The following is a 115,343-nucleotide window of genomic DNA, read 5'->3' on the forward strand; positions in this document are numbered from 1 at the left end:
TATGCCGAGCGACAGCGAGGTACCTAGTGGTGGGGCAAGAGCGTTTTGCTTACTTTTGTCTGGGCCGGCTTCCGGATTTTCAAAAGTGAGGCGCTGTAAAAGCGCAACCAATATCAGCCATTAACGCGGTAACGGATATGTACACAAAATGCTTTGAAAGATGTGTAGATATCCATGCGTGGATAACGTTACCGCGATGTCGGCAGTTTTGTAACTCTCCCTACGCCACCGAAACCTGATTACGCCCATTATGCTTGGCCGCATATAAACCTTTGTCCGCTTCCTGAATCAACTGACGGCTATTGCTGCCAGGCTGCGGAACGATGGTTGATACGCCAATGCTGACGGTCAGCGACGAGCCCGGTGTCGGTGCGATGTGCGGGATATTCATGCCTGCGACGGTCATGCGCAGTTTCTCGGCCAGCAGGCGCGCCCCGCCCGGTGAAGTGCTGGGCAGCACCAGCGCGAACTCTTCGCCGCCGTAACGTGCAGGCAGGTCAGAAGGCCGGGCAGAGCTGGCGCGAATAGCCTTGGCCACCTGACGCAATGCTTCGTCGCCTTCAAGGTGTCCGAAGTTGTCGTTGTAAGCCTTGAAGAAATCGACGTCGATCATCATCAACGACAGCTGAGTCTGATCACGGGTTGCACGACGCCATTCCAGCTCCAGGTACTCGTCGAAATGACGACGATTGGACAGGCCCGTCAAACCGTCAGAGTTCATCAGGCGCTGCAAAACCAGATTGGTATCGAGCAACTGCTGCTGACTCACGCGCAACGCGCGGTACGCTTCGTCCCGTTGCAACAACGTCATGTAGGAGCGCGAGTGATAACGAATACGCGCCACCAACTCGATCGTGTCCGGTAGCTTGACCAGATAATCGTTGGCACCGGCAGAAAAAGCCGCGCTCTTGATCATCGGGTCTTCCTTGGTCGAGAGCACGATGATTGGAATATCTTTGGTCAGCGGATTATTGCGGTACTCGCGCACCAGCGTCAGGCCGTCCAGGCCTGGCATGACCAGGTCCTGCAGGATGACCGTAGGCTTGATCTGGATGGCCTGAGCAATGGCCTGATGCGGATCAGCACAAAAATGGAAGTCGATACGCTCTTCGTTGGCCAACCCTCGCCGGACCGCCTCGCCGATCATCGCCTGATCATCGACCAGCAACACCATGGCCGAGTTTTCGTCATCTGGCTGGAGGGAGTCCAGCTGCAAGTCATTCATTAAAGAACTCCTGATCAACGCCTGAACGTGAAGCCACCTGAATTCTCATCGGGCGAACACCTCTTTCAGGCGCATCGAAATAGTCTCCAGCGGTCTGATCTCGACCGCCGCATCAATGGCCGCTGCCGCTTTGGGCATGCCGTACACCGCACAGGATTGCTGATCCTGTGCGATGGTCAAATAACCTTGCTGACGCATGAGTTTCAGGCCTTGAGCCCCGTCGCGCCCCATGCCGGTCAGCAAAACACCTACCGCGTCGCCGGTCCAGTAACGGGCCACACTTTCAAAGAAAACGTCGATCGATGGTCGATAGATTTCATTGACCGGCTCTGCCGTGTAGGCCAGCGTACCGTTCTTGAGTAATCGAATATGGTGGTTGGTGCCCGCCAGCAATACCGTCCCAGGTCGCGGCGGTTCGCCTTCCTGAGCGAGACGTACCGGTAGCCCGGACGAGGTGCTGAGCCATTCGGCCATACCGGCAGCAAACACCTGATCAACATGCTGAACGAGTACGATGGCGGCCGGAAAGTTGGCCGGCAGCCCTTTCAGCAATTGTTCAAGCGCGGCGGGTCCACCCGCCGATGAGCCTATCGCAACCAGTTGCTGACGCTGACCGCTTGAGCGCACCGGTGCCGAAACCACCTGCTCAGAGCGCTGCTCTGGCCGCACCAGCCAGCCAATATTGAGGATCTTGCGCAACAGAGGCGCCGCAGCATCCTTGGGGTTGCCTGCACCGATGGCAGGCGTATCCACGACATCCAGCGCACCATGCCCCATGGCCTCGAAGACGCGGTGCATATTTTGCTGGCGGTCTACGGTGACGATGACGATTGCGCAAGGCGTTGCAGCCATGATCTGCCGCGTGGCTTCAACGCCGTCCATGATCGGCATGATCAGGTCCATGAGGATGACGTCCGGAACCAGCTCGGCACATTTACGCACCGCTTCGGCACCATTGCCCGCGACCCACACCACTTCGTGCGCAGGCTCGAAGGCCAGGGCGCGACGCAGCGCCTCGACGGCCATAGGCATGTCATTGACGATTGCGATCTTCATGCCTGTGCATCCCCAATCAATTCAGCAACGGCATCAAGTAACGCATCGTCATGGAAACTGGCCTTGGCCAGATAATAATCGGCTCCTGCGTCCAGACCACGACGGCGATCTTCCTCGCGATCTTTATAGGAAACGACCATCACCGGCAGGGACTGCAATCGGGTATCCCGGCGAACCAGCGTGACCAGTTCGATACCATCCATGCGGGGCATGTCGATATCGGTGATGAGCAAATCGAAATCTTCTGCGCGCAATGCATTCCAGCCATCCATACCGTCCACGGCAACGGCCACTTCGTAGCCGCGATTGACCAGTAACTTGCGCTGCAACTCACGTACCGTCAACGAATCGTCGACCACCAGCACGCGTTTACGCGATACAGCGTCAATCTGACGGTTGCGTCGGTCGATACGCTCCAGGCGCCCGGTGTTAAGCAACTTCTCTACCGAGCGAAGCATGTCCTCGACATCGATGATCAACACCGCAGAGCCATCGTCAAGCAAAGCCCCCGCAGAGATGTCCTGAACCTTGCCCAGCCGTGGATCGAGGGGCAACACCACCAGCGTGCGCTCGCCTATAAAACGCTCGACCGCAACACCGTAGACCGCATCGCGCTCGCGGATCACCACGACCTTGAGCACGCCTTCGTTGCTCTGACTTGCTGGCCGGTGCAGCAACTGGCTGGCGGCTACCAACCCTACGTGACGCCCTTCATGCCAGAAATGCTGACGCCCTTCGATCTGGACAATATCGTCGCTGTGCACATCGCTCATACGCTCGATGTGTGCCAACGGGAAGGCATACGCTTCGCCGCCCACCTCCACCACCAGACTGCGCACCACCGACAGGGTCAACGGCACTTCCATCACAAACCGGGTGCCTTTGTTTGCCTGCTGATCGGCGAAGACCACGCCGCGCAATTGACGGACCATGTCATGAACGGCATCAAGGCCAACACCGCGCCCGGAAATCTCGGTGACTTTGTCTTTCAAGCTGAAACCGGGCAGGAACAGGAACGTCAGCAGTTCTTCTTCGCTCAGTTGCGAGGCGGTCTCAGCAGGCGACAATTGGCGCTTGATGATGTTGCCACGCAGCCGCTCAAGGTCCACGCCGCCGCCGTCATCACTGAGCTCGACCTGCAACTGGCCCGCTTGATGGGACGCCTTGAGGCGAATCAGTCCTTCTGCGGGTTTACCCGCAGCGAGGCGCGTTTCAGGCAGCTCAATGCCGTGGTCTACGGCGTTACGCAGCAAATGGGTCAACGGCGCTTCAAGCTTTTCCAGTACATCGCGATCAACCTGGGTTTTTTCGCCTTCGATTTCCAGGCGTACCTGCTTGCCCAGTTCGCGGCCCAGATCACGCACCATACGCGCCTGACCGGCGAGCACATCGGCAAAAGGTCGCATCCGGCAAGCCAGCGCGGTGTCATAGAGTTCCTGCGCTCGCTGCCCCGCCACCCAGCCAAACTCGTCCAGCTCAGCGGTTTGATTAACCAGCATTTGCTGGGCTTCGGCCAGTAAACGACGCGCTTCATCCAAGGCTTTTTGCGCATCAGGGCCAAGGCCGGCCTCGCCAAAACTGGCCTCAAGATCGTCCAGCGCGCGGCTGCTGCCGGTCTGGATACGTTTGAGCCGCTGCATATTGGCCAGGTAAGGCTTGATGCGTTGCGTCTCGACCAAGGACTTACTCGACAAATCCAACAAGCTGTTCAGTCGCTCGGCAGTCACCCGCAGCACTCGCTCGCCGGCCTCGGATGCCCGGCGATTGCGTCGCAGGGCAGGCGTAGGGGCTGGCTCAGCAAGACTTTCTTCGGTAGATGTATCGGGTACTGACACTGACGGGGCCGAAAAACCCGACACCGGGTTTTCCGCTGGTAGATCGAGCGCGGGTAACGGATCACTTACCGGTGGCGCCGTTTGAGTCAGGGCCATCGCGCTCGCCAACAACGCATCGTCAGCGGACGGTGTTGATAACGTCGCGCCGCGCACCATGCCGCTGCCCTGGGCCATCAGCGTGTTCATACGCTCCACGTAAGCGTCGATATCGGCCTGGGCGACATTACTGACGCCGGGCGTCGCGATGCGCATCAACAGGTCAGTGCCCTGCAACAACGCGTCGATATGTTCCGGCTGCAGGTAAAGGCGACCCTCTTGGGCGCTGACCAGGCAATCTTCCATGACATGGGAAACGCTAACCCCAAAATTGACACCGACGATACGCGCCGCGCCCTTGAGCGAGTGGGCGGCGCGCATGCAGGCTTCCAGATGATCAGCCTGGGTCGGGTCACGCTCCAGCGCCAACAAGCCCGCACTCAATACTTGAGTCTGAGCTTCAGCCTCAAGAGTAAACAGCTCGAACAGCGAGGCATCGCGCATTTCATCTGGCGTCATGAAAGGCTCCGATTGACCGCCGACAACAGTTGATCTTCATCGAGCAGGCGCAGGCTGTAATCCTTCCATTGCAAGACACCACGGGTGAAACGTGCGTTGGCATGGGTTCCGGAAGTCGAGGCCGAGTCCAGCAGGTGTTCTTCGATGGCATAAATACCATGAACTTCATCTACCGGCACCACCACCGGGCCGCCCTCAGCGGCCACAATCAGCATGCGTGGCATGATCCGGCTCGATTGCGCAGGCACAACCGTCGTATCCAGCCCCAACAGCTCAATGAGGGAAAGGCAGGCAACCAGCGCACCCCGAACATTGGCCACGCCGAGCAGTGCCCGCGAGCGCTGATGCGGCAGGGAGTGAATGGCTTGCAGCGGAGCGATCTCTACCAGGCAACGAGTGGGAAAGCCCAGCCACTCCTCGCCCAGACGGAAAACCAGAATCGAGCGAGTCTTGGTCTTGACCTGCAGATCAGCGGTTTGAACATGATCATTGTCACTTCGGGTCAGCGCGTAACGATCCAGCAAGGTGGTCGCGGCCGCCGAATAGACCGGGCAGTTACGGCAATGAATGTGTTCGACCAGCAACGGGCACGACCGGTCGCCGTGAATACCGATGTGATTCCAGCAGTCATCAACGGCCTGGGCGTCTTCGTGAATGAAGCTCGAATAGCTATAGATTCTACTCATCGTGGGCTACCTTGCTTACTCACGCTGCGGGCCGCACGTTCATTGAGCCTGCGGGCGCCGGCGCTATCCCCTTGGGCCGCCAGCAATGCTGCAAGTTGCGCCAATGCCTCAGGGTGCTGCGGCTGCAAATATAGCGCCTTGCGGTAAAAGCCCTGAGCCTGGGCATTGCTGCCTTCGACCTCGCTGAGCAAACCGAGCCAATAAAATACCTGAGCCTCGGGTTCATGACTCTTCAGGAAACGCTCACACGCGGCGCGCGCTTCAGCGCTTTTGCCCTCGTTGGCCAGGCTGGCGATGGTGGCGAGCAATGTCGCAACGTCGTCATTACCCTTTGCTGCAGCACCGCTCCCCGCTCCCGCTACAACGGATGCGGATCGTTGCGGGGTCGTAAGCGATACCGTGGTCGGTCGTGGCTGAGGGCGCGAAACGCTTCGCGGGTTAAAACCCGGCGGAACCACCAATCCACTGCGCGGCGAGGGTTCAGCAAGCGTTGCTACAGGTTCCTGCGACGCGTTGTAATGACTGAACGCGAAGGTCTGAGGAATGCCAATCGAGCGCATGCCCATGCGCGTCAACAGGCTGCCTTCGGCTGGCCCGATAAACAAAATCCCGTCATCGCGGGTCAGGCGCTTGAGCACTTCAAACACATGCTTCTGGGTGGGCTGATCAAAATAGATCAGCAAGTTCCGGCAGAACACAAAGTCGTAAGCCGTCTGATTGATCAGTGCCGGATCAAGCAGGTTGCCGGCGCGAAAACTGATCCGTTCACGAACCCGGGCTTGTAGCTCAAAACCGTCTTCGGTCGCATTGAAATAGCGATCACGGTATGAAATGTCATCACCACGAAACGAGTTTTTACCGTACACCCCACGCTGTGCGCGCTGGATCGATATCGGGCTGATGTCCATTGCGTCGATCGCAAACTGTGGCGCCAGAACGTTAGCGTCCAGCAAGGCCATGGCAATGGAATAAGGCTCTTCACCAGTGGAACACGGCAGGCTGAGGATACGAATCGGCCGCACGCCGTTCAGCTCGGCGATGCGTGCCTTGGCGAGGTTGCTTAACGAGACAAAGGATTCCGGATAGCGAAAAAACCAAGTCTCGGGGACGATTACAGCCTCAATCAATGCCTGTTGTTCGTCCGCTGACGACTGCAGAAGCTGCCAGTAACCGTCGCTGTCGATGACTTTGGTGGCCATATAACGCTGGCGTACCGCACGTTCGACGATTGCCTCGCCCACCGAAGCAACATCAAGGCCGATACGGTCCTTGAGAAAACTGAAGAAGCGCGCCTCATGACTCATGGCGTCTCCTCGATAAATTCAAGCTCCGAGGGCTGCGCCGGATAGAGCAACTCGCGGACCTGATCACTGAGCAGGTCCTGAACGCGGATCCACTGCACCAGCCCTGAAGCATCTTCACGCACCGGCCCCAGATACGAAGCATCGGGGCTATCCAGACCGTAATCCTTGAACTCTTCTGGTGCGCATCGCAGCATGTCGGTGGCCTGCTCGATAATCAGCCCGAGCAAACGCTTGGGTTGTTCGGCATCAACCTGATAATGCACCAGCACCAATCGCGTGCTGGTGCGCGACTTGGCGGTCTGGCCGAACGCCAAAGCGGCGAGGTCGATTACGGGGATCATATCGCCGCGATGGGCCAACACTCCCGCGACCCAACGTGGAGCCTGGGCAATGGCCTTCAGTGGCAGACGCGGCAGCACTTCGGCGATTTGCACCGCCTCCAGCGCATAGCGTTCGTCGCCGATGCGAAACAGCAGGAACAACTTGTTTTTCGGCACCACCGAAGAACTGCCGCGACTGACCGGTTGATCGCTCATGGTCAGTACTCAGACTTTGAAACGCGAAACGCCGCTGCGCAAACCGACCGCCACCTGACTCAACTCATCAATGGCAAAACTGGCCTGACGCAAGGACTCCACGGTCTGGCTGCTGGCATCGCCCAGCTGCACGAGCGCCTGATTGATCTGCTCGGCACCGGTGGCCTGCGCCTGCATGCCTTCGTTGACCATCAACACCCGAGGCGCCAAAGCCTGCACCTGATGAATAATCTGCGTCAGTTGTTCGCCCACCTGCGTAACCTCGAACATGCCGCGACGCACTTCCTCGGAGAACTTGTCCATGCCCATCACACCGGCAGACACCGCGGACTGGATCTCACGGACCATCTGCTCGATGTCATAAGTCGCAACGGCAGTCTGATCAGCCAGGCGACGCACCTCAGTCGCGACCACGGCAAAACCACGGCCATATTCACCGGCTTTTTCCGCTTCGATGGCAGCGTTGAGCGACAGCAGGTTGGTCTGGTCGGCGACCTTGACGATGGTCACGACCACTTGGTTAATGTTGCCCGCCTTCTCATTGAGAATGGCCAGTTTGGCGTTGACCAGATCGGCCGCGCCCATGACCTGATGCATGGTGTCTTCCATGCGCGCCAGGCCCTGCTGGCCAGAACCGGCCAGGATCGAAGCCTGATCCGCGGCGCTGGTCACTTCGGTCATGGTGCGGACCAGATCACGAGACGTGGCAGCAATTTCCCGGGACGTCGCGCCGATCTCGGTGGTCGTCGCAGCGGTTTCTGTAGCGGTGGCCTGCTGCTGCCGCGAGGTAGCAGCAATTTCGGTGACTGATGTCGTGACTTGCACCGATGAGCGCTGGGCCTGAGATACCAGGCCTGTCAGCTCAGTCATCATGTCGTTGAAGCCTGTTTCCACGGCGCCGAATTCGTCCTTGCGATCCAGATTGAGTCGTTTGCTCAGGTCGCCCGTGCGCATGGTCTCCAGAATACTGACGATGCGCTGCATCGGCGACATGATCGAACGCATCAGCAAAAGCCCACACGCCGTTGCGGCAATAATCGCGACGAGAAGAGAAAGGCCCATGCTGATTTTTGCGCCAGTAACAGCGACGACAATTCGGTCAGTAGCGTCATCAGCCACTTTCTTGTTGATGACAATGATGTCGTTCAGTTGCTTACGGCCCAGCGACCATACGGGCCTGGTCTGATCGTAAAACTCTGTCTTGGCTTTGAGGTAATCACCGCGCTGAAAATTGGTATGCACGTCATTGAGGAGGCGTGTATAGGTCTCGCGCTGCCGCTCGAAGTCGGTGAAGTTTGCCTTGTCGGCGTCGTCGAATATGGTTTGCTTGTAGTTGTCGACCTGCTGCTGGAGGCGCGCCTCGAAATCTTTGAACTGGTCTTTTTCCGGGCCCGTCAGCTCACGTCCTTCGCCTTCACCAATCAATTCAAGGGTGCGAATGTAACTTTCACCCCAAGCGCTACGCAGCAGGGTGCTGTAGTACACGCCCGGCAGTGCATCGAGGCGAACTTCTTCTTCACTGGACTGGATCGATAACAGACGGGAGAAAGAGACGACAACCATCAAGAGCATGATGGCGATAATTACGGCGAAACTCGCCAAAATCCGTTGGCGTAAGGTCCAGTTCTTCACGGTCATCCCTCAAGAGTTCAACACCGGACTTCACGCCGGGTTCAAGAAGCGGACCGACGAACGGCCCAACGCGGCCTGAGTATAGCCCACGCTCCTACAAACTTAGGGGGTAGTTTCAGAGAAAAATTAGGCACATTCCCGCTAACTCCCAAGAATTTTCTTACAGGCCTTAGGTATTCGAATGAATGCAGGGGTTACATGGGGTGTTGTAGATGGGTGTTTGGGGCTAGCTTGCCGCAGGAACTGCGGGAGATTCTATGTTTGCCTGTAAGCGCTGGCCTCGCCTCGTAGGACTGGCTTTAGCCGGGAGAGCGGTATTTCTGGCGAATGATATTTAGCGAATGCCCCGACGTCCTCCCGGCTAAAGCCGGTCCTACGAGATGGCGCAGGACCTGTGGGAGCGAGGCTTGCTCGCGATACATGAGACGCAGCTAAAGGGCATAACGCGTTGTCATTTACTGCGAGCAAGCACAACTGACTGCTTTTAACCCTGGGCCTGACGCACCTGTATCTCCAGCTCGGCCTTCAAAGCAGGCGCCAGCTTCAATTGACGGGCCAGTTCGTCCAGATAAGCGCGCTCCATGAAATGCTCTTCATCAACCAGCATCACACTGGCGATGTACATTTCCGCCGCCATTTCCGGGGTCTTCGCAGCGCGAGCGACTTCAGCCGGGTCCAGTGGTTTGTGCAATTCAGCGTGAAGCCATTGCTGTAGCTCCTGGTCACCCGTCAGCTTGGTAAATTCACCTTCGATCAGCTCGCGCTCGCGCTCGTCAACGTGACCGTCAGATTTAGCGGCCGCAACCAGGGCACGCAGGATGGCCTGACTGTGCTCTTCAACCTGCTCGGGCGGCAGACGATCAATAGTTTGCGGCTCACCCTGCGGTGCTGAGCCCTGTTTAGCCTGCCAGTTACCGTACGCTTTGTAGGCAATGACACCCAGCGCGGCCAGGCCACCATAAGTCAGCACTTTGCCGCCGACCTTGCGTGCGCCTTTGCTCCCCATCAACAAACCCATGGCGCCTGAAGCCAAAGCCCCACCGCCTGCTCCCGACAGCAGACTGCTCAGACCACCGCCACCTGCACCACCCAACAAGCCGCCCAGACCGCCAGCAGCAGAGGATTTCTTGCCGCCCTGCTGATGCCCTGCACCACCGGCCTTGTTCTGGAGCATCTCCTGACCTGACTTAAGAAGTTGGTCGAGTAAGCCACGCGTGTTCATGGAAAGCCTCCACAGACTTGTTCATTCAATTGGATACAAGCCAGAGTAAAACGAAGTGTGTCCAGGCTGGAGTGCAGGTGTGCTTCCGGATGTTGCAACGCACCCGACGCTGCTGCACATTATCGAAACACTAATAAGCCCCGCCGCCTCTCCGTTTGTTGCGCTACAACTGTTGATTACTGCCCCGACCATAATTAAAGAAGAGGGATTCTGATGTCAGCACACAAAACCGCATTGCTGAGCGCCGCAATTACCGCTTTCATTGCCAGCGCCAGCTTACAGGCAGCCGAAACACTCAAGACCGTGGGTGAAGGCGAGGGCCAACTGGATATCGTTGCATGGCCGGGCTATATAGAACGCGGCGAAAGCGACAAGGCTTATGACTGGGTCACGGGGTTCGAGCAGCAGACCGGCTGCAAGGTCAACGTAAAAACGGCAGCAACTTCTGATGAAATGGTCAGCCTCATGACCAAGGGTGGTTACGATCTGGTGACCGCATCCGGCGACGCGTCCTTACGCTTGATTGCCGGTAAACGCGTTCAACCCATCAACCCCGAATTGATCCCCAACTGGAAAAACCTGGACCCACGTCTCAAAGGCGGACCGTGGTACGTGGTTAATCAGCAGACGTTCGGCACCCCCTACCAATGGGGCCCGAATGTGCTGATGTACAACACTGAAGTGTTCAAAGTCCCGCCCGTGAGCTGGAGTGTGGTGTTCGAGGCACAGGATTTGCCCGACGGCAAACCTAACAAAGGTCGGGTTCAGGCTTACGACGGGCCGATCTATATGGCCGACGCCGCGCTTTATCTAAAGTCAGCCAAGCCTGAACTGGGTATCGTCGATCCTTACCAATTGACCGAAGTTCAATACTCGGCGGTACTCGATCTACTGCGCAAGCAGCAACCGCTGATCCATCGCTACTGGCATGACGCAACTGTGCAGATGAGCGACGTGAAGAACGAAGGCGTAGCGGCATCCAGTTCCTGGGGCTACATGGTCAATGGTCTGAAAGCGGATAAACAGCCAGTGGACTCAACCATCCCCAAGGAAGGCGCCACTGGCTGGGCGGACACCACCATGTTGCACACCGATGCCAAACACCCGAACTGCGCCTACAAATGGATGGACTGGTCGTTGCAACCCAAAGTACAGGGTGATGTGGCCGCCTGGTTCGGTTCGCTGCCTGCGGTACCAGAAGCGTGCAAGGCCAGTGATCTGTTAGGCCCACAAGGTTGCGCGACTAACGGTTTCGATCAATTCGAACACATTGCCTTCTGGAAAACGCCACAATCCGAAGGCGGCAAGTATGTGCCTTACAGCCGCTGGACTCAGGATTACATCGCGATTATGGGAGGCAGGTAAATCCCGAAACGTCGTGTTTGCGCAGGTACAACCCAGGTGCGAAGGACACCGCGTTGTATCGCGGCAAACATTGGGCCTGTAGGTGTGACCGGGGTGGCGATCGCGGTTTATCAGAATGAATTCTTCGCAACCTTCGGCAGCCCCTACGGAAAATGCACTCCCATTCAAAGGATTGCAGTTTGTCTGTCGCCGTCGAAAATCGGAGTTCTACCATGCCCCTTGCAGTCCAGTTCACCAATGTGTCCCGACAGTTTGGCGAGGTAAAGGCCGTTGACGGGGTTTGCATCGAGATTGAGGACGGCGAGTTCTTTTCCATGCTGGGTCCCTCAGGCTCGGGCAAGACGACTTGCCTGCGCCTGATTGCAGGATTCGAACAACCCAGCGCTGGCTCGATTCGTATCCACGGCGAAGAAGCCGCTGGCCTGCCGCCCTATCAGCGTGACGTGAATACGGTCTTTCAGGATTACGCCCTTTTCCCCCACATGAATGTGCGCGATAACGTTGCCTATGGCCTGAAAGTCAAAGGCGTCGGCAAGCAGGAACGTTATTCGAGAGCCGATGAGGCTCTGGCGATGGTTGCTCTGGGCGGTTATGGCGAGCGCAAACCCGTTCAGCTTTCCGGCGGCCAACGCCAGCGCGTAGCTCTGGCCCGGGCACTGGTCAATCGTCCTCGGGTGTTGTTACTGGATGAACCCTTGGGCGCACTTGACCTGAAACTACGCGAACAGATGCAAGGCGAATTGAAAAAGCTTCAGCGCCAACTGGGCATCACCTTTATTTTTGTCACTCACGACCAGACCGAAGCGCTTTCCATGTCGGACCGGGTCGCGGTGTTCAACAAAGGCAGAATCGAGCAGGTCGATACGCCGCGCAATCTGTACATGAAACCTGCAACTCGTTTTGTCGCCGAATTCGTCGGCACCTCAAATGTGCTGCAGGGCGATCTGGCCGCACAATTGAGCGGCAGCGCACTGCCTTTCTCTATTCGCCCGGAACATATCCGCTTCGCCGAGGGGGCGCTCGGCAGCCATGAGGTTGAAGTCAGCGGCCAGTTGCACGACATCCTCTATCAAGGCAGCACCACCCGCTACGAACTGACCCTGGACGGCGGGCAAAGCCTTAACGTCAGTCAGGCCAATAGCCAATGGCAGGACAACGGCGCGCCTTATCAGCCCGGCCAGCGCTTGCATATGCGATGGTCACGCGACGCCATGGTCATTCTCAAGGATGCCCCTGCGAATACAGGCCAGTGACATGAACCAGCCCATGGTTCGATCGGACACATCGCCCTTGCGAAGGCTCAGCGATTTACTCTACCGACGGCCAAATCTATACCTGTCGCTGCTGCTCGTACCGCCGCTGATCTGGTTCGGCGCAGTGTATCTGGGCTCACTGCTTGGTTTGCTGTGGCAAGGTTTTTACACCTTCGACGACTTCAGCATGACGGTCACGCCGGACCTGACCCTGGCCAACTTCGCAGCGCTGGTGCAGCCCGCAAATTTCGACGTCATCAAACGCACGCTGACGATGGCCATTGCCGTGTCCATCGCGAGCGGCATTATTGCCTTTCCCATTGCGTACTACATGGCGCGCTATACCCGTGGCAAGACCAAAGCATTTTTCTACATTGCGGTGATGCTGCCCATGTGGGCCAGTTATATCGTCAAGGCTTACGCCTGGACCTTACTGCTGGCCAAAGGCGGCGTAGCGCAATGGTTCATTCAGCACCTTGGGCTGGAGCCGCTGCTGCAGTTCATCCTCGGCATTCCGGGTGTGGGCGGCAGCACGCTGTCGACCTCGTATCTGGGGCGATTCATGGTCTTCGTCTACATCTGGCTGCCGTTCATGATTCTGCCAATCCAGGCCTCACTGGAGCGCTTGCCGCCGTCGCTGCTGCAAGCCTCGGCCGACCTTGGCGCACGCCCGCACCAGACCTTCATGCAGGTGATCCTGCCGTTGTCCATCCCGGGCATCGCCGCAGGATCAATCTTTACCTTTTCACTGACGCTGGGCGATTTCATCGTGCCGCAACTGATTGGCCCGCCTGGCTACTTCATCGGCAGCATGGTGTACGCCCAGCAAGGAGCCATCGGCAACATGCCCATGGCCGCCGCCTTTACACTGATACCGATCCTGCTGATTGCGGTTTACCTGAACATCGTCAAACGACTGGGGGCATTCGATGCGCTCTGAACCCAAGACAGAAAAAGCGCCGATCTGGCTGAAGGTCGCCGCCTGGGGCGGTCTGGTGTTTCTGCACTTCCCGATCCTGATTATCTTCATGTACGCGTTCAACACTCAGGACGCCGCGTTCAGCTTTCCTCCCCAAGGGTTTACCCTGAAATGGTTCAGCGTGGCCTTTTCCCGGCCGGACGTACTGGAAGCCATCAAGTTATCGCTGAAAATCGCGCTGGTCGCGACGCTGATTGCCATGGTCTTGGGCACCCTCGCCTCCCTCGCGCTGTACCGACGGGATTTCTTTGGCAAGAACGCCATATCACTCGTATTGATTCTGCCCATTGCCCTGCCCGGCATCATTACCGGCCTGGCCCTGCTGGCGGCGTTCAAGACTTTGGGCATCGAACCTGGCATGTTCACCATCATCGTCGGGCACGCTACCTTCTGCGTGGTGATCGTCTACAACAACGTCATTGCTCGCTTGCGCCGCACGTCACAAAGCCTGATCGAGGCATCCATGGACCTGGGGGCTGACGGCTGGCAGACCTTTCGCTACATCATCCTGCCCAATCTCGGCTCGGCCTTGCTGGCAGGCGGCATGCTGGCCTTTGCCCTGTCCTTCGACGAAATTATTGTCACCACCTTCACCGCAGGACATGAACGCACACTGCCGATCTGGTTGCTCAACCAGCTCAGCCGCCCAAGGGACGTGCCCGTTACCAACGTGGTCGCCATGTTAGTGATGCTGGTCACGATGCTGCCGATTCTTGGGGCGTATTACCTGACGCGCGGCGGTGAAAATGTAGCGGGAAGTGGCGGAAAATAAATCGACTTCAAAGGGAGATGCCCATGCAAACCAAACTGTTGATCAACGGCCAACTGGTGAAGGGTGAAGGACCGCTGCAGTCGGTATTCAACCCGGCACTGGGGCGCGTGTTGGTGGAAATCAACGAAGCCAGCGAAGCTCAGGTAGACAGCGCCGTGCGTGCTGCCGATGCAGCCTTTGCAGGCTGGTCGCAAACGGCCCCCAAGGATCGCTCGCTATTGCTGCTCAAGCTGGCCGACGCTATCGATATCCACGGTGAAGAGCTGGCAAAGCTGGAATCGGACAACTGCGGCAAGCCATACAGCGCTGCCCTGAACGACGAAATCCCGGCTATTGCCGATGTGTTCCGCTTTTTTGCCGGGGCCAGTCGTTGCATGGGGGGATCGGCCGCCGGTGAATACCTGCCAGGTCACACTTCGATGATTCGCCGCGACCCGATCGGAGTCATCGCATCAATTGCGCCCTGGAACTACCCGCTGATGATGCTCGCCTGGAAAATCGCCCCTGCCCTGGCCGTCGGCAACACCGTGGTGCTCAAGCCCTCGGAGATGACCCCGCTGACAGCGTTGCGCCTCGCAGAACTGGCTGCGGATATTTTCCCGACCGGGGTGCTGAACATCGTATTCGGGCGCGGCACCACAGTGGGTAACGCGTTGGTAACCCACTCGAAAGTACGCATGGTTTCGCTGACAGGCTCCATTGCCACAGGCGCACATATCATCTCCAGCACCGCAAACAGTGTGAAACGCATGCACATGGAACTGGGTGGTAAAGCGCCGGTGATCATCTTTAACGATGCCGACATTGATGCCGCAGTCGAGGGTATTCGTACGTTTGGTTTTTACAACGCAGGTCAGGACTGCACCGCCGCATGTCGGATCTATGCGCAAAAGGATGTCTATGAAACCTTCGTCAGCAAGCTGGGAGAAGCCGTCAGCAGCATCAAATATGGTCTGCAGAGCGATCCTGAAACCGAGATGGGCCCGCTGATCAGTGCCCAGCATCGGGACCGCGTGACGGGGTTTGTCGAACGAGCCCTCGCTCAGTCGCACATTCGTCTGGTAACGGGAGGCGAGGCAGTAGAAGGCAATGGCTACTTCTTCGAGCCTACCGTGATTGCCGATGCGCAACAGGACGACGAAATCGTCAAACGTGAAGTGTTCGGCCCGGTGGTATCGGTCACCTCGTTCGATGACGAAGCGCAAGTGCTGGCGTGGGCCAACGAGTCGGATTACGGTTTGGCTTCGTCAGTCTGGACCCAGGATATCGGTCGCGCCCACCGCCTGGCTGCACGTCTGCAATACGGCTGCACCTGGGTCAACACTCACTTCATGCTGGTGAGCGAAATGCCCCATGGCGGGCAGAAGCTCTCTGGCTATGGCAAAGACATGTCGATGTATGGTCTGGAGGATTACACCACGGTGAGGCATGTGATGTTCAAGCACTGAGGGATACTCAAACGGAATACCCTGCGTCACGAATTCAGCGTTTTCCAATGCTGTTTTAGGAGGTTTGAAACCTGGCAGGACCGGCTAAGCCGGCCCTGCCAAGCCAAAAAGGCAAAAGCCTGCAAGCAGGCCCCCTCCCCCGAATCACTAATCCCGCAAATCGGACTCGTGAATCGGCTGATCACGATGGGTCGCACGTTGGTACTGCGCAGGCCAGGTTGCCTTACGGCCACCAAGGTCGTCGTCGGCGTGCAATGGCCAGTAAGGGTCGCGCAACAATTCGCGTGCAAGCAGAATGATATCGGCCTGCCCCGTGCGCAGGATATGTTCGGCCTGAGCCGGTTCGGTAATCATGCCAACGGTGCCGGTCGCGATGTCCGACTCCTTACGAACCCGTTCAGCAAAACGCGTCTGATAGCCGGGGCCGACGGGGATTTCAGCATTGGCAGAGGTGCCGCCGGATGACACATCGATGAGGTCCACACCAATCGCTTTCAAACGGCGCGCCAGCTCGACGGTTTCATCCGGGTTCCAGCCATCTTCTACCCAGTCAGTGGCCGAGACCCGCACGAACAATGGCAACTCTTCTGGCCACACGGCACGCACGGCCTGGGTGACTTCCAGCGTCAGGCGAATACGATTTTCAAACGACCCGCCGTATTTGTCCTGACGCTGATTGCTCAGCGGCGACAGGAACTGGTGCAACAGATAACCGTGGGCGGCGTGCACTTCGACGACTTTAAAACCGGCCGTCAGCGCTCGTTTGGCAGACGCGACGAAGGCTTGAATAACGTCCTGAATCTGCGCCTCGCTCAATTGCACCGGAGCCGTGTGTTTTGGATCGAAGGCAATCGGCGATGGCCCCCAAGGGGTCCAGCCGCCCTCTTCGGCCTTGATGCTGCCCGACTTGCCCAGCCATGGCCGCCAGGTGCTGGCCTTACGTCCGGCGTGGGCCAGTTGAATCCCTGCAACGACGCCTTGAGCGTTGATGAAGCGGGTGATGCGCTGTAAGCCTTCGATCTGCTCGTCATTCCACAGTCCAAGGTCTTCAGGCGTGATTCTGCCGTCTTTGGTGACCGCAACGGCCTCGGTGAAGACGAGGCCAGCACCGCCCACCGCGCGACTTCCAAGATGAACCAGATGCCAGTCGTTGGTGAGGCCGTCGACCGCAGAGTACTGACACATCGGGGATACCGCGATGCGGTTGCGCAGCGTTAGCTGGCGAAGGGTGTAGGGTTCTAACAACAGGCTCATGGGGACCTCTCAGGCTGGAATAGGCAGCAGGACACGCGATGAAAAAACGTGCCTGAAGCCTAGTCGACAATTCAATACCTTTGAGGGTTCCTGCTGTGTGCCTTAACGCGGCGCGATATGCGCGACCATCAGTTGCACCGTTTCATTACCGCGGAACTCGTTCAGATCCAGCTTGTAGGCCAGCTCGACCCAGCGAATATTCGGGTTTGGCCAGACATCGCGGTCCACACCAAACGCGATGGCATCAAGCTTCACGCTGCCGCATTCACTTTTGAGCACCATCTTGAGATGCCGCTCGCCCACCACCCGCTGCTCTACCAATTGAAAGACACCGTGAAACAACGGCTCGGGAAAGTGCTGCCCCCAAGGGCCTGCGTTACGCAGCGCGCGGGCCAGTTCCAGGTGAAACTCTTCAACAGCCAGTGCGCCGTCGGACAACAAACGGCCAGTCAGATCATCTTCGCCAAGCTGGCGGCGAACCTCTTCATCGAAGGCTTGGGCAAATGCGCTGAAATTATCCTCAGGCAGTGACAAACCCGCTGCCATGGCGTGACCACCAAACTTGCTGATTAACTGGGGATGCTTGGCCGCCACAGCATCCAGCGCGTCCCGGATATGAAAACCTGGTACTGAGCGAGCCGAGCCTTTGAGCATGCCCTCGCCTGCGCTGGCAAAAGCGATGGTCGGGCGGTGATAACGCTCTTTCATGCGCGAGGCCAGAATCCCGATCACCCCCTGATGCCAGTCTGGCTCGAACAGACACAGGCCGAACGGCATGGACTCCAGCGGCAGGTCTTTCAGCTGGGCCAGCGCTTCACGCTGCATACCCTGTTCAATCGACTTACGATCCTGATTCAACTCATCAAGCTGTACGGCCATTTCACGGGCCAGGGTTTCATCTTCACAGAGCAGGCATTCGATCCCCAGGCTCATGTCGTCCAGGCGCCCCGCTGCGTTCAGGCGCGGGCCGAGGATGAAACCGAGATCGGTGGAGGTGATGCGCTTGTGGTCGCGACGTGCGACTTCGAGAATCGCCTTGAGGCCAGGACGCGCACGCCCCGCACGAATACGCAGCAAGCCCTGGTGAACCAGAATTCGATTGTTGGTATCCAGCGGGACCACATCAGCGACGCTGCCCAGAGCAACCAGATCAAGTAATTCGCCCAGATTCGGTTGCGCACGCTGATTCGCCTCGAACCAGCCGCTGTCGCGTAGCCGAGCACGCAAGGCCATCAACACGTAGAAAATCACCCCGACGCCTGCCAAGGCTTTACTGGGGAAGGTACAGCCTGGCTGATTGGGATTGACGATGGCGTCGGCGGCAGGCAGTTCATGACCCGGCAAGTGGTGATCAGTGACCAGCACTTGCAGACCCGCCGCCTTGGCTGCGGCAACGCCTTCAACGCTGGAAATACCGTTATCGACCGTCATCAGCAATTGCGGCTCGCGCTGCAAGGCCACCGCGACAATTTCCGGGGTCAGGCCATAGCCATATTCGAAACGGTTGGGCACCAGATAATCAACATGCGCGGCCCCCAGCAGCCGCAAACCCAGCACGCCTACGGTGCTTGCCGTTGCACCGTCCGCGTCAAAATCACCCACGATGAGGATTCGCTGACGCTCGTTCAGGGCAGTGACCAACAAGTCCACCGCAGCATCGATCCCCTTGAGCTGCTGATACGGGATCAACCGCGCCAGGCTTTTATCCAGGTCGGCTTCCGACAGCACGCCGCGCGCGGCATAAAGCCGTGTCAGCAGCGGTGGCAAGTCACCAAGAAAAGGCAGGGTGAGCGGCAATGGGCGAGATTCGATGCGCATGCGTTTTTTTGATTCCGACCAAACGTGAAATAGCTGACTGATTTGTTTGCAGTGCACTTACACCGCTATCGCGGCTTCGCAATGTTCGTGCGCTCCTACGGGAGAAGCTGCGTACAGCGCGACCTCAGCCGCGCTCACCAGCAAGCCACTGCAGCTGAACCTCATGCTGACCGCGATCATCCGTGACGAAGACTGTGCCCTCGCTGATCATTACATCCCACTTGATGACCCGCGGCATGTCCTTGGCCAGCACTTCCAGCACTTCTTGCGGGACAGCTGCGACGTTGACGTTTTTCAGATTCTTGATGGCGGGAATAACCTTGCCTTCCCAGACGCGCAGGCTGCCATAAGCCAGCAAGCTGGTGCGCTCGGTACGACGTGAACACCAGGTGAGGCGATCCGCGTCTGGCTGGCCGACTTCGATCCAGTGCAGAACACGATCATCCAGGCTTTTTTCCCACAGGGCTGGCTCGTCTACGTCCGACAGACCACGGCCGAACGACAGTTGCTCGTTGTACCAGAACGCATAGGCCAGCAGGCGCACGGTCATGCGCTCTTCGGTTTCGGAAGGGTGGCGGGCAATGGTCTGTTTTACGGTTTCGTAAACCCCGCGATCAAGATCGGTGAGGTTGAGTTCGAATTTGTAGGTCGTGGACGGCTGGGCCATGAACGGGCTTCTAGATACGGGGAAAGGCGGCAAGTCTACCCGATGCCGTCTCATTGAACGACCCGACCCCGCTGTTCGGCTGCAATGAATACATCAAGGAAAATGGTCCACGTGGTTCAAAAGGTCCAAACACCCTAAAGCCTGTCAGGTAAAACCCGATATTCGCGCGCAGCAGTCTTGGGGGATACTGCCCCTCACGTCGGCTTCAAAGCGTCTATCCTCAGGCACATCAGTTGACAACTCTCTCAAGCCATTTCCCGGGGAAGACATCCGCGAATGCATTATCGCAACTCGCCTCCTGCGTTAAGAGTTCTGGTCGCAACCCTGACCGTATTAAGCATGATGTGCCTGACCGCCACCAGTCATGCCAAAGACACGCTGATATGGCTACTGCGTGACTTGCCCCCAGCGACAATCTTTTCCGGCCCTGATGAGGGTAAAGGTGCAATCGACCGACTGATGCCGTTGCTTACGGCCAGGATGCCTGAATACGAGCACCTGCTGATGCGCGTCAACCGGGCGCGTGGGACGCAAATGCTCAAAGACGGTGTTTTCGCTTGCGACCCGACTGTGCTTTGGACTCCGGAGCGAGCCAAAAGCATTCTGTTTTCGATTCCTACCTACGTCGTGTTCAGCAATGGATTGATTGTGCGCAACCAGGACATGGCGCAGTTCACACCGTTCATGAAAGGCAACACCGTCGATCTGGAAGCTTTACTGAAAAGCAAGACCGTCAAGATAGGCATAGTGGCGGAACGCAGCTACGGACAGGTGATTGACCGGATTCTGGACGCTGCCCCCACCGACGAGTTAAATGTGCACTATGGCAGCGATGCAGTCGGAAGCCTGCTGCAAATGGAGCGCCTGGGACGGTTACAGGGCTTGATCAGCTACTGGCCCGAGGCGCTTTATCAAGCGCGCCAGCAAGATATTGCCGAACAGGACGTTGCCTTTTTGCCGATCAAGGGGGTCCCCAAATACCAGTTCACCCACATTGGCTGCTCAGACACCGAGCAGGGGCGACAGGCGATGGAAATCATCAATCGCGAGATGCGCCTGTTACGCGAAACAAAACTGCTGGGATTCTACGCGCAATGGATACCGTCACCTGAACGCGAGCAGTATCTGAAAGATGCCAAGAATTTCTTTGATACCCAAGGCCGATAATTCAAGGCTTAAGGCATTCAAAAAAAGAAACCCCGAGCAGCGGGGAGACTACTCGGGGTAAACCGTGGTCCATTCGGGACCAGTACGAACAGGTGGAGCCACCGGAGCACAATGTCTCGACCTGCCGTAAATAGTCAGAACGCCTATGGACCTCAAGGTTCCAGATCACGTCAAACAAAACCCTGCGCCGTGACGAACGGACGACCAAGCGCTGCGTTGCGCATTGCAGCAATCACACAAGGTTCGATTCGCCCTTCGGCGACCATCAGATCGCGACGCAAACCGTCGACTACATCTGTGAGCTGGCGCTTGTCGCGCAAATGAGCCGCGGTAAATGTGCGCTCGATCACCACTGCACCGGCTACATCCCTGATTGACACCAAGCGTTCACCCGAAAGACCAACAGGCCCAAGAACAGCCTGGTAAGGCGTCAGCGCTTCGCTTAGCAGTAAGCTGATATTTTCCATCTAGATCACCACTCAACAGTTTGAATGCAAAGGTGCTTATCAATGACCATCGTCGTTACTGGAAAGTTCTCGATGGTTGTGCAAAGCGACTCATCCGAGCATGCCTGTCGAATGTGACAGAGAAAAAACTGCAGGTCGCCGTCATCACTGATGACACGACCTTGACGCTCCCTCCCACAGGACTGCACACCACTTCGCGCCTCATGCGGCCACATCACCGGCGTCTATCATGTCGAGCAATGAGCGAGCCGCACCCAGCGCGTCTTCAACAAGCCTGGGCGAGCGCAACCCTTTGTCCATCGCCTGTTCGAGCTCTAGCTCCAGCAGGCTCACAATGCCTTGCAGCGTTCTGCGGATTTCGTGACCAGCGTCAACCCTGAAAACTTTTTTTGCTTCACTGGAGCGAAGCGCTTGCTCCCTGGCTTCATCCAACTGTATTTCGAGCCGCCTGCGCTCGCTGATATCGATCCACCCACCCAACAACCCCTGCACCTCGCCGTCGGCCCGATAGAACGGCACGGTCCATTGCAGGGCATCGATTTGCCTGTCCATCAACCGCATGCTGCGGTCAGCAAAGATAGGTTGTCGGGTTTCCAGCAGCTTGATGTAATCCCCATGCAGTTGCTCGGCGGTCTCGCGGGGTATCAACTCCACATCGATCAGGCGTCGGCCGTTCATCTGCTCAAAGCTGATCCCCAGGCTCTCCTCGTAACTTCGATTACAGGAAATCAACCGGCCTTTCAGGTCCCGGACATACACAGGGTTGGGTATGCCATCAAACAGTGCGTGCTTGAAGATCAACTGGTCATTCAAGGCCTCTTCTGCCTTGAGACGTTGACGGATCTGAACCTTGAGGCGGTTGCTCCAGACCAGTGAGACCAACCCCATTAGCAATGCGACGCCAACCCCCCAATACAGCCAGTCAGGAATACGGGCCCAGAGACTGCCCTGGGGAGTGGCAGATGAAAGCCACTTGCTGCGGATCGCACGCATTTCCGCGATAGGAAACTCCTCCAGCGCCTTGTTGAGAATATCGAGCAATTCCGGTTGAGACTTGATGACAGATAATCGGTCAGAGGACCACCAGCCCTCAACACCCCGGCCCACCTTCAGGACACCGCGAGGATCCAGATAAGCCCCGGCCTCGTTCTGGATCGTTGCCTCAGCGACACCAGATTCCACCAGGCTACGCGCTTCTTCATAGTCGGCCGTCAGCATCAAGTTGATGCGCGGATGCTCGCGCCTGATGACGCCTTCCAGCGCATGCCTGGCAGGCAGTGCCAACGTACGTCCCGTCAATTCACCCAACGAGCCCGGAGAGGTATCACCGGCGCGCAACACGTAAACCCAGCTGTTACCGCCAAATGAATAAGTGAAATTGAGCAGCTCGCGACGCTCGGCATTTTCGGCAAGCGAAGTGTTCATCTGCGCCTGACCGCTGCGCAGAAGGTTTAACGTCTGCTCAATGTGACGACTCTCTTCATGGATGAATTGCAGCCCGGTCATACGCGATATGCGATTCAATACATCGACGTTAAGACCGATCCACTGCCCGTTCTTGTCCTTATAGATGTATGGCGGGTGTTGTTGAGACGCGACTGTGACAACCGGGTGCTTGCTAATCCAGCGTCGCTCGGCACGGTTGAGCGAGATGCGCTGGCTGGCAGTATCAGCCCCCAGCCCAAGGGTCCAGCGCCCGAGTATTTCACGAGTGGTTGCTGACCCCAGACTGGCCAGAGACGCGTCAATCAGGGTGAGCAATTGCGGTTGGCCCGAGTGAACAGCGAAGGAAAAACTGTCTTCAGGCAACAGACTGTCGTACTGGACCTGCAACCCGAGGTAAGGACGCAATGCCATGTACGACCGCACGATAACGTCATTACCAATGAAAGCGTCTGCATCACCATGGCTCACCGCTTCCATGGCACTGAACAGACTCGGAGCAACAATGATTTCACTCCGGGGGTAAGCAGCTTGCACGGCATGCAAATCCAGATAACCGTCGAGCACCACTAACTTGTTGCCCTTTAGCCCCTCCGCAAGACCACGCCCGCCGCTACGCCCCACCACCACCGAGCGGTCAACAACATAACCGGCGGATAGACGAATATCGTTGAAACCCCGTTCAAAATTGTTGGCGGTAGCGACGATATCGACAGTTCCGTCGCGTAGTGCATTAATCGCCCCTTCGGGCCTGGGAAACCCACGGACCTGCATCCTGACGTTCAGCCTGCTCGCGATCAGGCTCAGGTAGTCAGCACTGATGCCTTGGTATCGGTTGCGGTCGCTGGCAATATCCACCGGTTCATAGTCGATGGTCACCACTCCGACTCGCAACGCTGGACGGTCATCGAGCCATTGACGATCTGAAGCAGACAACTCCAAGGGTTCCACCGTCATGAACGGTGGGGCAAGGCTGAAAGAAAGGGTCCGCTCAGCATGACTGGGCTGCATGAACAGCACCGCCACTAACAATGACAGCACGCACAGCGTGCTTTTGCTGGAGGCGATGTTCTTGCCGTCGAAGGCGCCTCCTGTGTTTGCATTTTTCACAGCGACTAACTCATCCGTAAGTGTCTAAAACTCCCGAAGTGTGGCACGCAGAAACGAGAAGGCCCGCTGGTGAGCGGGCCTTAAGTTGTTACACGGATATACCGTTAGAGCGGTTTACCCCGGTTGCCATGCTGACTGACGAAGGCCTGTATGGCTTTCAGGTCATTAGGCAAAACGGTGCAGCGTTCGTCGCGCTCGAACAAATCAGACAAATGTGCAGGTAGCTCTAGCGCTTTTCCTACACCAGCTTTCTCCACTGCTTCCGGGAATTTGACCGGATGCGCCGTGCCGAGGATCACCATCGGGGTATCCAGGCTACGACGACAGGCCCTGGCGGCCTTCACACCGATCGCCGTATGTGGGTCGAGCACCTCGCCAGTTTTCGCAAAAACATCCGCGATGGTCTCGCAGGTTTCCGCGTCGCTGACGGCCAGCGAATCAAACAGTTTGCGTGTTTCAGTCCAGCGCTCTTCGTCGACGCTGAAACCGCCGCCTTGTTTGAAGCTGTCCATCAGCCCCGCAAGCGTGGCACCGTTACGGCCATGCATATCGAAGAGCAAACGCTCGAAGTTCGACGACACCATGATGTCCATCGATGGCGACAGGGTCGCGTGCAAGGTCTCTTTTACATACTGATTGCCGCTCATGAAGCGGTGCAGAATGTCGTTGCGGTTGGTGGCGACGATCAACTGATTGATCGGCAGGCCCATGTTTCGTGCCAGGTAGCCGGCGAAAATATCGCCGAAGTTGCCGGTAGGCACTGAGAATGACACCGAACGCGCCGGGCCGCCCAACTGCAGCGAGGCGTGGAAGTAGTAGACGATCTGAGCCATGATCCGCGCCCAGTTGATCGAGTTGACCGCAACCAGACGCGTGCCTTTGAGAAAGCCCTGATCAGCAAAGCTGTTCTTGACCATTTCCTGGCAGTCGTCGAAATTGCCTTCCACGGCGATGTTGTGGATGTTGTCGCCAAAGATGGTCGTCATCTGACGACGCTGAACGTCCGATACCCGGTTGTGCGGGTGCAGGATGAAGATGTCCACGTTATCGCACTTGCGGCAGCCTTCAATGGCCGCAGAGCCGGTATCGCCGGATGTTGCACCGATGATCACAACACGCTCACCGCGCTTGGCCAGCACGTAATCCAGCAGACGACCCAGCAACTGCAGTGCGAAGTCTTTGAACGCCAGCGTTGGGCCGTGGAACAGTTCCAGAACCCACTCGTTACCATTCAACTGACGCAATGGCGCAACCGAGCTGTGGGCGAACACGCCATAGGTCTCTTCAAGGATCTTTTTGAAATCCGCATCCGGAATGCTGCCGGTCACAAACGGGCGCATCACCCGGAAGGCCAGTTCGTGATAAGGCAGGCCTGCCCAGGAAGCGATCTCTTCCTGAGTAAAGCGCGGCAGGTTTTCCGGTACGTACAAGCCGCCGTCGCTGGCCAGACCAGTCAGCAACACGTCTTCGAAATTCAGGGCCGGCGCCTGGCCGCGGGTACTGATGTAGCGCATGAGATCAAACCTTCGGTTTGAGCTTCAAGCTGTAAGCTTCAAGCAGCAAGCGGCGAGCACGACGGCCAATCACTTGCAGTTTGCAGCTTCAAGCTTGAAGCTGAATGTTAATTAAGATGTTCGACGCGGATCCGGACTACCGGGCCAACCACGTCCTGCACCGCTTCCAGGGCCTCAATGGCGTCATTCATGCGCTGTTCCACCACACGATGGGTCAACAGAATCATCGGCACCAGGCCGTCATGTTCTTCGACTTCCTTCTGCATGATCGACTCAATGTTAATTCCGCGCTCCGACAGAATGCTCGCCACCTGGGCCAGCACACCCGGATGATCCTTGGCCTGAATGCGCAGGTAATACGCACTCTCACAGGCTTCGATCGGCAGAATCGGATGAGCAGACAGCGAGTCAGGCTGGAACGCCAGATGCGGTACGCGGTTCTCCGGATCGGAGGTCATCGCACGGACGACATCGACCAGATCAGCAACCACGGACGAAGCAGTAGGCTCCATGCCTGCGCCAGCGCCATAGAACAGCGTCGAACCCGCAGCGTCGCCATTGACCATGACCGCGTTCATCACGCCGTTGACGTTGGCGATCAGTCGGTCAGCAGGAATCAGCGTCGGGTGTACACGCAATTCGATACCGGCAGGAGTGCTGCGCGCTACGCCAAGGTGCTTGATGCGATAACCCAGCGCTTCGGCGTAATTCACGTCAGCAGTGGTCAGTTTGGTGATGCCTTCGGTGTAGGCTTTGTCGAACTGCAGCGGGATACCAAAGGCAATGGACGCCAGAATGGTCAGCTTGTGTGCAGCATCAATACCTTCGACGTCGAACGTCGGATCAGCTTCGGCATAACCCAGCGCCTGGGCTTCGGCCAGAACGTCAGGGAAGGTGCGGCCTTTCTCGCGCATTTCGGTAAGGATGAAGTTACCGGTGCCATTGATGATCCCGGCAACCCAGTTGATGCGGTTAGCCGACAGACCTTCACGAATTGCCTTGATGACCGGGATACCGCCCGCAACCGCAGCTTCAAACGCTACGATCACGCCCTTCTCACGCGCCTTGGCGAAAATTTCGTTACCGTGCACAGCAATCAGCGCTTTGTTGGCAGTGACTACGTGCTTGCCGTTTTCAATGGCCTTGAGGACCAGATCGCGAGCTACGGTATAGCCGCCGATCAGTTCAATGACGATATCGATTTCAGGGTTGGTAGCCACCGCGAAAACGTCGCTGGTGGTCGGTGTACCGGTAATCTGGCAGTTGGGGTTTGGCGTACGCATGGCAATTTGTGCCACTTCAATTCCACGACCCGCACGGCGGGCAATTTCCTCGGCGTTACGCTTAAGTACGTTGAAGGTACCGCCACCGACGGTACCCAGCCCACAGATGCCTACTTTGACCGGATTCACTATGAACTCCCCGTAAAACGGCCGGCTCGAAACCGACCGTGGAAAACAGCCGTGCTTCACCACACGGCTCTCTATTTACTCAACGGTCATGGGACGCGCTGATTTATTTGGCGCTGAGCGCCAGTTTGGCCACTTGTGCAGCGGGTTGGTAACCCGGAATCAACTGGCCGTCAGCCAAAACGATGGCCGGTGTGCCGTTCACACCGATCGATTGACCCACTTCGAATTGTTTGGTGACAGGGTTGGCGCACTTGGGCGCTTCGATGTTCTTGCCATCAACCATACGGTCCATGGCAGCCTTGCGATCCTTGGAGCACCAGACAGCCTGGAGCTGTTCGTCGCCCGGCGAGCCGAGACCCTGACGCGGGAAAGCGACATAACGAACTTCGATGCCCATTTTATTCAACTGCGGCACTTCAGCGTGCAGCTTGTGGCAGTACGGGCAAGTGGTATCGGTGAACACCGTGATGTGCGATTTGGTTTCGCCAATCGCCGGATACACCACCATCTCGGCGGTCGGAATACCATTGATAGTCTTGGCGATGGCCAGACGCTCGGTCTTCTCGGTCAGGTTGACCGGCTTGCCGTCCTGGATCTGAAACAGATAGCCCTGCATCACGAACTGACCATCAGCGCTGGCATACAGCACGCGACCGCCCTTGAGTTTGACTTCGTACAGTCCGCTTAACGGGCTGGCGCCGATACTTTCTACCGGCAACTCGAGCTTGAGCGAATCCAGGGTCTTGCGAATGGCTTGATCGGCGGGAGCATCCGCCTGGGCAAACATACTGAACGTACTGGCCAACGCAACGGCTGCGGCAGCGATAATCGTGGTCACGCGCATGAAAACTCCTCGGGCGGTGGGCAGACTGACTGGGGCAAAAAAAACGCCCTTCGGCTTCAATCTGCGAAACCGGCAAAGACTATCACATAAGGGCCGTAAACCTTACCCGGACTGACGCAAGACTTGGCAGTAAAACCGCCCGTGACTCCGCTCAGCCGCGAGGGTGATGCTTGGCATGCATGTCTTGCAACCTGGCGCGGGCGACATGGGTATAGATTTGCGTGGTCGACAGATCGCTATGGCCAAGCAGCATCTGCACGACGCGTAAATCAGCACCATGATTGAGCAGGTGCGTAGCAAAAGCGTGACGCAGCGTATGAGGCGACAAGGACTTGCTGATGCCAGCAACCATGGCTTGATGCTTGATCCGGTGCCAGAAGGTCTGGCGAGTCATTTGCTCGCCGCGTTGACTGGGAAACAACACGTCACTGGGACGCCCGGCCAATAGCTCATCACGGGCACCGCGCATGTAGCGCTCAATCCAGACAATAGCCTCTTCACCCATCGGCACCAGACGCTCTTTGCTGCCCTTGCCCATGACCCTCAGCACACCCTGCCGCAGATTGACCTGCTCCAGCGTCAGGCTGATCAATTCAGTCACTCGCAAACCACAGGCATAAAGCACTTCCAGCATGGCTTTGTCCCGCTGTCCGATAGCTTCGCTCAGGTCAGGTGCAGCCAGCAACGCGTCGACGTCTGCTTCCGACAATGACTTGGGCAGCGGTCTGCCAAGCTGAGGCATATCCACTTGTAATGTGGGATCGATCTGAATCAGTTTTTCGCGCAACAGATAGCGGTAAAAGCCACGCGCACCGGAAAGAAACCGGGCTGTAGAGCGCGGCTTATAGGCCTTGTCCACACGCCAGGCCAGGTGATCCAGAATCGCCGAGCGTCCGACATTGATCAGTTGCAGGCCTTGCTCCTGCAACCAGCCGTTGAACAGGGCAAGGTCACTGCGATAGGCATCGCGCGTGTTATCCGAAAGCCCTTTCTCCAACCAGAGAGCATCGAGAAATCGGTCGATCAGAGGGTCATCGATGGCAGGCATAGTAATTAGCGCTTGAGCAGTGCTGCATGAGGAACTGACTGAGGACAATAAAACCCCAGGCACAAAAAAGCAGCCCGTAGGCTGCTTTTTTCTTGCATCAGAAAACTGCACTCAGGACAGTTTTTCCTTGATGCGAGCTGCTTTACCGGACAGGTCACGCAGGTAGTACAGTTTGGCTTTGCGAACGTCACCGCGACGTTTCACAGCCAGGCTGTCAATTTGCGGGCTGTAGGTCTGGAAAGTACGCTCAACGCCAACACCGTTGGAGATTTTACGAACAGTGAAAGCACTGTTCACGCCACGGTTACGCTTGGCAATTACTACGCCTTCGAACGCCTGCAGACGAGCGCGGTCGCCTTCCTTCACTTTCACCTGAACGACAACAGTGTCGCCCGGGGCAAAGGTAGGGATCTCTTTGGTCATCTGCTCTGCTTCGAGTGCAAGGATGATTTTGTTAGTCATGCTGTGCTCCTAAGGTAAATCGTCTGATCTACCATCGATACGTTAACTATCGTCCCGTTCGCGGATGTATTCCGCGAGCAGCTTCTTCTCTTCTCCAGAAAGCGAGCGGCTTTCCAGAAGATCGGCGCGTCGTTCATAGGTCCGCCCAAGGGACTGCTGTAAACGCCAACGCCGGATGTGCGCGTGATTGCCACTTAGCAACACGTCGGGAACACGCTGATCCGCATACACCTCCGGTCGGGTGTAATGCGGGCAATCCAGCAGACCATCAGTGAAGGAATCTTCCTCCGCAGAGTCCGCATGCCCTAAAGCTCCAGGCAGCAGCCGCGTAACCGCATCGATAAGCACCATTGCCGGCAGCTCGCCACCAGACAGTACATAGTCACCAATCGACCACTCTTCATCGACATAAGCATCAATAAAACGCTCGTCAATGCCTTCATAACGACCGGCGATGAGGATAAACGCCTCCTCTTGCGCCAGTTCGCGGACCGCAGACTGATTCAGCTTGCGGCCTTGTGGCGACAGGTAAATAACCTTCGCCGCATCCCCTGCTGCTTGCCTGGCCTGAACCAGAGCATCTTCCAGAGGCTTGATCTTCATCACCATGCCCGGACCACCGCCAAATGGGCGATCGTCAACAGTGTGATGTCGATCCGTGGTGTAGTCCCGCGGATTCCAACAAGTCAGCTGTAACAGCCCTTGTTTCACCGCACGGCTGGTAATGCCGTAATCGCTGATGGCGGAAAACATCTCGGGGAACAGACTGATCACTTCTATGCGCAGGCTAGCCATTGCTTAGAAGTCCGAATCCCAATCCACCTTCATCTCGCCAGCTTCCAGGTCAACCACCAACACGCATTGCTCCGTATAGGGCAACAGGCGTTCGCGATCATCCAGGCTGCCTGCGCAGGGCTTGACCACCATTACATCATTCGAGCCCGTCTCTAGCAGGTGATCGATTTTCCCGAGCAATTGCCCTTGATGGTCGATGACCTTGAGACCCTCCAGCTGGTACCAGTAGTACTCGCCGTCGGTCAGATCAGGGAACAGGTTACGCGGCACGCAGATTTCAAAACCGGCCAGAAGACGAGCTTCTTCACGGTCATCGAGACCTTTGAGCTTTGCGACCAGGAACTTGTTTTGCAAGCGTCCGCTGACCAGCTCTACCTGTTTAACGCTGCCTTCGCGCCGAAGCGTCCAGGTTTTGTAATCCAACAGGTTTCCAATCGGATCAGTAAAGGAAAAGACCTTCACTTCGCCGCGAACGCCATGTACGGAATAAATCTTGCCAATGACGATCAAGTCGTCGGCAGTCGTTGGCGCCGCGTTCATATTGCTCAGGCCGCGACCTTGGTCTTGGCGTGTTCTTTCAGCAACTGGGCAACGCGCTCGGATGTTTGTGCACCCACGCTCAGCCAGTAGTTAACGCGCTCTTCGTTCACGGACAAACGAACTTCCTGACCACGGGCAACCGGGTTGAAGAAGCCAATTTGCTCTTTGTGCGAACCGTCGCGCGCATTGCGGCTATCGGTAACAGTCAGGTGGTAAAACGGGCGCTTTTTGGAGCCGCCCAGGGCAAGACGAATAGTTAGCATTGAACATCGTTCCTGTAGTCGGTGCTGCAAATCTATGATGCACAGCGGGCATAGGTGCCCGAAAGGCCGCATATTCTAAGGAATATCCGGACTTTTGCAAATGTCTTTTTCCGGCACTTGCTGTTGTGCCATCCAGATTTGCCAAGGAGCCGTCGCTATCAACGGCTGGTGTAGACCCGCAAAGCGGGGATTTACGTAGGGGCAAGCCCCTATGTGGGATGCGCGCAGAGGGTCCTGCGCGCTATACATCACATCTTTGGCATGCCGCCGCCGGGCAACATTCCGCCCATGCCGCGCATCATTTTGGCCATTCCGCCTTTTGCGGAGAATTTCTTCATCATCTTTTGCATCTGTTTGTGCTGCTTGATCAGACGCCCGATGTCCTGCACCTGAGTCCCCGACCCCATGGAGATGCGGCGCTTGCGCGAACCGCTGATCAGATCCGGATCACGACGCTCGGCTGGAGTCATCGAGTTGATGATGGCTTCCATCTGCTTGAACTGCTTCTCTGCCGCGCCCTGGGCATTGCCCATCTGCGACAGGTTGACGCCGCCGATGCTTGGCAGCTTGTCCATGAGCCCGCCAAGGCCGCCCATGTTTTTCATCTGTTGCAGCTGATCGCGGAAGTCTTCGAGGTCGAAGCCTTTACCTTTCTTCAGCTTTTTGGCCAGCTTGTCGGCCTTGTCCTTGTCGAGGGTCTGCTCGGCCTGTTCGATAAGGCTAAGCACGTCACCCATGCCGAGGATTCGCGACGCAATACGGTCCGGGTGGAACGGCTCGAGCGCATCGCTCTTCTCGCCCATACCGATGAACTTGATCGGCTTGCCAGTGATAGCGCGCACGGACAATGCCGCACCGCCTCGTGCATCACCGTCGACCTTGGTCAGGATCACGCCGGTCAAGGGCAGTGCATCACCAAAGGCCTTGGCGGTGTTGGCAGCATCCTGACCGGTCATGGCGTCAACCACGAACAATGTCTCGGCAGGCTTGACCGCCGCATGCAGCGCCTGGATCTCGCCCATCATTTCCGCGTCGATGTGCAAGCGACCCGCGGTGTCCAGAATGACGACGTCAATGAACTTGAGCTTCGCTTCTTTAATTGCCGCTTCAGCGATGTCTACCGGCTTCTGGCTAATATCAGACGGGAAGAAAGTAACGCCGATGTCGCCCGCCAGCGTTTCAAGCTGCTTGATGGCCGCCGGACGATAAACGTCGGCAGACACAACCATGACGGTCTTCTTCTTGCGCTCTTTAAGAAACTTGGCCAGCTTGCCAGCTGTGGTGGTTTTACCAGCACCCTGCAGACCCGCCATCAAAATCACGGCAGGCGGCGTGACATTAAGGGTCAGCTCTTCGTTGGCCGCCCCCATCATGTCTTCCAGCTCGGCCTGAACGATCTTCACGAAGGCCTGGCCCGGCGTCAGGCTGCGCGACACTTCAGTGCCGACAGCGCGCTCCTTGACCTTGTTGACGAAGTCTTTGACGACCGGCAAGGCAACGTCGGCTTCGAGCAAAGCCATACGCACTTCGCGCAAGGTGTCTTTGATGTTGTCCTCAGTCAGCTTGGCTTTGCCAGTTACATGGCGCAGCGTCTGTGAGAGACGGTCTGTCAGGTTTTCAAACATGCGCGATCCTTTCAGGCTCTTGGAGAACCCCGGTTGGTGCGGCCCGGCCCGTTATAAAATGGCGCTCGGCGAGCCTGCGGCTTGAGCAGGTGGCGGATTATAGCGAAGACTCTGCTGAACGGACACTAGGAGTCTGCATCTGTGGTCTTTCGTGAAATGACGGTTGTATGCCAAACTCAGCGCCTTTAAAGGCCCGTCCATCAGGATTTATGTTCCCTTTGCCACCCAGCCTGCTACCCAGCCTCGCCGCCGCTTGCCTTTATGCCGCTGCGACTATCTACCAAGGCATCCGCCTCAGCCAGGCGAAACGCGCCGACAAACGGCTGCTTTGCCTGCTCGGCACGCTGGCCGTTGTTGCTCACGCCTTCGGACTTTTTTCCCAGTTGATCCGCCCTATCGGGCTTGGCCTGGACTTTTTCAGCGCTGCAAGCCTGATCGCTGTCGCCGTCATCGCGCTGTCTCTGCTGGCTACCGTGCGCATTCCGGTAGAAAACCTGCTCGTACTTCTGTTTCCGCTCGGACTCATTACCGTGCTGCTCGCGCAGTTCGCGCCAGCCGGTACTGTGCAACCCATCGTTGAAGAGCCGGGAATCCTCAGCCATATCCTGCTCTCGATCCTGGCCTATGGCATGTTTACCATTGCGGTGGTGCAGGCTTTACTGCTGCTGGTGCAGGATCATCAACTCAAGCACAAGCACCCTTCGGGGTTGATCAAGAATTTCCCTCCGCTGCAAACCATGGAAAGCTTGTTGTTTGGTTTTCTCTGGGCCGGGTGGTCACTGCTTTCACTGTCGCTGATTTCTGGCTGGCTGTTCGTCGAGAACCTTTTCGCACAGCATCTGGTGCACAAAACCCTACTGGCCTGCCTGGCCTGGGTAGTGTTCAGTGTATTGCTATGGGGCCGTAACCGTCTCGGCTGGCGCGGACACAAGGCAATCCGCTGGACCCTCGGCGGTTTCTGCTTGCTGATGCTGGCCTATTTCGGCAGCAAGCTGGTCCGCGAATTCATTCTGCACATCTGACGGTTCGCTGATTATGGATAATTTGCCAATCGCCCCGATGCTCGGTGTCGTGGCCCTGTTAATTCTTTGGGCAGCCCTGTTCACGGCCATTGAAACCGCCCACCAACACCTGAAAATGCGGCGTAACGGCGACCGTCATTCGACGCCAGGCTGGCCCGAGCTCAAATTCGAACTGGGCAGCCTGATCCTCGCTAACACCCTGATCAAAGTATTGATTACTGTGATCGTCACGTTGCTGTCGATGAACTACTGGTTTTATAACGGCCCGACACTGGCCTGGATCAGTGTCACCAGCATCACGCTGATCTTTGCTGAACTCATCCCGCGCAGGCTCGCAGCTCGTCATCCGGAAGCCATCGTGCACATGGCTAACAGCCTGCTGCGCATTCCAATGATCATTCTCTGGCCACTGGCGTGGGTGTTCAATTGCGTCGCCAAGACGCTGCTACGCCCTTTCGGTAAACGCAATAAACAGGTTGCCGCAGTTGATGAAGATGGCGAACGCCAGCACACGCATCGTGACGGCGTGAATGAACACCATCCGGGCCGCTCGCCGGTGTTGTCGGGCATCCACGCGCTGGACAGCATCACGGTTAACGACATTCTGGTGCCACGCAGTGAAGTGGATGGCGTCAACCTGGACGACAGCATCGAACAGATCGTCGAGCGCCTGATCATTTCGCGACACACCCGACTGCCGGTTTATCACAACGACATCAATCAGGTTCAAGGCGTGCTCAATACCCGGCAGATCAGCCATCTGCTGCCCAAGGGCGAATTGACCAAAGAACAGATCGTCGCCGCGTGCTATGAGCCGTACTTCGTCCCGGAGAGCACTCCGCTTCAGCTGCAACTGCTGAACTTCCACAAGCAACAGCGCCGCATGGGCGTGGTGGTCGATGAATACGGCGAAGTCTTGGGCATCGTCAGCCTCGAAGACATTCTGGAAGAAATCGTCGGCGAATTCGAAAACGAGCAGACGCTGAACAACCCGCACATCCATCCACAGGCCGACGGTCGTCTGGTGGTTGAGGGTGCCGCTTCGATTCGTGATCTGAACAAGAGCCTCGGCTGGCACTTGCCGTCCGATGGCCCCAAGACGCTCAATGGTCTGGTCACTGAAGCACTGGAAACCATTCCGGAAAGCGCTGTCTGCCTGAAGATCGGGCCGTATCGCCTGGAAATCCTCGAAACCGAAGACAATCGAGTGACGCGGGTCATGATGTGGCAGAAACCGACGACCCGCTGAAAGCCCCTTGCTACAGGCCTATTGTTATAAGGGCGGCGCGATTCCTATAATCGAGCCGCTTACCCAGCCCGCCGATCCGTGTGCTACCCGCACCTCATGTGATCCGGCCAGTCATTCAGCCTGAACGTCTCGCGCATCTCCCTGGCTCTGCCCTACCCCTGGCATGACCAACGCCCTTCGCCCCATCCGGGCTAACTTGATCAGCGCTGTACCCACAATAATTAATGAATGCCGCCGTAGATCTTCATCTTTGGAGATCGCCGACAGGCATATGACTGTCAGGAAACCCCGCATGACTACGACTTCTGCCGCCCATGAAAATGAGAGCGCAACGGCTCGCCCGGCCAATTCTGCGACACGCGTTGCGACCGCCAGCTTCATCGGCACCGCTATCGAGTTCTACGATTTCTACGTGTACGCCACCGCCGCCGCTTTGGTGATCGGACCGGTGTTCTTCCCTCAAACGTCCGGCACCGCACAAATGCTGTCGGCGTTTCTGACCTTCGGTATCGCCTTTCTTGCCCGCCCGTTAGGCTCGGCGCTGTTCGGCCACTTCGGCGATCGTATCGGCCGCAAGTCGACACTGGTTGCCTCGTTGCTGCTGATGGGCGTATGTACTACGTTGATCGGCGTGCTGCCGGGTTACGCAACAATAGGTGCCTGGGCACCGATTCTGTTATGCGTGCTGCGTTTCGGACAGGGATTGGGACTGGGCGGAGAATGGGGCGGCGCAGCCTTGCTCGCCACGGAGAACGCCCCCGAAGGCAAGCGCGCCTGGTTCGGCATGTTCCCGCAACTCGGCCCTTCAATTGGCTTCCTCGCTGCTAACGGGCTGTTCCTGACACTGGCCATGACACTGGATGATGAGCAATTCCGCTCATGGGGCTGGCGGATCCCGTTCCTGCTAAGCGCTGCATTGGTGATGGTTGGGCTGTATGTGCGATTGAAGCTGGAAGAAACCCCGGTCTTCACCAACGCCATTGCCCGCCATGAGCGAGTGAAGATGCCAATCGTGGAGCTCTTCAGCCAGTACTGGGCGCCGGTGCTGCTGGGCGCTGCATCGATGGTGGTCTGCTATGCCCTGTTCTACATCTCGACGGTGTTTTCCCTGAGCTACGGCGTATCGACGCTCGGTTATAGCCGCGAGACGTTCCTCGCCCTGCTGTGCTTCGCGGTGCTGTTCATGGCAGCAGCGACCCCGCTGGCGGCATGGGCCAGCGACCGTTATGGACGTCGTCCGGTGCTGATCATCGGCGGCGTGCTGGCGATCCTTTCCGGCTTCACCATGGAGCCGCTGCTGACCCACGGCACAACATGGGCGGTGGCGCTGTTTCTGTGTATCGAGCTGTTCCTGATGGGCGTGACCTTCGCCCCAATGGGCGCGATGTTGCCCGAGCTGTTCCCAACTCGCGTGCGCTACACCGGCGCGTCAGCAGCCTACAATCTTGGAGGCATCGTCGGAGCATCAGTCGCCCCTTTCTTCGCTCAGAAACTGGTGGCGATGGGCGGCTTGAGTTGGGTCGGCGGATATGTGTCGGCAGCAGCGTTGATCAGCGTGATTGCCGTGCTGTGCCTGAAAGAAACGCGTGAGGCGGATCTGGATAAAATCGCTTAGCTCAGAGAAGTGCCCTATAAATGCAACTACCTGATTTTTAATTCTTTTCTGTAGGAGCTCACGAGCACCGCGAGGCAGCGATGGCGTCCTGCTTGATACAACGCTATCGCAGCCTCGCGATGCTCGTGCACTCCTACAGGTATATGTTTGCTTCGCGATGGTGCGGTGTCAGTGACACCGCGCCATCTCCTGCAAGGCAGCCTTACAGCTGGACTTTCACAGCCCGCGAAGAACGGGTGGCTTTGGCACGTGCAGCCTCGATGGACTCGTCGCGAGCCAGGGCAACGCCCATGCGGCGCTGGCCATTGACTTCAGGCTTGCCGAAAAGACGCAGTGCCGTGTCCGGCTCGCTCAACGCTGCATTGAGGTTGGCGAAAGTCGTATTCGTGGACTGACCTTCCACCAGAATCACTGCCGACGCCGATGGCCCGAACTGGCGAATCTGCGGGATTGGCAGGCCCAGAATGGCGCGAGCGTGCAAAGCAAACTGCGACAGATCCTGAGAGATCAGTGTCACCAGGCCAGTGTCATGCGGACGCGGCGAGACTTCGCTGAACCATACCTGATCACCTTTGATGAACAGCTCAACACCAAACAGACCGCGACCACCCAGCGCCTCGGTTACGGCCTTGGCAACACGCTCGGATTCAGCCAGCGCAATCGGGCTCATGGCCTGAGGCTGCCAGGATTCCTGATAGTCACCCTTCTCCTGACGATGACCCACTGGCGCGCAGAAGGTAGTGCCGCCAGCGTGGCGCACGGTCAGCAGAGTGATTTCGTATTCGAAGTCGATGAAGCCTTCGATGATCACGCGGCCTTTACCGGCACGTCCGCCTTCTTGAGCGTAATCCCAGGCTTTCTGCACGTCATCAGCAGTGCGCAGCAGGCTCTGGCCTTTGCCCGAAGAACTCATTACCGGCTTGACCACGCACGGGAAGCCCAGGTCCTGGACAGCCTTGCTGTAGTCTTCGAAGGTATCGGCAAAATGATACGGCGACGTTGGCAGGTCCAGCTCTTCAGCGGCCAGACGACGAATGCCTTCACGGTTCATGGTCAATTGGGTGGCGCGGGCAGTCGGGATGACCGTGAAGCCCTCGGCCTCCAGTTCAACCAGAGTGGCCGTGGCGATGGCCTCGATTTCCGGCACGATGTAATGCGGCTTCTCGGCTTCGATCACCGCACGCAGTGCAGCACCGTCGAGCATGTTGATCACGTGGCTGCGGTGGGCAACCTGCATGGCAGGCGCGTTGGCGTAACGATCAACAGCGATCACTTCAACGCCCAGGCGCTGCAGTTCGATCACTACTTCCTTGCCGAGCTCGCCGCAACCGCAGAGCAATACACGGGTCGCAACAGGCGACAGTGGAGTTCCGATTTGAGTCATCTCAGGTCCTCGTGGAGCAGATATCGAGGGCAGCCCGCGTCAGGTGCGAGCGACCGCTGTGGAGAAAGGCGCGCAATTTACCACGAAGGCCCGTAATTCTCAGCCCGCACAAGCATTCTTGCGCGCACGCCAGGCCATGATCAGCCAGACGGCAGTGACACCGGCGAACTTGGACAGCAACGCCGTGATAATCACGGGCGGAGTCAGCGCATCGATCAGGCCGAAAAAGATGAAGGTATCCACCGGGATACTCAGCGCCGAACTGAGCCACAGACGATCACGCAGCGGCCGTTTGGTTACCGTGAATACCAGCCAGTCGATGCATTCGGAGACCGCAAACGCTGTGGCACTGGCCAGCGCAATAGTAGGGTCTGACGTCACGTACGACAGAACGAGGGCGGCCAGCATTGCCAGGATCGCGCCGTGCCCGAAGCGGGTTTGCACCATGTCTCGCAAGACAAACACCAACCCACCCCAGGCGGACCAGATCACGTCCAGATGCGGCGCGGCGGAAAAAGCAAAGTTGATCAGCACGACACTGCTGATGTAGGCGATCAGGAAGAGCATGAGGTGAGGCTTATGTGGCGGGAAAGATGGGTAATGGTATCAGCCGATGCAACGCGATGGCTGATTTGAAATGAGATTCAACCTGTGGGGAGCACTGACGTGGGACCGGCTTCAGCCGGGAAGGAGCCGTGACAGACGCCGAATTTTATAGGTGCAGACATACCGCTTTCCCGGCTAAAGCCGGTCCCACGTCGTCAATCAACTTGGGGGCGACATAGAATCTCCCACAGGAAAAGCGAGATTGCGCGATTACATTTTCCACACCAGCCCACTCGCCTCTGCACGCTCGTGACACAGCCTGAGCACGGCGCGGCGCTGGTCGTTGTCCATGGCGTGCCAGTCGGTGATTTCTTTCACGGTGCGCTGGCAACCGAGGCAGACATCATCGTCATCCAGCGCGCAGATACTTACGCAGGGGGATGCGACGCGGCGTTCGGCTTCCATCAATCTTCCTGCGGTATCAGGTCGCGAGCATAGCGCTGGGCGTTGTGGACGTAATGGGCGGCGCTGGCTTCGAGCATTTTCTTCTGCACATCAGTAAGTTCGCGTACTACTTTACCCGGCGAACCCATGACGAGCGAGCCGTCGGGGATAACCTTGCCTTCGCCGATCAGTGAATTAGCACCAATGATGCAGTACTTGCCAATCTTCGCGCCGTTGAGAATTACCGAATTAATCCCAATCAGACTGTAATCATCGACGCTGCAACCATGCAGCATGGCGTTGTGGCCAATCGTCACGCCTTTGCCGATTTGCAGCGGCGAGCCCATATCAGTGTGCATCACCGTGCCGTCCTGCACATTGCTGTTTTCGCCAATATGGATCAGCTCGTTATCACCGCGCAGCACAGCGTTGAACCAGACATTGGCCCCCGCCTCCAGCCTGACCTTGCCGATCAGCACAGCATTGGGCGCGACCCAGCTTTGCGGATGGGTTTCGACGCGAAAATCGCCCAGACGATATTTCATGGGTAAGTATCCTCAAGGCTTTGCGGCCCGTTTAATCGACGCTTAGATCACGGAGTGTTCAGGCGGGTGATGCAGGCTGATCTTGCTGTCATAAAGCACGTTGATCAACTCGACGATCATGATCGCAGTCAGCCCCCAGATTTTGAACTCGCCGTAACGATAGCTGGGCACGTACCAACTGCGACCCTGATAGTCGATGCGGTGGGTGTGCTCACGGGTGTCCTGACGAAAGAACTCTAGCGGCACGCTGAACACCGCGGCGATTTCGGCATCGTTGGGGCGATATTCGACGAAGTCGGGTATCAATCCCACATAGGGCGTGACCTTGATGCCGTGCTTGGAGATCAATGGACTGAGCGGCCCGATCACCTCAACCAGCCCCGGCGGCAGACCTATCTCTTCCTCGGCTTCGCGCAGTGCGGTAAAGATCAGATCGCTGTCTTCAGGGTCACGCCGCCCACCTGGAAAGGCCACTTCGCCGCCATGGGTCGACAGCCCGCTGGCACGCAGCGTCAGAATCAACTCCGGCTCGTCACTGCGGGTAATCGGCAGCAACACTGCAGCTTCGGGAAAAAGTCGATCCGTCTCAAAGGTGCTCGGCGTATGACTGCTTACACGGCGAAGTAGCTCATCCAGCATGGGAAATCTCGATCTGTTGCCTACCCCGCATCATGCACCAAAGTGGCCAACCGCCCAAGCCCTTGTAGGACAATGCAAGCAAGACTAAAGCGCAGCTTGCCGATCACCCGCAGCGCACGCCAAGATAGCGGCTGAATTCACTATTCGAACTCGTCCATGAAATTCTGCAGCCAATGTGGCAAACCAGTGATTCAGCGCATTCCCGAAGGCGATAGCCGCCTGCGCTTTGTCTGTGAGCACTGCCAGACCATTCATTACCAGAACCCCAATGTCGTCGCGGGCTGTCTGGCGGTGTGGGATGGCAAGGTCTTGCTGTGCCGTCGCGCCATCGAACCGCGCCTGGGTTTCTGGACCCTGCCGGCGGGGTTCATGGAAAACGGCGAAACCATGGAACAGGCCGCCCGCCGGGAGACCGATGAGGAAGCCTGCGCGACACCCGGCGAGCTGGAGCTTTACATGTTGGTGGATGTTGCACACATCAATCAGGTTCATGTGTTCTTCCGGGGCGAGCTGGCCACACCGCAATTCGCTGCAGGAATCGAAAGCCTGGAAGTGCAGCTGTTTGACGAAGCGGACATACCCTGGTCGGAGCTGGCTTTCATGACGGTCCGGCGTACCCTAGAATGCTACTTCGCTGATCGTCGCGAGCAGGTTTACCCTGTGCGCAACGAGGCCCTGCCGCCATCGCGGCCCATTCAAGACACTTAATCAGGCCAGCCCATTACAGGCGCCGCTTCAGGGATACCGTTTCGATGCGTTGGTTGCCCGCTGCTTTGTGCTTGTCTTTCATGCCGTTGTCCCAGGCCTCGTTCACCCAGACCATTGTTCCCAAAGGCAGCGAGCAAAAGATCGTCGGCGAAAAAGTCATCAACGTTGAAAACATCGCCGATAAAAAAATCGAAAAGGTCCTGGTACTCAAGTCAGTTCGCCAGTTGCAACTGATCAGTGGCGGCGAACCCCTGAAGACGTACCGCATTTCGTTGGGCAAGCAACCCAAAGGCACCAAACTCAAGGAAGGCGATCAGCGCACACCGGAAGGTTTCTACTGGCTGGACTGGCGCAAGACCAGTACCAACTACAACCTGTCGATGCACATCTCCTATCCGAACGCGACGGACACCGAACGCTCGAAACGCGAAGGGGTAAAGCCCGGTAGCATGATCATGATTCATGGCACGCCAGTGGATGAGGAATATCCGGAGTGGTACTTCCACACGCTGGACTGGACCAACGGCTGCATCGCGCTGAAGAACAACGACATGCGGGAAGTGTGGAGTCTGGTGAAGGACGGCACGATGATTGAGATCAGGCCGTAGAGAGAACGCCGGATTCCTGTAGGAGCTGCCGAAGGCTGCGATAGCGGTGTATCAGATAAATCGCATCGCAGCCTTCGGCAGTTCCTACAGGAGGATTACAAATCTTCCAGCCGCCAAACCTCATAGGCCGGCGTTTCATAGGGGTGGCTCTGCTTGAGAGCCACCACTACTTGCTGAATCAACTCATCCGCAACGACAAGCTCGACTTTCCATTCCTGGACCTGCTCGACCACGCCGTCCTGCCCGATAAATGGCTGGCTGCCATCCAGCGGGCGGAACTGGCCTTGGCCGAGCACTTGCCATGAGCACTGATCGTAAGCCCCGATTCGCCCTGCACCAGCGGCGAATACGGCACTTTTGACCTGTTCCACATGGCTCGGCGGTACAAAGAACGCGAGCTTGTACATTGCTTCTTAGTTCACCCAGGCACGGGCATTGCGGAACATGCGCATCCACGCACCGTCTTCGTTCCAGTCTTCCGGACGCCACGAGTTCTGCACAGCACGGAATACACGCTCAGGGTGCGGCATCATGATGGTCACGCGACCGTCGCGGGTGGTGAGGCCACCGATACCGCGCGGCGAACCGTTCGGGTTGGCCGGGTAGGCTTCGGTGATCTTGCCGTGGGTGTCGACGTAGCGCAGCGCAACAGTACCGGAAACATCGGCAGCGACCAGTGCTTCGTCGCTGGCGAATTCGGCGTGACCTTCACCGTGAGCAATGGCGATCGGCATACGCGAACCGGCCATGCCTTGCAGGAAGATCGACGGCGACTCCTGAATCTGCACCATGGCAACCCGCGCTTCGAACTGCTCGGAGCGGTTGCGCACAAAGTGTGGCCACAGCTCGCTGCCCGGAATCAGCTCGTGCAGGTTGGACAGCATCTGGCAACCGTTGCACACACCGAGGGTGAAGCTGTCCTGACGCTCGAAGAAGCTCTGGAATGCATCACGCGCACGAGTGTTGAACAGCGCCGACTTGGCCCAGCCTTCGCCAGCGCCCAGCACGTCCCCGTACGAGAAACCGCCGCAAGCAACCATGCCTTTGAAGTCGTTCAGGTCGACACGACCCGCCAGAATATCGCTCATGTGTACGTCAATCGCATTGAAACCGGCGCGGTCAAAGGCAGCTGCCATTTCGACCTGACCGTTGACGCCCTGCTCACGCAGCACAGCCACTTGCGGACGCACACCGGTCTTGATGTAAGGCGCAGCAATGTCTTCGTTGACATCGAAGCCCAGCTTGACGGTCAGGCCTGGATTATCTTCTTCCAGCAGCGCGTCGAATTCCTGATCGGCACACTCGGCGTTATCACGCAGGCGCTGGATCTGGTAGCTGGTTTCAGCCCACTGACGCTGCAGCAAACGACGCTGGCCGCTGAACACTGGCTCGCCATTGAAGCTGATGGCAACTTCGTCGTTGTTGACCGGCTGACCGATCACCGCGACGCAATCCTCCAGACCGGCCGCGCTGAACTGAGCCAGTACGTCCGGCGTGGCGTCCTGACGAACCTGGATCACTGCACCCAGCTCTTCGTTGAACAGAATCGCGGCCAGATCGGCAGACGTTTCAGCCAGGCCATCCATGTGCAGGTCCAGACCACAATGACCCGCGAAAGCCATTTCCAGCGTGGTGGTCAACAGACCGCCATCGGAACGGTCGTGGTAAGCCAACAGATGGCCGTCAGCGTTCAGACCTTGAATGACGGCGAAGAAAGCCTTGAGGTCTTCGGAGTCGTCGACGTCCGGCGCGACACGACCGAGCTTGCCGTAAACCTGAGCCAGGATCGACGCACCCATACGGTTCTGGCCACGACCCAAGTCGATCAGGATCAGGTCGGTAACGCCCTTGTCCATGCGCAGTTCCGGGGTCAGCGTCTTGCGGATGTCGGTCACTGGCGCAAAACCGGTCACGATCAGCGACAGCGGCGACGTCACACTCTTCTCAACGCCCTCATCGCTCCAGCGGGTCTTCATGGACATCGAGTCCTTGCCCACTGGAATGGTGATGCCGAGCGCCGGACACAGCTCCATGCCGACAGCTTTGACCGTGTCGTACAAACGAGCATCTTCGCCAGGGTGACCGGCAGCGGACATCCAGTTGGCAGACATCTTGATGTCGGAAAGCTTTTCGATACGTGAGGCAGCGATGTTGGTCAGCGTCTCGCCGATGGCCATACGGCCCGAAGCAGGGGCGTCCAGCAATGCCAGCGGAGTACGCTCGCCCATCGCCATCGCTTCACCGGTATTGACGTCGAAGCTGGTGGCGGTCACGGCGACGTCGGCCACCGGTACTTGCCACGGACCGACCATCTGATCACGAGCGACCAGACCGGTAATGCTGCGGTCACCAATAGTGATCAGGAAGCTTTTGCTGGCAACGGCCGGGTGGTGCAGAACGCGCTGCACGCTTTCTTCGATATCCAGCACGCTTGGGTCGAAATCATCGCCCAGCTCGTTTTCGCGGTCAGCACTGCGGTGCATGCGTGGAGCCTTGCCCAGCAATACTTCCAGCGGCATATCAACCGGATTGTTGCCAAAGTGGCTGTCGGTCACGGTCAGTTGTGGCTCGGCAGTCGCCTCGCCCACTACCGCGAACGGGCAGCGCTCACGTTCGCAGATTGCCTTGAAGCGTTCGAAGTCTTCGGCCCCCACCGCCAGGACGTAACGCTCCTGGGATTCGTTGCTCCAGATTTCCAGCGGGGCCATGCCCGGCTCGTCATTTGGCACGTTACGCAGTTCGAAACGACCGCCGCGGCCGCCATCATTGACCAGCTCAGGGAAGGCGTTGGACAAACCGCCCGCGCCGACGTCATGGATGAAGCTGATCGGGTTCTTGTCACCCAACTGCCAGCAACGGTCAATGACTTCCTGGCAACGACGCTCCATTTCAGGATTTTCACGCTGAACTGAAGCAAAATCCAGATCCGCAGAGCTGGTACCGGTGGCCATGGAAGAAGCAGCACCGCCGCCCAGACCGATCAACATCGCAGGGCCGCCGAGCACGATCAGCTTGGAGCCAACGGTGATTTCGCCTTTCTGCACGTGTTCGGCACGGATGTTACCCATACCGCCAGCCAGCATGATCGGCTTGTGGTAACCACGAACCTCATCGCCGTGCGGCGTGCTGATGGACTGTTCGAAAGTACGGAAATAACCGGTCAGGGCCGGACGGCCGAATTCGTTGTTGAACGCGGCGCCACCCAATGGACCTTCAAGCATGATGTCCAGCGCAGTCACGATGCGTTCAGGCTTGCCGTAGTTCACTTCCCACGGTTGTTCGAAGCCTGGAATCTGCAGGTTGGAAACGGTGAAACCGGTCAGGCCAGCTTTAGGCTTGGCGCCGCGACCGGTAGCGCCTTCGTCGCGAATCTCGCCACCGGAACCGGTCGATGCGCCCGGGAACGGGGCAATCGCAGTCGGGTGGTTGTGAGTCTCGACCTTCATCAGAATATGCACCGGCTCCTGCACCGCACCGTACTGGCGGGTTTCAGGGTCCGGGAAGAAACGACCCGCCACGCTGCCGACGATCACCGAAGCGTTGTCCTTATAAGCGGACAGGACGCCTTCGCTGTGCATCTGGTAGGTGTTCTTGATCATGCCGAACAGGCTTTTTTCCTGGCTTTCGCCGTCGATATCCCAACTGGCGTTGAAGATCTTGTGACGGCAGTGCTCGGAGTTCGCCTGGGCAAACATCATCAGTTCGATGTCGTGAGGATTGCGCCCCAGACCATTGAAGCTGGTGACCAGATAATCGATTTCGTCTTCAGCCAGAGCCAGACCGAGCTCGACGTTGGCTTTCTCCAGCGCAGCACGACCACCGCCCAGCACATCAATCGCAGTCAGCGGCTTGGGCTCGGCGTGAGTGAACAGGCCTTCGGCTTCCTCTACGGAACCCAGCACCATTTGCGTCATGCGGTCATGCAGGCAACCGGCAATGATTTGCGCTTCAGCTTCGTTGAAATGGCCTTCTACATAGAAGGTAATGCCGCGTTCGATGCGCTGGACTTTTGTCAGACCGCAGTTACGGGCGATATCGCTGGCTTTGCTGGACCACGGTGAAATAGTGCCGAAACGTGGCATCACCAGGAACAACCGGCCGCTCGGCTCTTGAACCGGCACACTCGGGCCGTATTTCAAGATGCGAACGAGAACTTCCTGTTCCTCGCCAGTCAGATCGCCAGTGACTTCGGCAAAGTGGGCAAATTCGGCATACAAGCCACTGACAGCTGAAACTTTCTGTTTCAGTTGTTCCAGTAATTTGCTGTGGCGGAAGGCAGAAAGGGCAGGAGCACCGCGCAGGATCAACATCTTCGGGACAGCCTCGGGAAGGGGGTGTGCTTTGAGGCCGTGCATTCTAGCCTAAAGCGACTGTTTGAGCACTCAAAACGGCCAGATTGACGGTGCCCACATATCGGCGAGCCAGGTTGCGGCTGATATTGCCGCTCAGGCGACTCTCAGGTTGGTCATAAGAAAGGCTGCGCTCTAGCAGACCGGAGCTTCGCTGTCGAGATATGGCGACGGGTGCGCTTTGCGTATACTGCTCCGATGTTTTCCCAATCAGACTTCCGCCCTCGTTGTGCCAGATGGCTCATCGCAACCGGACTCTTCCTGATGCTCGGCGCCTGTGTGGATAAACCCAACACACTGGAGCGAGTAAAGGAGGACGGCGTGCTGCGCGTGGTCACTCGCAACAGCCCCGCGACCTACTTTCAGGATCGCAACGGGGAAACTGGCTTCGAGTACGAATTAGTCAAGCGTTTCGCCGAAGATCTCGGCGTAGAGCTGAAGATCGAAACAGCCGACAACCTTGATGAGTTGTTTGATCAGATCCAGAAACCAGGCGGCCCGGTGCTGGCAGCCGCTGGTTTGATCGACACAGAGCAGCGTAAAAAGCAGGCGCGCTTCTCCCATTCCTACCTGGATGTCACCCCGCAGGTCATTTATCGCAACGGCCAGTCCCGCCCTACCGAACCTGCGGATCTGGTTGGCAAACGCATCACCGTCCTTAAGGGCAGCAGCCACGCCGAACAAATGGCAGCGCTGAAAGCGCAAAATCCTGCGATTGAGTACGAAGAATCCGACGCTGTTGAAGTAGTTGACCTGCTACGCATGGTCGATGAAGGCCAGACTGATATCACGCTAGTGGATTCCAACGAGCTGGCAATGAATCAGGTTTACTTCCCCAATGTCCGCGTCGCGTTCGATTTGGGTGAAGGCAAAGGACAGCGCTGGGCAGTAGCTCTTGGCGAAGACAACAGCCTGCTCAACGAAATCAACGCCTACCTCGACAAGGTCAACAAGAACGGCACCCTGCAGCGCTTGAAAGATCGCTATTACGGGCATGTTGATGTTTTGGGGTATGTGGGCGCCTACACCTTCGCCCAGCATTTGCAGGAGCGCCTGCCTAAATACGAAAAACACTTCCAGGCTTCTGCCAAGAAAGAACAAGTGGACTGGCGCCTGCTGGCAGCTATCGGTTATCAGGAATCACTATGGCAGCCGGGCGTTACTTCCAAGACCGGCGTACGCGGCCTGATGATGCTGACGCAAAACACCGCCCAAGCCATGGGCGTGTCCAACCGACTGGATGCCAAACAGAGCATTCAGGGTGGCGCGAAGTACTTTGCCTATGTGAAGGAACAGCTGGATGACACGATTTTAGAGCCGGATCGTACATGGTTTGCTCTCGCTTCCTACAACATAGGCAGTGGCCATTTGGAAGATGCGCGCAAGCTGGCGGAAAACGAGGGTCTGAATCCAAACAAATGGCTCGACGTTAAAAAAATGCTACCCCGCCTGTCGCAGAAGAAGTGGTACAGCAAGACTCGCTACGGTTATGCCCGAGGTGGCGAACCGGTGCACTTTGTTGCCAACATCCGCCGCTATTACGACATCCTGACCTGGGCCACTCAGCCGCAGCTGGAAGGCAGTCAGGTTGCAGAAAGCAATCTGCATGTGCCGGGTGTGAACAAGACCAAACCCGCCGAAGAAAATCCTCCGCTTTAACAAACTCCTCGTTTCCCCCTCTACAACAATCTCGAAATGAAACCCGGCTCCCGCAGGAATCACTGATGACGTGGGACCGGCTTCAGCCGGGAAGAGGCCGTGACAGACGCTGAAACTTCATCGGCAGAAATACCGCCTTTCCCGGCTCAAGCCGGTCCCACGTCGTCAATCAGCTTGCAGGCCAGCATAGAATCTCCCACAGGGGATCTATTTCAAATCAACCCGCTTAGCGTTAGCCCTTCGCCCGTCTCATCCTGAAAAACTCGCTCAGCATCGCGCCGCACTCTTCACCCAACACCCCACCTTCAAACAACACACGATGGTTGAGAAAGCCCTGAGTGAAAAACTGCCCCTGGCTCTGGACAATGCCAGCCTTGGGCTCAAGTGCGCCGTAGACCACGCGAGTAATACGCGAATGGACGATCAGCCCCGCGCACATGCTGCACGGCTCCAACGTGACATACAGCGTGCTGCCGGGCAGTCGATAATTGCTGACCGCCTGCGCCGCTGCCCGTATGGCAACCATCTCGGCATGAGCACTGGGGTCACTGCCGCTGATGGGGCAATTGAAGCCACGACCAATGATCTCACCGTCCTGCACCAGCACCGCGCCGACAGGCACCTCGCCCAGCTCAGCACCTTGAGCCGCCAGTGCCAACGCTTCGCGCATGAAGTCCTGATCGCGACTGCGATCAATGATTTGCGGCTGCCGCATCAAGAAACCTCTATTGCTGCCATAAGTCCGGTTTCCATGTGATCGATCACATGACAGTGGAACATCCACACGCCGGGATTATCCGCCACCAGCGCCACCCGTGCGCGCTCGTTTCTGCCCAGGAGGAAAGTGTCGGTGAAATAAGGAATGATCTTCCTGCGATCAGACGCCAGAACCTTGAAGCTCATCCCGTGCAGGTGAATCGGGTGTTGATACTGGGTCATGTTCTTGAGTTCGAAGATGTAGCTCTTGCCCAGCTTGAGTTTTGCAATGGGGCGATCGGCACAGGTTTTGTCTGTGATATCCCAAGCCTCACCGTTTATCTGCCACAGACTCGGCGGCTTGCCGTTGTCGACGTTGACCGACACCGAACCGACCCATTCAAAGTTGAAATTGAGCTTCTCGGCGTTTTCCAGATCCGGCTCGGCAATAGGATTGGCTGGCAGCTCCGGCGGCCATTCGCCTGGCGCATCGTTATTGGCTACCGAACGAAAAGCCCCCAAACGCACCGGGCCATTTCGAAATGACAACTCTTCACCGGCAGGCGGCGCTTTGATCGCCAGACACAGGCGCATCCCAGGCCCCAACCAGTAATCCTTGCCCAATGGCCGAGGCTTGATCGGGTTGCCATCCAGCGCATAAATCTGCGCATCGGCGCCCGGCAGATTAAGGCGATAGGTCACGGTGTTATCGAGGTTGAGAATACGTACCCGGGTAATCTGCCCCGCAGGCAACTCGATTACGCCCTGAGGAATGCCATTGATGGTAGAAAGTCGCCCCGCCGTGCCTTCCCGCGCCGCTTCGCGAATCACGCTGAACTCGGTGAATGCGCCAACCTCATCCACATGCCAGCTTTTCAGGCTGACCGTGCGCTCATGCTTGAACCCCGTAGGCTCGCGCTCCTCGATGATCAGCGGACCGACCAGCCCACGGCCCAGCTCTTCGCTGCTGCTGACATGTGGGTGATACCAATAGCTACCGGCATCCGGCACCAGGAATTTGTAGTCGAAATATTCGCCCGGCTTGACCGGCAGTTGCGACACATAGGGCACACCATCCATCTCAAGCGGAAGGCGGATACCGTGCCAGTGAATCGTGGTTTCAACCGGCAGGTGATTGATAAAGCGCAAGCGCAGCCACTCGCCCTGCCGCACTCGCAGCTCGGTCCCCGGCGCGGATCCGCCAAACGCCCAGGCTGGCGTCTGATGCCCAGCTACCAGCTCGACATCCAGCGGCGCCGCGATCAGCTCGAAATCATGCCCCTCACCCGGCCCGCGACGGCCCAGCCAGTAACGCGAAGCCCCTCCCGCCCCAAGCCCAACCACGGCAAGACCGACAAGGCCACCGAGTATTTGTCGACGGGTAAAAGACATAAACGCGCACACCTCAAAAAACCAGACACGAGTCGCAGTCGAGAGTCGCTGCGAGGGGCGAATACGATACACCTGCATCTGGCAAAACTTAAGTGCGGCGGTGTTGGGGATACGATTTCACAGGCATCGACTGCCGGAGATTACGACGACTCCTACAGCGACCGCATGCATACAAACATGCTTTGTGCTGGGCGCTGCAAAAAAGCCGGAGCACCTTTCGGTGACCCCGGCTTTTGTCTAACTCCTGCTTTTAACTAACAGCGAGGAGCGGATCAATCATTCCCACTCTATTATAATCAACACAAAATAACTCATTAAAAACATAAGCTTAAAAACTACAGTAGCGTTCAGTACCACGACCAATACCATGCCCAACCAAGGTGAGCTACGATATACTGCAGCGATCTGTGAGCATCATTTCGATTCACTCAAATCGCTGCTCCCAACGATTATGCTCCTCAGACTCGCGCGCTCTATTGTGCCGAATGGATTGCTCCATTAAAGCGAGCTTGGCTTTCGCGGAGTCTCGGACCTCCAAAGCGGAATGGTGCAGCAACTCAGAAAAGGCGTGCGCCCTGACCTCAAGAATATCAGCCAAGGAACCCGACCACCCGGATGGCCTAGCTCGGGCGTAAATGATATCTACAATTTGAGTCTTATCATCCGCGGCGTCTAATATCGTTTTGATGTGAGAACTCAACTCAACACGCTTAGGGTTCTCAATCAAGCCATCCTCTGGTTCTACTGCTAAATAAATACTAACCACACTACCTAGCTGCTTTAATTTATTTCGATCTGCGTTACACCAATTAATCAATCTTCCTATCGGGACCTTATTAAGCGAGGAGGTTTTAACACCGTAACCTCGGTCGCGAAAGATCGTGTAGGCTAATACATCGTCGTCTTCATCACCGCTAAAGACGCCAGAGAGAAAAAGCTCAGGAAAATTCTTGATTAATACTGATGTAATATCAGTAATTTCAAAGCTATACAATCGGTAGTTCGTAACACCATCACAAATAAGCGATACCATTTTAGAGATTTCAGCCAATGGGGCCGAGATAGAGAGGCAATACTTAGCAATTCGCTTTAGACCATGAGATGAAATTTGACCTATTTCGTCTCTGTGCATAGCGAGCATTATTAGAAAGACCTGCCGACCGAAAGCAAGCAAGCTATCTGAGGGTGTATAGCTACTGTCATGATCTATAAAAAAACGCATCTCAAGTATTTGAACTACCGAGACAAGACCGCCGTCCAACTCAATTAAAATACTTAAAAGCTCAACCAACATTTCATCTGATATTTTCTCGTGCATTCTCCCCAGACTAATATGCGTAAACCGCCAAGACTCTACTTTTCTAGACTTCGCCAGCTCTACCAACTTAATCACACCCCACGCTTCAAGAGGCGATGAACATAAAAGGTATACGGCGTGAGGAGCCAACTTACGCTCATGTAAAATCATCTCAATCATAGCACGGAACATACTTACATTTTGCTCGTGTATTTCATGGAGGAAGCCTACAAGGAGTATCGGCTGAACTTCCTCAAGCTCCGACTCTTCGACCTGCCTGATAAGTTTCTCGAACATTGCGCTTTTGTCAACACTACCCCTCGCCAGTCCTTTCCCAAAGTACCATAAAGAATCAATATGGGTCCTCCATAATCTATCGCCCAGACGATCTATATAGCTTTGCTCCGCACTAGCGATCTCACCAAGCATCATTAACTTTTCATGCATTGCTGCCGAAGCCGTTGAAAAATCTTCCGCATCAACTACCACATGAGTCCAAGTATTAGTTAGGGCATAGGCTTCAATTTCAGAAAAAGGGTCTGCTGGAGCAGATACTTTTTCTAGCGTACGCAACCTCTCAAGTAATTCTGACTCATGCCTGTCGCTGTCAAAATGAATTACATTTTTTATAGCAACCCACATTTCCGGCCACGCTCCAGCCCTAGCATAAGTATTGACTATACGCTCTAATAGCTCAAAACAGCCAGCGGAGGTCCATAGTCCGCGAAAATTTGAGGATAGTAATATTTTGACAAAATCATTTAATGAAGTGTGTTCCAAAACCAAATAACGCTCGAGCAACCGAATAACTTGCTCGTACCAATCCGTTTGTTCAGCGTAATTGCTAGGAACCCAACCAGGCCCCCGTTTTCTTGCACCGAAATCGAAAGTACCCCATGAACTCCAATGTCCGGTTTCCAAAGCTGAGTCTAGTAACCTGAAGGCAATTTGATGGAACCTTTGTTCTGATGACTGCAATAAACCTTCTATAACGGATCTACGCCTACTGGGCAATGCTTGAGTGCCAGATAAATACAGAGAAAACAACTGTTTAATCCGTGCAACTATACTATTATTGTTTTCACTTTCGCTCTCATCTTCGGCAAACTTTAGGAGCACGGCAACAGCTCTTTCGAAGTATTCGTCCTCATAAGCCAAGTGGCAAAGCAATCGAACAAATACTATAAAATTTGGATTTGACCTAGTTGCAAAGGCCGGTTGCATCGACGCAGTTTCAAGACACGACAGCACGGTAGCGGGAAACACAGGCGCTATATAATTCAAGCAGTCAATCAAATCTGAATTACATACCGATATATCCCCAAGTGGCGCGCCAGGGACAATCCAGCTCTCAGCAAGATCTTGCGCAGCCTTACAATCATGTAAATAACCAATGCGATGTGCGCAGGACTTTAAAAGGCGTATATTTGCAGACTTGAATAATTCAGAGTTCACTTCCGAGATTGCTATATTTTCAAGCGCACTTTTGGCCAATCGATTAGCTAGCGCGTGAGGCAATATAGCACGCCAATCACCCCTCTTCTGAGCAAGTTGTCGACGCAGAAGCTCTGCCGCGTGGCGATAAAGTGTGCGGCGCTCAATGCCGGACATTGAACTAATAACACTAAGTTCATCATTGAGATCTCCATGTGAAATATCAAACGAATAAAATAAAGACAGCGCTTCTGCGCTTTCTAATAGAATCTCGCTTTTCCCTTTTCGCTGACTAAACAGCCTTTGAAAAAGCTCTTCGTCCGAAAAGTTAGTTAGCGTTTCATCGAACTTCACCCTACTAGCAAGTGCAATGGCCACTCGAGCATTGCCACCCGAGAACTCAGCTATTTTATCAGCGTTCCCGCGTTCCAAATCAGGAAAGCGCAGCTGTATTACTTTCGAAACCGTAGACTCGCTCGAAGGTTCTATCTTTACAACCTCTGTTTCTTCTGGCTTGTCGTCAGAGATATCGTACTCAATAGTAAGTATTCGAAGCTTTGTTCCACTCGAGGAAACTGCCTTTTGAAGTTGCCTGTGAACATCAGCAGGACAGTTATCGAGGACAATATAAGATGCAATGTCATTTGCAATGAAATACCCAACAAGTTCTAGAGCAGAGGGCAGCAAGTCATCACCGAGGTCAGCATAAATCGCACTAGATTTAGGTAAAGGTTCACCGCCAAGATTTTCCTCGAATAATGCCTGCGCGAAGCGCGTCTTGCCCACACCCGACAAGCCAATAATACGGACGGCGCTTCCTGGGGTGCGTAGCTTTTCGCGCGTACGAAGTAAACCGCTGAGTAGAGGCTGAGGCTCATCCGCAGCGGTATCAGCCAAAAACACACACGGATGCTCATCCGTCAAAAATTCATCGGCTATGTCAACGGGCGTAGCTGCCCATCGGCCGAATGGGCGCCATCCCGAAAGAGGTTTACCCAGTTTATATCTTACCCAAAGCGCGACTCCCGGGTACTGGCGCAGCCAAGTTGCTATCCGATCACGCCCATAAAAGTCCAGCATTAGCTGATCTTTAGATGGTAAGGACGCTACTGCCTCTACCATTCCACTTAAACGTTCTGACAACATTTTATCAGAGCAATTATCTTTACCGCTTACGATGATATAAGCACCTCTCTGGTGGGCAATAGCAGCAATAACGGGCTTTAATGAACCTTTATCAAGCATTTCCTTCGTGCAAGAAGCCTTACCCATAGCATGTTTTTTAACTTGAAATCCAGTAACGCTACGAGGTACAAAATTTGGATACTGTAATGGCCTAGTTTCGTTAACACTAACATCTAGTCCACCATCAGCGGCTTCTTGAGCACCGCCCCACGTGACACACGAAGTTGCAAGACCAGCTTGTACCAGCTCGGCCTCGCATAGACGTCCGACAAGCTCTCGGAGGTCATCATCACCAAGTTCTGATATATCTTTGGCTTCAATTTCGAAAAATCTCATGTATTCCACTTCCTAAATATCACACAGCATATGTGCGAACGCAGAGTCAAAATCATTAGCAAGCCAGGAAGTGATGAGTTCCGATAATTTGAAAACCATCCGGGCGTAGCTAAAGCGCCACAACGACCACAAGCATAGTGGCCTTTCGGCTTGGCCGGGAGAAATTTAGCGCGACGATTGACGAAAAACTAGAGTGCTATCGACTATGCATTGGGACCAAATGCCGACAGCCCACCCGGTCATGCCGTTCAGAGATGGGCGCACGCTAAGCAGAGCGCGGTCCGAACATAGTACTAGGACGTAGTCGACCACTCGTTTGCGTCAGCTCCTGAGCGACCTTCGGCCCCAGCACAGCAGGCAGAATCCGCAAAGTATTTTCAAATGTGTAGAAACACTATAAAAGGTACCTTAAGTTTCACGTTTCTAGGGCAACCGAGGTCATTATACCCATGTTGATAACTACAGATGAAATAACTAAATTTAGCCTAGAAGCCGACACATACATCCTTAGCAATGACCACAGAAAGCTAGAAGAACTTGTCACAAAAATCACAGAACAAGAATATGAGTTTGAGCACCAATATCATGAAGCACAGTACATATACACGGCAGCTAACTGTTATTCAGTACTTTACGGTGCCAGAACAGTCACTTGGCATTCTGATGATCTGATGAAGGCTGTAATACTTTACAGGAGAGCTCTACACTGCCTTCCAAAAACAAACTGGATGGACAAGCCTGACATTATTCAATCGAGCAACCAACTGAGATCGATGATACTTACGAATCTGGCTAACAGCCTTTCATCACAAGGAAGGGCTTTTTGCTGTTTACCATTTTATGATGAAGCCATTGCTTTAAATCAAAAGCCTGAAGCAATTATTTCCAAAGCACGAAATCAGTTGTTTCTCGGAGAGTCACTGTTCGACAACGGCCATAGAGAATACCATTACTTCGTAGCAAACAACCTCATCAAGACCGCACAAAAAAATATTAATGCGTTATACCCCGAGCACAAAAGAGATATTGAGAAAGGCGGCGATTTATATGAGTTCAGCCAGTGGTTCGAGCAAAATTTTGATCAATGCAGCTTTGATTATTTTTCTGTAAAAAACAGCACATTTGAAAACAGAAAAAAAAATCAGTACTTACAATGGTGCGCACAGCACAAGCTATTTATAAACGACCTTAACGATGTTTGCGACTTCGAAATATGTTATCAAGACGTCATCTCTTTACCTTCTATTAGCAGAACTATAAATACAACCCTGGCACTGCATGAAGAGTTATCATATCATGGGAACTTCGATGAAATAAAAAACGATTACTGCTATGCGCGGTATATTTACTTTTCCGCAACAAACATTCCTGCTGACACACCACACATGTTCAACTCCACTTATCATCAAGTGGATGACATGTCTCACTCTATCAGCAACCTAAAGACCAGTCATTACAAATCTTCATTTAGAATTCTATACTCTTTATTCGACAAAATAGCGTACATAGCCAGTCGCTTTTTTGACTTGAACGATATAAAAGATGATAGATCAATAAGCATCGACAATTTATTTAGAAACATCAAATCAAAAAACCGAAGAACAAAATGGGAACCCAACGAAAAATTAAAAAATAGTGACAACCATTTTATCCATGCACTTTTTTACATACTCAAAGATATTCGAGACGTAACAGGTACTTCCTCTATATCTAAATGGATCGATCCAGATGCTAGCGCTTTTTCAGAAATCAGGAACGCCATGGAGCATCGGTCTCTGAAGATAGTTGATGACTTTGGATACGAGTTAACTTACTCATACTCCAGCTATCACGATGATGAACTAGAAAAAGTAAAAAGTCAGATTTCCGAAATAAATAAGAAAATCGAGTCAGTTTCGGATCCTGCTGAAGCTCTCGCTTTAGAAGACAGGTTGACTAAATTGAAAAACACTATCTATGAAAAGGAAAAATTATCTACTCACTCATTGCTGATACCTATTACCCAATTTGAATCTCGACTTATGACCCTGATCAAACTAGCTAGGAACTCAATCATGTATCTATCTCTTGCCATTCACTTCGAAGAGAGAAAACGTCCAAACGACCAAATTTGTATTCCGATGGAATTACCTTTAAAAGATTAACCTCAACAATTTATCTTTGCCGCAACGAGGGTAGTTTTAGCAACATAATCAAAGCACTTTAATCTAAACCATGCCCAATAGAACTAGCAAAAGTTAACAGACATAACATTAAATATTCTTTCTTAGTACAGGCTAAGCATCTTCAATATTATCATGCTATTGCTTCGACAGAATGATTGGCTAGAATGGTTGACATGAAAAAACAAACGACCATAGCTATTTGGGAGGGGTGTGATGCCTCCGTCGCAGAGGCCCTTCACCGATTCCTTGATCGCTGGGAGCCCTACTCCACAGCATCTAAACGCTATCCGATCGTTCGTCTGGTCGAAGAGCTTATCGACCCTGCCGTGGCGTCATATGCCGAAACGCTTCCATCGCGTTATCAGGGCCATATACCCGGGGCAGGAACGAATGTAGCGTTCAGCGTGATTATCCAGCTTGTTGGCATTGCCGCTATGGTCCGCCTACAGCGTCAGCTGCTACGAGCTTTTGTTCTGACTCACGACAAGCAGTCGGGGGATGATCGCTGCTTCATTGCGACGCTTGAGACGTTGATAGAACTAGTGCTGGCATGTAAGCGCAAGCAGCCGTATACCAAGGATATGGACGGTTTGAACGGTCAACGCTTAAAGGGGGTTTGTAGATTCTGCGGCGCGCGAGCAGAGCTAGCATTGTTCGCAGAAGGTGAAGGTCAGCGTGACCTTGATGAACACCTACGCCTGAGCAACCTGTACTGCACCACCCACCGCCCAAAGACACCAGATGGACGCTGGAATCCGGCATACAGGCAAGCAATGAGATCTGTAGCGCAGTTCGACCTAGAGCTGGCCAGATTGAGCAGACAATGCGCGATACGAGCAGAACCTAAGGCAAAGTCAGGTGACGAGCTCATCGACGCGTATATCTTTCAGTACATGCTTAGCCAAACACTACATCTAGCGGACGAAGCTCAGCTAAGAAATCTCGCTCGACTAGTGGTGGACATGAAGTTGACAGACCGGAGAAAGCAAATCCTCGTGTTGCAGAAATTCGGCTTCAATCAGTCAGAAATTGCTCGCAGACTAGAGATCGAGCGCCAAGCAGTTTCCAAGGCACTTCGCTCAATCCCTGATAGCTTTCGACTTCCGACAGCGTAAGGTCGCCTTTTAAAATGCACGCATTGTTGACGGTACCGCCCTGAAGGGTGCTCCACGGAGCGTCGTAAAATTCTTGAAACATGTCCCACAGCGTTATACACAACCTATCACGGAGCGCCCATTGGAATACTTAGAAAACCGCATAAAAAGATTAATGTCTGAATCCAGACAACTTGAAACAAGAGTCGCCTACCATCAAATCGACTGGAGCAACTGGACTCTAAATAAAGACCAAAATAATCCACCGCAGTATTTACTTGACGCGGACGACGAGTTCGTTAGACCTTTTCAGGAAACACTAGAGAGCATCTACCTAAACATCATCTGCTACTTAGACAATAAAAATCTAAATCACTATCTAAACACATACCTCCAAATATTTGGCAATAATCCGTCAAGTCTAAATTATCGAGATGAATTTGAGATAGATCATTATGGCTCGGGTGAGCCATACAGTGTATTCATAGCTAAAACGAGTAAATTCTTATCATCCTTTGAATTTACAGAATCAAGTGAAGATCAGTATGAAAGAATAACTGGACTACAATACCTCGAAACGATACTTAAAAATACAGCCGTCATCATTTCAAAAAACAAATTAGAACCAAAATCAGAGGTCGATGTATACAAAGCGGTAAAGTCAACCCTAAACGTCGTCTTTGCAAGCTCAAAATCCCCAAAGAGCAATTTTATAAAAACAGCCAAAGAATATTACCCAGACATATTAATCCCCGAGCTATATGCGGCCGTAGAATATAAATATGCTGCTGATGAACAGAAACTGAAATCTACAATCGAACAAATTGCGGCGGATGTGAAAGGCTATACTGGAGATAGTGACTATCGCGTTTTCTACGCTGTATTTTATGTAACAGAAGACTTCTGGGGACAGCAGAAATTTTCGAAAGCCTGGAACGACCAAAATTTCCCAAAAAACTGGATGCCGATATACGTTGTGGGAAAGTAATTATGGCAAATGACTAGACTCCCTGGGGCTTGAATCAAGCGCGAGACATGCGGATCGACAAAGAAGAGACCATAATCCCCTCTGGTCGTAGGCAGCCGTAAGGACTCTAGCTGGCAGTCCATACTGTCTTCTCCAGTAGCGATAGACTGGAAACGGCCGTTGCCACCTATGTAAAAGGTAGCAATCGGCCGACTAAATACAGTCAGCCCCCGCTCACTAACGGACCATAGCGAACGAAGAATTTATCGCGCTACCCACATGAAAGAGATCGACAACTGACATATCAATCAGTACTGAATAATCATTTTTCTATAAAAATGGGGATCGCTTAACGTAGAGCTAAACAAACAATCGACGAACTCGCCATTAGTCCCACCAAAACCATCATCCATGCCAGATATCACGAAGTAGCTTCTATAATTCTCATAGATCTCATAGTGCAAATCTTGAAAGAAGCCTATAAAGTTTACATCACAAAAACATTCAGAAAGGATTCTAGACTCATAGAATCTCATTCTCTTGGTACTGCCATCGCTATATCTATAGAGATCCTCTAAGCGATTCAATATATTATTCTCTACGATTTTTAGCTCATTTAACGATATGTCGTGCCTGCATTTAAATGCACAGAATAAATAATAATTCGGATTTCCTGAGCTGTAGGATCTAGATATTAGATCCCCCATGGTCAGACCTAGTTTTGCGAAACTAGGGTTGCTGGCGTCAGCACCCAAATAGAGCCATCCATCTCTTGACTCCATATCAAGCTTCGTCCTCTCCCAAACATACTCCATTTTGTAATCATCAAAGGTATCAATGTCTTCAATGGTTATTTTATCTTTTCTCAATTTCCCCACTCCCTGGCACGAAAAAACATAAAACCAGAAGCCTAAGAAGGCTTCTAAGAGATCATTCTTGGCCTGCGCATTATGACAGATGTATTTACCTTACGGCCATGAGACACGTCCCGCCGATTCTTATCAGCTGAAGCAGTATACACTTGGCATTGCATACGATGACGAATTGCTTTCGGTCGTTAGCAGTCAACCGTGAATTATTACTTTCACCCATCAGCCATACCTGTGACTGGTCATATCAAACGCAAATAACTAGTCGGCACCAATGAAAGCCGCTGCTTAAGCGCAGGGCAATTTTCCCCTAAGCGATTTGCTGGCATGAGAGATGACCATGCAGACTACCTATTCGTTTCTCGCAGTTTCTTAAGCGTCCATTCATCAATCATATCGGCCCAATCCTGCAACATCGCACGACGCTGATCCCGGTACTCGGCCTTGTTGTAAACGGCGCGCACGCCTTTCTGCTCGTGTGCGAGGCACTTCTCGATCCAGTCGGAGTTGTAGCCCTCCTCATGCAACAGCGTGCTGGCCGTGCGTCGTAGGTCGTGGGGACCGAACTTGCCTAGGGGCACCCCATCCTTTTGGGCAAGGCGATAGGTGAGCGTCAGTACATGATTGATCGTAGCGGCACTCATCGGCAAATCAGAGTCGTAGCGTGACGGCAAAACGTAGTCTGAACCTCCTGCCAAGGTTTTCAACGCAATGAAGAAGTCCAATGCCTGCTGGGACAGAAACACCAAATGAGGGTTACGTCGCTTCATCCGCTCTTTGGGGATCGTCCACAGCGCCTCGCTGAAATTGATCTCACCCCACGTTGCGTTGGTCAGCTCGCTCTTGCGCACCATCGTCAGCAGAAGGAGCTTTGCCGCAGCACGAACCGAAGTCGCGGTACCGATTCTGTCCATGTACTGGTACATCAGTGCGATTTCATCGGGCGTCAACGCACGGTCACGTGGCTCAAATTTCGCGATGCTGGCAGGCCATACCAGATCTGCCGGGTTTTCAACCTTCTGACCACGCTCAATGGCCCAACGGAAGACTTGCAGCATGATCTCCCGTGAATGGACGGCGGTTGCAGGGGAACCCCGCTCCACTATGGCATCCGTCAGCGCTCGCAGATCCTCATGGGTGATTTCGACCAGCTTCTGATTGCCAAACTTCGGCTTCAACTCACGCTCATAGACTGATCGACGCATGTCTCGCGTCGAGTCCGCCATCTGGTAACCGCGCAGCCATTTTTCAGCCCAAGCGTCAAAAGTCTCAGCACCCTTCGTGCGCGCCTTCGCACGCGCTTTCTCCTTTGCCGGAGACTTCCCAGCGGCGACCATCTTCTTCGCCTCCCCTAGCAGCCCGCGAGCCTCTGCCAGAGTGATTCCCCCTCCGCCATAACGACCGAAGGTGATGGTCTCCTGCCGACCGTTGATAAAGTAGTTGTAGCGAAAGGAGATTGAGCCGGCCGGGGTGACGGCCACGTACAAGCCGTCACGGTCAATCACCTTGTAGAGCTCGTCCTGGGGCTTGAGATTTCGAAGTTTGGTATCGGTGAGCATGGCTTCCACTATTTCCATGAAAAAATACCATGCTCCGAAAAGCGCGGAAAAATGGGGTCGACCCTCATTAAAACTGGGCCTTTAAGCCAACTCGATACCATGCCATCACTGAGGAAATGACATGGTATTGAGCTTAAAGCATGGAATTAGATGCAGTCAGTACCCCGTACCATGCCAAATAACCACAGTCCTTGGCGATGCACAAAGCTGCCAGAATTTGCCAGACCCAAAAAACCAAAAGCCCGCAATTAAGCGGGCTTCAGGGTATTTCTTACTAATCGATGCCGGACATTACCAGCCACCCAATCATTCCCACTCAATCGTCGCCGGTGGCTTGCTCGACACATCGTAGGTCACGCGGGAAATGCCTTCGATCTCGTTGATGATCCGGCCGCTGACGGTTTCCAGCAGCTCATAAGGCAGGTGCGCCCAACGTGCGGTCATGAAGTCGATGGTTTCCACGGCGCGCAGTGCAACGACCCATGCGTAACGACGGCCATCGCCGACCACGCCAACCGATTTGACGGGTTGGAACACTACAAATGCCTGGCTGACTTTGTGGTACCAGTCGGCTTTGCGCAGTTCTTCGATGAAGATGTGATCTGCGCGACGCAGCAGGTCGGCGTATTCCTTCTTCACTTCACCGAGGATCCGCACGCCCAGGCCTGGGCCCGGGAATGGGTGACGGTAAACCATGTCGTACGGCAGACCCAGTTCCAGGCCGAGGCGACGCACTTCGTCCTTGAACAGCTCACGCAGTGGCTCGACCAGTTTGAGGTTCATTTCTTCCGGCAGGCCGCCCACGTTGTGGTGCGACTTGATGACGTGAGCCTTGCCGCTTTTCGCGCCAGCCGACTCGATTACGTCCGGATAGATCGTGCCCTGAGCCAGGTACTTGATGTTGTCCAGCTTGCAGGATTCGGCATCGAACACATCGATGAAGGTGCGGCCGATGATCTTGCGCTTTTTCTCCGGATCGCTTTCGCCAGCCAGATTGTTCAGGAACTGGTCTTCAGCGTTGGCGCGGATGACCTTGACGCCCATGTTCTCGGCGAACATGGCCATGACCTGCTCGCCCTCGTGCAGACGCAGCAAGCCGTTGTCGACGAATACGCAGGTCAACTGGTCGCCAATTGCCTTATGCAGCAAAGCGGCAACAACAGAAGAGTCAACGCCGCCGGACAGGCCCAGCAATACGTTGTCAGTACCGACCTGAGCGCGAACCTGAGCGATGGCGTCTTCAGCAATCTTCGACGGTGTCCACAGTGCTTCGCAGCCGCAGATGTCGAGGATGAAGCGCGACAGGATGCGACCGCCCTGCTTGGTGTGGGTCACTTCCGGGTGGAACTGCACGCCGTAGTAACCGCGAGCGTCGTCTGCCATGCCGGCAATCGGGCAGCTCGGTGTGCTGGCCAGGATGTGGAACTCTTCTGGCAGCTTGGTGACTTTGTCACCGTGGCTCATCCATACGTCGAGGCCAAACAGGCCGTCGGCGTCGATGTGGTCTTCGATGCCATCGAGCAGACGGCTTTTGCCAACCACGTCAACGCGGGCGTAGCCGAACTCGCGCAGGTCAGAACCTGCAACCTTGCCGCCCAACTGCTCGGCCATGGTCTGCATGCCGTAGCAGATACCGAAAACCGGCACACCCAGGTCAAATACCGCTTGCGGGCAGCGTGGGCTGTTGGCTTCGTGTACGGACTCGGGACCGCCAGCGAGGATCACGCCTTTTGGAGCGAACTCACGAATGGCTTCGTCGTCCATGTCGAACGGGTGCAGCTCGCAGTAAACACCGATTTCACGCACGCGACGCGCGATCAACTGGGTGTACTGGGAACCGAAGTCGAGGATCAGGATACGGTGGGCGTGAATGTCGAGGGCCATGACTCATTCTCGTCAATAAACAGAAACGACACGGGGCTGCGTCAACAGCCCCGGCTATAAAATTCGTCGGGCTGCATCGTGGCGCAAACCACGATGCAATCCGGATCAACCAACGCGATAGTTCGGCGCTTCCTTGGTGATCTGCACGTCATGGACGTGGGATTCAGCCATACCGGCACCCGTGATACGCACGAATTCAGGCTTGGTGCGCATCTCTTCGATGTCAGCGCTGCCGGTGTAGCCCATGGAAGAACGCAGGCCGCCCATCAGTTGATGGATGATTGCGGTCAGCGAGCCTTTGTAGGCAACACGGCCTTCAATACCTTCCGGCACCAGTTTCTCGGCACCTTCGGACGAATCCTGGAAGTAGCGGTCGGACGAGCCCTGAGCCTGAGACATCGCACCCAGCGAACCCATACCGCGGTAAGCCTTGTAGGAGCGACCCTGGAACAGTTCGATTTCGCCTGGCGCTTCTTCAGTACCGGCAAACATCGAGCCCATCATCACGCAGGAAGCACCGGCAACGATGGCCTTGGACAGGTCACCGGAGAAACGGATACCGCCGTCGGCGATCAATGGAACGCCGGTGCCTTCAAGAGCAGAGGCGACGTTGGCGATAGCGCTGATTTGCGGCACACCAACACCAGCAACGATACGCGTGGTGCAGATCGAACCTGGGCCGATACCCACTTTGACTGCGTCAGCCCCAGCGGCAACCAGTGCCTTGGCAGCGGCGCCAGTGGCGATGTTGCCGCCGATGACCTGCACTTCCGGGAAGTTTTCTTTGACCCAGCGAACGCGATCAATTACACCTTTGGAGTGACCGTGAGCGGTGTCGACAACCACCACATCAACGCCCGCTGCAACCAGCGCAGTTACACGCTCACCAGTGTCTTTACCGGTGCCGACAGCTGCACCAACGCGCAGACGACCCTGGTCGTCCTTGCTGGCGAGCGGATATGCCTTGGCTTTTTCGATGTCCTTGACGGTCATCATGCCCTTGAGCGCGAAATTGGCGTCGACGATCAGGACTTTTTCAAGACGGTGCTTGTGCAGCAGTTCGCGCACTTCGTTCTTGTCAGCACCTTCGCGAACAGTGACCAGACGCTCTTTAGGCGTCATCACTTCGCGAACAGGAACATCCAGACGATTTTCAAAGCGTACGTCGCGGGACGTCACGATGCCGACCAGGTCGCCATTGTGCAGGACAGGTACACCAGAGATGTTGTGCTGACGGGTCAGTTCGAACAGATCACGAACCGTGGCATCAGCCTCGATGGTGATCGGGTCTTTTACGACACCGGCTTCGAACTTCTTGACCTTGCGGACTTCGGCAGCTTGCTGCTCGATGGTCATGTTCTTGTGGATAACACCGATACCGCCTTCCTGAGCCATGGCAATCGCCAGACGGGCTTCAGTCACGGTGTCCATGGCAGCGGAGACCAGCGGAATGTTCAATTCGATGCCACGGGTCAAACGGGTTTTCAGACTGACTTCGTTAGGAAGTACCTCGGAATAACCGGGCACAAGGAGAATGTCGTCGAAAGTAAGTGCTTCTTGGCTGATACGCAGCATCGCGGGGGCTCCCGAGCGGGAAATTGGAAGCGCGCCATTATACCCAGACACCCCCGTCGGCTCAATGTAAACCTTAGGCAATTATCACACAACGTTATAGCCGCACTTTGACGAAGGAAACCGGACGATCAAGACGTTCGGCGAAGTCATCCAGAAAGCTCTGCTTGAAGGAAGCATCGAGCCAGTCGTTGAAAATGAAACCCAGGTTCGAAAAGCCGCACGGCTGCAGGAACAGAAAGCCGTTTATGTCGTCTTCGTGACGGCATTCCGGGCAGATGAAGTTATCTGTGTGGCCGGGCATCCAGTCTTCAAGACTGTCGAACAGCGCTTCACCGATTTCCTTGCGGCACTCCGGACAACCGGCTTCTTCGGCGAAATCCTTCAGCGGTGTATAGATACAGCGCTTGGTGACAATTTCCAGACCATTCACTGGCTGACCAAATGGCAGCGCGTCAGGATTTTCGACGACTGCACGGGCGCCGGGCGCAATGGCGTAGGCCATTTTATTGTAGGTACGCCCGCAGGTGGTCAGCTCCGGTTCAACCACATTGAGCTTGACCAGCCAGCGCAGAATCAGACGCGCCCGAGCCTCACGGCCGGGGAAACCGGAAATCTGCGGGACAATAATGCTTTGGCTGTTCATGGTGATCTTTGGCTGAAGGGTTCGAGGGTCGGCAGCTTAAAGCCCCAGCGGCTCAGGTCAAGTCGGCATCAATGCGCAAAGTAGCGCCCGATCAGCACGATACCGCTGACCAGCACCAGCCACGTTACCAACCTGACGAACGTTTCCCGCGACATACGCAGGGTCAATCTCCGCCCTATCCAGGAGCCTAGCGCCATGGCGGGCAACAAGCACAACGCCAGAACCAGCAGGGGAATCTGCGCGTAAACCCCGGCCATCAGAAACAAGGTCAAGCGCACGATGGTACTGCAACTGATCAAAGCACTCTGTGTGGCCCGCACCTGCTCCTTGGACTCCAGCCGACTATTAAGGTAAATCGCGTACAGAAAGCCGCCACTTCCAAACAACGCACCAAACAGCCCGCCGACGGTGCCCATCGGTATCGCCCAGCCTGCGGCCAATTGAGCAGGCCTTGCTTTGACCGCAAGGCTATAAAGTGCATAACAGGTGATGAACACGCCCATTAATAATAGAAGCAGATCGGATTTCAGATTGAGCAGGAACACCACGCCAAGGCTGCAACCCACCGCCATGCACGGCAGCAAGCGCAGGAGTTCGGATTTAACCACCGACTGTCGTGAAGGCAGCAGATTGCCAAACGCGGCAATGAAATCCAGCAGCACTAATAAAGGAATGATCTGCGACAGCGGCATGAAGTTGATCAGGATCGGCCCGGCGACCAGGGCGGTGCCGAAGCCTGCAATGCCGAAGACGATGTATGCCGCGACAATACCCGACACGATGAACAGCCAGTTCAGGGGTGTAAAACCCAACTGGGTGAATGCTCCGATGAGGTCGATGCTTCCCATTGATCTTCTTCCTTGAACCTCGCCTGAATTTAATTCATTTCCTGTAGGAGCGCTGCTCGTACGTTCTACAGGGGCAGATGTATTTCCCGTCGTGCGCTTGTTGCGCATTGCCTTTATCATGCCCTCCATGATCAAAGACCCCTTCGCAAGACTCGGCCTCGACCGGGAAGTCCTTACTGTCAGCCAGCTCAACGGCCGTGCCCGGGTGTTGCTGGAGGATGTGTTCAGCAATATCTGGGTCGAGGGCGAAATCTCCAACCTGTCGCGCCCCGCTTCCGGTCATGTGTACTTCACCTTGAAGGACTCCGGTGCTCAGGTCCGTTGCGCACTGTTCCGGCAAAGCGCGGCGCGGGTTCGCCAGGCGCTGAAGGACGGTTTGCAGGTCAAGGTACGCGGCAAGGTCTCGCTGTTTGAAGGTCGCGGCGATTATCAGTTAATCCTCGACACCGTAGAACCTGCGGGAGATGGCGCGCTGAGACTGGCCTTCGATGCACTGAAAGAAAAGCTCAGCACCGAAGGACTGTTCAGCGCCGAGCGTAAAGTCGCCCTGCCCCTTCACCCGCAGCGTATCGGCATTATCAGCTCGCCGACCGGCGCTGTGATCCGCGACATCATCAGCGTCTTCCGTCGCCGCGCGCCTCAGGTGGAACTGACGCTGATCCCTACAGCGGTTCAGGGTCGTGAAGCCATCAACCAGATTGTTCGCGCTCTGAAGTTAGCGGACTCACGAGGTTTCGATGCGTTGATCCTGGCCCGTGGCGGTGGTTCGCTGGAGGACCTCTGGTGCTTCAACGAAGAAGCAGTGGCTCGCGCCATCGACTCCTGCGTTACGCCCATCGTCAGCGCCGTCGGCCATGAAACCGATGTGTCCATCAGTGACTTTGTGGCGGATGTTCGAGCCCCGACGCCCTCGGCCGCCGCGGAATTGTTGGCCCCCGACTCCAGCGACCTGCATCGCCGGGTGGATAACCTGCATCGTCGACTCGTCAGCCGTATAAAAGACAAGCTGATGCGCGAGCGCCTGCGTCTGGAAGGTGTTTCCCGCCGTTTGCGACACCCTGGCGAACGTCTGCGCCAGCAAGCGCAACGTCTGGACGATCTGGACATGCGCATGCGCCGGGCCTTCGAGCAGCAGACGCACAAAAGACAAGTCAGGCTGGCTCATCTGGAAAGCCGACTCGCCGCGCAGCACCCTGGTCGCACGCTGGCGTTCCTGCGCCAACGTCTGGACGTACTGGCCGAGCGCTTGCCCAAAGCCATGCGCGATGCGCTGAAAACCCGCCGTCTGCAATTGCAAACGCAAGTACAAACCCTGCAAGTGGTCAGTCCGCTGGCGACACTGGGTCGCGGCTACAGCATTTTGCTCGACGAGCGCGGCAACGCCATTCGCAACGCTGCGCAGACTCGTACCGGCCAGCGTCTGACCGCCCGACTCGGCGAAGGCGAACTGCAAGTGCGGGTGGAAGACAATCACCTGACGCCTGTCACCCTTTCTCTTCTGGATTGATTATTGATGCTGCGTTTTCTCGCCCCTGTGTTTGCTCTTTGCTTGTGCCTGCCCGCTCACGCTGACAGTTACATCACCCGCCTGTTGAACAAGCCTGTGCCCGGAGGCGTGGCAGTGGTTGATCTGGGTAATGCGGCTCAGGCGCCAACCGCCACGTACGACGGCAAACCGGTCCTGGTGGTCAAGGAACAGGGCGTCCGCTGGCTGGCTATTGTCGGCGTGCCATTAACGGCCAAGCCAGGCGCGCAGAAATTGATCGCGAAAGATGCCAGCGGCAATCGCACCCTTAACTTTGTCGTTGGCAACAAGAAGTACCCGGAACAACGCATCACCTTGAAAAATCAGCGTCAGGTCAATCCCAATCCGAATGACCTGAAGCGCATCGACGGCGAACTGGCCGAGCAGTTGAAGGCTTATCGCAGCTTCAGCCCCGGCACGCCGAGCAACCTGGCGCTGGACAAACCTGTGGCGGGCCCGCTCTCCAGCAAGTTCGGCGTACGCCGCTTCTTCAACGGTGAAGAGCGCAACCCGCATTCCGGCCTGGACTTTGCGGTCCCTGCAGGCACACCAATCAAGGCCCCGGCGGCAGGTAAAGTGATCCTGACCGGCAACTACTTCTTCAACGGCAACACTGTGTTTGTCGACCATGGCCAGGGCTTTATCAGCATGTTCTGCCACATGTCGAAGATCGACGTGAAAGTCGGCGATGCCGTGCCTCGTGGTGGCGTGGTGGGTCGCGTCGGCTCAACCGGCCGCGCAACAGGCCCGCACATGCACTGGAACGTTAGCCTGAATGATGCGCGGGTTGATCCGGCGATATTCATCGGTGCATTTCAGCCGTAATAATTTTCTGTAGGAGCTGCCGCAGGCTGCGAAGCGATTTTGTCTGTCACATCGTTTCGCAGCCTGCGGCAGCTCCTGCAAGGAAACGAACTTGCGCAATAAATAATCTGTTCAATAAAGATTCAAGCCATAAATAACCACTAACATTCGTTCACAGAGAACTTCTCTCAAATTTTTCCAACTGCTTGCCAACTTTCACCCTAATGGGTACGGTTGGCTTATGAAAACCTCTCAAACCCTCATTTTGTTGCGGCAACATCGCTGTCTCAGCCTGGTCAGTGCACGACTGCCAAGCTAGATCGATGTGCCTCACCCCGCCTCTCGCTTTATCGGTTGGCCGCCTTTTCCCGGCCCATAGAAAATAAGTACCCCAAAGGATTCGCGCTAATGCCAATGCTCAAAGATCCCTCGAAGAAGTACCGTGCTTTCCCGACCATTGATCTGCCTGACCGCACCTGGCCTTCCAAGACCATCACTGCGGCGCCGATCTGGTGCAGCTCGGACCTTCGTGACGGCAACCAATCGCTGATCGAGCCAATGGATGCGGTGAAGAAGCTGCGTTTCTGGAAGACCCTGGTCGCCGTCGGCGTGAAAGAAATCGAAGCATCGTTCCCAGCCGCATCGCAGACCGACTTTGACTTCGTACGTACGCTTATCGAAGACGGCCACATCCCGGACGACACCACTATCCAGGTGCTGACCCAGGGCCGTGAAGACCTGATTGCCCGCACCTTCGAATCTTTGCGCGGCGCGAAGAAGGCCATTGTCCACCTGTATAACGCCACCAGCCCATCGTTCCGCCGTATTGTCTTCAATCAGGACAAGGCTGGCGTAAAAGAAATCGCAGTGAGCGCGGCCAAACTGTTTGTGAAATACGCAGCAGAACAGCCTGAAACCCAGTGGACGTTCGAATACTCCCCGGAAACCTTCAGCGCCACTGAGCTCGACTTCGCCAAGGAAGTCTGCGACGCGGTCATCGAAGTCTGGAACGCGACGCCTGAGAACAAGGTCATCCTCAACCTGCCTGCCACGGTTGAAGTTGCTACCCCTAATATCTATGCCGACCAGATCGAATGGTTCTGCCGCAACATCAATCGTCGCGACAGCGTGATCATCAGCCTGCACACCCACAACGACCGTGGTACTGGCATCGCTGCCACCGAGCTGGGCTTGATGGCCGGTGCAGATCGTGTCGAAGGCTGCCTGTTCGGTAACGGCGAACGCACCGGTAACGTAGACCTGGTGACCGTAGCGCTGAACATGTACACCCAGGGTCTGGATCCACAGCTGGACTTCTCCGATATCGACGGCGTACGCAAAGTCGTTGAAGAGTGCAATCAGATTCCGGTTCACCCACGTGCACCATACGTCGGCGATCTGGTTCACACCGCGTTCTCTGGCTCGCACCAGGATGCAATCCGCAAAGGCTTCGCTCAGCAGAAAGACGACGCGCTGTGGGAAGTGCCGTATTTGCCGATCGACCCGGCTGATATCGGCCGCAGCTACGAGGCAGTCATCCGCGTCAACAGCCAGTCCGGCAAAGGCGGCATCACCTACTTGCTGGAACAGGAATACGGCATCTCTCTGCCGCGCCGCATGCAGATCGAGTTCAGCCAGGTGGTTCAAGGCGAAACTGATCGCCTGGGCCTGGAAATGAGTGCTCAGCAGATCTACGCGCTGTTCAAGCGTGAATACCTGCAAGCCAACAAGCCGTACGCGCTGATCAGCCACCGCCTGCAGGAAGAGAACAACACCAGTGCAGTGGACGCCGAAGTCAGCGTCAACGACGAAACCCAGCGCTGGAAAGGCAAAGGCAACGGTGCACTGGAAGCGCTGGTATCGAGCCTGCCAATCGGTGTGGAAATCATGGATTACAACGAGCATGCCATTGGCGCAGGCACCACCGCCAAAGCCGCTGCCTACATCGAGCTGCGTGTGAACGGTGATCGTGCGGTCCACGGCGTGGGTGTTGACGAAAACATCACCACAGCGAGCTTCAAGGCGCTGTTTAGTGCACTGAACCGTTCGCTGAGCCAGGCAGAAGCAAAGGCTGCCTGATTAACATGGATTGGTACTTGTAGGAGCGAACTTGTTCGCGAGGCGGATTTTCTGCTGACGCAGATCAGACGTCTCGCCAACCAATTGGCTCCGACATAAAGTGCTCATTCACAGGTTGCTCCAGGCAACAAAAAAGGCCCTGAAGTGAAAGCTTCAGGGCCTTTTTGTTTGTGCGAGGATCAGGCTGTAGTGCTTACAGTACCTTTCATCAGCGTCAGAAGCGCGCCTTGCAGCGTCGCCAACTGAGCCTGGGTTCCGGCTATCTGTTGCTGCAGAGACATGACCTGAAGAGCCTTTTCCTCTTCCGAGCCCTTACTGGCCTGAGCAGCCGCGAGTTGCTGTTGCTGCTGTAGAAGCTGTTTCTGGACTTCTTTGATCTGCTTTTGGATTTGCTCGATTTGCTCCTGGGCAGGACTCGCCGGAGCTGAGGCGCCCGCCTTGGCGCTTTCGCCGGTCTGGTAAACACTGTCACGAAGATTGACTTCAACCGAAGACGTCTCGCCAGTTTTGGTCTCAGCAGCCTTGGCGTCTGTATTAGTTTTGACGTTAGCAGTGAAGCTGCTGGAATACATGCCAAGCGAGCTTGTATTGATGGTGGTCATGGTCAACTCCTGGACTGATACAAGCGCTATCGGCCACCGTCGTCAGAACTTCAGTAAATACCTGAAACTTTTTGACACAAACAATCAAACGACCGATAGCAAAAGCGCTGCAACTGGTGTTGAACAGATTCAGAGAATCTCGAATGTGTCTGCATCGAGATGAGCCGGAAATTTTGTGCGGTAAGCCGCAAGATCCGCAGCATTCAACGTCACCTCGAAAACGCCATCGGCCTCCCCTGCGTTGAAAAGGCTCTCCCCCTGAAAGTCGAGTACCTGACTGTCGCCGGTATAAGCGAAGCCCTTACCATCAGTTCCAGTCCGGTTAACCGCCGCGACATAACACAGATTTTCGATTGCTCGCGCTGGCAACAGACGGTTCCAGTGCATACGTCGGGCACCCGGCCAGTTTGCGGTGTATAGCAGTAAGTCAGTGTGCTGGGCGTCACGACTCCAGACCGGAAAACGCAGGTCATAGCAAATCAGCGGACGTATACGCCAGCCCTTGAGTTCGAACTGCACTTGCCGCTCGCCGGGACTGTAATGCTCGTGCTCACCCGCCATGCGAAACAGATGGCGCTTGTCGTAATGCAGCAACTCACCATCCGGACGTGCCCACAAGAGTCGATTACGGTGACTGCCATCGGCGTCCTTGACGATGACGCTACCGGTAATCACGGCATCCAGCAGTCTTGCCTGCTCCAGCATCCACCTGGATGTCGGACCGCCCTCCGGCTCGGCGAGGGTCTCAGAGGCCATCGAAAAGCCCGTGGTAAACATTTCCGGCAGGATCACCAGGTCAGCGCCCTTGACCGACGCCAACAGCGAGGCGAAGTGTTCAAGATTGGCCTTGCGGTCGTGCCAGACCAATGAGGTCTGGACCAGCGCTACATTCAGGTTCGGCAGTTCACTCAAATCGCGCATAGTTTTTCCGCTGCCTGACGCAACGTCTCCTCACGCTTGGCGAAGCACAGCCGGATCAACCGCTGGCCTTCAGGTGGGTTTTGGTAAAACACCGAGACCGGGATACTCGCCACGCCATGCTCGCGAGTCATCCATAGCGACATCTCTACATCGTTGAGGTCCGGGCGGATCTGCGCATAGTTCACAAGCTGAAAATAAGTCCCGCCAACACGATCAAACGTGAAACGCGAGCCCTGCAGTTGGTCGCAGAAGAAATCACGCTTGGCCTGATAGAACCCAGGCAGCTCTTCAACATGTTCGGGGTGCTCAGCCATGAAGTCAGCCAGCGCCCATTGCAGCGGCGTGACACCACAAAAACTCACGTACTGGTGAACCTTGCGCAGTTCTGCGTTCAGTGCGGGCGGTGCCACCACGTAACCGGTCTTCCAGCCGGTCACGTGATAAGTCTTACCGAATGAACTGACCACAAAAGCACGCTGGTAAAGCTCTTCGTGACTCAGAATGCTGACGTGCTGTACGCCATCAAATACCAGATGCTCATAGACCTCGTCACTGACCAGGTAGATATCCCGATTAGCGATAAGTGCAGCCAGTTGATCGAGTTCGGCACGACTGATCAATGCGCCACTTGGGTTGTGAGGGCTATTGATAACGATCATCCGGGTCCGAGGACTCAGCGCATCGCGCAGCTTCTGCCAGTCGATGGAGAAGTCATTCAGGTCTAGCTGAACATGCACGCAGCGCCCGCCCGCCAACTCGACCGCAGGCTCATAGCTGTCATAGCAAGGGTCGAAGACGATGACTTCGTCTCCCGCGCGAATAACGGCCTGGATGGCACAGAAAATCGCTTGAGTAGCGCCCGGCGTAATAGTGATTTCAGTGTCGGAATTAACCTGGCGGCCGTAGCAGCGGGCTATTTTCGCCGCTACCTGTTGGCGCAACGCTGGCAGGCCGGTCATTGGCGCGTATTGGTTATGACCTTCAGCGACGTGACGGCTCAACGCATCGCGTAACGCTTGTGGGCCATCGAAATCGGGAAAACCCTGGGACAGGTTGATCGCGCCCGTTTCAGCTGCGAGCTGAGACATGACGGTAAAAATAGTGGTGCCAACATTGGGCAGCTTGCTGTCAATCATGGGGCCTTTTTTCCTGCTCTACGCCCGGCTCCACGGCGGCACGGGGTCAGGCAGAATAGCCCATAGCGCGCGCATAAAAAAAGGCGCTATTAGCGCCTTTTCTTGAGAAAGCTTTTTACACAATCCGCAGTACACGGTAGGACTGGCTTCAGCCGGGAGGGCGATATTCTTGACCCAGAAGATGTCGAGAATGTACCGCCCTCCTCCCGGCTAAAGCCGGTTCTGTGGGAGCAGGGCTTGCCCGCGATACAAGCGACGCGGTTTGAAGCAGACCGCGTCATAGTTCTTCGCGAGCAAGCTCAGCTCCCACATAAGCCCCGCGCAGGCAACGCTATCAGCGCTTGTCTCTGCGCTTCTTGTCGGCTTTCTTGTGGTGCGACATCATTCGACGCTTCTTGTTGACCTGGCGGTCTGTCAGCGTGTTCTTGTTGCCTTCGTACGGGTTCTCGCCGCCTTTGAACTCGATACGGATCGGCGTACCGACCAGTTTGAGCACACGACGGTAGGTGTTTTCCAGATACCGGACATAAGACTTCGGTACTTTCTCAACCTGGTTACCGTGGATCACGATCAGCGGCGGGTTAGCACCACCCAAGTGAGCGTAACGCAGCTTGATACGACGGCTGCCCACCATCGGTGGTGCATGCTCACTGACCGCATCTTCAAGAATCTGAGTCAGACGGCTGGTTGGCCAACGGGTTACCGCGGACTTGAAGGAGTTCTGCACCGATTGGTACAGATTACCCACGCCAGTGCCGTGCAGTGCCGAAATGAAGTGGATGTCGGCAAAGTCGACGAAGAACAATCGACGTTCAAGCTCGGTCTTCACATAGTCGCGCTCGCTCGGCACCATGCCGTCCCATTTGTTCAACGCGATAACCAGCGCACGACCTGCTTCAAGGGCGAAGCCCAGCAGGTTCAAATCGTGGTCTACCACGCCTTCGCGGGCATCCATGACAAAGATCACCACGTTGGCATCTTTGATCGCTTGCAGGGTTTTCACCACCGAGAACTTTTCAACTTCCTCGTGGATCTTGCCGCGCTTACGCACACCGGCGGTGTCGATCAGCGTGTACTTCTCGTCGTTACGCTCAAACGGGATGTAGATACTGTCGCGGGTGGTGCCTGGCTCGTCATAAACGATAACCCGGTCTTCACCCAGCATGCGGTTGACCAGTGTCGACTTGCCGACGTTTGGACGACCGATGATGGCGATCTTGATACCGTCTTTTTCGCTAGGACCAGGAATGCGCTTGGCTTCCTCGCCTTCTGCAACAACCTCGGCTTCGCCTTCTTCCTCTTCCCCTTCGTCTTTCGGGAATTGGCTGAGGGCAATTTCCAGCATCTGGCTGATACCGCGACCATGAGCACCGGCTACAGGAATGGCATCCCCCATACCCAATGGCGCGAACTCGGCACGAGCCAGCTCAGGGTCGATGTTGTCGACCTTGTTGGCAACGACGTATGAGCGCTTGCCACGTTTGCGCAAGTGCTCGCCGATCATTTGGTCAGCCGCAGTAAAACCGGCCTTCGCATCAACAAGGAACAGCACCACATCAGCTTCTTCGATAGCCAGCAGCGACTGCTCGGCCATCTTTTCATCCATGCCGTGTTCATCACCGGAGATACCACCGGTGTCGATCAAAATGTAGGAGCGCCCTTGCCACTTGGCCTCACCGTATTGGCGATCACGGGTCAGACCGGACAGATCGCCGACGATAGCGTCGCGAGTCCTGGTCAGGCGGTTGAACAAGGTGGACTTGCCGACGTTCGGTCGACCCACCAGGGCGATTACGGGAACCATGCGGCTCTCCACTTCGTTATTTCAGAAAATACAAAAGCCGCTGCAGGGCAGCGGCCGGAGTTCGGAGCAGCACCGCAAAGTGCTGCAAACCCCGCCGGAGCGGGGTCGCCAGAGGCTCAGGCCTCAAGCATAGACAGTCATTACTTGATCGTCAGGGCTTCCAGCTTGCCGCTGTTGCCATAGACGTAAATCATGTCTCCCACTACCAGCGGACGAGCGCGCAGGCCGTCGCTGTCGATACGCTCGCGGCCCACGAAACGACCATCAACCTGGCTCAACAGGTGCAGATAGCCTTCCATGTCGCCAACGGCTACATAGCTGGAGAACACTTCTGGCGAACCCAATTGACGACGGGCCAGCGCTTCGTTGCTCCACAATGCAGAGGACGAACGCTCATCGATACCTTCGACAGTGCCGGAGGCCAGGCTGGCATAAACACTGCCAAAGCCTTGGGCCACACCGGAGTAGCTCGATGCATCGCGCTGCCAGATAACACGGCCGCTTTCCAGTTCCAGACCGGCAACCCGGCCCTGATAGGTAGCGACATACAACGTACCACCGGACAACAGCAGACCGCCGTCGATATCAACGACGCGATCCAGCTCGGAGCGACCTTGAGGAACCGCTACACGCTGCTCCCACACAGGCACACCGTTAGATGTATCCAGTGCAACGACTTTACCGGTCGACAAACCAGCCACTGCCAGGCGATTGGTTACGATCGGCGCACCCGTACCGCGCAAAGTCAGTACTGCAGGTGTGCTTTCGTAAATCCAGCGCTGATTACCGGTCGCCGCATCCAGGCCGACAATACGGTCATCCTGGGTCTGGACCACAACCACGTCACCATTGGTGGCAGGCGGGGCCAGCACTTCACTGGTCACACGCGAACGCCATTTTTCTTCGCCTGTGCTGGCATCCAGCGCAACGACTTCGCCCTTCAGGGTGCCAACCATCAGCATGCCGTAACCAACGCCAACGGCACCGGAAACACGCAGCTCAAGGTCTTTTTCCCAAATAACCTTACCGTCCATGCGGTCCATTGCGACGATGAAACCTTCGACATCGCTGGCGTAGATACGGTCGCCATCAATGGCCGGAACCAGGATGTTGTAGGTTTCGCCCTGCCCCTCACCGATGGAGCGGCTCCACTGCTTCTGCAGCACGACTTCTTCTTTGAAGTCGGTCAGCTCGGCCGGTGGCAATTCCTTTTTGCTGTTGCTGCTGCAACCCGCGGCCAAAATGGCCAGAGCCAGCAATGCTGCATGTTTCCAACGGATCACGTCACGCATCCCCTTTGGCCAAGTCGTCGAGCTTCATTTGTAAGCCACCTACGGCCGCTTCTTCAGACAGCGCGGATTTGGCTTTTTGGTATGCAGCATGTGCCTCGTCGGTGCGGCCGAGCTGCACCAGCAGGTCGCCCTTGAGTTCTTCACGGCTGGCCAGGAATGCTTTTTCAGCATCGCCGTCAAGCAGCTTCAGCGCGTCGTCAGCCTTGTTCTGTGCAGCCAGTACGCGAGCCAGACGCTGACGAGCGATTTCACCCAGCGTATCGCTGGCCGGCTTGTCGGTGACCAGCTTCAACTCGGCGACAGCGTCGTCAAGCTTGCCATTATCGACAGCCACTTTGGCCACGAACAGACTGCCGTACTGGGCATAAGCAGAACCACCGAACTCGCTTTTCAGCTTGTTGGCGATATCAGCAACACGGGCCGTGTCAGCCTGACCGCTTGGCGTGAGGGCTGTTTCCAGCAATTGCTGGTAGAGCGCCGAAGCACCTTGCGACTGATTGCTTTCGTATCTGGTCCAGGCCTGCCAGCCAAGCACCACTACCAACGCCAGCAAACCACCCGTCACCAGGGGTTTACCATTGCGCTGCCACCAGTCCTTCATTGCCGCCAGTTCATCATCTTCAGTACCTGACACCCCAATACTCCTATTCGCTAAAACGGCTGTAAATCAGCTTCAACCCTGCACGACGCAGGAGGCCAGGTGCTCGGACAGAGCATCCCAGGCAATATTTTGTTGTTCACCCTGACCACGCAGGGGTTTAACGCCGATGATCTGCTGCGCCAGTTCCTCTTCCCCGAGGATCAACGCGAACAGGGCACCACTCTTGTCGGCTTTCTTGAACTGGCTTTTGAAACTGCCAGCCCCGGCATTCACCTGCAAGCGCAGGTTCGGCAGCTCGTCACGGACGCGCTCGGTCAGCGCCAACGCAGCCAGTTCAGCAGCTTCGCCAAACGCACACAGGTACACGTCAACCTGACGGGAAATTTCTTCCGGGATCTGCTCGAGTGTTTCAAGCAGCAGCACCAGACGCTCGATACCCATGGCAAAACCAACACCAGTGGTTGGCTTGCCACCCATCTGTTCGACCAGACCGTCGTAACGACCGCCCGCGCAGACTGTACCCTGAGCGCCCAATTGATCGGTCACCCACTCGAAAACGGTCTTGCTGTAGTAGTCCAGGCCACGAACCAGCTTGGGATTGATCACATACGGAATACCCGCAGCATCCAGACGCGCCTTGAGGCCTTCGAAGTGGATGCGGGATTCGTCGTCCAGATAATCCGCCAGTTTCGGTGCATCAACCAGCAGCGCCTGAGTCTCAGGGTTCTTGGTATCCAGTACCCGCAGCGGATTGGTCTTCAAGCGACGCTGGCTGTCTTCGTCCAGTTCGCTGAGGCGAGCCGAAAGGAACTCGACCAGCGCATCGCGATAACGCGCACGCGCCTCGCTGGTGCCCAGGCTGTTGAGTTCGAGCTTCACCGCGTTGCGAATACCCAGCAAGCCCCACAGACGCCAGGTCAGCACGATCAGCTCTGCGTCGATGTCCGGACCGTCCAGGTTGAAGACCTCGACGCCGATCTGGTGAAACTGACGATAACGGCCTTTCTGCGGGCGCTCATGGCGGAACATCGGGCCGATGTACCACAATTTCTGAACCTGACCGCCACCGGTAATGCCGTGTTCAAGCACTGCGCGCACGCAGGCTGCAGTGCCTTCAGGACGCAGGGTCAGGGAATCACCGTTGCGATCTGCAAAGGTATACATCTCTTTTTCGACGATATCGGTTACTTCACCGATGGAGCGCTTGAAAAGATCAGTGAATTCCACGATAGGCATGCGAATCTGCCGGTAACCGTAGTTATCCAGCAAACGCGAGACAGTGCCTTCGAAATGACGCCACAGCGGGGTCTGATCGGGCAGGATGTCGTTCATGCCACGAATGGCTTGCAGAGACTTACTCACAAAAAATCCTTAGCAATTCTGGTTAGCCGCGCGCGATCAGGGCTGCGTCAGCTTCGACCTTTTCGGCCGCTTTCTGGCGGATCAAGCGTTCCAGCTCATCCACCAGATTGTCATTGGTCAGTTTTTGCGCTGGCTTGCCGTCGATATAGATCAGGTTCGGCGTGCCGCCAGTCAGACCAACGTGAGCCTCTTTGGCTTCACCCGGTCCATTGACCACACAACCGATAACCGCAACATCCAGTGGCACCAGCAAATCCTCAAGCCGCCCTTCCAGCTCGTTCATGGTCTTGACCACATCGAAGTTCTGCCGCGAGCAACTCGGGCAGGCAATGAAGTTGATCCCACGAGAACGAAGGCGCAGCGATTTAAGGATGTCGTAACCGACTTTCACCTCTTCAACCGGGTCAGCGGCCAGCGAGATGCGGATAGTATCGCCAATTCCCTCGGCGAGCAGCATACCTAGGCCAACGGCTGATTTCACTGTGCCAGAACGCAATCCGCCCGCTTCAGTGATACCGAGGTGCAGCGGCTGGACAATTTCCTTGGCCAACAAGCGATAAGCTTCAACGGCCATGAACACATCGGAGGCTTTAACACTGACCTTGAAGTCCTGGAAATTCAAACGCTCAAGGTGTTCAACATGGCGTAACGCGGACTCAACCAGTGCTGCCGGGGTTGGTTCGCCGTATTTCTTTTGCAGGTCTTTTTCCAGCGAACCGGCGTTAACGCCGATACGGATGGGGATACCGCGATCACGAGCGGCATCGACTACAGCCCGCACGCGATCTTCACGACCGATGTTGCCCGGGTTGATACGCAGGCAGTCAACGCCCAGCTCGGCAACGCGCAAGGCAATCCTGTAGTCGAAGTGAATGTCGGCAACCAGCGGCACCTTGACCAACTGTTTGATGCGGCCAAAGGCTTCAGCTGCATCCATGTCCGGGACTGAAACCCGGACAATGTCCACGCCTGCCGCTTCAAGGCGGTTGATTTGCGCAACAGTGGCTGCAACATCGTTGGTGTCGCTATTGGTCATGCTCTGCACCGCGATGGGGGCATCGCCACCCACAGGAACAGAACCGACCCAGATTTTGCGGGATTCGCGACGCTTGATCGGAGATTCACCGTGCATAGTTTATTGCCCCAGCTTCAGGCGAGCGGTAGCGCCGCTGGTGAACGGAGCTACATCGACAGGCATGCCGTTGTAGCTGACCTGAGCACCGGCTGCAGCCCCCAGACGTACGTTGAGCGGCGGCTTGCCACTCACATCCAGGCTATCGCCTTTGTGTTTGATGCCCATGTACAAAACTTTACCGGTGCTGTCAGTAACCTGCGTCCAGCAATCGGCAGTAAACGAGATGCTCACCTGACCCGCACCGGCAACAGCTGCCTCAGGTGCAGTGGCGAGTGCAGATTGTGCAGGCGCAACAGCGGGGGCTGACGGGGCAGTTGCAGGCGCACTGTTCATCGGCGCAGTCGCCGTTGAGCTGGCAGGTGGGGTGGTCGACGACGGAGCCGCTGGGGCCTGAACCGGGGCCTGAGCAGGCGTAGATGCCGCTGGCGTCGCAGGGTTCAGGGCCAGTGGCGCAGAGTCCGTGGTTTGCGCTTCGACGACGGCCTGATCTTCGGGCTCGTCCAACGGGTGAATCTGGGTCGTTCCGTCAGCACTCTCGACTTCAACGTGCTCAAGGCTCAGACCTGAATCCTTGCCACGCAAGGAAGTCTGATCCTGCCACCAGAAGAAGCCACCGCCGACCAGAACAATCAGCAACAGCAGGCTGACGATTCGCAGAATATTGTGAGAAAGGCGTACAGGCTCTTCGATACGACCCAAGGCATGTACCGAGCTACCCGCGCTGTCTGTACCGGTGTACTGATCGAATTGAGTGACCAGTGCTGCCTGATCCAGCTCCAGAACCTTGGCGTACGCACGAACATAACCGCGAGCGAAGGTATGGCCCGGCAGTTTGTCAAATTGACCCGCTTCCAGGTTACTTAACGAAGTTACGGTGAGGTTCAGCCTCAGCGCGACGTCTGGCAGCGACCAGTTTTTACTCTCACGGGCCTGACGCAAGGTTTCGCCAGGGTTGACGCGAGTGGCTGCTACGACTTCGGGATGCACCGCTTTCATCATTGCTCCGACAGGTATTGCTGATATTCCGGCGTACCGGGATAGAGTCTTTTGAGTTGCAGGCCAAAACTGGCTGCCTTGTTACGATCTTCGTAGATTTTTGCCAACCGTATACCAAGCAATAGACTACGTGCATTTTGCTCGCTGAGTTGGCTAAACCGGTCGTAATAATCACGCGAGGGCACATAATGCCTGTCTTCGTAAGACAACTCAGCCATTTCCAGCAATGCACGAGGCAACTGACGGTCCATGCGCAAGGCTTTGGTGAAGTGCTCAGCGGCAACTTCGCGGTTACCAAGCATCACCGCAGTCATCCCGAGATTTTCAAAAACCCGCGAGCGCTCAGGATAGAGGTTATCAGCGGCGGCCTGTTCAAAACGCTCATAAGCTTCCTTGTAGCGCTTCTGCTCGTAAAGAAAGCTGCCGTAGTTGTTGAGGATGCGAGCGTCGCGGGGACTGGAAGACAGGGCTTTTCTAAAGTGCTGATCGGCCAGCTCGGGTTCCATTTCCACTTGGAACACCAACGCCAACGCGGCATTGGCATCTGCATCGGAACTGTCCAGCTCAAGCGCTTTTTTCAACGGGACCTTGGCGCGTTCGCTCTGGCCTTGCTGCAAATAGCCAATACCCAATTGAACATAGGCCTGGCGCGCCGCGTCTCGACCTTTGCTGGTACTCATGGGATCGACGTTGCCCGTGGTGACGCAACCAGCCAGCGCGGTCAGAAAGCAGAGCAGCAGAGCGGCACGCACGGACATTGAGGATCTCTCGGCCAGGTTCGCGATCAGGTTCGAGTCGCGGCGCTTTGAGCCACACTCGCCTCGCTACTCAATTCACGTACAGCAATGTAACGTTCACTGCGGCGAGTACGGTCCATGACCTGCCCGACCAGTTGACCGCAGGCTGCGTCGATATCCTCGCCACGGGTAGTACGCACCGTGACGTTGTATCCAGCCTGATGCAACTGATCCTGGAAGCGACGGATTGCGTTGTTGCTCGGACGCTCGTAACCGGAATGCGGGAACGGGTTGAACGGGATCAGGTTGATCTTGCAAGGCGTGTCCTTGAGCAGCTCGATCATTTCAACCGCGTGCTCGACCTTGTCATTGACGTCCTTGAGCAAGGTGTACTCAATGGTCAACACGCGCTTTTCACCCAGAGTCGCCATGTAGCGACGGCAAGACTCAAGCAGCATTTTCAGCGGGTATTTCTTGTTGATCGGCACCAACTGATTACGCAACGCATCGTTTGGCGCGTGCAGCGACAACGCCAGCGATACGTCGATATGCTCAGCGAGCACGTCAATCATAGGTACCACGCCAGAGGTGGACAGCGTCACCCGACGTTTGGAAATGCCATACCCCAGGTCATCCATCATCAGATGCATGGCGGCAATGACATTATCGAAATTCAGCAGCGGCTCACCCATGCCCATCATCACCACGTTGGTGATGGCACGGTCGACAGTAGCCGGGACGCTGCCAAAGGATTTATTGGCAATCCACACCTGACCGATCACTTCGGCGGCGGTGAGGTTGCTGTTGAAGCCTTGTTTGCCGGTAGAGCAGAAACTGCAATCCAGCGCACAGCCCGCCTGGGACGAAACACACAAGGTGCCGCGTTTACCTTGGGGGATGTAGACGGTTTCGACGCAGCTACCGGACGCCACACGCACCACCCACTTACGGGTGCCATCGCTGGAGATGTCCTCGCTGACGACTTCAGGACCGCGAACTTCAGCGCAGGCCTTGAGCTTTTCGCGCAGGGCCTTGCTGACGTTCGTCATGGCGTCGAAATCATCGACGCCAAAGTGGTGAATCCACTTCATGACCTGACCGGCACGGAAGCGCTTCTCCCCGATAGAATCGAAGAATTTTTCCATTTCCAGCTGGGTCAGACCCAACAGGTTTGTTTTGCCAGTCGTTGCAATCATGAATTCACCCTTCACTCGTTAGTCCAGGACTTAGCGAGCGGTAACCTCTGTAGCTGCGAAGAAGTACGAGATTTCGCGAGCAGCGGCTGCTTCGGAATCGGAGCCGTGAACAGCGTTGGCGTCGATGGAATCAGCGAAGTCAGCACGGATGGTGCCAGCAGCAGCTTCTTTAGGGTTGGTAGCGCCCATCAGCTCACGGTTCAGAGCGATGGCGTTTTCGCCTTCCAGAACCTGAACAACAACAGGACCGGAGATCATGAACGCAACCAGGTCGCCGAAGAAGCCACGAGCGCTGTGCTCAGCGTAGAAACCTTCAGCTTCAGCCTTGGACAGTTGCTTCAGTTTCGAAGCAACGACGCGCAGACCGGCTTTTTCAAAACGAGTGGTGATCTCGCCGATTACGTTTTTAGCAACGGCGTCAGGCTTGATGATGGAGAAAGTACGTTGAACAGCCATGGTGTAACTCCAGAAACGATGATTAAAGCGAAAAATTAAACCCGCGAATTATACGCGGGTTTGAGGTTATTGCCTAACGTGCAAATTGGATCAGCCGATTTCGTCGGCCCAAAGCGTCTGAACCGCTTCGAGCACTTTCTCGCCGACGCGGCCAGAGGTGTCGTCGAAATCAGGCAACTGCTTGATCATCAGTTGCAGCTTGGTGAACCCCACCGAGTAAGGATCGACGCCGGGATGAGTCTCGGCCAGTTCCTCAGCGATTCGTTGTACGTCATTCCAACCGTAACTCATGACAGCTTCTCGATCAGTGCGGCGCTTCAGCCGCATGGTTAAGCGAATACTTCGGAATTTCAACGGTCAGGTCTTCATTTCCGACGATGGCCTGGCAGGACAGACGGGACTGCGGTTCCAGCCCCCACGCCTTGTCCAGCATATCTTCCTCCAGCTCATCCGCTTCATTCAACGAGTCAAAGCCCTCGCGAATAACGCAGTGGCAGGTGGTGCAGGCACAGACACCACCGCAAGCACTCTCGATCTCGATGTGATGCTCATGAGCAATTTCGAGAATAGACGTGCCAGGTTCGACCTCCAGAACCAGCCCTTCCGGGCACAACACGGCATGGGGCAGAAAAATCAGCTGCGGCATCAGTTATTCCTCAATGTCATTCAGATTGCGCCCCGCCAAAGCGGCTTTTACCGTCACGTTCATGCGGCGGGCTGCAAATGCATCGGTCACCTGCGACAGACGCTTGGTCTGCTGCTCGATGGCGGGGCCATCAGTGCCTTGCATCAAGTCACGTAATTCCTGCAACTGGAGATTGATCACCATGCGCTCTTCGGCATCCAGCAGGCGCTCACCATCAGCTTCCAGCGCGCCCTCCACCGCCTCCACAAGGCGCTGAGCGTCAACCTGCTGCTCGCGCAAAACGCGGGCAACCTTGTCGTCACTGGCGTAGGCAAAGGAATCCTTGAGCATTTTGGCAATTTCGCCATCGGTCAGACCATAAGACGGTTTGACCTGAATGCTCGATTCAACGCCCGAGCCAAGCTCGCGGGCAGCCACACTGAGCAGACCGTCAGCGTCTACCTGGAACGTCACACGGATCTTGGCCGCACCCGCCACCATGGCCGGGATGCCGCGCAGCTCGAAGCGAGCCAGCGAGCGACAGTCACTGATCAATTCACGTTCGCCTTGCAACACGTGAATCATCATTGCCGACTGGCCGTCTTTGTAAGTGGTGAACTCTTGCGCACGAGCGACCGGGATGGTGGTGTTACGCGGAATCACCTTCTCCATCAGACCGCCCATGGTTTCCAGCCCCAGCGAGAGCGGAATCACATCGAGCAAGAGCAACTCACCACCGTCGCGCTTGTTGCCAGCCAGGGTATCTGCCTGGATCGCCGCGCCAATGGCGACCACCTGATCCGGGTCGATATCTGTCAAAGGCTGGCGACCGAACAATTCAGCTACAGCGCCACGCACGCGAGGGACACGAGTAGAACCGCCGACCATGACCACCGCCTCGACTTCATCCAGCTCAATGCCGGCATCACGCACGGCACGACGGCAAGATTTGAGGCTGCGCGCGACCATTGGCTCAATCAGCGCTTCGAAAGCTTCACGCGTCAGCGTGCTTTTCCAGTCGCCGTACTCGACATCGACGGAACGCTCACTGGTCAGCGCTTCTTTAGCGTTGCAAGCCGCCTGCAACAAACTGCGCTGAGCAGACGGGTCGATATCGGCAGACAAACCTGCCTCGCTGACAATCCAGCCGGCAATTGCATGGTCAAAGTCATCGCCACCCAGTGCACTATCACCGCCGGTTGCCAATACTTCGAACACGCCACCAGTCAGACGCAAAATCGAGATGTCGAACGTGCCGCCGCCCAAGTCATAAATGGCGACAACGCCTTGCGCGCTCTGATCCAGACCGTAAGCCACGGCCGCAGCGGTTGGCTCATTGAGCAGGCGCAATACGTTTAGGCCCGCTAACTTCGCAGCGTCCTTGGTGGCCTGACGCTGAGAGTCATCGAAATAAGCCGGAACGGTGATCACCGCTCCGACCAGATCACCACCCAGCGCCTGTTCAGCACGCTGACGCAGAACCTTGAGGATATCGGCAGAGACTTCAACCGGGCTTTTCGGCCCTTGAACCGTCTCGATGAACGGCATGTGCGACTCACCGCCAACAAAACGGTAAGGCAGCTGCTCGCCCAATTGCTTGACGTCGGACAGACCACGACCCATCAAGCGTTTGACCGAGAGCACGGTGTTGAACGGATCGGTCGAAGCGGCGGCTTTGGCAGCCTGCCCCACTTCCACACGATCGGCGTGATAGCGCACGGCAGACGGCAGAATGACTTGCCCTTCTGCGTCGGCCAGCGGTTCGGAGAGGCCACTGCGCAGTGCAGCGACCAGCGAATTGGTAGTCCCCAGGTCAATACCAACCGCCAGACGGCGCTGATGAGGTTGAGGACTTTGACCGGGTTCGGCGATCTGCAGTAGAGCCATGCTTTATCAGAATTTCACAGGCGTGCGGCCAGAAGCAGCACGGAGTTAATCGTCGAGGCGCTCTTCAAGCTGGCGCACTTCGTAAGAGAGCTTGTCGAGGAACTGCATACGTCGCATCAGGCGTTCTGCCTGTTCACGTTGCGCAGCATCATCCCAACAGGCAGCGAAGCTTTCGTTCAGTTCGTCCTGAGCAGTCTTGAGGCGACGCTTGAACACCGCGACGCCGGCCAGATCGGCCTCATCCTGCAAGTCCTCAAGCTCTTCACGCCACTGCATCTGCTGCAGCAGGAACTCGGGATCATGCACGGTGACTTCAAGCGGCACTTCGCCGCGCATCGCTAACAGATAACGCGCCCGCTTCGGAGCGCTCTTGAGCGTCTGATAGGCGTCGTTGAGACTGGCGGAGTGTTCAAGCGCCAACCGCTGCTCACGCTCGGAAGCGTCCGCAAAACGGTCGGGATGAACCCCGCGAGCAAGCTCACGGTAGCGCGTCGCCAACTGATCGAGATCGAGGCGAAAGCTCGGCTGAAGCTCGAATAGAGCGAAATGACAAGGAGTACCCACAATAAGCCTCAGACGTTGAAGCTTTCGCCGCAGCCACATTCACCGCGCGAGTTGGGGTTGTTGAACTTGAAGCCTTCGTTCAACCCTTCCTTGACGAAATCCAGCTCAGTGCCATCAAGATAGACCAGGCTTTTCGGATCGATGATCACCTTGACGCCGTGCAATTCGAACACGGAATCTTCGCTTTGCGCCTCATCGACGAACTCAAGCACATAGGCCAGACCTGAACAGCCTGTGGTGCGAACACCCAGACGAACGCCATCACCCTTGCCACGCCCGTCAAGGGAGCGTCGTACGTGATTTGCGGCAGCTTCTGTCATGCTGATAGCCATCGGAACTCCTTATTACTTCACACCAGCTTCTTTAAAAAACGCTGCTATTACAGCAGGCCTTTCTTCTGCTTGTAGTCACGAACCGCCGCTTTGATAGCGTCCTCAGCGAGTACCGAGCAGTGAATTTTCACCGGAGGCAAAGCCAGTTCTTCGGCCAGCTGAGTGTTCTTGATGGTCTCTGCTTCATCCAGAGTCTTGCCCTTCATCCACTCGGTCGCCAAAGAGCTGGAGGCGATAGCCGAACCGCAACCATAAGTCTTGAACTTGGCGTCTTCGATGACACCCTGCTCGTTGACCTTGATTTGCAGACGCATAACGTCGCCGCAAGCAGGAGCGCCGACCATGCCGGTGCCAACATCTGGATCTTCCGCGTTCATCTTGCCGACGTTGCGCGGATTTTCGTAATGGTCAATGACCTTTTCGCTGTAAGCCATGATGCTATTCCTCTATCAGGGAGCCGCTCTGCAAGCCATGCAACAACCGGTTAAACATGGCCTGTCGGTAAGGCGGCTTTAAATTAGTGCGCCGCCCACTCGATCTTGGAAATATCGACGCCGTCTTTGTACATGTCCCAAAGCGGCGAAAGTGCACGCAGCTTGGTGACCGCTTCGCAAACCTTCTGCGCGGCGTAGTCCATTTCTTCTTCGGTGCTGAATCGGCCGAAGGTGAAGCGTATCGAGCTATGCGCCAGTTCGTCGTTACGACCAAGGGCGCGTAGCACGTATGACGGCTCAAGCGACGCCGAGGTGCAGGCAGAACCGGACGAAACCGCCAGATCCTTGAGCGCCATGATCAGCGACTCGCCTTCGACGTAGTTAAAGCTCAGGTTCAGGTTGTGCGGCACGCGAGCAGTCATACTGCCGTTGATGTACAACTCTTCGAGATGCTCGACCTGCTTGAAGAAGCGATCACTCAAGGCTTTGACACGCACGTTTTCTGCGGCCATTTCCTCTTTGGCGATACGGAATGCTTCACCCATGCCGACAATCTGGTGCGTCGCCAAGGTACCGGAACGCATGCCACGCTCGTGACCACCGCCATGCATGGCCGCTTCGAGACGAACACGCGGCTTGCGGCTGACGTACAGCGCACCGATACCTTTAGGGCCGTAAGTCTTGTGTGCGGAGAACGACATCAGGTCAACCTTGAGGCTGGCCAGATCGATCTCGACCTTACCGGTAGACTGCGCAGCATCAACATGGAACAGCACGCCACGGGAGCGAGTCAGCTCACCAATAGCAGCAATGTCGTTGATGGTGCCGATTTCGTTGTTCACGTGCATGATCGAAACCAGAATGGTGTCGTCGCGCAATGCGGCCTCAACCAGTGCAGGAGTAATCAGACCGTCTTCGCCCGGCTCGATGTAGGTGACTTCAAAACCTTCACGCTCAAGCTGACGCGTGGTGTCGAGCACGGCTTTGTGCTCGATCTTGTTGGTAATGATGTGCTTGCCTTTGCTGGCGTAGAAATGCGCAACACCCTTGATAGCCAGGTTGTCGGACTCGGTAGCACCGGAGGTCCAGACGATTTCACGCGGATCGGCATTGACCAGGTCGGCGACCTGACGACGTGCATTTTCGACCGACTCTTCAGCCTTCCAGCCAAACACGTGGGAACGCGATGCCGGGTTACCGAAGTTTCCGTCAGCGGTCAGGCACTCAATCATTTTCTGAGCGACACGCGGATCGACCGGGGTCGTCGCGGAGTAATCAAGGTAAATCGGCAACTTCATTGAATCTCTCCTATCAGGCAGGCGCACCGCTGATTCATCTACGCTCATTCAACGGCGGACGTTTCAATCTTATCCAGGTACTGGGTCTTGGCGCTGGTGCGACGCAGATCCTGGCGCTGGGCAACTTCTTGTACCTCACGGCGAGTGACAAGGTCGGCCAGACTGATACCGCTTAGAAATTCGTGGATCTGCTCACTGAGGTCACACCACAAATGGTGGGTGAGGCAGGTGTCGCCAGCATGGCAATCACCCAGACCCTGGCAGCGTGTCGCATCGACGGACTCGTTGACCGCATCGACAACCTGAGCAACCTTGATGCCCTGCATGTCGCGGGACAACTGGTAACCGCCGCCTGGACCACGAACGCTTGAAACCAGATTGCCACGGCGCAATTTGGCGAACAGTTGCTCAAGGTAGGACAGGGAAATGCCCTGACGCTCGGAAATGTCGGCCAGAGACACTGGCCCGTTCTGCGCGTGTAACGCCAGATCAAGCATGGCAGTTACAGCGTATCGGCCTTTAGTAGTCAGTCGCATGGCGTGTACCGCAGAGGTTCGGAATAGGAGCGAGTATGCTATTCCCGAGTATTTAAGTCAACTATAAGACCTAGCAAAACAGTCGGGATTAAGAGCAAAAGAGCGGCCGCATCATAGCAAACGCTGGGGCGCATGGCACGCCCCAGATTAAAGGCCGGTCAACCGACCTTGCTTTCGCTCTTGTCTTTCACGCAATCAAATACTTCATCGCGCAACTCGGGCAGCTCCTTGGCGCAATAATCACTGCCCAATCCCTTGAGCGCCTCGCACATGCCTTCCAGGCGCCCGTCCACTGCCTGCAAGTGATCCAGCAACTGGCCAATCGCACGCGCGACCGGATCAGGCATGTCTTCGCTGACACCGTAAGCATCGAACCCCAGCTTCTCGGCGATGGCTTTGCGCTTGGCCTCAACGTCATCACTGGATTTGATAATGATGCGACCCGGAATCCCCACCGCTGTAGCTCCGGCAGGTACCGCCTTGGTCACCACCGCGTTGGAGCCGATCTTGGCGCCAGCACCGACGGTAAACGGCCCAAGAACCTTGGCACCCGCCCCCACCACAACGCCATCTTCAAGTGTGGGGTGGCGTTTGCCGGCATTCCAGCTGGTGCCGCCGAGCGTTACGCCTTGATAGAGCGTCACGTCATTACCGATTTCAGCCGTCTCACCGATGACAATGCCCATGCCATGATCAATGAAGAAACGCCGCCCGACTTTGGCACCCGGATGGATTTCGATACCGGTCATCCAGCGACCAAAGTTCGACACTACCCGCGCAGGCCACTTCCAGCCTTTAGTCCACAGAATATGCGCCAGTCGATGCAGCCAGATGGCATGCATGCCGGGGTAGCAGGTCAATACTTCAAAGGAGTTACGGGCAGCAGGATCACGATGAAACACACTTTGAATATCTTCACGCAGACGCTCGAACATCATTGTTCCTTCCGCTTATAAGGTTCACCACGTGCAGCCTTCTGAGTCTCGGTAAGGATGCCGCGCAAAATACTGATCTCCGACCGGTTGACCTCGCTACGCCCGTAAAGACGACGCAGCCGGGCCATCAGGTGGCGAGGCTTTTCCGGATCGAGAAAACCGATTGCCACCAAGGTAGATTCCAGATGGCCATAAAAGCCTTCCATCTCATCCATGGTCGCCAGATCAGCGCTACGCACGGAAGTCACTTCAACCTTCTCAACCTTGGTGGGCTGCCCCTGAGCAGCCAGCCACGACATGCGCACCTCATAGCTGAGGACCTGCACCGCCGCAGCGAGATTCAGCGAGCTGAACTCGGGATCGGATGGGATATGCACGTGGTAATGACATCGCTGCAGCTCTTCATTGGTCAGGCCGGCGTATTCACGACCGAACACCAGCGCCACCTCTGCGCCCTGCCCTGCCTGCTCGGCAGCCATCACGCCGGACTCACGAGGGTCGAGCAGCGGCCACGGAATGCGGCGGTCGCGGGCACTGGTGCCCATGACCAGATTGCATCCCACCAAAGCATCTTCGAGGGTCGCGACGACCTGGGCTTTTTCCAGAATATCGCCAGCGCCTGAAGCACGGGCGTCAGCTTCATGGTGAGGAAAAAACTGCGGATCAACGAGCACCAGGCGCGAAAGCCCCATGTTTTTCATGGCACGAGCAGCCCCACCGATATTACCGGGGTGACTGGTACCGACCAGGACAACACGAATGTTTTGCAGCAAGGCGAGTGCTCACAGATAAGTAGAGGGGGTGAAATCTTACAGAACCGCCGGAGTGAACGCCATGAACGGTTGCGACTGGCTACAGCCAGCCCTGTGAGATCAGGCGAGCGCCGCTCTACATACTCAATACATCCCGTTAACCACTGGAAAATTTCCGGCACAGCCAATACAATGTTCGGCTTTCTTTAACGACCTAGGTGAAACGTCCATGCAGCCCATGCTGAATATCGCGCTGCGCGCCGCCCGCAGCGCCAGCGAATTGATCTTCCGCTCCATCGAGCGCCTGGATACCATCAAGGTCGATGAAAAAGGTGCGAAGGATTACGTCAGCGAAATCGATCGCGCTGCCGAGCAACTGATCATTACCGCACTGCGCAAGGCCTACCCGACTCACGGCATCCTTGGTGAAGAAACCGGCATGCACGAAGGCAGCGGCGAAGGCGCTGACTACCTTTGGATCATCGACCCACTGGACGGCACCACCAACTTCGTTCGCGGCATCCCGCACTTCGCCGTCAGCATCGCCTGCAAACACAAAGGCCGTCTGGCTCACGCAGTGGTGCTGGACCCGGTTCGCCAGGAAGAATTCACCGCGAGCGCTGGCAATGGCGCGCAACTCAACGGTCGCCGCATGCGCGTCAGCCCGCGCACCAGCCTTGACGGCGCCCTGCTCGGCACCGGCTTCCCGTTCCGCGACGATCAGATGGACAACCTGGAAAACTACCTGGGCATGTTCCGCAGCCTGGTAGGCCAGACTGCAGGCATCCGCCGCGCTGGCGCCGCAAGTCTGGACCTGGCTTATGTGGCTGCCGGCCGCTTCGACGCATTCTGGGAATCAGGCCTGTCCGAGTGGGACATGGCTGCAGGCGCACTGCTGATTCAAGAAGCAGGCGGCCTGGTCAGCGACTTCACAGGCGGTCACGACTTCCTGGAGAAAGGCCACATCGTTGCCGGCAACACCAAGTGCTTCAAAGCTGTTCTGACCTCCATCGCACCGCACCTGCCAGCCACGATGAAGCGTTAAGATTCAGCGCCATAAAAAACCGGCCAAGCGCCGGTTTTTTTGTGCCTGTAACTTTTAAGCCATGCAGAAAAAGAAAAAGCACCCGAAGGTGCTTTTTCTGATCAACACAGACTCAAGCTTATTGCTGGTTTTGACCCAGAATCAGCTGACCTTCCTTGTTGACTGGAATCTGACCGCCCGGATCACGATCCATCCGCACCTGACCCACCTTGTCATTCAGCTTGTACTTCACGTCATAACCCACGACCTTGTCGCTGATGTCATTAACCGTGTTGCAGCGAGTTTCGGTGGTGGTGTAAGTGTCGCGATTCTGCATGCCTTCCTGAACTTTGTTGCCGGCATAGCCGCCGCCAACAGCACCCGCTACGGTGGCGATCTTCTTGCCGTTGCCGCCGCCTACCTGGTTACCCAGCAGACCACCTGCAACAGCACCGATCACGCTACCTACAATCTGGTGCTCATCCTTGACCGGAGCACGCTTGGTTACGGTTACATCTTTGCAAACTTCACGCGGCGTTTTTATTTGCTGTTTAACCGGCTCGACTGCCAGTACATCCGCATATTCCGGGCCGCTTTTAACGAGGCTGTAGGTGGCAACAGCACCGCCAGCCGTAACAACGGCAGCGCCCAGCACAGCACCAACAAGCAACGATTTGTTCACGTGAACCTCCTGACCATCTCAAACGTAGACTTTGCTACGCAGCACTTGGGATCGTTGCCGCTCCAGTGCGAATCTCGGCAATCCACGAACCCAAGCCTTGGAGCACAAAAAAGGGCATGAGTTCAAAACTCATGCCCTTTTGGCATCACATCCAGAAGAAAAAAGCGGCGATCAGGGTAGATCGTCAGCCTTCTCAACGGCTACAGGAGGGATAAGATCTTCCGTGGTCAGGTTCAGCCAGATCAGCACCACGTTCGCGATGTAGATGGAGGAGTAAGTACCCGCCACAACACCTACGAACAGCGCGATGGAGAAGCCTTCGAGGTTATCACCACCGAATACCCACAAAGCAGCAATTGCCAGCAAGGTCGAAACCGACGTTGCCACAGTACGCAGCAGCGTCTGGGTAGTGGAGATGTTGATGTTCTCGATCAGCGATGCCTTGCGCAGCAAACGGAAGTTTTCCCGCACGCGGTCAAATACAACGATGGTGTCGTTCAGCGAGTAGCCAATGATGGCCAGAACTGCCGCCAGCACCGTCAGGTCGAAGGTGATCTGGAAGAACGACAGAATACCCATGGTCACGACCACGTCGTGAATCAGGGAAATGATCGCACCCACCGCGAACTTCCACTGGAAGCGGAATGCCAGGTAGATCAGAACACCGCCCAGCGCCAGCAGCATGCCCAGACCACCCTGGTCGCGCAGTTCTTCACCCACTTGCGGACCGACGAACTCGACACGCTTCACGGTAGCCGGGTTGTCGCCGCCCGCTTTACGCAGAGCATCGGCAACCTGGGAACCCAGTTGCGGATCTTCGCCGGGCATACGCACCAGCAGATCGGTGGTGGCGCCGAAGTTCTGCACCACCGCGTCGTGATAACCAGAGCTGACCAGCTCCTCACGAACCTTGCCCAGATCGGCAGGACGTTCGTAAGTCAGCTCGATCAGCGTACCGCCGGTGAAGTCCAGACCATAATTGAGGCCCTTATGGAACCAGCTGAACAACGCCAGAACGGTAAGGAGCATCGTGACGGCGAACGCAACATTGCGCACGCCCATGAAGTTAATGGTACGTAACATGGCAGCCCCTTAAATCCACAACTTCTTGAAGTCACGCCCGCCATAGATCAGGTTGACCATTGCGCGGGTCACCATGATGGCCGTGAACATCGAGGTAAAGATCCCGAGCGACATGGTCACTGCAAAGCCCTTCACCGGGCCGGTGCCCATCGCGAAGAGAATGCCGCCGACCAGCAGCGTCGTCAGGTTGGCGTCGAGGATCGCAGTATAAGCGCGGTCGAAACCTTCATGGATCGCACGCTGAATAGTCATGCCATTAGCGATTTCTTCACGTATCCGCGAGAAGATCAGCACGTTGGCGTCCACCGCCATACCCATCGTCAAGACGATACCGGCAATACCCGGCAAGGTCAGGGTCGCACTCAACAGCGACATCAAGGCCAACAGCATGACCATGTTCAGCGCCAGAGCGACTGTCGCGATCAAACCGAAGAAGCGATAGATCGCCATGATGAACAGCGAAACGAACAGCATGCCCCACAGAGAAGCATCGATACCTTTGGTGATGTTGTCAGCACCCAGGCTCGGACCGATTGTGCGCTCTTCAGCGAAGTACATCGGAGCAGCCAGACCACCGGCACGCAGCAACAGCGCCAGCTCGGAAGATTCACCCTGACCATTCAGGCCGGTAATCCGGAACTGAGCGCCCAGTGGCGACTGAATGGTCGCCAGGCTGATGATTTTCTTCTCTTCCTTGAAAGTCTGAACCGGCACGTCTTTCTCGACACCGCCCACGACTTGCTTGGTGTAAGTCGTCGTCGGCTTCTGCTCGATGAAGATCACCGCCATGCTGCGACCCACATTGCTGCGGGTCGCGCGGCTCATCAATTCGCCACCGTGACCGTCCAGCGTGATGTTCACCTGTGGACGACCATGTTCGTCAAAGCTGGCCTTGGCGTCAGTCACCTGATCACCGGTGATGATCAGACCACGCTCAACCGGCGCTGCCGGACGACCGCCTTCGCGGAACTCGAACATTTCGGTAGTGGCTTTGGAATCATCAGGGCCTGCACCCAGACGGAATTCCAGGTTGGCGGTCTTGCCCAGAATACGCTTGGCTTCAGCGGTATCCTGCACGCCCGGCAACTCAACCACGATGCGGTTGGCGCCCTGACGCTGAACCAGAGGCTCAGCAACACCCAGCTCGTTGACCCGGTTACGCACCGTGGTCAAGTTCTGCTTGATGGAGTAATCGCGGATTTCGTTGATCTTGGCCGGTGTCATCGCCAGACGCAGAACAGGAATACCGTTCAGCTCAGCCGGAGTGATTTCGAAATCGGTGAAATTCTTGCGAACCAGATTGCGGGCTTCTTCACGGGCAGCGTCATCGCTGAAACCCAGTTGAATTGCGCCACCCAGTTGCGGCAGGCTGCGATAACGCACCTTTTCCTTGCGCAACAGGCTTTTGACTTCGCCTTCATAAACTTTAAGACGCGCATCCAGGGCCTTGTCCATGTCAACTTCCAACAGGAAGTGCACACCACCGGACAAGTCCAGACCCATCTTCATCGGAGTTGCGCCCACATTGCGCAACCAGTTCGGAGTAGTCGGGGCCAGGTTCAGTGCAACGACATAGTCATCACCCAAAGCCTTGCGCACAACATCCTTGGCTGGCAGTTGGTCTTCCTGCTTGCTCAGACGCAACAAACCGCCTTTGCCATTCTCGGCCAGCGAAGAGGCCTTGACCGCGATTCCGGAATCAACAAGCGCTTTGCTCGCACGCTCCAGATCAGCCTGACCCACCTGCAACGCAGTGCTTGCGCCGCTGATCTGGATCGCTGGATCGTCAGGATAGAGATTGGGTGCGGAATAAATAAAACCGATCACCAGCACCGCCAGGATCAGTACGTATTTCCACAGAGGGTATTTGTTCAGCATCACGCCGCCCGCTTATAACGCGGGGCGCCTTGCGCGCCCCGTCGATTGGTAAAAGTCTGAATCTTAGATCGCTTTCAGGGTGCCCTTTGGCAGCGTGGCAGCAATAGCGCCCTTCTGCATTTTCAGCTCAACAGTGTCGGAAACTTCGATAACCACGAAATCATCGGTCACTTTAGTGATCTTGCCAGCGATACCGCCGGTGGTAACCACTTCGTCACCCTTCTGCAAGTTGCTCAGCAGGCTCTTCTGCTCTTTGGCGCGCTTGGCTTGTGGACGCCAGATCATCAGATAGAAGATGACCAGGAAGCCGACCAGGAAGATCCATTCAAAACCGCCACCCATAGGGCTAGCAGCAGGTGCAGCAGCGTCCGCGAAAGCGGGAGAGATGAAAAAGCTCATTTAGCACTCCAGTTGCATAATTAAGTAAAAAGCAGAAAAACTTGTTTTGACTCAGTCCATCGGCGGCGTTGGAATCCCGCGCTTGGCATAGAAGGCATCGACAAAGGCGGCCAATGTACCTTGTTGAATAGCCTCGCGCAAACCAGCCATAAGGCGCTGGTAATGCCGCAAATTGTGGATCGTATTAAGCATGCTTCCCAGCATTTCGCCGCACTTGTCCAGGTGATGCAGATAAGCGCGCGAGAAGTTCTGACAGGTGTAGCAATCGCAGGTCGGATCCAGTGGCGAATCATCATGACGATGGAACGCGTTACGGATCTTCAATACACCTGTATCGATGAACAAATGACCGTTGCGGGCATTGCGGGTCGGCATCACGCAATCGAACATGTCGATTCCGCGGCGCACACCCTCAACCAGATCTTCAGGCTTGCCTACCCCCATAAGGTAACGAGGTTTTTCAGGAGGCATCAGGCCAGGCAGATAATCCAGCACCTTGATCATCTCGTGCTTGGGCTCGCCTACCGACAGACCGCCGATGGCCAGGCCATCGAAGCCAATCTGATCCAGACCTTCCAGCGAGCGCTTGCGCAGACTTTCATGCATGCCGCCCTGGACGATACCGAACAGTGCCGCCGTGCTTTCACCGTGCGCGACTTTCGAACGCTTGGCCCAGCGCAGCGACAACTCCATGGATACACGGGCGACATCTTCGTCAGCCGGGTAAGGGGTGCATTCGTCGAAGATCATCACGATGTCCGAGCCCAGATCACGCTGAACCTGCATCGACTCTTCCGGGCCCATGAACACCTTGGCGCCATCCACCGGAGAGGCGAAGGTCACGCCCTCCTCCTTGATCTTGCGCATCGCACCCAGGCTGAACACCTGAAAACCGCCGGAGTCGGTCAGGATCGGGCCATTCCACTTCATGAAATCATGCAGATCGCCGTGAGCCTTGATGACCTCGGTGCCCGGACGCAGCCACAGGTGGAAGGTGTTGCCCAGAATGATCTGCGCACCCGTGGCCTCGATATCACGCGGCAGCATGCCCTTGACCGTACCGTAAGTGCCCACCGGCATGAACGCCGGGGTTTCCACCACGCCCCGCGGGAAGGTCAAACGACCACGACGCGCCTTGCCGTCAGTGGCCAACAACTCGAAAGACATACGACTGGTGCGGCTCATGCGTGATCCTCTGGGCCCGATGCCTTGGGAGCGGTCGGCGCGGGATTGCGGGTGATGAACATCGCATCACCGTAACTAAAGAAGCGGTAGCCGTTTTCCACCGCCGCCTTGTAGGCAGCCATGGTCTCGGGATAACCGGCGAATGCCGAAACCAGCATCAATAGCGTGGATTCCGGCAAATGAAAGTTGGTTACCAGCGCATCGACCACATGGAAGGGACGCCCCGGAAAAATAAAGATATCGGTGTCACCGCTGAACGGCTTCAACACACCATCGCGGGCAGCGCTTTCCAGCGAGCGCACGCTGGTCGTACCGACTGCAATCACCCGTCCGCCACGCTCACGACACGCAGCCACGGCATCGACCACATCCTGGCCGACTTCCAGCCATTCGCTGTGCATGTGGTGGTCTTCAAGCTTCTCGACCCGCACCGGCTGGAACGTACCCGCGCCAACGTGCAGCGTCACAAACGCCATCTCCACGCCCTTGGCTTTCATGGCGTCCAGCAGTGGCTGATCGAAATGCAGACCCGCTGTTGGCGCAGCAACCGCACCGGCACGCTGGGCATACACCGTCTGATAACGCTCACGGTCGGCGCTGTCATCGGGCCTGTCTATATAAGGAGGCAACGGCATATGGCCGACGCGCTCCAGCAATGGCAAGACTGGTTCGGTGAAACGCAGCTCGAACAATGTATCGTGACGCACGACCATCTCGGCCTCGCCGCCACCATCAATGACAATCATCGACCCCGGCTTAGGCGACTTGCTCGACCGCACATGGGCCAGCACGCTGTGCGTGTCCAGCACCCGCTCCACCAGAATTTCCAGCTTGCCGCCGGACGCTTTCTGGCCGAACAAGCGCGCCGGAATCACTCGGGTGTTGTTGAACACCATCAAGTCACCGGGGCGCACGTGCTCCAGCAAATCGGAAAAATGTTCATGGCCCAGCGCGCCCGTAACCCCGTCCAGGGTCAACAAACGACTGCTGCGGCGCTCGGCCAAAGGATGGCGAGCGATCAGAGAATCAGGGAGTTCGAAGGTAAAGTCAGCAACGCGCATGATCGAGTTCGTCTAGCAGGGCCGCGAAGTTTAGCGGAAAGAGACAAAATTGACCATGAAAGGTGATTGACCAACGGTAATACCGTCTGTAGACTTCGCCGCCATTGAGCCCTGATGGCGGAATTGGTAGACGCGGCGGATTCAAAATCCGTTTTCGAAAGAAGTGGGAGTTCGATTCTCCCTCGGGGCACCACATAGCAGTATCTGAGAGTCTCTAATAGTCTCTCAGACCCAAAGAAACCGGCCACTTGGCCGGTTTTTTTGTGCTTATCAATCTATGCCTGTCTCCCCTTATACGTTGTATCCCTGTATCCCTGCTTGTATCCTCAGAAAAACACCGAACTTTGGGATACAAGGATGAAACGTTCTGAGATCAAGCGTCGCCCCCTCGCAGACACCACACTTGCTGGGTTGGAGCCTGATTCGAAGGAATACCGGGAGCTTGACGGTAACGGCCTCTATTTCAGGATCAAACCTGACGGTGGAAAATCATGGCAGCTCCGATACAAACGGCCTGCGGGTAACTGGGCTTGGATGGGGCTCGGGGGCTATCCAGAAGTGAGCGGCGCACTCGCAAGAGAAAAAGCAGCCGAACTTCGTAAGATTGTAAGTGGCGGTGCTGACCCCTTGGAACAGAAGCGCGCTGCAAAAGAAGCAATCGATGTCGCCAAAAGCCGAACCTTTAGAGCCGCCGCAGAAGCCTGGCTTAAGGCGAAAGATGAAAAGGGACTCGCACCTTCAACTCTGAGCAAAATCAAAACTTACCTCGATAAGGACATCCTCCCGGCTTTGGGAGATATACCTCTCGACAAAATCACCCGCACAGATTGCGCAGACCTTCAGGCTTCTATAGAAGCTCGAAATGCACACAACGTAGCGGAGAAATGTCGCACTTGGGTCAACCAGATTTTTGGGAGGGCCATTGCGCTAGGCCTGACTGAAAACGATCCGGGCAGCCGCCTCCGTGATATCGCAGCGCAAGCCCCTAAGACTCAGCAGCATCCGCATTTGCTGGAGCCCGAGCTGGGTGACTTCCTCACGGCACTTAAAAAGACCCCCAGTAGACTGACGGCCCGCACCGCTGCTTGGCTTTGTATTTGGACAGCGTCTCGACCAGGCATGGTTCGATTAGCCGAATGGAAGGAAGTCAATCTCGAAGCCGGGCTTTGGACGACACCTGCAACGAAAATGAAGATGCGGAGAGACTTTGTTTGCCCACTCCCCTCTCAGGCCATTGAGGCGTTGAAGGAACTTCATGCGCTGACAGGCAGGAGTCGGTGGCTATTTCCAGGTGTCGGAGCAAAAAATCCAACGATCAGCGAAAACACCATTAACAAGGTTTTCGCAACAATCGGCTACAAGCGTCGGCTTGTAGGGCACGGCACCAGACACACCGCGAGCACACTACTCCGTGAGCACGGCTTTCCTAAGGAGCACGTAGAGGCACAACTTGCTCATAAGGAGGGAGGTGTGTCCGGCGTGTACAACAAAGCTCAATACCTAGATCACCGAATCAAGATGATGCAGTGGTACGCGGATTACCTTGATGCATTAGCAGCAGGCAATGTAGCGCAAGGTCAATTTGGAAAGGCAGTATGAGAGCGCATATCCAGCCCCCCTCTAAAATCTGTGTAACGGGTGTTACCCGTGTAACGCCACTCGCCAAGCGCCTGAATTCATTGGCTTTACTTCCCGTTACACACATCTGCGATTTTCGAAAAACCGCATGTAACGCAGATGGAATGTGTAACAGACGACAAACCATAGTTGCCCTTCTGGCAAGCACCGCTCGGGCGCATTACGCGGGTGGGACTCTCCGCATTCCGGGCGCGGGAAAGCCTCATGGATGACGATTTGAATACCGAGGACACGGCGTTCCAGATTGCGGGCGTGGAACTGCACCACCTGCTACTGGACATGGACGAGATCGAACTGGCTGTGAGCGAACTGGCACTCTATGGCCACTTTTACCGACACTTCAAGGAAAGCTTTGGCCTCATCCACGATGCACAAACTTATTGGCTTGAGGATGGCGAATACGCCAAATATGCCGACGAGACCATTCAGACAATGTTTCACAAGCGAGATGACATTGAGCAACAGTACAGCTTTGCAGACACGTCCTCGCTCCCTCAAATAGCTCGCCAATTCCTCGACGACGATCATCCAGCCTCTGACTCAAAGCTCGTAGCAACCTACGCCCTGATCAAGGCAATACAAGCAATTGAGGCTCTCGCGAACTGGTTGTTCGATCTGGAGCTTAGCGTTTATAGCTTAGAGGCTGACTTGGTGGCGTCGATACGGCAGACAGATTCCAAACAATACTTAAAGCTTGTCGATAGGGTGCGAGATCGCGCCTGTGGTTTCGAAATACGAAGTAGGGAAGACTTCGCAATGCTCTTAGGAGAAGCGGATAAGACGCTGATGCTGGCCTCCCTTTATGGCCAGATTGAGAACGTCGATGTATCAAAGCCAGGCTTTCATGCACATGGTTTTTTGCGCGCTGCACTGGGCAACCTCACGGCCTCTCAAGCATCGCTACGCGGAAAAAAAGCCGGTGAGGGGAATCGCAATCCGGACTCAGACAAACAACAGGCAGCAACGAAACGGTGTGAGCGTATTTGCAAAGCAGCTGATCGCCATATATCCGCTGACCCAAAAATATCAGGAACTGACTTAGTGAAGGCCGTTGTTGAGAAAGACAAGATAGCGTCGATACCCACCGTCAGGAAGTACCTCCTAGAACGTCTCTATCTACCTCGTTAAAACGCAAAAAAAGCAAACCATGTTTGCTTTTTTTTTGCCCCCTAGTCTGTGCCTGTCTCTTTCCGTATAGGCACAGCTATGAACTCCCGTCTCCAAGAAGTAAACAGCAATACCACGATGGCAGAGCTTTCTCACAAGGCTCCTGAAAGTCCTTACACATTGCTTGAGCTATTTGATGCCGCCTCCACGCTGATTCGCGTGAAACAGGTCATGGCCATCACTGGTATTGGTCGCGCTACCGTTTACAAACTGATGAACCAGCCTGACAGCGGCTTTCCACAAGCAGTAAAACTCACCAATAGCACGGCACGAGGCGCGCCTGTAGCGTGGGTTCTGTCCGAAGTCCAAGCATGGGCACGCAGCCGCATTGAGGCGCGTGATCAGGTGGCCGCATGACTCACCGCACCTCAAGCGTCGCCGGGCCATTTATCGACTCTTACAGCGTTGGCTTTCGACTGTATCGAAAAGGCGAAATCAACTGGAAGCATCGCACGATTGCAGGCGTCAGCTGGAACGGCCAAGAGCAGGAAGCGTTCTTTTTCAACGCAGAAGGCATGGCCCTCCCCCTAAAAGCCGACCCATGGAGACTGCCCGAGTGGATCCGCGAACATGCAGTCCGACGCGAATTTGCAAGCGTGCATGGTGACGGTTATTTCGCAATGAAAGAAGGTCGCCGCAAAGCGTTAAAGGCTGCCGGGTTAAACGACTGGGTGACCTACTGGCTCGTCGATCAATCGGGCGGCTTTGCCAACGATGCCGAGGTCTGGCAACGCCATGTCGATGCAGACCTAGCAACCGAGCGAGCCGAGTGCGAAACAGTCCACACAGAAATGCGCCTACAGAGTGACCGAGCAGATTACATCCAGCAGTGCGTAGCTGAGCGCCTTGAGCATCTGGCGGTAACGCATCGCCGACGGTGCGCAGAGGATCAGAAGATCCTGGCTTGGTTGAAAGGTGAAGTCCCGCCGCCGCTGTTTGCAAAGGATGGTAACGCACCATGACCTTATCCCCGGTCTCGCAGCGCCTTATCCATCTGGCGCGCCGCATCATCCGCTCGCTTTCCACTCGACACCTGCACTAACGAAAACGCCCCCGGCGGCAACCGGAGGCGTTGAGGTAAATCTGTATGCACAGACAATTTATGCCGCATGAAAAAAATGCGCAAGCTCTTCGCCTAGTTGCGCTTTCCAAAAAGCGGCGGTACTCTCCTGCCGTCGCTGCAAATTCAGCGACCGGGCTTGGTAACCCGACGAAATCAAGGCGCAACAGCGCCCCCATTACGATTGCAGGCGCTTTTTTTGTGCCCGCAGTTACGTGTTATGGCGGCTGTGCGTGGGAGGCATTCGTGCCTGCCGGGTTCCTTGATTCCCGGTTTACCAACCTGCGCACAGCTGCCACCCATTCGCTTGGTAACGAACGTGGCAGCTCCTCAAATCAAGGAGCACCACATGCACGCCCTCAATCCGTCCAAAATTCGCGCCGCCGCTCATCGAGCAATGGCTCTTGCCGCTTTACACGCCAATTCCAGCCTCGCCACTCGCATCGCCCGTTACAACGCCCATATGACCAAAGCCCGTGCCTTGGAATCCACCGGGGGCGCGCAATGAAACAGACACTGAGCCACTCGACGCCCGAAGACATTTTCTCCCTGACCGACGTTGAGGCCGGTGTGCCCATCGACGCAATTACCTGCGCCATCAGCCGAGCCGATGCCGTCCTGCTTTTACTTGAGGATCAGTTCGAAGACGAACGCCCCAGCCTGTCGAACCACGTGATCGCCTCCGCGCTTTGGGATGTGCGCGGCACGCTGGGACTGATTCACAAATTAGCCATGCACGCTGACCGTACCTCCGCACCTGTCGCACACGTGGAGGCTGGATCATGACAACCGATCATGACCTTAAAACCGTCGGCAAGACTTTGTTTGGCCGATACGACGCCGAGAACATCCCATTATTCTCTGTCAGCGCGGGGGTTTCGATTGAAGAGGCGCTGGAACACGCCTCATGCCTGATGGGCTGCGTCCGAGAACTGACCCTCGTTGACTCGATGGGCGATGAGGCAGACGTACGGGTATGGTCAGCGCATTATCTGGGCGAGATGGCGAAGGCCATCATCGACGACGTGACGATAGGCCTCAAGCATTCGAGGACTCGCCCATGACGTCTCCCTCGAATAAATCAGCCAAGCGTCCCAGTTTTGCCGAAGTGAAGCACGCCGCCATGGGTGCCGTTGAACAGGTGCTTGCCCAATGGCTTCCGGGCGGCAAACGTGTAGACGGCGGCAAGGAATACACCGCGCCGAATCCAACACGGGCCGACAAGCGTGCAGGCTCTCTCAAAGTGAATCTGGCCAAAGGAACATGGGCCGACTTTGCGACCGGCGATAAAGGCGGTGACCTGATTGATCTGGTGCGCTATCTGGACGGCGGCACTGACGTCGAGGCTTGCAACAAGCTGGCTGACTTCCTGAACGTAGTTGCCGATAGTTCGCAGTCAGCTTCCCCTCCCAGCAAAAGCAAAACTCCGGAATGGGTCGCCCTTCAGCCGATCCCTGACGCGGCCATGAAGAAATGCCCAGCCAAACACCGGCAACACGGCACGCCGTCGAAGGTGTGGGTTTATCGTGCCCCTCAGGGCCAGCCGGTCATGGTGCTTTATCGTTTTGATTTGGAGCCGGACGAAGACGGCAAGGCCCGCAAAGTGTTTGCGCCTCTAACCTGGTGCCAACGAGCCGACGGCCAAACGCAGCAATGGCGCTGGCAGGGCTTGCCCGAGCCGCGCCCTCTTCTTCGCCTTGATGAACTGGTACAGCGTGCAAAGGCTCCGGCCGTACTGTGCGAAGGTGAGAAGGCCGCAGATGCGGCGGCAGAGCTCTTTCCCGAATACGTCGCCACCTGCTGGCCAAACGGCTCGAACTCCTGGCACAAGGCAGACCTTTCCCCGCTTAAGGGACGGCATGTGGTGCTCTGGCCCGACAATGATGCTACCGGCAAAAGCTGCATGGAGGCAGTTGCCAAACAACTCCAGCAGCTCGGCGTTGAGTCGGCTCGCGAGATCGATCTGGCCTTGTTCAAGCGTAAGCCCACGCTGAAAAATGGCGCACCCGGTTTCGCAAAAGGCGGTAGCTGGGAAGACGGCGACGATGCGGCGGATGCTCTGGCCAAAGGATGGTCAGCCGCTCACATGGCAGAGCTGGAACGTAGTGGCGAGCTATTCGTTGCCGGATCCGACTCACCAGTGGCGACCCCGGCAGAACCCAAGGCCAAGCCTGCCCCTAAGCGAGCCGCAAAGCCCAAAAATGACCTGATGCCGGGCGGCTTCCGCCTGACGCCAGAAGGTGTGTTTTATTCCGGTGACGATGGCGAAGCCCGCCCGGTGTGCTCACCTCTGGAGATCCTCGCTCGCACCCGCGACGCGCAGGGGCATAACTGGGGCTTGCTCGTCGAATTTGACGATCCCGACGGCGCGAAAAAACGCTGGAACATCCCGGCCCGCACCATGACCGGTGACTTTGGTAAGGACGTGCTCGGCCCGTTAGTGGACATGGGATTACGGCTGGCCGGTAGTCGCTCTGGCCGCAACGCACGCAACGACCTGCAGAGTTACCTCGGTGGCTTCGACAGCGCCCAACGAGCACGCCTGGTCACTCGCCTCGGCTGGCACGACAGCGCCTTTCTGCTGCCCGAGCAACAGGTCGGCTCTCATACCGAACACCTGCACTTTTACGAGGCCGGAGCCCAACTGCCACCGATCAGTGAATCAGGCACGTTAGATCAATGGCAGGAGCAGATCGGCGCTCTGTGCATCGGGAATCACCGTCTCGCATTTGTGGCCAGCGTTGCGTTCGCAGGTCCACTACTGCACATGCTGGGTCATGAGTCGGGCGGCTTCCACTTGTACGGCGACAGCTCAGGCGGCAAGACCACGCACCTGCAAGTTGCTGCCTCAATCTACGGCGGGCCGCGCCTTGTCCGTTCGTGGCGTTCAACAGACAACGCGTTGGAATCAATCGCCGCAGCGCACTCTGACGGGCTATTGGTGCTGGATGAGATCGGCATGTGCGATCCGCGCATTATTGGCGAAACGGTTTACATGCTGGGCAATGGCACAGGCAAGGCCCGCGCCAATGACCGGGGGCAATCAGGCCGTCAGGTTCAGGAGTGGCGCTTGCTGTTCCTGTCGACCGGAGAGAAGACCCTGGCGCAGCACATGGCGGAAGCCAACAAGGAGCTCAAAGCAGGCATGGAGGTGCGCATGCTCGCCATTCCAGCGGACGCAAGCAAAGGCATGGGCATGTTCGATCAGCTCAATGGATTTGATGATGCTGCCGCCCTCTCAGACGCGCTCAAAGCGCGCGTGGCGAAGTTCTACGGCACACCCTTGACCGCCTTCCTGTCAGCGCTGTGTGAGCCCGGTAAACGACACGGCTGGTCATCCATCTTGCGCCATACCTTGGAGGCGTTTGTTGCCAAAGCATTGCCAGCATCTGCTAGCGGGCAAGCACACCGTGCCGCTGCCCGATTCGGATTGGCCGCCGCCGCTGGCGAGCTGGCCACCGCCATGGGGATTACAGGTTGGCCCGATGGCACGGCCACCACTGCTGCGCGGGTTTGCCTGAGCGCCTGGCTCAATGAGCGCGGCGGCGCCGGTAACTTTGAATCGGACGCCATTCTGGCGCGGTTACGCCAGGTCATCGAACGCTTCGGTGAAAGCCGCTTTACACGCTGGGAATCGGCAGCCGCGAAGATCGATGAGCATGGTCCGCGCACCATCGACCGGCTGGGCTTTCGCAAGTCTTTGGAGCACGGCCTCGGGGACGAATTGCACACCACCAATACCTACTACGTGCTGCCCGAGGCATGGCGTTCAGAAGTGTTCAAGGGCATGAACATCAATGCCGTGAACAAAGAGCTGATACGTCGCGGAGTCCTTGAGCCGGGACCAGATGGCAAAGCCTCTTGCACAGTGCGCCTGCCAGGCTTGGGCGCTCAGCGTTGTTACGTGGTGAAAACCGTACCGGGAACGGACGAAAGCGAGGCCAAGGCCGCCTGACAGCAGCCTATCGAATGAGGTTGAACCGGCCCGCTCAGGCCTCGCCAGCCAATCCAAAACTTCCCTCTAGATAACACAGGACATACACATGAATAGCATCGAGCAATTGAAAGACAACCGCGCCACATTGGTCACGGAAATGGAGGCCATCCGAGCAGAACTGCCGCCCTTGGAGGCAGCACTTGAAAGTGACGAGGTAATCAACAACCGTCGCGAATCCCATTTCAGAGATGAAATCAGCAGCCGCAAACTGAAAATCGATGCGATAAATCAGCGAATTTTCGTATTGGATCAAAAGCTGCACCGCTTGGAGAAACTAGCCAACCGGGAAACATTGATGGCGCAATACATTACTGACATGGCTGGCTGGGCTGAGGATGAGGTCGAGCTCAAAACCAAGCGGCAAAGCCTCAGCACACGCCTGGAAGAGGTCCGCCAGCAGGCGCAGGAAGAAATAAACAGCGCGCGGCAAGCTGAAACCCTGGCTGCTACCGCGTATGCACAAGCTGTGGCGTGGGGCGATGCCGAAGGCGAAAAAACGGCGAATAGCGATGCTCAGAAAGCTGCGAAAAACCTCGCTGCCGCCACCGAGCAGTACCGCCGCCATCAGCTGATTGTCAATGCCCTGGAGCAGGAGCTGAAGACCGTTGACCAGCACATTACTGAGGCTCAGGAAAAACATAAAAAGCTAGAACAGCAGGCCCTACACCTTGCGCTGTACACCTATGAAGAAAAGTGGAATGAAGCGGCTCAAGCGCTGCTTGACGTCGGAGGCAAGCTCTATGCTGTCCAAAACCTGATCGGTCGTGATGCAGTGGCGCTGCTCAAGCTGGACATACCTGAGCAGGGTGAAAACTACGGCAGTTGGAAATGGCGGGACTTAGCAGATCGGTCGAGCGGTCATCGCACGCAAGACTTGCTTTCGATTTAACTGCTCGCCCCTGAAACAGCCTGCGTTCGCGGGCTGTTTATCACTTCGATGATAGAACCCAGTTACTCATCAATCCGAAACCTCTCATCCAAATCCGAAGCGATAAAGGAAAGGAGAGCTAACCTGACCGCCCTGCTCAGCAGCATGGTTACCAAAAAGAAAAATCACAGTCGAACAGAAGCCTACCGCGACTGCTATACAAGCAGAACTGGGCAAGCCACGACCGTTAGCGCAAATAGACGCAGGCGGCCTTGCTCTAAATTTTTGACAGGCTGCTTCCGGCCGATTCTGTTGAAAAAGTCGCTCTGCCCAAACGGCCTGATCATTGACTGGTGAAAATGCCTTTTTTGCACGCTGCTACGTGAAATCCGAGTACGGAAGCCTCTGCCAAAAGTAAAGATTTCAATCTCGGACACATACTTTCCCGATGCGCAAACCATTGCGGAGTTTTTCAACAGAATCGGCCATAAGCAGACCTTCAACCGGCCGAGTTTCGTCACGATGAGAACATCACCTGCTTGCTTACGATCAAGCAGATCCAAACCCTGGGCGTGCAATGTCGGCAACGCTGCCAGTAACAGCTTCTTCGACTACCCTACTCACCTGAAAGGTAAACCCAGATATCCACCTGGGTACGGTACCTTCAGCACAAAAACGAGCACGGATCCATACAAGTTAATTCATTTAATAGGACAGGTTACATAATGGACGACGAACGATTTGTATTTGAAGCGCTAACCCGATTCAACTACTTCCCGAATCAAAAGCAGGGCGTTGGCGAGATTCCACCGATCTTCAATTCCAGACGATTCACACCCGAAGTGGTTCTTCGAATAATCCAGGAGCCAGACGCATGCGATGAACGTGCAAAGGACCCAGAGAGCAATAAGACAGGAAGGCCTTCAAAGGGCTTTGATTTTGTTGAATATGCGTCCACTAGGTACAACAACGTGCCCAGACTTCTAGGAATTCCCCATCCGCAGGCGTACGGGCGGCTTGCAAAATGTATCTCTGAAAACTGGGAGCACATACGGGGAATCTGCGATAACGAAAGCAGCAAAATCAAACCATACTTTCATGTTGACAAACGATTGGTGGTGATGAACTACGACAGCTTTCGAGAGAAAGTTCTGGAGAAAAGCCAGACATCATTCGGCAAGCGTTACTTGGTGAATACGGACGTTGCAAGCTGCTTTAACTCTGTTTATACGCATGCTATTGAATGGGCGGGAATGGGCGAGGAAGAAGCCAAAAGACAGCTTGGGGTTAAGGGCAACGGCAACAAGCATTGGTCTAAAGATTTGGATAAGTGGCAAAGGAATACACGACGCCTTGAAACTCAGGGCATTACAATCGGACCGGCGACATCGACAGTCATCGTCGAACTCATACTAGGTGTAGTAGACGAGAGACTACGTGAAGAAGAATATGAATTTGTCCGATATGTTGATGACTATGTGTGCTATTGCAAAGATTCATCGGAGGCCGAACGCTTTTTGCAAAAGCTTGCCAGCGAGTTGAAAAAGTTCAAATTCTCATTAAACTTATCGAAAACCAAAGTCGAACCATTGCCCGCTGCAATACAAACCGACTGGGTGGCAAAACTTCATGCCGCACTCCCTCAAAAAGTTGACGAAGGCAAGAAGTACGACACGGATGATACGATACACTTTTTAGAGTATGCGATTTCATTAAACAATCAAACACCGGATGGCAGTGTATTAAAATACGCCATGCAGCAACTAATCCACTTGCTTGATGATGATTGGATCAGAGTCATCACTGACTATGTGACAAACTTGAGCTGGCATTACCCACTATTACTGCCCTATTTGGGAATAATCTTCGAAAACCATGAGGTTCAACACTCTGATTACGAGGAAAGACTAAACCAGATCATAATCGAGAACTCCAAAAATGGGCGCTCGGATGGAATGTGCTGGCCTCTACACTTCATCAGCAAACATGGGCTGACCCTTAATAAGTTAGCTGAAGCGGCGGTTATCAATTCTCAAGACTGCCTGTCAATGTGTATATTGATGCAAATAACAGGCTGGACAGAGAACCTACAACTAGCATTCAAAACCCTAAGCGAACTTGATGTTTATCAAAAAGATCGGCAGTGGGTGTTTCTCTATCAAGCTTTTATTAAGGGGTACATACCTAACCCCTACAAATCGCCCGTTTTCGAAATCATGAGAGAAATGGACGTTGACTTCATGCCACCAGAAGGAAATGAAAGCCTAGCTGAATCCTATTGCACCCATCTGGAATTTGCAGATGCGTTTGAGCCGGAGCATGGGCCATATACATTCGAAGAATTCCTACAACGGAGTCATGCTTGAAATTACTGAATTTTTTAAACCCATATCAGATTGTAATTGGCCGCTACAGGTCATGGCTGATCGTCTTCTTTTGGCCGTTAGCGGCCTTGTAGGACTTCCGCTTATGGCCGGTTTCTGCCTCTCGCCACGAGCAGAATCGGCCATAAGCAGTCAGTCGGAAATGGCCACGAAACCATGGGTGATTCACCCCTCGATTTTACCCAATATATCTTCCGCCTTTTCTACGTTCAAAACTCGCACCATGGACATCCCAAAACCTAATGGAAAAATTGGATTAGATGGGTCTATAGAGATAAAGTGTTCGAGCAAAGCCATGGCGGACTGTATATATCGGTATACGTGCTCCGCAAATAGCTCCTCCAATATTGCATCCGTATTACTTGACTTGCTGTGTATGATTTCGTTTCTTAAGCGCTCAAGGCTCTTGAAGTCAGACCAGAAATTTTCTGATTGAGGTGGCGAACACTTCAGTATTGGTGGCAATATGGACGCCACCTTCTCCGAAGTTGATATCCATCGCTCTATCTGTTCTTTGCTATAATGCTCGGTAGATCTGCTCGTGGTTTTTTTGTATGTGTATGTATCAGGAATTACCGCATTGCAAAACGACTCCACTGCCTTGTATGCAAATATCGTCGCCACTTGAATACTCTCAAGATAATCATAGGCAAGGCCTACATTGCGGTCATATATAGACTCGGTGAATTCCGATAGCCGCTCGAGATCCACTTTGATTTTTTGGGCTTGCTGCAAAGCCTTGGTTGCGACGCTTATGGCTAAAGTAATCTCATTGGGGAGCGCCAATGTAATTGTATTTGAACCAATTTTTGGCTTGATTATTTTTTGAAAAAAAGCTGTTTTTTTCGTGGATGTCTCGTGAATGCCAATTGGTTTATTTGCACGTCTGTCAGGTGCTGGCACAATTTCAGAAGGATCGTCTGCATTGTTCATGTGATGAACGCAAATCAACTGAGTATGAAGCTTTAACAATTTTTACTCCAATATCTAGATAATTTCACGGAATATGAGCCCTCGACGATATTCGAACAGCTGCTACGAATCTAAAACAGCAGCGTATACTTATAGGAATTCAATTTTTCGGATCTCACACTCGGCTAGCACTTTTTCCAGCCATGTCTCATACCAGTACCATGTATTCATGACGGTAACACCAAAACCTTTGCCTTGTTTTTTTGCTTCGTTGGTTTGCCACATCTGGGTGTGATGCATCATATTGAATTTTGGGTAGCCAGCGTTCTTTACTTTTTCGACAATTTTTGACGGTAGATATTTAGGGCGCTCGGTCTCTTTGATTTGAATATACTTGGTATTCATTCCTTGAGCCATTTCAGATCCTGGCTTGATAAATTCAATTACCTGATCCGCCTGGCCTTTATGATTTGCGGTTTTAGGAACAAAGAAAACACGGTAAGAAAATTTCGGATCGTTGAATTCTTCATCGGTTAGAGCTAAGTCAAACGAAGTTATATAGGCTCGAATATTTTCAGGGAGGCCGTCTGCCTGGGATAATCTATCAACTTGATCCTTGTTCAAAGAGGAGAACTGAAGGCTAAAAGATAAATGTTTATCTATGCCAAGGCTGGCGCCAAATAAAGATTTTATGAGTTCGTTATAATTTAGGCAGCAGGCCTGAAATCTAGCGCTTAAGAACTGATCGATCTTCGTTGTCATTTGGTGTTCGATTTCATGCCTCAAACCGATCAGAAATCGAAGATTGTTAGCGGCGCTCAAGGCTACCGGCGATTCAGGTTGATTCAAACACTTCTCTAGCTCCCAATGCTTTACAGCACCTTTAGCAGTTTTGTGAAATCGCTTTCGCGTACCTTCCATCTTGAAATATCGATATTCAACTCCATTTTTTCGATAAAATGCGTGAAGGAGATAAGTCCAAGATATCATCATCAAAACAATGAATATTTCAGACTTGAAGGTGAGCGCAGGGTTATTGAATATCTGCACAGAGGCGAGGGCCGCCTCCCTGGATTTCTTGATAAGCTCGTCAGCTACAGAGCCAACCGATCGCACTCTCTTCTCTGCCGCCATTCTGATCATCCTTGGAGTGAACAATATTTATGCGCGCTTACTAAAGAATGGCCATCTTGCCGGCTCGGAATGGTCCTACTCTTCCTTTAAACAATAGCGACAGATGGTTGGAAATCCAGTCTGGGCAAACAATTACCTCCATTTTGCTCTCATCCCCCTCTGACACTATGCCCAACGTGGTTGTATAAGCGGAATCCTTGCCTCTGAATAGCTTTCAAACGTTGCTGTCGTGGTAGCTACAAAACTTCTCCGCGGGAGCGTTCGCTTTTGGCCGATTCTGTTGAAAAAGTCGGTTTTCCCAAACTGCGAGCAGACTGATCGGTGAAAGCATCTTTTTTATCCGCTGCCACGTGAAATCTGAGTCTGAATACCTCTGCGCCGATTCTAGATTTCAAGCTCAGGCGCGTACTTTTCTGCTGTGAAAACCACACCCGACTTTTTCAACAGAATCGGCCGATTGCGGTCGTTCAGCGCATAAATTCGAAGCAGAAATGAGAGGACTCCCTTTAACCGAGGCGCAGGTGTAACTACTGACGTCAAGTTTCGACCTGAAAAGAGCGAATCCCCGCCGAATCGGCAAAACGGCCCACCGCCGTCAGGCTGGCCCAGGTGCGCAACGCTTCTAGGCGAGAGCGCACCGGCAGCCAGTGACTGCCTGCGCCGCCCAACAGGATGGCCAACGTCCACTTGTCGTCCTGACGACTCACCAGCACATCACGCACCGCGCCGCCTTCAAGCATGGCGCGAAGCGCATCTTCGTGAATCCCTTGAGGCATGATTAACCCAGCTTCCTGATCCGGTTGGTAAAGTCAGTGACCTGCGCGGGCGACAGGCAGTTCAACTGACCGAAACGCTCCAGGTGCAGGATCATGGCGTCGTGACTGCCTGGCTCACCGGCGACGATGCGACGGCAGGTCTTCTCCAGAATCAACCGGGCCAGTTCCGGGTTGTCGATGGTCGAGGCGTCGAACGCCAACGCGACAGCCGTGGCCAGGTCACCCAAATCGGGGTCGGTACGTTGCAGTGCGCGCAAGGCATTGAGTTGCCGGGCGGTGATGGGTAGCGACACAGTGTCCTCCTTGAAACGGGTCACGCTCTGACCACGAGCAGCGAAAATGGTAGTCCAGAATCGGGGGGTCTGGTGTCCAGCGGGCACAAAAAAGCCCACCGGGGTGGGCTTTGCTGTAGGGGGTGATTTAACGAATGTCCCGTTATTAGAACTGGCTAATCCAACTAGCCGAGCATCACCCCTTATCGGGCTGCGGCGCAAATGACAAAGTCCCAGGTGGCTGTTCATTTAAAACAGCCCAAAACATGCCTAACTTCGTGACTGCCGCGACAAACGAGCTGAGAACCACAGGCTTCACCAGGTAGGAATTCACACCCAGCTTGTACGCATCGTCTAAGTCAGTGTCCTTGTCGGAGCTAGTGAGCATCGCCACCGGCACAGTCTGAAGCTGTATATCAGCCTTGATGGCTTTTAGCACGTCAAGACCGTTCACCTTTGGCAGACGGAGGTCCAGCAGGATGAAGGCAGGATTTCCTTGATCGCGATCGGCAAAAGCATTTCTGCGGAACAGATAATCCAAGGCTTCAGCGCCGTCACTGGCAATGACAACCTCGTTCGCCAGATTGGAGCGCTGTAAAGCAATCAGCGTGAGCTCCCGGTCATTGGGATTGTCTTCGACAAGAAGAATGGGTTTAAGCATCGCGGCGTCACTGGCAGAGGAATCGCACTACTCTAGCAGAGCGCGCGATAGGTGGGCCGAATAGCCACCGACTTGTGTCCGTCATACAGAAATACTTTATGAAAGGCGGCTGGTGGGTGGGCTTTTGGAATCCGGCCCAACACTTTGTCGAAATTGGTCAAAAGACACGAAAGTTTGCACCGCAGATGACGATAACTTAATTACAGGCACGTTTTAAGAACGCCAACGTGCGAGAGAGGAGCGTCTAAAGGTCAAGGAAGCTTTATGCATTGGGTACTAGCTCTCACACTCATAAACACCAGCGCCTCAGCCCTAGTGGGCAATTACGAAAGCGAGGAAGCTTGCAAGAATGCTCTCAGAGCACTCTGGTCTGTCTCTCCGAGGGAGCCGATCAGCGTGGCCTGTATACACAGAGATAACCCCATGATCAGAATATTTGAGGAGGCAAAAGCCGATCGTGCTGGTCCTAGAGATGGCTGAATGCAGGTAGCTCCGAGGGCCCGCTGTGCAGAATTTATGGAGAGTAATTCCGGGACAGGTTAGCCCCTTTAGGATCAATGATATGCGGATACTGAATAACACCAATAAAATCTGCGGTGGTAGCCCCACCATCGAATGAGTGAGCAGATATGAGCTGCAGCGACGCGTTAGTGAAGTGGAGCAAGCTTTGGTCAGTGGACGCCGAGGCAGTTACTTGCCGAATATGTGGTGTTCGGCAAATGGAGATTGATAAAGCCAAACCGTTCAAGCACGGTGATCAATGCACAGCGCCAGCTGTGAGCTGGTCTCCCTGGGAGGCGCTTGACCGCGTGATTTCTCGCTGAGCCACCTATTGGAAACGGCAAACAGGTCCTAGCTCGCGACCTCCGCCGTATTAGCCGGGAAGCGCCACCCTAGTAGCCGGCCTTAGGCAGACGTGGTGAGACACTGTCAATGGCTGAAAATCAAGCCTGATACCAAGCTACGTCAGAGATCCCAAGCCTCTCGGCATATGGTTTGCTGACCTTTGGGACTCTATCTCTACGATATTTTGGAATCTGGCCAAGGCCGGCATCAACTGCAGCCCAATGCCAGGCCTCCGAGTTATTCATCAGGTCCGCCCTTACATAAAACGTCTTGTAAGCACCGAGATACAGGTAATCGACCTTGTAATGTTGTGAGCTTGGCATGATTGCATCCTCCTTGAGTGATACCACTGATCGACTGTTGAGAAATTCCCGTTCTTCCATGCTTCATAACTGAAGCGTCGCCCCAGGCTCGAGCAATGTGGGGCGCAGCATTAAGACTGCCCGCTTGAAACTTTCTATGCGATAGCGCGCGTCATCGCTGCGATTAAATTCAAAAGCGTCCGCCGATCGTCGCGCCTCAGCGAGCGTAAGCTCTCAATCACGGCATGTTCGCTTTCAGACAGCTGCGCCCCATAAGTGTGCACTCTCTCGCCAGAGAGGATGAATAAAACATCAATCCCTAGATCCGATAGCCGCTCCAGATAATCGGCACGTGGTGAGCGAGTGCCTAGCTCGTAGTGCCCTTGAGCATTCGCCTTGATGCCGCACAACTGGGCGAGCTGCGCTTGCGTCAACCCTTTGGCTTTACGTTCAGCTCTGAGACGATTTCCAATCATCGAAGATCCTCCAATAAAAGGATCGTAATGCGTGACCACTGGGTGAACTCCACACGATCCATGTAACTAAATCATCCCGAGAAATCTCAGTGTTTTTTCGGACACATAGGCCTTGCTAGCAGTTCACTGAAAGCGCCGAAGTGACATTGATAAACCCGGTGGTACAGCACGTAACAAGGGGTCTCTGCGGCCAAGCAGGCGGGGTGCGGGACAAAGACGCTACGTAATAAGAAAACTTGTAACCTACTGATTCATAGGTTGAGAGCAGCTTCCTTGTAATCAGTTACTCTCGAGGGCCAGACCTAGCTGCCGAGTTTTCTCGGCATTCCAAAGGGATCAGCTAAAGGACTCTTCGCACTCGCCACAAACAGCGGCATTTCAGCTGCTTGCGATCTGTTCTCCTTCCAAGGCATGCATGGGGATGCAACACCTTTCTCGACCCGTAACACGCGAGCCAAGAGAAGATACACCCGTGTGTAACAGGATTAATAATCAATAAAATCATGCATTTAAAAAATTCGTAACACCAATAACACCTGTAACACGCTTTTCGAGCCCCACACCCCATTGGCGATGGCAGCCGCCAGCGAAAAGAGTACCGTCTCGGCGGCGTCCTAGGGACCCTGCAAGATGCCTATCGGCACGGGGTAGGAAACCCGCGTGATCGTGTTAGCGGCTGGATTTTTTAAGTTGGTTGACAGGTTGACGAGGTTGACACCCACCACCATGGCTGACGCCATGCTGGTGTCCACTATCAGCAACAGATACAGCCACCTTTACCAAACCTGTAAAGATAGCCCTTTTTATTCGAGATCCTTTCAATTTCAACGATTGAAATTTCAGTAACTTCCTACGCCTCCCACTAACTCGATCCCGCGGGTTTCCGACCCCGTGTACGAGGCAAACTCTCAGGGTCCCCGGCGGTTTTCTAGGCTAGGATCCATTCTGAACGCTGAGGCAAGCATTAATCGCTGCCAGACACGGAGTAATGGGATGCACCTCTTGATGATCGACACATGTGTATGGCTTGAGGTGTCCTCGAAGAAAAGCGAGATACCAATCCTAGATCTAATCGAGTATTTGGTAGACCGAGAAGTCATCAAGTTGCTGGTTCCAGATCTCGTAAGGGAAGAGTACGACCGGAACAAAGATCGTGTAGCTAACCAGACACGCCAAAGACTCACCCAAGAATGCAAACTGGTTAGGGAAATCGTTGAAGCCTTCGGTGGTGCGGACAAGCTCCGGGCAATGAATACGATTGACGATGTGAAACATAGGCTGCCGATTCTATCGGAGGCGAACTACATGACTATTCACCGTGTAGAAAACCTTTTCGCCAAGGCCATCACCGCTCCAGTTTCCGACTCAGCAAAGCTCAAAGCTGCAAACCGAGCGATTGGTAAACTAGCTCCGTTTCATAAAAGCAAGAACAGCATGGCTGATGCGGCCATCATCGAGGTCTTCGACGAGTTCCGACGCGCTAACCTCCACGACTTTGAGTCCTTCCGGTTCATAACCACCAATTACACGGATTTCTCTGATGGCGACCGTCGCAAGCCTCACCCTGACTTCTCCGACATGTTTGCCGAGTCTTCGTCTCAATTCTTCATCACTCCCAATGCCGCACTAGCCGATCTGCTCACGCCCGAGGATTTAGATTTTGAGGTGCAGAACGGCTGGGAGGAGGAAACCCGGGGGCTGTTCGAGATAGTCGAAATGCTGAACGAGCTCACTGACAAAATTTGGTATAGCCGACACTGCCTGAGAGAAGAGGCTATTGAGACAGGTCGTATCAAGCTCATACCTGAAGGTACAGAGAGGGCCAACGGTTCGGAAATACACGAACACATTTGGGCCGGTGCGTTGAAAGCGGCGGAAGAAGTCGAGGGTAGATATCCGGACTTGGGACCGTGGGATGACTTTGAGTGGGGAATGCTCAACGGGAAACTGTCTGCACTCCGCTGGGTTCTCGGTGAGGAGTGGGATAACCTCGACACCTGAGGCATTGAAGTGGCAGATCGGCGAGGTTCAGCAAAACTATTCGTGTATCCCTCCTTGTATCCCTAACTTTATAATCCGCTTGCAAGCCACGGTTTATATGGAGGACTTAAGTCTACCTCGGGGCACCACGACACACTTCAAGCTGCTGCTCAATGCAGCTTGAATACAAAGAAACCGGCCACTGCGCCGGTTTTTTTGTGGGCGCAATTTGCGGTTCCCTTACCTGCCCTGTCTCATCTTCCGCGACAACCGCAACACAAATCCGGGCCCGAACAACGCAGCGCCACTCCAACCGACTGCCCTACTTTGCACTGAGCCAAGGCACTTATTGCCATACTCGTGGACAAAGCAAGGCAACCATCGCAGCGAAGCATCAACTTACTGAGCATCACATGCTCGGCAACTCTTGCTTTGTCGCCGTTAGCACGGACAGTTGAATCACATGGACCATCATCTTGAACCTATTCCCGCTTTCTATTAACACGTTGATCGGCACAAGCCTCCTGGCATTGCTCAGCG

At 55.3% G+C, this 115,343-nt stretch carries 101 protein-coding genes, 1 tRNA gene and 2 pseudogenes; 31 read left to right on the forward strand and 73 right to left on the reverse strand.

Translation table 11 applies throughout. From position 1 onward, the window contains the following. Positions 1 to 220: 220 nt before the first annotated feature. The 8 genes from AUC60_RS02365 to AUC60_RS02400 all read right to left on the reverse strand — a co-directional run bounded on the left by AUC60_RS02365 (position 221) and on the right by AUC60_RS02400 (position 10,051). Positions 221 to 1,225: a response regulator gene (locus AUC60_RS02365; protein ID WP_087264505.1), complete on the reverse strand. Its 1,005-nt coding sequence runs from the start codon at positions 1,223 to 1,225 to the stop codon at positions 221 to 223. A 45-nt stretch (positions 1,226 to 1,270) separates the two neighbouring features. Further along, the gene (gene cheB, locus AUC60_RS02370) at positions 1,271 to 2,281 is read right to left on the reverse strand and encodes a chemotaxis response regulator protein-glutamate methylesterase (RefSeq protein ID WP_087264506.1); all 1,011 of its coding nucleotides are present in this window, start codon (positions 2,279 to 2,281) and stop codon (positions 1,271 to 1,273) included. Continuing rightward, a complete protein-coding gene (locus AUC60_RS02375) occupies positions 2,278 to 4,671 on the reverse strand; it encodes a hybrid sensor histidine kinase/response regulator (RefSeq protein WP_087264507.1) in 2,394 nt (797 codons plus the stop codon). The genes cheB and AUC60_RS02375 overlap by 4 nt, the downstream gene beginning before the upstream one ends. Then, positions 4,668 to 5,357: a chemotaxis protein CheW gene (locus AUC60_RS02380; RefSeq protein ID WP_087264508.1), complete on the reverse strand. Its 690-nt coding sequence runs from the start codon at positions 5,355 to 5,357 to the stop codon at positions 4,668 to 4,670. The genes AUC60_RS02375 and AUC60_RS02380 overlap by 4 nt, the downstream gene beginning before the upstream one ends. Then, entirely contained in the window at positions 5,354 to 6,661 is a 1,308-nt protein-coding gene (locus AUC60_RS02385; protein WP_087264509.1) for a CheR family methyltransferase, read from the reverse strand. Before AUC60_RS02385 ends, AUC60_RS02380 begins: the two co-directional genes overlap by 4 nt. After that, the gene (locus tag AUC60_RS02390) at positions 6,658 to 7,197 is read right to left on the reverse strand and encodes a chemotaxis protein CheW (protein WP_087264510.1); all 540 of its coding nucleotides are present in this window, start codon (positions 7,195 to 7,197) and stop codon (positions 6,658 to 6,660) included. Before AUC60_RS02390 ends, AUC60_RS02385 begins: the two co-directional genes overlap by 4 nt. A 9-nt stretch (positions 7,198 to 7,206) precedes the next feature. Continuing rightward, positions 7,207 to 8,829, reverse strand: a complete 1,623-nt coding sequence (locus AUC60_RS02395; RefSeq protein ID WP_087264938.1) for a methyl-accepting chemotaxis protein — start codon at positions 8,827 to 8,829, stop codon at positions 7,207 to 7,209. 484 nt (positions 8,830 to 9,313) lie between these two features. Next, positions 9,314 to 10,051, reverse strand: a complete 738-nt coding sequence (locus AUC60_RS02400) for a tellurite resistance TerB family protein (RefSeq protein WP_087264511.1) — start codon at positions 10,049 to 10,051, stop codon at positions 9,314 to 9,316. Positions 10,052 to 10,264: 213 nt separating this feature from the next. On the opposite strand from AUC60_RS02400, the gene ydcS reads away from it, so the two are divergent. From ydcS to AUC60_RS02425, 5 genes are all read left to right on the forward strand, one after another. Continuing rightward, positions 10,265 to 11,416: a putative ABC transporter substrate-binding protein YdcS gene (gene ydcS, locus AUC60_RS02405; RefSeq protein ID WP_087264512.1), complete on the forward strand. Its 1,152-nt coding sequence runs from the start codon at positions 10,265 to 10,267 to the stop codon at positions 11,414 to 11,416. 212 nt (positions 11,417 to 11,628) lie between these two features. Then, complete coding sequence (locus AUC60_RS02410; protein WP_087264513.1) at positions 11,629 to 12,669, forward strand: ABC transporter ATP-binding protein; 1,041 nt, start codon at positions 11,629 to 11,631, stop codon at positions 12,667 to 12,669. Between the two features lie 13 nt (positions 12,670 to 12,682). Further along, on the forward strand, positions 12,683 to 13,609 hold the full coding sequence (locus AUC60_RS02415; RefSeq protein WP_087264939.1) for an ABC transporter permease: 927 nt from the start codon (positions 12,683 to 12,685) through the stop codon (positions 13,607 to 13,609). Further along, positions 13,599 to 14,420: an ABC transporter permease gene (locus AUC60_RS02420; RefSeq protein ID WP_087264514.1), complete on the forward strand. Its 822-nt coding sequence runs from the start codon at positions 13,599 to 13,601 to the stop codon at positions 14,418 to 14,420. The genes AUC60_RS02415 and AUC60_RS02420 overlap by 11 nt, the downstream gene beginning before the upstream one ends. Positions 14,421 to 14,443: 23 nt before the next feature. Beyond that, the gene (locus AUC60_RS02425; RefSeq protein ID WP_087264515.1) at positions 14,444 to 15,868 is read left to right on the forward strand and encodes a gamma-aminobutyraldehyde dehydrogenase; all 1,425 of its coding nucleotides are present in this window, start codon (positions 14,444 to 14,446) and stop codon (positions 15,866 to 15,868) included. Between the two features lie 147 nt (positions 15,869 to 16,015). On the opposite strand, the gene AUC60_RS02430 is transcribed toward AUC60_RS02425, so the two are convergent. The 3 genes from AUC60_RS02430 to AUC60_RS02440 form a co-directional block, all read right to left on the reverse strand. Beyond that, positions 16,016 to 17,122 (reverse strand): NADH:flavin oxidoreductase/NADH oxidase, encoded by a 1,107-nt coding sequence (locus AUC60_RS02430; protein WP_087264516.1) that lies wholly within the window; start codon positions 17,120 to 17,122, stop codon positions 16,016 to 16,018. A gap of 102 nt (positions 17,123 to 17,224) precedes the next feature. Next, a complete protein-coding gene (gene recJ, locus AUC60_RS02435) occupies positions 17,225 to 18,940 on the reverse strand; it encodes a single-stranded-DNA-specific exonuclease RecJ (protein ID WP_087264517.1) in 1,716 nt (571 codons plus the stop codon). 124 nt (positions 18,941 to 19,064) lie between these two features. After that, the gene (locus tag AUC60_RS02440) at positions 19,065 to 19,607 is read right to left on the reverse strand and encodes a YaeQ family protein (protein ID WP_087264518.1); all 543 of its coding nucleotides are present in this window, start codon (positions 19,605 to 19,607) and stop codon (positions 19,065 to 19,067) included. Positions 19,608 to 19,883: 276 nt separating this feature from the next. Here AUC60_RS02440 and AUC60_RS02445 point away from each other — a divergent pair, with 276 nt between their 5' ends. After that, entirely contained in the window at positions 19,884 to 20,774 is an 891-nt protein-coding gene (locus AUC60_RS02445) for a TIGR02285 family protein (protein ID WP_167384303.1), read from the forward strand. A gap of 170 nt (positions 20,775 to 20,944) precedes the next feature. Here AUC60_RS02445 and AUC60_RS02450 read toward each other — a convergent pair whose 3' ends face one another. The 11 genes and pseudogenes from AUC60_RS02450 to ffh all read right to left on the reverse strand — a co-directional run bounded on the left by AUC60_RS02450 (position 20,945) and on the right by ffh (position 32,297). Then, the gene (locus AUC60_RS02450; RefSeq protein ID WP_087264520.1) at positions 20,945 to 21,241 is read right to left on the reverse strand and encodes a DUF3509 domain-containing protein; all 297 of its coding nucleotides are present in this window, start codon (positions 21,239 to 21,241) and stop codon (positions 20,945 to 20,947) included. A gap of 225 nt (positions 21,242 to 21,466) precedes the next feature. Continuing rightward, positions 21,467 to 23,725, reverse strand: a pseudogene (locus AUC60_RS02455) (transporter substrate-binding domain-containing protein); the annotation flags it as partial. 173 nt (positions 23,726 to 23,898) lie between these two features. Then, a complete protein-coding gene (thrC, locus tag AUC60_RS02460) occupies positions 23,899 to 25,308 on the reverse strand; it encodes a threonine synthase (RefSeq protein WP_087264521.1) in 1,410 nt (469 codons plus the stop codon). Between the two features lie 107 nt (positions 25,309 to 25,415). Continuing rightward, a complete protein-coding gene (locus tag AUC60_RS02465) occupies positions 25,416 to 26,720 on the reverse strand; it encodes a homoserine dehydrogenase (RefSeq protein ID WP_087264522.1) in 1,305 nt (434 codons plus the stop codon). Between the two features lie 103 nt (positions 26,721 to 26,823). Continuing rightward, positions 26,824 to 27,564: a DsbC family protein gene (locus AUC60_RS02470; protein ID WP_087264523.1), complete on the reverse strand. Its 741-nt coding sequence runs from the start codon at positions 27,562 to 27,564 to the stop codon at positions 26,824 to 26,826. A gap of 151 nt (positions 27,565 to 27,715) precedes the next feature. Next, positions 27,716 to 28,612: a site-specific tyrosine recombinase XerD gene (xerD, locus tag AUC60_RS02475; protein ID WP_087264524.1), complete on the reverse strand. Its 897-nt coding sequence runs from the start codon at positions 28,610 to 28,612 to the stop codon at positions 27,716 to 27,718. Positions 28,613 to 28,723: 111 nt separating this feature from the next. Next, the gene (gene rplS, locus AUC60_RS02480; protein ID WP_027902605.1) at positions 28,724 to 29,074 is read right to left on the reverse strand and encodes a 50S ribosomal protein L19; all 351 of its coding nucleotides are present in this window, start codon (positions 29,072 to 29,074) and stop codon (positions 28,724 to 28,726) included. Positions 29,075 to 29,116: 42 nt separating this feature from the next. Further along, the gene (gene trmD / locus AUC60_RS02485) at positions 29,117 to 29,869 is read right to left on the reverse strand and encodes a tRNA (guanosine(37)-N1)-methyltransferase TrmD (RefSeq protein ID WP_087264525.1); all 753 of its coding nucleotides are present in this window, start codon (positions 29,867 to 29,869) and stop codon (positions 29,117 to 29,119) included. 3 nt (positions 29,870 to 29,872) lie between these two features. Next, the gene (gene rimM / locus AUC60_RS02490; protein ID WP_087264526.1) at positions 29,873 to 30,409 is read right to left on the reverse strand and encodes a ribosome maturation factor RimM; all 537 of its coding nucleotides are present in this window, start codon (positions 30,407 to 30,409) and stop codon (positions 29,873 to 29,875) included. Positions 30,410 to 30,414: 5 nt separating this feature from the next. After that, positions 30,415 to 30,672, reverse strand: a complete 258-nt coding sequence (gene rpsP, locus AUC60_RS02495) for a 30S ribosomal protein S16 (RefSeq protein ID WP_027902602.1) — start codon at positions 30,670 to 30,672, stop codon at positions 30,415 to 30,417. 248 nt (positions 30,673 to 30,920) lie between these two features. Beyond that, on the reverse strand, positions 30,921 to 32,297 hold the full coding sequence (gene ffh, locus AUC60_RS02500) for a signal recognition particle protein (RefSeq protein ID WP_087264527.1): 1,377 nt from the start codon (positions 32,295 to 32,297) through the stop codon (positions 30,921 to 30,923). A gap of 209 nt (positions 32,298 to 32,506) precedes the next feature. On the opposite strand from ffh, the gene AUC60_RS02505 reads away from it, so the two are divergent. From AUC60_RS02505 to AUC60_RS02520, 3 genes are all read left to right on the forward strand, one after another. Next, complete coding sequence (locus AUC60_RS02505) at positions 32,507 to 33,319, forward strand: cytochrome C assembly family protein (RefSeq protein WP_087264528.1); 813 nt, start codon at positions 32,507 to 32,509, stop codon at positions 33,317 to 33,319. 13 nt (positions 33,320 to 33,332) lie between these two features. After that, positions 33,333 to 34,568, forward strand: coding sequence for an HlyC/CorC family transporter (locus AUC60_RS02510; RefSeq protein WP_087264529.1), 1,236 nt, complete (start codon positions 33,333 to 33,335; stop codon positions 34,566 to 34,568). A 292-nt stretch (positions 34,569 to 34,860) separates the two neighbouring features. Further along, positions 34,861 to 36,183: an MFS transporter gene (locus AUC60_RS02520; RefSeq protein WP_087264531.1), complete on the forward strand. Its 1,323-nt coding sequence runs from the start codon at positions 34,861 to 34,863 to the stop codon at positions 36,181 to 36,183. 202 nt (positions 36,184 to 36,385) lie between these two features. Here AUC60_RS02520 and purT read toward each other — a convergent pair whose 3' ends face one another. The 5 genes from purT to AUC60_RS02545 form a co-directional block, all read right to left on the reverse strand. Continuing rightward, the gene (purT, locus tag AUC60_RS02525) at positions 36,386 to 37,567 is read right to left on the reverse strand and encodes a formate-dependent phosphoribosylglycinamide formyltransferase (protein WP_087264532.1); all 1,182 of its coding nucleotides are present in this window, start codon (positions 37,565 to 37,567) and stop codon (positions 36,386 to 36,388) included. Positions 37,568 to 37,666: 99 nt separating this feature from the next. Continuing rightward, positions 37,667 to 38,134: a VUT family protein gene (locus AUC60_RS02530; protein ID WP_087264533.1), complete on the reverse strand. Its 468-nt coding sequence runs from the start codon at positions 38,132 to 38,134 to the stop codon at positions 37,667 to 37,669. 249 nt (positions 38,135 to 38,383) lie between these two features. After that, positions 38,384 to 38,578 (reverse strand): DUF1289 domain-containing protein, encoded by a 195-nt coding sequence (locus AUC60_RS02535; RefSeq protein ID WP_371856717.1) that lies wholly within the window; start codon positions 38,576 to 38,578, stop codon positions 38,384 to 38,386. Continuing rightward, entirely contained in the window at positions 38,578 to 39,102 is a 525-nt protein-coding gene (locus AUC60_RS02540; protein ID WP_087264535.1) for a gamma carbonic anhydrase family protein, read from the reverse strand. Before AUC60_RS02540 ends, AUC60_RS02535 begins: the two co-directional genes overlap by 1 nt. Positions 39,103 to 39,144: 42 nt before the next feature. Beyond that, entirely contained in the window at positions 39,145 to 39,741 is a 597-nt protein-coding gene (locus AUC60_RS02545) for a CoA pyrophosphatase (protein WP_087264536.1), read from the reverse strand. A 156-nt stretch (positions 39,742 to 39,897) separates the two neighbouring features. On the opposite strand from AUC60_RS02545, the gene AUC60_RS02550 reads away from it, so the two are divergent. Together AUC60_RS02550 and AUC60_RS02555 are read left to right on the forward strand one after the other, a co-directional pair. Next, on the forward strand, positions 39,898 to 40,449 hold the full coding sequence (locus AUC60_RS02550; protein WP_087264537.1) for an NUDIX hydrolase: 552 nt from the start codon (positions 39,898 to 39,900) through the stop codon (positions 40,447 to 40,449). A 185-nt stretch (positions 40,450 to 40,634) separates the two neighbouring features. Next, a pseudogene (locus AUC60_RS02555) lies at positions 40,635 to 41,057 on the forward strand (L,D-transpeptidase family protein); the annotation flags it as partial. A gap of 95 nt (positions 41,058 to 41,152) precedes the next feature. Here the strand turns inward: AUC60_RS02555 and AUC60_RS02560 are convergent. Together AUC60_RS02560 and purL are read right to left on the reverse strand one after the other, a co-directional pair. Then, positions 41,153 to 41,464, reverse strand: coding sequence for a YqfO family protein (locus AUC60_RS02560; protein ID WP_087264539.1), 312 nt, complete (start codon positions 41,462 to 41,464; stop codon positions 41,153 to 41,155). Positions 41,465 to 41,470: 6 nt separating this feature from the next. Next, positions 41,471 to 45,367, reverse strand: coding sequence for a phosphoribosylformylglycinamidine synthase (purL, locus tag AUC60_RS02565; RefSeq protein ID WP_087264540.1), 3,897 nt, complete (start codon positions 45,365 to 45,367; stop codon positions 41,471 to 41,473). A gap of 237 nt (positions 45,368 to 45,604) precedes the next feature. On the opposite strand from purL, the gene mltF reads away from it, so the two are divergent. Further along, positions 45,605 to 47,065: a membrane-bound lytic murein transglycosylase MltF gene (gene mltF, locus AUC60_RS02570; protein WP_087264541.1), complete on the forward strand. Its 1,461-nt coding sequence runs from the start codon at positions 45,605 to 45,607 to the stop codon at positions 47,063 to 47,065. 232 nt (positions 47,066 to 47,297) lie between these two features. Here the strand turns inward: mltF and tadA are convergent, their stop codons facing one another. The 3 genes from tadA to AUC60_RS02585 all read right to left on the reverse strand — a co-directional run bounded on the left by tadA (position 47,298) and on the right by AUC60_RS02585 (position 53,405). Beyond that, on the reverse strand, positions 47,298 to 47,780 hold the full coding sequence (tadA, locus tag AUC60_RS02575; RefSeq protein WP_087264542.1) for a tRNA adenosine(34) deaminase TadA: 483 nt from the start codon (positions 47,778 to 47,780) through the stop codon (positions 47,298 to 47,300). Next, a complete protein-coding gene (locus AUC60_RS02580) occupies positions 47,780 to 49,153 on the reverse strand; it encodes a multicopper oxidase family protein (RefSeq protein WP_087264543.1) in 1,374 nt (457 codons plus the stop codon). The genes tadA and AUC60_RS02580 overlap by 1 nt, the downstream gene beginning before the upstream one ends. Before the next feature lie 424 nt (positions 49,154 to 49,577). After that, the gene (locus tag AUC60_RS02585; RefSeq protein WP_087264544.1) at positions 49,578 to 53,405 is read right to left on the reverse strand and encodes a hypothetical protein; all 3,828 of its coding nucleotides are present in this window, start codon (positions 53,403 to 53,405) and stop codon (positions 49,578 to 49,580) included. Positions 53,406 to 53,854: 449 nt separating this feature from the next. Here AUC60_RS02585 and AUC60_RS02590 point away from each other — a divergent pair, with 449 nt between their 5' ends. From AUC60_RS02590 to AUC60_RS02600, 3 genes are all read left to right on the forward strand, one after another. Next, positions 53,855 to 55,549, forward strand: coding sequence for an LA2681 family HEPN domain-containing protein (locus AUC60_RS02590; RefSeq protein ID WP_087264545.1), 1,695 nt, complete (start codon positions 53,855 to 53,857; stop codon positions 55,547 to 55,549). Between the two features lie 185 nt (positions 55,550 to 55,734). Beyond that, positions 55,735 to 56,685, forward strand: a complete 951-nt coding sequence (locus tag AUC60_RS02595; RefSeq protein WP_087264546.1) for a LuxR family transcriptional regulator — start codon at positions 55,735 to 55,737, stop codon at positions 56,683 to 56,685. Between the two features lie 121 nt (positions 56,686 to 56,806). Further along, positions 56,807 to 57,652, forward strand: coding sequence for a PD-(D/E)XK nuclease domain-containing protein (locus tag AUC60_RS02600; RefSeq protein ID WP_087264547.1), 846 nt, complete (start codon positions 56,807 to 56,809; stop codon positions 57,650 to 57,652). A 287-nt stretch (positions 57,653 to 57,939) separates the two neighbouring features. On the opposite strand, the gene AUC60_RS02605 is transcribed toward AUC60_RS02600, so the two are convergent. The 6 genes from AUC60_RS02605 to AUC60_RS02630 form a co-directional block, all read right to left on the reverse strand. Continuing rightward, positions 57,940 to 58,500 (reverse strand): hypothetical protein, encoded by a 561-nt coding sequence (locus AUC60_RS02605; protein ID WP_087264548.1) that lies wholly within the window; start codon positions 58,498 to 58,500, stop codon positions 57,940 to 57,942. Between the two features lie 347 nt (positions 58,501 to 58,847). Next, positions 58,848 to 60,059, reverse strand: coding sequence for a tyrosine-type recombinase/integrase (locus tag AUC60_RS02610; RefSeq protein ID WP_087264941.1), 1,212 nt, complete (start codon positions 60,057 to 60,059; stop codon positions 58,848 to 58,850). A gap of 306 nt (positions 60,060 to 60,365) precedes the next feature. Beyond that, complete coding sequence (gene guaA / locus AUC60_RS02615; RefSeq protein ID WP_087264549.1) at positions 60,366 to 61,943, reverse strand: glutamine-hydrolyzing GMP synthase; 1,578 nt, start codon at positions 61,941 to 61,943, stop codon at positions 60,366 to 60,368. Positions 61,944 to 62,048: 105 nt separating this feature from the next. Then, positions 62,049 to 63,518, reverse strand: a complete 1,470-nt coding sequence (gene guaB, locus AUC60_RS02620) for an IMP dehydrogenase (RefSeq protein WP_087264550.1) — start codon at positions 63,516 to 63,518, stop codon at positions 62,049 to 62,051. Between the two features lie 94 nt (positions 63,519 to 63,612). Next, positions 63,613 to 64,161 (reverse strand): sugar ABC transporter ATPase, encoded by a 549-nt coding sequence (locus AUC60_RS02625; RefSeq protein ID WP_087264551.1) that lies wholly within the window; start codon positions 64,159 to 64,161, stop codon positions 63,613 to 63,615. Between the two features lie 68 nt (positions 64,162 to 64,229). Further along, positions 64,230 to 65,009 carry a sulfite exporter TauE/SafE family protein gene (locus tag AUC60_RS02630; protein WP_087264552.1) on the reverse strand — a complete coding sequence of 260 codons (780 nt, stop codon included), beginning with the start codon at positions 65,007 to 65,009 and terminating at the stop codon, positions 64,230 to 64,232. A 127-nt stretch (positions 65,010 to 65,136) separates the two neighbouring features. On the opposite strand from AUC60_RS02630, the gene xseA reads away from it, so the two are divergent. The 3 genes from xseA (at position 65,137) to leuA (ending at position 69,417) form a co-directional block, all read left to right on the forward strand. Further along, complete coding sequence (xseA, locus tag AUC60_RS02635) at positions 65,137 to 66,516, forward strand: exodeoxyribonuclease VII large subunit (RefSeq protein WP_167384304.1); 1,380 nt, start codon at positions 65,137 to 65,139, stop codon at positions 66,514 to 66,516. A gap of 6 nt (positions 66,517 to 66,522) precedes the next feature. Beyond that, complete coding sequence (locus AUC60_RS02640) at positions 66,523 to 67,359, forward strand: M23 family metallopeptidase (protein WP_087264553.1); 837 nt, start codon at positions 66,523 to 66,525, stop codon at positions 67,357 to 67,359. Between the two features lie 387 nt (positions 67,360 to 67,746). Continuing rightward, positions 67,747 to 69,417 carry a 2-isopropylmalate synthase gene (gene leuA, locus AUC60_RS02645; protein WP_087264554.1) on the forward strand — a complete coding sequence of 557 codons (1,671 nt, stop codon included), beginning with the start codon at positions 67,747 to 67,749 and terminating at the stop codon, positions 69,415 to 69,417. 179 nt (positions 69,418 to 69,596) lie between these two features. Here leuA and AUC60_RS02650 read toward each other — a convergent pair whose 3' ends face one another. The 22 genes from AUC60_RS02650 to trmJ all read right to left on the reverse strand — a co-directional run bounded on the left by AUC60_RS02650 (position 69,597) and on the right by trmJ (position 89,039). Continuing rightward, complete coding sequence (locus AUC60_RS02650; protein WP_087264555.1) at positions 69,597 to 70,019, reverse strand: hypothetical protein; 423 nt, start codon at positions 70,017 to 70,019, stop codon at positions 69,597 to 69,599. A gap of 129 nt (positions 70,020 to 70,148) precedes the next feature. Then, a complete protein-coding gene (locus tag AUC60_RS02655; protein WP_087264556.1) occupies positions 70,149 to 70,940 on the reverse strand; it encodes an amidohydrolase in 792 nt (263 codons plus the stop codon). After that, the gene (locus AUC60_RS02660) at positions 70,928 to 72,076 is read right to left on the reverse strand and encodes a pyridoxal phosphate-dependent aminotransferase (RefSeq protein WP_087264557.1); all 1,149 of its coding nucleotides are present in this window, start codon (positions 72,074 to 72,076) and stop codon (positions 70,928 to 70,930) included. The genes AUC60_RS02655 and AUC60_RS02660 overlap by 13 nt, the downstream gene beginning before the upstream one ends. Positions 72,077 to 72,410: 334 nt before the next feature. Further along, positions 72,411 to 73,880, reverse strand: coding sequence for a ribosome biogenesis GTPase Der (gene der, locus AUC60_RS02665; protein ID WP_087264558.1), 1,470 nt, complete (start codon positions 73,878 to 73,880; stop codon positions 72,411 to 72,413). A 140-nt stretch (positions 73,881 to 74,020) separates the two neighbouring features. Beyond that, a complete protein-coding gene (gene bamB / locus AUC60_RS02670; protein WP_087264559.1) occupies positions 74,021 to 75,172 on the reverse strand; it encodes an outer membrane protein assembly factor BamB in 1,152 nt (383 codons plus the stop codon). After that, complete coding sequence (locus AUC60_RS02675; RefSeq protein WP_027902637.1) at positions 75,165 to 75,806, reverse strand: YfgM family protein; 642 nt, start codon at positions 75,804 to 75,806, stop codon at positions 75,165 to 75,167. The genes bamB and AUC60_RS02675 overlap by 8 nt, the downstream gene beginning before the upstream one ends. A gap of 39 nt (positions 75,807 to 75,845) precedes the next feature. Continuing rightward, positions 75,846 to 77,135, reverse strand: a complete 1,290-nt coding sequence (hisS, locus tag AUC60_RS02680) for a histidine--tRNA ligase (protein WP_087264560.1) — start codon at positions 77,133 to 77,135, stop codon at positions 75,846 to 75,848. Positions 77,136 to 77,157: 22 nt separating this feature from the next. Beyond that, complete coding sequence (gene ispG, locus AUC60_RS02685) at positions 77,158 to 78,267, reverse strand: flavodoxin-dependent (E)-4-hydroxy-3-methylbut-2-enyl-diphosphate synthase (protein ID WP_087264561.1); 1,110 nt, start codon at positions 78,265 to 78,267, stop codon at positions 77,158 to 77,160. A 3-nt stretch (positions 78,268 to 78,270) separates the two neighbouring features. Beyond that, on the reverse strand, positions 78,271 to 79,266 hold the full coding sequence (locus AUC60_RS02690) for a RodZ domain-containing protein (protein ID WP_087264562.1): 996 nt from the start codon (positions 79,264 to 79,266) through the stop codon (positions 78,271 to 78,273). After that, positions 79,266 to 80,024 carry a type IV pilus biogenesis/stability protein PilW gene (gene pilW / locus AUC60_RS02695; protein WP_087264563.1) on the reverse strand — a complete coding sequence of 253 codons (759 nt, stop codon included), beginning with the start codon at positions 80,022 to 80,024 and terminating at the stop codon, positions 79,266 to 79,268. Before pilW ends, AUC60_RS02690 begins: the two co-directional genes overlap by 1 nt. Before the next feature lie 26 nt (positions 80,025 to 80,050). Next, entirely contained in the window at positions 80,051 to 81,199 is a 1,149-nt protein-coding gene (rlmN, locus tag AUC60_RS02700) for a dual-specificity RNA methyltransferase RlmN (protein ID WP_087264943.1), read from the reverse strand. Positions 81,200 to 81,229: 30 nt separating this feature from the next. Further along, entirely contained in the window at positions 81,230 to 81,655 is a 426-nt protein-coding gene (ndk, locus tag AUC60_RS02705) for a nucleoside-diphosphate kinase (RefSeq protein WP_002552482.1), read from the reverse strand. A gap of 90 nt (positions 81,656 to 81,745) precedes the next feature. Next, the gene (gene iscX / locus AUC60_RS02710) at positions 81,746 to 81,946 is read right to left on the reverse strand and encodes a Fe-S cluster assembly protein IscX (RefSeq protein ID WP_087264564.1); all 201 of its coding nucleotides are present in this window, start codon (positions 81,944 to 81,946) and stop codon (positions 81,746 to 81,748) included. 13 nt (positions 81,947 to 81,959) lie between these two features. After that, complete coding sequence (gene fdx / locus AUC60_RS02715) at positions 81,960 to 82,301, reverse strand: ISC system 2Fe-2S type ferredoxin (RefSeq protein ID WP_087264565.1); 342 nt, start codon at positions 82,299 to 82,301, stop codon at positions 81,960 to 81,962. A gap of 3 nt (positions 82,302 to 82,304) precedes the next feature. Next, the gene (gene hscA, locus AUC60_RS02720) at positions 82,305 to 84,167 is read right to left on the reverse strand and encodes a Fe-S protein assembly chaperone HscA (RefSeq protein WP_087264566.1); all 1,863 of its coding nucleotides are present in this window, start codon (positions 84,165 to 84,167) and stop codon (positions 82,305 to 82,307) included. A 45-nt stretch (positions 84,168 to 84,212) separates the two neighbouring features. Beyond that, the gene (gene hscB, locus AUC60_RS02725; RefSeq protein WP_087264567.1) at positions 84,213 to 84,731 is read right to left on the reverse strand and encodes a co-chaperone HscB; all 519 of its coding nucleotides are present in this window, start codon (positions 84,729 to 84,731) and stop codon (positions 84,213 to 84,215) included. A gap of 8 nt (positions 84,732 to 84,739) precedes the next feature. Then, a complete protein-coding gene (iscA, locus tag AUC60_RS02730) occupies positions 84,740 to 85,063 on the reverse strand; it encodes an iron-sulfur cluster assembly protein IscA (RefSeq protein WP_087264568.1) in 324 nt (107 codons plus the stop codon). A 47-nt stretch (positions 85,064 to 85,110) separates the two neighbouring features. After that, on the reverse strand, positions 85,111 to 85,497 hold the full coding sequence (gene iscU / locus AUC60_RS02735) for a Fe-S cluster assembly scaffold IscU (RefSeq protein WP_002552476.1): 387 nt from the start codon (positions 85,495 to 85,497) through the stop codon (positions 85,111 to 85,113). A gap of 83 nt (positions 85,498 to 85,580) precedes the next feature. Further along, positions 85,581 to 86,795 carry an IscS subfamily cysteine desulfurase gene (locus AUC60_RS02740; RefSeq protein WP_087264569.1) on the reverse strand — a complete coding sequence of 405 codons (1,215 nt, stop codon included), beginning with the start codon at positions 86,793 to 86,795 and terminating at the stop codon, positions 85,581 to 85,583. Between the two features lie 44 nt (positions 86,796 to 86,839). Then, on the reverse strand, positions 86,840 to 87,331 hold the full coding sequence (gene iscR, locus AUC60_RS02745; protein WP_087264570.1) for a Fe-S cluster assembly transcriptional regulator IscR: 492 nt from the start codon (positions 87,329 to 87,331) through the stop codon (positions 86,840 to 86,842). A gap of 158 nt (positions 87,332 to 87,489) precedes the next feature. Continuing rightward, complete coding sequence (gene cysE / locus AUC60_RS02750) at positions 87,490 to 88,266, reverse strand: serine O-acetyltransferase (RefSeq protein ID WP_087264571.1); 777 nt, start codon at positions 88,264 to 88,266, stop codon at positions 87,490 to 87,492. Further along, positions 88,266 to 89,039, reverse strand: a complete 774-nt coding sequence (gene trmJ, locus AUC60_RS02755; RefSeq protein ID WP_087264572.1) for a tRNA (cytosine(32)/uridine(32)-2'-O)-methyltransferase TrmJ — start codon at positions 89,037 to 89,039, stop codon at positions 88,266 to 88,268. The genes cysE and trmJ overlap by 1 nt, the downstream gene beginning before the upstream one ends. Before the next feature lie 208 nt (positions 89,040 to 89,247). Here trmJ and suhB point away from each other — a divergent pair, with 208 nt between their 5' ends. Beyond that, the gene (gene suhB, locus AUC60_RS02760) at positions 89,248 to 90,063 is read left to right on the forward strand and encodes a type III secretion system regulator SuhB (protein ID WP_027899882.1); all 816 of its coding nucleotides are present in this window, start codon (positions 89,248 to 89,250) and stop codon (positions 90,061 to 90,063) included. Positions 90,064 to 90,181: 118 nt separating this feature from the next. Here suhB and AUC60_RS02765 read toward each other — a convergent pair whose 3' ends face one another. The 6 genes from AUC60_RS02765 to queA all read right to left on the reverse strand — a co-directional run bounded on the left by AUC60_RS02765 (position 90,182) and on the right by queA (position 96,330). Continuing rightward, positions 90,182 to 90,724 (reverse strand): glycine zipper 2TM domain-containing protein, encoded by a 543-nt coding sequence (locus tag AUC60_RS02765; protein ID WP_027899883.1) that lies wholly within the window; start codon positions 90,722 to 90,724, stop codon positions 90,182 to 90,184. A gap of 171 nt (positions 90,725 to 90,895) precedes the next feature. Beyond that, complete coding sequence (gene secF / locus AUC60_RS02770; protein WP_087264573.1) at positions 90,896 to 91,807, reverse strand: protein translocase subunit SecF; 912 nt, start codon at positions 91,805 to 91,807, stop codon at positions 90,896 to 90,898. 9 nt (positions 91,808 to 91,816) lie between these two features. Beyond that, positions 91,817 to 93,685 carry a protein translocase subunit SecD gene (gene secD, locus AUC60_RS02775; protein ID WP_087264574.1) on the reverse strand — a complete coding sequence of 623 codons (1,869 nt, stop codon included), beginning with the start codon at positions 93,683 to 93,685 and terminating at the stop codon, positions 91,817 to 91,819. A gap of 63 nt (positions 93,686 to 93,748) precedes the next feature. After that, entirely contained in the window at positions 93,749 to 94,084 is a 336-nt protein-coding gene (gene yajC, locus AUC60_RS02780; protein WP_087264575.1) for a preprotein translocase subunit YajC, read from the reverse strand. 51 nt (positions 94,085 to 94,135) lie between these two features. Then, complete coding sequence (gene tgt / locus AUC60_RS02785; protein WP_087264944.1) at positions 94,136 to 95,251, reverse strand: tRNA guanosine(34) transglycosylase Tgt; 1,116 nt, start codon at positions 95,249 to 95,251, stop codon at positions 94,136 to 94,138. Between the two features lie 14 nt (positions 95,252 to 95,265). Then, on the reverse strand, positions 95,266 to 96,330 hold the full coding sequence (queA, locus tag AUC60_RS02790) for a tRNA preQ1(34) S-adenosylmethionine ribosyltransferase-isomerase QueA (RefSeq protein WP_087264576.1): 1,065 nt from the start codon (positions 96,328 to 96,330) through the stop codon (positions 95,266 to 95,268). Positions 96,331 to 96,438: 108 nt separating this feature from the next. Between queA and AUC60_RS02795 the strand changes: the two genes are divergently transcribed. The 11 genes from AUC60_RS02795 (at position 96,439) to drt4 (ending at position 107,426) form a co-directional block, all read left to right on the forward strand. Continuing rightward, positions 96,439 to 96,523: transfer RNA gene (locus tag AUC60_RS02795), tRNA-Leu, on the forward strand. Between the two features lie 164 nt (positions 96,524 to 96,687). Beyond that, on the forward strand, positions 96,688 to 97,929 hold the full coding sequence (locus AUC60_RS02800; protein ID WP_087264577.1) for a tyrosine-type recombinase/integrase: 1,242 nt from the start codon (positions 96,688 to 96,690) through the stop codon (positions 97,927 to 97,929). Between the two features lie 243 nt (positions 97,930 to 98,172). Beyond that, positions 98,173 to 99,096, forward strand: a complete 924-nt coding sequence (locus tag AUC60_RS02805; RefSeq protein WP_087264578.1) for a hypothetical protein — start codon at positions 98,173 to 98,175, stop codon at positions 99,094 to 99,096. 117 nt (positions 99,097 to 99,213) lie between these two features. Then, a complete protein-coding gene (locus tag AUC60_RS02810; protein ID WP_087264945.1) occupies positions 99,214 to 99,492 on the forward strand; it encodes a helix-turn-helix transcriptional regulator in 279 nt (92 codons plus the stop codon). Then, positions 99,489 to 100,097, forward strand: coding sequence for a hypothetical protein (locus AUC60_RS02815; protein WP_087264579.1), 609 nt, complete (start codon positions 99,489 to 99,491; stop codon positions 100,095 to 100,097). Before AUC60_RS02810 ends, AUC60_RS02815 begins: the two co-directional genes overlap by 4 nt. Positions 100,098 to 100,544: 447 nt before the next feature. Further along, the gene (locus AUC60_RS27955; RefSeq protein ID WP_167384305.1) at positions 100,545 to 100,703 is read left to right on the forward strand and encodes a hypothetical protein; all 159 of its coding nucleotides are present in this window, start codon (positions 100,545 to 100,547) and stop codon (positions 100,701 to 100,703) included. Next, positions 100,700 to 100,981 (forward strand): hypothetical protein, encoded by a 282-nt coding sequence (locus AUC60_RS02820; RefSeq protein WP_087264580.1) that lies wholly within the window; start codon positions 100,700 to 100,702, stop codon positions 100,979 to 100,981. Before AUC60_RS27955 ends, AUC60_RS02820 begins: the two co-directional genes overlap by 4 nt. Next, positions 100,978 to 101,259, forward strand: coding sequence for a DUF3077 domain-containing protein (locus tag AUC60_RS02825; RefSeq protein WP_087264581.1), 282 nt, complete (start codon positions 100,978 to 100,980; stop codon positions 101,257 to 101,259). The genes AUC60_RS02820 and AUC60_RS02825 overlap by 4 nt, the downstream gene beginning before the upstream one ends. Beyond that, positions 101,256 to 104,150 carry a DUF927 domain-containing protein gene (locus AUC60_RS02830; RefSeq protein ID WP_087264582.1) on the forward strand — a complete coding sequence of 965 codons (2,895 nt, stop codon included), beginning with the start codon at positions 101,256 to 101,258 and terminating at the stop codon, positions 104,148 to 104,150. Before AUC60_RS02825 ends, AUC60_RS02830 begins: the two co-directional genes overlap by 4 nt. Before the next feature lie 88 nt (positions 104,151 to 104,238). Next, positions 104,239 to 105,081, forward strand: coding sequence for a coiled-coil domain-containing protein (locus AUC60_RS02835; protein ID WP_087264583.1), 843 nt, complete (start codon positions 104,239 to 104,241; stop codon positions 105,079 to 105,081). Between the two features lie 704 nt (positions 105,082 to 105,785). Beyond that, positions 105,786 to 107,426, forward strand: a complete 1,641-nt coding sequence (gene drt4 / locus AUC60_RS02845) for an antiviral reverse transcriptase Drt4 (RefSeq protein ID WP_087264585.1) — start codon at positions 105,786 to 105,788, stop codon at positions 107,424 to 107,426. 183 nt (positions 107,427 to 107,609) lie between these two features. Here drt4 and AUC60_RS02850 read toward each other — a convergent pair whose 3' ends face one another. The 7 genes from AUC60_RS02850 to AUC60_RS02890 form a co-directional block, all read right to left on the reverse strand. Further along, positions 107,610 to 108,377, reverse strand: coding sequence for a hypothetical protein (locus AUC60_RS02850; RefSeq protein ID WP_144443219.1), 768 nt, complete (start codon positions 108,375 to 108,377; stop codon positions 107,610 to 107,612). A gap of 129 nt (positions 108,378 to 108,506) precedes the next feature. After that, positions 108,507 to 109,490 carry a DUF3644 domain-containing protein gene (locus AUC60_RS02855; RefSeq protein ID WP_238599506.1) on the reverse strand — a complete coding sequence of 328 codons (984 nt, stop codon included), beginning with the start codon at positions 109,488 to 109,490 and terminating at the stop codon, positions 108,507 to 108,509. Positions 109,491 to 110,026: 536 nt separating this feature from the next. After that, positions 110,027 to 110,266 carry a hypothetical protein gene (locus AUC60_RS02865; protein WP_087264588.1) on the reverse strand — a complete coding sequence of 80 codons (240 nt, stop codon included), beginning with the start codon at positions 110,264 to 110,266 and terminating at the stop codon, positions 110,027 to 110,029. A 2-nt stretch (positions 110,267 to 110,268) separates the two neighbouring features. Next, positions 110,269 to 110,559 carry a hypothetical protein gene (locus AUC60_RS02870; RefSeq protein WP_087264589.1) on the reverse strand — a complete coding sequence of 97 codons (291 nt, stop codon included), beginning with the start codon at positions 110,557 to 110,559 and terminating at the stop codon, positions 110,269 to 110,271. 175 nt (positions 110,560 to 110,734) lie between these two features. Next, positions 110,735 to 111,199 carry a response regulator gene (locus AUC60_RS02875; protein ID WP_087264590.1) on the reverse strand — a complete coding sequence of 155 codons (465 nt, stop codon included), beginning with the start codon at positions 111,197 to 111,199 and terminating at the stop codon, positions 110,735 to 110,737. A 944-nt stretch (positions 111,200 to 112,143) separates the two neighbouring features. Then, positions 112,144 to 112,368 (reverse strand): DUF6555 family protein, encoded by a 225-nt coding sequence (locus tag AUC60_RS02885; protein ID WP_087264592.1) that lies wholly within the window; start codon positions 112,366 to 112,368, stop codon positions 112,144 to 112,146. A 134-nt stretch (positions 112,369 to 112,502) separates the two neighbouring features. Next, positions 112,503 to 112,823: a helix-turn-helix domain-containing protein gene (locus tag AUC60_RS02890; protein ID WP_087264593.1), complete on the reverse strand. Its 321-nt coding sequence runs from the start codon at positions 112,821 to 112,823 to the stop codon at positions 112,503 to 112,505. A 993-nt stretch (positions 112,824 to 113,816) separates the two neighbouring features. On the opposite strand from AUC60_RS02890, the gene AUC60_RS02895 reads away from it, so the two are divergent. Continuing rightward, a complete protein-coding gene (locus tag AUC60_RS02895) occupies positions 113,817 to 114,824 on the forward strand; it encodes a PIN domain-containing protein (RefSeq protein WP_087264594.1) in 1,008 nt (335 codons plus the stop codon). Positions 114,825 to 115,343: the final 519 nt, after the last annotated feature.

It is taken from the genome of Pseudomonas caspiana (assembly GCF_002158995.1).
Lineage (GTDB): Bacteria > Pseudomonadota > Gammaproteobacteria > Pseudomonadales > Pseudomonadaceae > Aquipseudomonas > Aquipseudomonas caspiana.

What these genes read in the sequence shown, in the direction of transcription:
- AUC60_RS02365 (WP_087264505.1), bottom strand. Translation starts at nt 1,225, where the DNA reads ATGAATGACTTGCAGCTGGACTCCCTCCAGCCAGATGACGAAAACTCG.
- cheB (WP_087264506.1), bottom strand. Translation starts at nt 2,281, where the DNA reads ATGAAGATCGCAATCGTCAATGACATGCCTATGGCCGTCGAGGCGCTG.
- AUC60_RS02375 (WP_087264507.1), bottom strand. Translation starts at nt 4,671, where the DNA reads ATGACGCCAGATGAAATGCGCGATGCCTCGCTGTTCGAGCTGTTTACT.
- AUC60_RS02380 (WP_087264508.1), bottom strand. Translation starts at nt 5,357, where the DNA reads ATGAGTAGAATCTATAGCTATTCGAGCTTCATTCACGAAGACGCCCAG.
- AUC60_RS02385 (WP_087264509.1), bottom strand. Translation starts at nt 6,661, where the DNA reads ATGAGTCATGAGGCGCGCTTCTTCAGTTTTCTCAAGGACCGTATCGGC.
- AUC60_RS02390 (WP_087264510.1), bottom strand. Translation starts at nt 7,197, where the DNA reads ATGAGCGATCAACCGGTCAGTCGCGGCAGTTCTTCGGTGGTGCCGAAA.
- AUC60_RS02400 (WP_087264511.1), bottom strand. Translation starts at nt 10,051, where the DNA reads ATGAACACGCGTGGCTTACTCGACCAACTTCTTAAGTCAGGTCAGGAG.
- ydcS (WP_087264512.1), top strand. Translation starts at nt 10,265, where the DNA reads ATGTCAGCACACAAAACCGCATTGCTGAGCGCCGCAATTACCGCTTTC.
- AUC60_RS02410 (WP_087264513.1), top strand. Translation starts at nt 11,629, where the DNA reads ATGCCCCTTGCAGTCCAGTTCACCAATGTGTCCCGACAGTTTGGCGAG.
- AUC60_RS02415 (WP_087264939.1), top strand. Translation starts at nt 12,683, where the DNA reads ATGGTTCGATCGGACACATCGCCCTTGCGAAGGCTCAGCGATTTACTC.
- AUC60_RS02420 (WP_087264514.1), top strand. Translation starts at nt 13,599, where the DNA reads ATGCGCTCTGAACCCAAGACAGAAAAAGCGCCGATCTGGCTGAAGGTC.
- AUC60_RS02425 (WP_087264515.1), top strand. Translation starts at nt 14,444, where the DNA reads ATGCAAACCAAACTGTTGATCAACGGCCAACTGGTGAAGGGTGAAGGA.
- AUC60_RS02430 (WP_087264516.1), bottom strand. Translation starts at nt 17,122, where the DNA reads ATGAGCCTGTTGTTAGAACCCTACACCCTTCGCCAGCTAACGCTGCGC.
- recJ (WP_087264517.1), bottom strand. Translation starts at nt 18,940, where the DNA reads ATGCGCATCGAATCTCGCCCATTGCCGCTCACCCTGCCTTTTCTTGGT.
- AUC60_RS02440 (WP_087264518.1), bottom strand. Translation starts at nt 19,607, where the DNA reads ATGGCCCAGCCGTCCACGACCTACAAATTCGAACTCAACCTCACCGAT.
- AUC60_RS02445 (WP_167384303.1), top strand. Translation starts at nt 19,884, where the DNA reads ATGCATTATCGCAACTCGCCTCCTGCGTTAAGAGTTCTGGTCGCAACC.
- AUC60_RS02450 (WP_087264520.1), bottom strand. Translation starts at nt 21,241, where the DNA reads ATGGAAAATATCAGCTTACTGCTAAGCGAAGCGCTGACGCCTTACCAG.
- thrC (WP_087264521.1), bottom strand. Translation starts at nt 25,308, where the DNA reads ATGCGCTACATCAGTACCCGCGGCCAGGCGCCGGCCCTGAATTTCGAA.
- AUC60_RS02470 (WP_087264523.1), bottom strand. Translation starts at nt 27,564, where the DNA reads ATGCGCGTGACCACGATTATCGCTGCCGCAGCCGTTGCGTTGGCCAGT.
- xerD (WP_087264524.1), bottom strand. Translation starts at nt 28,612, where the DNA reads ATGCCTGCCATCGATGACCCTCTGATCGACCGATTTCTCGATGCTCTC.
- rplS (WP_027902605.1), bottom strand. Translation starts at nt 29,074, where the DNA reads ATGACTAACAAAATCATCCTTGCACTCGAAGCAGAGCAGATGACCAAA.
- trmD (WP_087264525.1), bottom strand. Translation starts at nt 29,869, where the DNA reads ATGGCTAGCCTGCGCATAGAAGTGATCAGTCTGTTCCCCGAGATGTTT.
- rimM (WP_087264526.1), bottom strand. Translation starts at nt 30,409, where the DNA reads ATGAACGCGGCGCCAACGACTGCCGACGACTTGATCGTCATTGGCAAG.
- rpsP (WP_027902602.1), bottom strand. Translation starts at nt 30,672, where the DNA reads ATGCTAACTATTCGTCTTGCCCTGGGCGGCTCCAAAAAGCGCCCGTTT.
- ffh (WP_087264527.1), bottom strand. Translation starts at nt 32,297, where the DNA reads ATGTTTGAAAACCTGACAGACCGTCTCTCACAGACGCTGCGCCATGTA.
- AUC60_RS02505 (WP_087264528.1), top strand. Translation starts at nt 32,507, where the DNA reads ATGTTCCCTTTGCCACCCAGCCTGCTACCCAGCCTCGCCGCCGCTTGC.
- AUC60_RS02510 (WP_087264529.1), top strand. Translation starts at nt 33,333, where the DNA reads ATGGATAATTTGCCAATCGCCCCGATGCTCGGTGTCGTGGCCCTGTTA.
- AUC60_RS02520 (WP_087264531.1), top strand. Translation starts at nt 34,861, where the DNA reads ATGACTACGACTTCTGCCGCCCATGAAAATGAGAGCGCAACGGCTCGC.
- purT (WP_087264532.1), bottom strand. Translation starts at nt 37,567, where the DNA reads ATGACTCAAATCGGAACTCCACTGTCGCCTGTTGCGACCCGTGTATTG.
- AUC60_RS02530 (WP_087264533.1), bottom strand. Translation starts at nt 38,134, where the DNA reads ATGCTCTTCCTGATCGCCTACATCAGCAGTGTCGTGCTGATCAACTTT.
- AUC60_RS02535 (WP_371856717.1), bottom strand. Translation starts at nt 38,578, where the DNA reads ATGGAAGCCGAACGCCGCGTCGCATCCCCCTGCGTAAGTATCTGCGCG.
- AUC60_RS02540 (WP_087264535.1), bottom strand. Translation starts at nt 39,102, where the DNA reads ATGAAATATCGTCTGGGCGATTTTCGCGTCGAAACCCATCCGCAAAGC.
- AUC60_RS02545 (WP_087264536.1), bottom strand. Translation starts at nt 39,741, where the DNA reads ATGCTGGATGAGCTACTTCGCCGTGTAAGCAGTCATACGCCGAGCACC.
- AUC60_RS02550 (WP_087264537.1), top strand. Translation starts at nt 39,898, where the DNA reads ATGAAATTCTGCAGCCAATGTGGCAAACCAGTGATTCAGCGCATTCCC.
- AUC60_RS02560 (WP_087264539.1), bottom strand. Translation starts at nt 41,464, where the DNA reads ATGTACAAGCTCGCGTTCTTTGTACCGCCGAGCCATGTGGAACAGGTC.
- purL (WP_087264540.1), bottom strand. Translation starts at nt 45,367, where the DNA reads ATGTTGATCCTGCGCGGTGCTCCTGCCCTTTCTGCCTTCCGCCACAGC.
- mltF (WP_087264541.1), top strand. Translation starts at nt 45,605, where the DNA reads ATGTTTTCCCAATCAGACTTCCGCCCTCGTTGTGCCAGATGGCTCATC.
- tadA (WP_087264542.1), bottom strand. Translation starts at nt 47,780, where the DNA reads ATGCGGCAGCCGCAAATCATTGATCGCAGTCGCGATCAGGACTTCATG.
- AUC60_RS02580 (WP_087264543.1), bottom strand. Translation starts at nt 49,153, where the DNA reads ATGTCTTTTACCCGTCGACAAATACTCGGTGGCCTTGTCGGTCTTGCC.
- AUC60_RS02585 (WP_087264544.1), bottom strand. Translation starts at nt 53,405, where the DNA reads ATGAGATTTTTCGAAATTGAAGCCAAAGATATATCAGAACTTGGTGAT.
- AUC60_RS02590 (WP_087264545.1), top strand. Translation starts at nt 53,855, where the DNA reads ATGTTGATAACTACAGATGAAATAACTAAATTTAGCCTAGAAGCCGAC.
- AUC60_RS02595 (WP_087264546.1), top strand. Translation starts at nt 55,735, where the DNA reads ATGGTTGACATGAAAAAACAAACGACCATAGCTATTTGGGAGGGGTGT.
- AUC60_RS02610 (WP_087264941.1), bottom strand. Translation starts at nt 60,059, where the DNA reads ATGCTCACCGATACCAAACTTCGAAATCTCAAGCCCCAGGACGAGCTC.
- guaA (WP_087264549.1), bottom strand. Translation starts at nt 61,943, where the DNA reads ATGGCCCTCGACATTCACGCCCACCGTATCCTGATCCTCGACTTCGGT.
- guaB (WP_087264550.1), bottom strand. Translation starts at nt 63,518, where the DNA reads ATGCTGCGTATCAGCCAAGAAGCACTTACTTTCGACGACATTCTCCTT.
- AUC60_RS02625 (WP_087264551.1), bottom strand. Translation starts at nt 64,161, where the DNA reads ATGAACAGCCAAAGCATTATTGTCCCGCAGATTTCCGGTTTCCCCGGC.
- AUC60_RS02630 (WP_087264552.1), bottom strand. Translation starts at nt 65,009, where the DNA reads ATGGGAAGCATCGACCTCATCGGAGCATTCACCCAGTTGGGTTTTACA.
- xseA (WP_167384304.1), top strand. Translation starts at nt 65,137, where the DNA reads ATGATCAAAGACCCCTTCGCAAGACTCGGCCTCGACCGGGAAGTCCTT.
- AUC60_RS02640 (WP_087264553.1), top strand. Translation starts at nt 66,523, where the DNA reads ATGCTGCGTTTTCTCGCCCCTGTGTTTGCTCTTTGCTTGTGCCTGCCC.
- leuA (WP_087264554.1), top strand. Translation starts at nt 67,747, where the DNA reads ATGCCAATGCTCAAAGATCCCTCGAAGAAGTACCGTGCTTTCCCGACC.
- AUC60_RS02650 (WP_087264555.1), bottom strand. Translation starts at nt 70,019, where the DNA reads ATGACCACCATCAATACAAGCTCGCTTGGCATGTATTCCAGCAGCTTC.
- AUC60_RS02655 (WP_087264556.1), bottom strand. Translation starts at nt 70,940, where the DNA reads ATGCGCGATTTGAGTGAACTGCCGAACCTGAATGTAGCGCTGGTCCAG.
- AUC60_RS02660 (WP_087264557.1), bottom strand. Translation starts at nt 72,076, where the DNA reads ATGATTGACAGCAAGCTGCCCAATGTTGGCACCACTATTTTTACCGTC.
- der (WP_087264558.1), bottom strand. Translation starts at nt 73,880, where the DNA reads ATGGTTCCCGTAATCGCCCTGGTGGGTCGACCGAACGTCGGCAAGTCC.
- bamB (WP_087264559.1), bottom strand. Translation starts at nt 75,172, where the DNA reads ATGCGTGACGTGATCCGTTGGAAACATGCAGCATTGCTGGCTCTGGCC.
- ispG (WP_087264561.1), bottom strand. Translation starts at nt 78,267, where the DNA reads ATGCACGGTGAATCTCCGATCAAGCGTCGCGAATCCCGCAAAATCTGG.
- AUC60_RS02690 (WP_087264562.1), bottom strand. Translation starts at nt 79,266, where the DNA reads ATGAAAGCGGTGCATCCCGAAGTCGTAGCAGCCACTCGCGTCAACCCT.
- pilW (WP_087264563.1), bottom strand. Translation starts at nt 80,024, where the DNA reads ATGTCCGTGCGTGCCGCTCTGCTGCTCTGCTTTCTGACCGCGCTGGCT.
- rlmN (WP_087264943.1), bottom strand. Translation starts at nt 81,199, where the DNA reads ATGATTGCAACGACTGGCAAAACAAACCTGTTGGGTCTGACCCAGCTG.
- ndk (WP_002552482.1), bottom strand. Translation starts at nt 81,655, where the DNA reads ATGGCTGTTCAACGTACTTTCTCCATCATCAAGCCTGACGCCGTTGCT.
- iscX (WP_087264564.1), bottom strand. Translation starts at nt 81,946, where the DNA reads ATGAGTTACGGTTGGAATGACGTACAACGAATCGCTGAGGAACTGGCC.
- fdx (WP_087264565.1), bottom strand. Translation starts at nt 82,301, where the DNA reads ATGCCGCAGCTGATTTTTCTGCCCCATGCCGTGTTGTGCCCGGAAGGG.
- hscA (WP_087264566.1), bottom strand. Translation starts at nt 84,167, where the DNA reads ATGGCTCTACTGCAGATCGCCGAACCCGGTCAAAGTCCTCAACCTCAT.
- iscA (WP_087264568.1), bottom strand. Translation starts at nt 85,063, where the DNA reads ATGGCTATCAGCATGACAGAAGCTGCCGCAAATCACGTACGACGCTCC.
- iscU (WP_002552476.1), bottom strand. Translation starts at nt 85,497, where the DNA reads ATGGCTTACAGCGAAAAGGTCATTGACCATTACGAAAATCCGCGCAAC.
- AUC60_RS02740 (WP_087264569.1), bottom strand. Translation starts at nt 86,795, where the DNA reads ATGAAGTTGCCGATTTACCTTGATTACTCCGCGACGACCCCGGTCGAT.
- iscR (WP_087264570.1), bottom strand. Translation starts at nt 87,331, where the DNA reads ATGCGACTGACTACTAAAGGCCGATACGCTGTAACTGCCATGCTTGAT.
- cysE (WP_087264571.1), bottom strand. Translation starts at nt 88,266, where the DNA reads ATGTTCGAGCGTCTGCGTGAAGATATTCAAAGTGTGTTTCATCGTGAT.
- suhB (WP_027899882.1), top strand. Translation starts at nt 89,248, where the DNA reads ATGCAGCCCATGCTGAATATCGCGCTGCGCGCCGCCCGCAGCGCCAGC.
- secF (WP_087264573.1), bottom strand. Translation starts at nt 91,807, where the DNA reads ATGTTACGTACCATTAACTTCATGGGCGTGCGCAATGTTGCGTTCGCC.
- secD (WP_087264574.1), bottom strand. Translation starts at nt 93,685, where the DNA reads ATGCTGAACAAATACCCTCTGTGGAAATACGTACTGATCCTGGCGGTG.
- yajC (WP_087264575.1), bottom strand. Translation starts at nt 94,084, where the DNA reads ATGAGCTTTTTCATCTCTCCCGCTTTCGCGGACGCTGCTGCACCTGCT.
- tgt (WP_087264944.1), bottom strand. Translation starts at nt 95,251, where the DNA reads ATGTCTTTCGAGTTGTTGGCCACTGACGGCAAGGCGCGTCGTGGTCGT.
- queA (WP_087264576.1), bottom strand. Translation starts at nt 96,330, where the DNA reads ATGCGCGTTGCTGACTTTACCTTCGAACTCCCTGATTCTCTGATCGCT.
- AUC60_RS02800 (WP_087264577.1), top strand. Translation starts at nt 96,688, where the DNA reads ATGAAACGTTCTGAGATCAAGCGTCGCCCCCTCGCAGACACCACACTT.
- AUC60_RS02805 (WP_087264578.1), top strand. Translation starts at nt 98,173, where the DNA reads ATGGATGACGATTTGAATACCGAGGACACGGCGTTCCAGATTGCGGGC.
- AUC60_RS02810 (WP_087264945.1), top strand. Translation starts at nt 99,214, where the DNA reads ATGGCAGAGCTTTCTCACAAGGCTCCTGAAAGTCCTTACACATTGCTT.
- AUC60_RS02815 (WP_087264579.1), top strand. Translation starts at nt 99,489, where the DNA reads ATGACTCACCGCACCTCAAGCGTCGCCGGGCCATTTATCGACTCTTAC.
- AUC60_RS27955 (WP_167384305.1), top strand. Translation starts at nt 100,545, where the DNA reads ATGCACGCCCTCAATCCGTCCAAAATTCGCGCCGCCGCTCATCGAGCA.
- AUC60_RS02820 (WP_087264580.1), top strand. Translation starts at nt 100,700, where the DNA reads ATGAAACAGACACTGAGCCACTCGACGCCCGAAGACATTTTCTCCCTG.
- AUC60_RS02825 (WP_087264581.1), top strand. Translation starts at nt 100,978, where the DNA reads ATGACAACCGATCATGACCTTAAAACCGTCGGCAAGACTTTGTTTGGC.
- AUC60_RS02830 (WP_087264582.1), top strand. Translation starts at nt 101,256, where the DNA reads ATGACGTCTCCCTCGAATAAATCAGCCAAGCGTCCCAGTTTTGCCGAA.
- AUC60_RS02835 (WP_087264583.1), top strand. Translation starts at nt 104,239, where the DNA reads ATGAATAGCATCGAGCAATTGAAAGACAACCGCGCCACATTGGTCACG.
- drt4 (WP_087264585.1), top strand. Translation starts at nt 105,786, where the DNA reads ATGGACGACGAACGATTTGTATTTGAAGCGCTAACCCGATTCAACTAC.
- AUC60_RS02850 (WP_144443219.1), bottom strand. Translation starts at nt 108,377, where the DNA reads ATGAACAATGCAGACGATCCTTCTGAAATTGTGCCAGCACCTGACAGA.
- AUC60_RS02855 (WP_238599506.1), bottom strand. Translation starts at nt 109,490, where the DNA reads ATGGCGGCAGAGAAGAGAGTGCGATCGGTTGGCTCTGTAGCTGACGAG.
- AUC60_RS02865 (WP_087264588.1), bottom strand. Translation starts at nt 110,266, where the DNA reads ATGCCTCAAGGGATTCACGAAGATGCGCTTCGCGCCATGCTTGAAGGC.
- AUC60_RS02875 (WP_087264590.1), bottom strand. Translation starts at nt 111,199, where the DNA reads ATGCTTAAACCCATTCTTCTTGTCGAAGACAATCCCAATGACCGGGAG.
- AUC60_RS02885 (WP_087264592.1), bottom strand. Translation starts at nt 112,368, where the DNA reads ATGCCAAGCTCACAACATTACAAGGTCGATTACCTGTATCTCGGTGCT.
- AUC60_RS02890 (WP_087264593.1), bottom strand. Translation starts at nt 112,823, where the DNA reads ATGATTGGAAATCGTCTCAGAGCTGAACGTAAAGCCAAAGGGTTGACG.
- AUC60_RS02895 (WP_087264594.1), top strand. Translation starts at nt 113,817, where the DNA reads ATGCACCTCTTGATGATCGACACATGTGTATGGCTTGAGGTGTCCTCG.